Source organism: Promicromonospora kroppenstedtii, from assembly GCF_044389675.1.
Taxonomy (GTDB): Bacteria; Actinomycetota; Actinomycetes; order Actinomycetales; family Cellulomonadaceae; genus Promicromonospora; species Promicromonospora kroppenstedtii.
This window is the reverse complement of record NZ_JBIRYI010000008.1, coordinates 167292-282634: the sequence shown is the minus strand read 5'-3', so window position 1 is coordinate 282634 and position 115343 is coordinate 167292. Positions and strand designations below refer to the sequence as shown.

At 73.4% G+C, this 115343-nt stretch carries 93 protein-coding genes, 1 tRNA gene and 2 riboswitches (2 of these 96 cut by a window edge); of the genes, 50 read left to right on the top strand and 44 right to left on the bottom strand.

Translation table 11 applies throughout. The features are described 5' to 3' along the window. Window positions 1–162: the start of a zinc-dependent metalloprotease gene (locus ACH47X_RS15105; protein WP_036966963.1), read on the bottom strand. It extends 1257 nt beyond the left edge of the window; the window shows 162 of its 1419 coding nt (coding positions 1–162); its start codon is at window positions 160–162; the stop codon falls past the left edge of the window. Between the two features lie 150 nt (window positions 163–312). Between ACH47X_RS15105 and ACH47X_RS15100 the strand changes: the two genes are divergently transcribed. Beyond that, a complete protein-coding gene (locus ACH47X_RS15100) occupies window positions 313–1368 on the top strand; it encodes a ThiF family adenylyltransferase (RefSeq protein WP_397405426.1) in 1056 nt (351 codons plus the stop codon). A gap of 11 nt (window positions 1369–1379) precedes the next feature. On the opposite strand, the gene ACH47X_RS15095 is transcribed toward ACH47X_RS15100, so the two are convergent. After that, a complete protein-coding gene (locus ACH47X_RS15095) occupies window positions 1380–1745 on the bottom strand; it encodes a WhiB family transcriptional regulator (RefSeq protein ID WP_026365865.1) in 366 nt (121 codons plus the stop codon). Window positions 1746–2245: 500 nt separating this feature from the next. Then, on the bottom strand, window positions 2246–4309 hold the full coding sequence (locus tag ACH47X_RS15090) for an ATP-dependent helicase (protein ID WP_397405425.1): 2064 nt from the start codon (window positions 4307–4309) through the stop codon (window positions 2246–2248). Window positions 4310–4348: 39 nt separating this feature from the next. On the opposite strand from ACH47X_RS15090, the gene ACH47X_RS15085 reads away from it, so the two are divergent. Beyond that, window positions 4349–4618 carry a mycoredoxin gene (locus ACH47X_RS15085; protein WP_036966958.1) on the top strand — a complete coding sequence of 90 codons (270 nt, stop codon included), beginning with the start codon at window positions 4349–4351 and terminating at the stop codon, window positions 4616–4618. Window positions 4619–4623: 5 nt separating this feature from the next. Here the strand turns inward: ACH47X_RS15085 and ACH47X_RS15080 are convergent, their stop codons facing one another. Then, complete coding sequence (locus ACH47X_RS15080) at window positions 4624–5541, bottom strand: macrolide 2'-phosphotransferase (protein ID WP_397405424.1); 918 nt, start codon at window positions 5539–5541, stop codon at window positions 4624–4626. Window positions 5542–5647: 106 nt separating this feature from the next. Here ACH47X_RS15080 and nudC point away from each other — a divergent pair, with 106 nt between their 5' ends. Beyond that, window positions 5648–6541, top strand: a complete 894-nt coding sequence (nudC, locus tag ACH47X_RS15075) for an NAD(+) diphosphatase (protein ID WP_397405423.1) — start codon at window positions 5648–5650, stop codon at window positions 6539–6541. 1 nt (window position 6542) lies between these two features. Here the strand turns inward: nudC and ACH47X_RS15070 are convergent, their stop codons facing one another. The 3 genes from ACH47X_RS15070 to ACH47X_RS15060 form a co-directional block, all read right to left on the bottom strand. Beyond that, complete coding sequence (locus ACH47X_RS15070; RefSeq protein WP_397405422.1) at window positions 6543–9929, bottom strand: UvrD-helicase domain-containing protein; 3387 nt, start codon at window positions 9927–9929, stop codon at window positions 6543–6545. Further along, window positions 9926–13141, bottom strand: coding sequence for an ATP-dependent helicase (locus ACH47X_RS15065; protein ID WP_397405446.1), 3216 nt, complete (start codon window positions 13139–13141; stop codon window positions 9926–9928). The genes ACH47X_RS15070 and ACH47X_RS15065 overlap by 4 nt, the downstream gene beginning before the upstream one ends. Window positions 13142–13304: 163 nt before the next feature. Continuing rightward, window positions 13305–14207 carry a DUF3152 domain-containing protein gene (locus ACH47X_RS15060; protein WP_397405421.1) on the bottom strand — a complete coding sequence of 301 codons (903 nt, stop codon included), beginning with the start codon at window positions 14205–14207 and terminating at the stop codon, window positions 13305–13307. Window positions 14208–14351: 144 nt separating this feature from the next. Between ACH47X_RS15060 and ACH47X_RS15055 the strand changes: the two genes are divergently transcribed. From ACH47X_RS15055 to ACH47X_RS15045, 3 genes are all read left to right on the top strand, one after another. Then, window positions 14352–14573, top strand: coding sequence for a DUF3107 domain-containing protein (locus tag ACH47X_RS15055; RefSeq protein ID WP_020016319.1), 222 nt, complete (start codon window positions 14352–14354; stop codon window positions 14571–14573). Window positions 14574–14885: 312 nt separating this feature from the next. Beyond that, complete coding sequence (locus tag ACH47X_RS15050) at window positions 14886–16541, top strand: DEAD/DEAH box helicase (protein ID WP_397405420.1); 1656 nt, start codon at window positions 14886–14888, stop codon at window positions 16539–16541. A gap of 60 nt (window positions 16542–16601) precedes the next feature. After that, window positions 16602–16907 (top strand): DUF1905 domain-containing protein, encoded by a 306-nt coding sequence (locus tag ACH47X_RS15045; protein WP_397405419.1) that lies wholly within the window; start codon window positions 16602–16604, stop codon window positions 16905–16907. A gap of 1 nt (window position 16908) precedes the next feature. Here ACH47X_RS15045 and ACH47X_RS15040 read toward each other — a convergent pair whose 3' ends face one another. Both ACH47X_RS15040 and ACH47X_RS15035 read right to left on the bottom strand, forming a co-directional pair. Further along, window positions 16909–17544, bottom strand: a complete 636-nt coding sequence (locus tag ACH47X_RS15040) for a MarC family protein (RefSeq protein ID WP_142033002.1) — start codon at window positions 17542–17544, stop codon at window positions 16909–16911. Further along, complete coding sequence (locus tag ACH47X_RS15035; RefSeq protein WP_397405418.1) at window positions 17541–18389, bottom strand: PHP domain-containing protein; 849 nt, start codon at window positions 18387–18389, stop codon at window positions 17541–17543. The genes ACH47X_RS15040 and ACH47X_RS15035 overlap by 4 nt, the downstream gene beginning before the upstream one ends. Before the next feature lie 160 nt (window positions 18390–18549). Between ACH47X_RS15035 and ACH47X_RS15030 the strand changes: the two genes are divergently transcribed. Both ACH47X_RS15030 and ACH47X_RS15025 read left to right on the top strand, forming a co-directional pair. Then, window positions 18550–19428, top strand: a complete 879-nt coding sequence (locus tag ACH47X_RS15030; protein WP_397405417.1) for an alpha/beta fold hydrolase — start codon at window positions 18550–18552, stop codon at window positions 19426–19428. Continuing rightward, entirely contained in the window at window positions 19397–20938 is a 1542-nt protein-coding gene (locus ACH47X_RS15025; protein WP_142032997.1) for an aminopeptidase P family protein, read from the top strand. Before ACH47X_RS15030 ends, ACH47X_RS15025 begins: the two co-directional genes overlap by 32 nt. Window positions 20939–21075: 137 nt before the next feature. Here the strand turns inward: ACH47X_RS15025 and ACH47X_RS15020 are convergent, their stop codons facing one another. The 3 genes from ACH47X_RS15020 to ACH47X_RS15010 all read right to left on the bottom strand — a co-directional run bounded on the left by ACH47X_RS15020 (window position 21076) and on the right by ACH47X_RS15010 (window position 23185). Next, window positions 21076–21816 carry a type IV toxin-antitoxin system AbiEi family antitoxin gene (locus tag ACH47X_RS15020; protein WP_397405416.1) on the bottom strand — a complete coding sequence of 247 codons (741 nt, stop codon included), beginning with the start codon at window positions 21814–21816 and terminating at the stop codon, window positions 21076–21078. 15 nt (window positions 21817–21831) lie between these two features. Beyond that, entirely contained in the window at window positions 21832–22038 is a 207-nt protein-coding gene (locus tag ACH47X_RS15015) for a hypothetical protein (protein WP_397405415.1), read from the bottom strand. Between the two features lie 283 nt (window positions 22039–22321). After that, window positions 22322–23185 carry a general stress protein gene (locus ACH47X_RS15010; RefSeq protein WP_397405414.1) on the bottom strand — a complete coding sequence of 288 codons (864 nt, stop codon included), beginning with the start codon at window positions 23183–23185 and terminating at the stop codon, window positions 22322–22324. 72 nt (window positions 23186–23257) lie between these two features. Here ACH47X_RS15010 and ACH47X_RS15005 point away from each other — a divergent pair, with 72 nt between their 5' ends. Then, window positions 23258–24586, top strand: coding sequence for a magnesium transporter MgtE N-terminal domain-containing protein (locus ACH47X_RS15005; RefSeq protein ID WP_397405413.1), 1329 nt, complete (start codon window positions 23258–23260; stop codon window positions 24584–24586). Continuing rightward, window positions 24579–25103, top strand: a complete 525-nt coding sequence (locus ACH47X_RS15000; RefSeq protein WP_020016309.1) for a DUF1003 domain-containing protein — start codon at window positions 24579–24581, stop codon at window positions 25101–25103. The genes ACH47X_RS15005 and ACH47X_RS15000 overlap by 8 nt, the downstream gene beginning before the upstream one ends. Here ACH47X_RS15000 and ACH47X_RS14995 read toward each other — a convergent pair. Then, the gene (locus tag ACH47X_RS14995; protein ID WP_397405412.1) at window positions 25058–26980 is read right to left on the bottom strand and encodes a hypothetical protein; all 1923 of its coding nucleotides are present in this window, start codon (window positions 26978–26980) and stop codon (window positions 25058–25060) included. The two genes, ACH47X_RS15000 and ACH47X_RS14995, sit on opposite strands and share 46 nt — an antisense overlap. A 104-nt stretch (window positions 26981–27084) precedes the next feature. Between ACH47X_RS14995 and ACH47X_RS14990 the strand changes: the two genes are divergently transcribed. Beyond that, window positions 27085–28224 (top strand): Mrp/NBP35 family ATP-binding protein, encoded by a 1140-nt coding sequence (locus ACH47X_RS14990; protein WP_397405411.1) that lies wholly within the window; start codon window positions 27085–27087, stop codon window positions 28222–28224. A gap of 175 nt (window positions 28225–28399) precedes the next feature. Here ACH47X_RS14990 and ACH47X_RS14985 read toward each other — a convergent pair whose 3' ends face one another. Further along, window positions 28400–29995, bottom strand: a complete 1596-nt coding sequence (locus tag ACH47X_RS14985; protein ID WP_397405410.1) for a TROVE domain-containing protein — start codon at window positions 29993–29995, stop codon at window positions 28400–28402. A 50-nt stretch (window positions 29996–30045) separates the two neighbouring features. After that, window positions 30046–30149, bottom strand: a tRNA-OTHER gene (locus tag ACH47X_RS14980). Between the two features lie 772 nt (window positions 30150–30921). Between ACH47X_RS14980 and ACH47X_RS14975 the strand changes: the two genes are divergently transcribed. The 6 genes from ACH47X_RS14975 to ACH47X_RS14950 all read left to right on the top strand — a co-directional run bounded on the left by ACH47X_RS14975 (window position 30922) and on the right by ACH47X_RS14950 (window position 38574). Further along, entirely contained in the window at window positions 30922–31911 is a 990-nt protein-coding gene (locus ACH47X_RS14975) for an NAD-dependent epimerase/dehydratase family protein (RefSeq protein ID WP_397405409.1), read from the top strand. 126 nt (window positions 31912–32037) lie between these two features. Next, entirely contained in the window at window positions 32038–34113 is a 2076-nt protein-coding gene (locus ACH47X_RS14970) for a beta-galactosidase (RefSeq protein WP_397405408.1), read from the top strand. A gap of 85 nt (window positions 34114–34198) precedes the next feature. Continuing rightward, the gene (gene galK / locus ACH47X_RS14965; RefSeq protein ID WP_397405407.1) at window positions 34199–35431 is read left to right on the top strand and encodes a galactokinase; all 1233 of its coding nucleotides are present in this window, start codon (window positions 34199–34201) and stop codon (window positions 35429–35431) included. A 151-nt stretch (window positions 35432–35582) separates the two neighbouring features. Beyond that, the gene (locus ACH47X_RS14960; RefSeq protein WP_397405406.1) at window positions 35583–36659 is read left to right on the top strand and encodes a secretion protein HlyD; all 1077 of its coding nucleotides are present in this window, start codon (window positions 35583–35585) and stop codon (window positions 36657–36659) included. Then, a complete protein-coding gene (locus tag ACH47X_RS14955; RefSeq protein ID WP_397405405.1) occupies window positions 36656–37393 on the top strand; it encodes an ABC transporter ATP-binding protein in 738 nt (245 codons plus the stop codon). Before ACH47X_RS14960 ends, ACH47X_RS14955 begins: the two co-directional genes overlap by 4 nt. Then, window positions 37390–38574 carry an ABC transporter permease gene (locus ACH47X_RS14950; RefSeq protein ID WP_397405404.1) on the top strand — a complete coding sequence of 395 codons (1185 nt, stop codon included), beginning with the start codon at window positions 37390–37392 and terminating at the stop codon, window positions 38572–38574. The genes ACH47X_RS14955 and ACH47X_RS14950 overlap by 4 nt, the downstream gene beginning before the upstream one ends. Here the strand turns inward: ACH47X_RS14950 and ACH47X_RS14945 are convergent. The 4 genes from ACH47X_RS14945 to glyA all read right to left on the bottom strand — a co-directional run bounded on the left by ACH47X_RS14945 (window position 38571) and on the right by glyA (window position 42403). Continuing rightward, window positions 38571–39395: an exodeoxyribonuclease III gene (locus ACH47X_RS14945; RefSeq protein ID WP_397405403.1), complete on the bottom strand. Its 825-nt coding sequence runs from the start codon at window positions 39393–39395 to the stop codon at window positions 38571–38573. The two genes, ACH47X_RS14950 and ACH47X_RS14945, sit on opposite strands and share 4 nt — an antisense overlap. 47 nt (window positions 39396–39442) lie before the next feature. After that, entirely contained in the window at window positions 39443–39925 is a 483-nt protein-coding gene (locus ACH47X_RS14940) for a VOC family protein (RefSeq protein WP_397405402.1), read from the bottom strand. A 230-nt stretch (window positions 39926–40155) separates the two neighbouring features. Beyond that, the gene (locus ACH47X_RS14935) at window positions 40156–41040 is read right to left on the bottom strand and encodes a bifunctional methylenetetrahydrofolate dehydrogenase/methenyltetrahydrofolate cyclohydrolase (RefSeq protein WP_397405401.1); all 885 of its coding nucleotides are present in this window, start codon (window positions 41038–41040) and stop codon (window positions 40156–40158) included. Between the two features lie 82 nt (window positions 41041–41122). After that, entirely contained in the window at window positions 41123–42403 is a 1281-nt protein-coding gene (glyA, locus tag ACH47X_RS14930; RefSeq protein WP_142032973.1) for a serine hydroxymethyltransferase, read from the bottom strand. A gap of 95 nt (window positions 42404–42498) precedes the next feature. Then, window positions 42499–42585: riboswitch (ZMP/ZTP riboswitch) on the bottom strand. A gap of 131 nt (window positions 42586–42716) precedes the next feature. Between glyA and ACH47X_RS14925 the strand changes: the two genes are divergently transcribed. The 3 genes from ACH47X_RS14925 to ACH47X_RS14915 all read left to right on the top strand — a co-directional run bounded on the left by ACH47X_RS14925 (window position 42717) and on the right by ACH47X_RS14915 (window position 45440). Next, complete coding sequence (locus ACH47X_RS14925; protein WP_397405400.1) at window positions 42717–43502, top strand: hypothetical protein; 786 nt, start codon at window positions 42717–42719, stop codon at window positions 43500–43502. A gap of 73 nt (window positions 43503–43575) precedes the next feature. Next, window positions 43576–45009 (top strand): NAD(P)/FAD-dependent oxidoreductase, encoded by a 1434-nt coding sequence (locus ACH47X_RS14920; RefSeq protein WP_397405399.1) that lies wholly within the window; start codon window positions 43576–43578, stop codon window positions 45007–45009. 38 nt (window positions 45010–45047) lie between these two features. Then, the gene (locus tag ACH47X_RS14915; protein WP_036968501.1) at window positions 45048–45440 is read left to right on the top strand and encodes a PPOX class F420-dependent oxidoreductase; all 393 of its coding nucleotides are present in this window, start codon (window positions 45048–45050) and stop codon (window positions 45438–45440) included. A 1-nt stretch (window position 45441) separates the two neighbouring features. On the opposite strand, the gene ACH47X_RS14910 is transcribed toward ACH47X_RS14915, so the two are convergent. Further along, on the bottom strand, window positions 45442–45951 hold the full coding sequence (locus ACH47X_RS14910) for a GNAT family N-acetyltransferase (protein ID WP_036968504.1): 510 nt from the start codon (window positions 45949–45951) through the stop codon (window positions 45442–45444). A gap of 88 nt (window positions 45952–46039) precedes the next feature. Here ACH47X_RS14910 and ACH47X_RS14905 point away from each other — a divergent pair, with 88 nt between their 5' ends. Both ACH47X_RS14905 and purU read left to right on the top strand, forming a co-directional pair. Beyond that, window positions 46040–46636 (top strand): GNAT family N-acetyltransferase, encoded by a 597-nt coding sequence (locus tag ACH47X_RS14905; protein ID WP_036968507.1) that lies wholly within the window; start codon window positions 46040–46042, stop codon window positions 46634–46636. 9 nt (window positions 46637–46645) lie between these two features. Then, on the top strand, window positions 46646–47506 hold the full coding sequence (purU, locus tag ACH47X_RS14900) for a formyltetrahydrofolate deformylase (protein WP_397405398.1): 861 nt from the start codon (window positions 46646–46648) through the stop codon (window positions 47504–47506). Window positions 47507–47631: 125 nt separating this feature from the next. On the opposite strand, the gene ACH47X_RS14895 is transcribed toward purU, so the two are convergent. The 5 genes from ACH47X_RS14895 to ACH47X_RS14875 form a co-directional block, all read right to left on the bottom strand. Continuing rightward, complete coding sequence (locus ACH47X_RS14895) at window positions 47632–48516, bottom strand: carbohydrate ABC transporter permease (RefSeq protein WP_397405397.1); 885 nt, start codon at window positions 48514–48516, stop codon at window positions 47632–47634. Next, on the bottom strand, window positions 48516–49391 hold the full coding sequence (locus ACH47X_RS14890; protein WP_036968513.1) for a carbohydrate ABC transporter permease: 876 nt from the start codon (window positions 49389–49391) through the stop codon (window positions 48516–48518). The genes ACH47X_RS14895 and ACH47X_RS14890 overlap by 1 nt, the downstream gene beginning before the upstream one ends. A gap of 4 nt (window positions 49392–49395) precedes the next feature. Beyond that, window positions 49396–50745, bottom strand: a complete 1350-nt coding sequence (locus ACH47X_RS14885) for an extracellular solute-binding protein (protein ID WP_142032963.1) — start codon at window positions 50743–50745, stop codon at window positions 49396–49398. 392 nt (window positions 50746–51137) lie between these two features. Then, window positions 51138–56573, bottom strand: a complete 5436-nt coding sequence (pulA, locus tag ACH47X_RS14880; protein WP_397405396.1) for a pullulanase-type alpha-1,6-glucosidase — start codon at window positions 56571–56573, stop codon at window positions 51138–51140. A 96-nt stretch (window positions 56574–56669) separates the two neighbouring features. Further along, on the bottom strand, window positions 56670–57116 hold the full coding sequence (locus ACH47X_RS14875) for a GNAT family N-acetyltransferase (RefSeq protein ID WP_036968522.1): 447 nt from the start codon (window positions 57114–57116) through the stop codon (window positions 56670–56672). Between the two features lie 23 nt (window positions 57117–57139). Here ACH47X_RS14875 and ACH47X_RS14870 point away from each other — a divergent pair, with 23 nt between their 5' ends. Next, window positions 57140–58618 carry an MFS transporter gene (locus ACH47X_RS14870; protein WP_397405395.1) on the top strand — a complete coding sequence of 493 codons (1479 nt, stop codon included), beginning with the start codon at window positions 57140–57142 and terminating at the stop codon, window positions 58616–58618. Between the two features lie 16 nt (window positions 58619–58634). Here the strand turns inward: ACH47X_RS14870 and ACH47X_RS14865 are convergent, their stop codons facing one another. From ACH47X_RS14865 to ACH47X_RS14845, 5 genes are all read right to left on the bottom strand, one after another. Then, on the bottom strand, window positions 58635–59246 hold the full coding sequence (locus tag ACH47X_RS14865; RefSeq protein WP_397405394.1) for a dihydrofolate reductase family protein: 612 nt from the start codon (window positions 59244–59246) through the stop codon (window positions 58635–58637). A gap of 121 nt (window positions 59247–59367) precedes the next feature. Then, a complete protein-coding gene (locus ACH47X_RS14860) occupies window positions 59368–62964 on the bottom strand; it encodes an ATP-binding cassette domain-containing protein (protein WP_397405393.1) in 3597 nt (1198 codons plus the stop codon). Window positions 62965–63100: 136 nt separating this feature from the next. Further along, complete coding sequence (locus ACH47X_RS14855) at window positions 63101–65311, bottom strand: NADP-dependent isocitrate dehydrogenase (RefSeq protein ID WP_397405392.1); 2211 nt, start codon at window positions 65309–65311, stop codon at window positions 63101–63103. Between the two features lie 47 nt (window positions 65312–65358). Continuing rightward, complete coding sequence (locus ACH47X_RS14850) at window positions 65359–66639, bottom strand: MFS transporter (RefSeq protein WP_397405391.1); 1281 nt, start codon at window positions 66637–66639, stop codon at window positions 65359–65361. Window positions 66640–66683: 44 nt separating this feature from the next. After that, the gene (locus ACH47X_RS14845) at window positions 66684–67673 is read right to left on the bottom strand and encodes a malate dehydrogenase (RefSeq protein ID WP_397405390.1); all 990 of its coding nucleotides are present in this window, start codon (window positions 67671–67673) and stop codon (window positions 66684–66686) included. A 209-nt stretch (window positions 67674–67882) separates the two neighbouring features. Here ACH47X_RS14845 and ACH47X_RS14840 point away from each other — a divergent pair, with 209 nt between their 5' ends. From ACH47X_RS14840 to ACH47X_RS14825, 4 genes are all read left to right on the top strand, one after another. Then, window positions 67883–68860 carry an MIP/aquaporin family protein gene (locus ACH47X_RS14840; protein WP_397405389.1) on the top strand — a complete coding sequence of 326 codons (978 nt, stop codon included), beginning with the start codon at window positions 67883–67885 and terminating at the stop codon, window positions 68858–68860. Window positions 68861–69028: 168 nt separating this feature from the next. Next, window positions 69029–69769 carry a septum formation family protein gene (locus ACH47X_RS14835; RefSeq protein WP_397405388.1) on the top strand — a complete coding sequence of 247 codons (741 nt, stop codon included), beginning with the start codon at window positions 69029–69031 and terminating at the stop codon, window positions 69767–69769. Next, window positions 69769–70650, top strand: a complete 882-nt coding sequence (locus ACH47X_RS14830) for a CD225/dispanin family protein (RefSeq protein WP_397405387.1) — start codon at window positions 69769–69771, stop codon at window positions 70648–70650. Before ACH47X_RS14835 ends, ACH47X_RS14830 begins: the two co-directional genes overlap by 1 nt. A gap of 53 nt (window positions 70651–70703) precedes the next feature. Continuing rightward, window positions 70704–72011 carry a septum formation family protein gene (locus ACH47X_RS14825; protein WP_397405386.1) on the top strand — a complete coding sequence of 436 codons (1308 nt, stop codon included), beginning with the start codon at window positions 70704–70706 and terminating at the stop codon, window positions 72009–72011. Window positions 72012–72062: 51 nt separating this feature from the next. On the opposite strand, the gene ACH47X_RS14820 is transcribed toward ACH47X_RS14825, so the two are convergent. Next, window positions 72063–72512, bottom strand: coding sequence for a DUF3017 domain-containing protein (locus tag ACH47X_RS14820; RefSeq protein WP_397405385.1), 450 nt, complete (start codon window positions 72510–72512; stop codon window positions 72063–72065). A gap of 109 nt (window positions 72513–72621) precedes the next feature. On the opposite strand from ACH47X_RS14820, the gene ACH47X_RS14815 reads away from it, so the two are divergent. Continuing rightward, window positions 72622–74013 carry an NAD(P)/FAD-dependent oxidoreductase gene (locus ACH47X_RS14815; protein WP_397405384.1) on the top strand — a complete coding sequence of 464 codons (1392 nt, stop codon included), beginning with the start codon at window positions 72622–72624 and terminating at the stop codon, window positions 74011–74013. 108 nt (window positions 74014–74121) lie between these two features. Here ACH47X_RS14815 and purH read toward each other — a convergent pair whose 3' ends face one another. Both purH and ACH47X_RS14805 read right to left on the bottom strand, forming a co-directional pair. Then, a complete protein-coding gene (gene purH, locus ACH47X_RS14810) occupies window positions 74122–75774 on the bottom strand; it encodes a bifunctional phosphoribosylaminoimidazolecarboxamide formyltransferase/IMP cyclohydrolase (RefSeq protein ID WP_397405383.1) in 1653 nt (550 codons plus the stop codon). 33 nt (window positions 75775–75807) lie between these two features. Beyond that, a riboswitch (ZMP/ZTP riboswitch) is annotated at window positions 75808–75894 on the bottom strand. Window positions 75895–75897: 3 nt separating this feature from the next. Continuing rightward, on the bottom strand, window positions 75898–76542 hold the full coding sequence (locus tag ACH47X_RS14805) for a TetR/AcrR family transcriptional regulator (RefSeq protein ID WP_397405382.1): 645 nt from the start codon (window positions 76540–76542) through the stop codon (window positions 75898–75900). Window positions 76543–76602: 60 nt separating this feature from the next. Between ACH47X_RS14805 and ACH47X_RS14800 the strand changes: the two genes are divergently transcribed. After that, window positions 76603–77640: an SDR family NAD(P)-dependent oxidoreductase gene (locus tag ACH47X_RS14800; RefSeq protein ID WP_397405381.1), complete on the top strand. Its 1038-nt coding sequence runs from the start codon at window positions 76603–76605 to the stop codon at window positions 77638–77640. Window positions 77641–77661: 21 nt separating this feature from the next. On the opposite strand, the gene ACH47X_RS14795 is transcribed toward ACH47X_RS14800, so the two are convergent. Beyond that, entirely contained in the window at window positions 77662–78975 is a 1314-nt protein-coding gene (locus ACH47X_RS14795) for an MFS transporter (RefSeq protein WP_397405380.1), read from the bottom strand. A gap of 82 nt (window positions 78976–79057) precedes the next feature. On the opposite strand from ACH47X_RS14795, the gene ACH47X_RS14790 reads away from it, so the two are divergent. Next, window positions 79058–79648, top strand: coding sequence for an ArsR/SmtB family transcription factor (locus ACH47X_RS14790; RefSeq protein WP_397405379.1), 591 nt, complete (start codon window positions 79058–79060; stop codon window positions 79646–79648). 6 nt (window positions 79649–79654) lie between these two features. Here ACH47X_RS14790 and ACH47X_RS14785 read toward each other — a convergent pair whose 3' ends face one another. Continuing rightward, window positions 79655–80968 carry an MFS transporter gene (locus ACH47X_RS14785; protein WP_397405378.1) on the bottom strand — a complete coding sequence of 438 codons (1314 nt, stop codon included), beginning with the start codon at window positions 80966–80968 and terminating at the stop codon, window positions 79655–79657. A gap of 204 nt (window positions 80969–81172) precedes the next feature. Here ACH47X_RS14785 and ACH47X_RS14780 point away from each other — a divergent pair, with 204 nt between their 5' ends. Next, a complete protein-coding gene (locus ACH47X_RS14780; RefSeq protein ID WP_397405377.1) occupies window positions 81173–82234 on the top strand; it encodes a hypothetical protein in 1062 nt (353 codons plus the stop codon). Between the two features lie 94 nt (window positions 82235–82328). Here ACH47X_RS14780 and purN read toward each other — a convergent pair whose 3' ends face one another. From purN to sucC, 4 genes are all read right to left on the bottom strand, one after another. Then, window positions 82329–82973, bottom strand: a complete 645-nt coding sequence (purN, locus tag ACH47X_RS14775; RefSeq protein ID WP_397405376.1) for a phosphoribosylglycinamide formyltransferase — start codon at window positions 82971–82973, stop codon at window positions 82329–82331. 10 nt (window positions 82974–82983) lie between these two features. Next, window positions 82984–84693, bottom strand: a complete 1710-nt coding sequence (locus ACH47X_RS14770) for a cell division protein PerM (protein ID WP_397405375.1) — start codon at window positions 84691–84693, stop codon at window positions 82984–82986. A gap of 276 nt (window positions 84694–84969) precedes the next feature. Continuing rightward, complete coding sequence (sucD, locus tag ACH47X_RS14765) at window positions 84970–85866, bottom strand: succinate--CoA ligase subunit alpha (RefSeq protein WP_020016264.1); 897 nt, start codon at window positions 85864–85866, stop codon at window positions 84970–84972. A 39-nt stretch (window positions 85867–85905) separates the two neighbouring features. Continuing rightward, the gene (sucC, locus tag ACH47X_RS14760) at window positions 85906–87075 is read right to left on the bottom strand and encodes an ADP-forming succinate--CoA ligase subunit beta (RefSeq protein WP_036968559.1); all 1170 of its coding nucleotides are present in this window, start codon (window positions 87073–87075) and stop codon (window positions 85906–85908) included. A 295-nt stretch (window positions 87076–87370) separates the two neighbouring features. On the opposite strand from sucC, the gene ACH47X_RS14755 reads away from it, so the two are divergent. From ACH47X_RS14755 to ACH47X_RS14730, 6 genes are all read left to right on the top strand, one after another. Beyond that, entirely contained in the window at window positions 87371–87580 is a 210-nt protein-coding gene (locus ACH47X_RS14755) for a helix-turn-helix domain-containing protein (protein WP_020016262.1), read from the top strand. After that, a complete protein-coding gene (locus tag ACH47X_RS14750) occupies window positions 87580–88122 on the top strand; it encodes a Clp protease N-terminal domain-containing protein (protein ID WP_397405374.1) in 543 nt (180 codons plus the stop codon). Before ACH47X_RS14755 ends, ACH47X_RS14750 begins: the two co-directional genes overlap by 1 nt. A 168-nt stretch (window positions 88123–88290) precedes the next feature. Beyond that, entirely contained in the window at window positions 88291–92046 is a 3756-nt protein-coding gene (locus tag ACH47X_RS14745; RefSeq protein WP_397405373.1) for a S8 family peptidase, read from the top strand. Between the two features lie 165 nt (window positions 92047–92211). Continuing rightward, complete coding sequence (locus tag ACH47X_RS14740) at window positions 92212–93006, top strand: hypothetical protein (protein WP_397405372.1); 795 nt, start codon at window positions 92212–92214, stop codon at window positions 93004–93006. Continuing rightward, a complete protein-coding gene (locus ACH47X_RS14735) occupies window positions 93003–93623 on the top strand; it encodes a hypothetical protein (protein WP_397405371.1) in 621 nt (206 codons plus the stop codon). The genes ACH47X_RS14740 and ACH47X_RS14735 overlap by 4 nt, the downstream gene beginning before the upstream one ends. Beyond that, window positions 93620–94354, top strand: a complete 735-nt coding sequence (locus ACH47X_RS14730; protein ID WP_397405370.1) for a hypothetical protein — start codon at window positions 93620–93622, stop codon at window positions 94352–94354. The genes ACH47X_RS14735 and ACH47X_RS14730 overlap by 4 nt, the downstream gene beginning before the upstream one ends. 24 nt (window positions 94355–94378) lie before the next feature. On the opposite strand, the gene ACH47X_RS14725 is transcribed toward ACH47X_RS14730, so the two are convergent. The 3 genes from ACH47X_RS14725 to ACH47X_RS14715 form a co-directional block, all read right to left on the bottom strand. Then, window positions 94379–95695: a hypothetical protein gene (locus ACH47X_RS14725; protein ID WP_397405369.1), complete on the bottom strand. Its 1317-nt coding sequence runs from the start codon at window positions 95693–95695 to the stop codon at window positions 94379–94381. 67 nt (window positions 95696–95762) lie between these two features. Then, the gene (locus ACH47X_RS14720; protein WP_397405368.1) at window positions 95763–97901 is read right to left on the bottom strand and encodes an acyltransferase family protein; all 2139 of its coding nucleotides are present in this window, start codon (window positions 97899–97901) and stop codon (window positions 95763–95765) included. 434 nt (window positions 97902–98335) lie between these two features. After that, a complete protein-coding gene (locus tag ACH47X_RS14715; RefSeq protein ID WP_397405367.1) occupies window positions 98336–101059 on the bottom strand; it encodes a UvrD-helicase domain-containing protein in 2724 nt (907 codons plus the stop codon). Between the two features lie 85 nt (window positions 101060–101144). Between ACH47X_RS14715 and ACH47X_RS14710 the strand changes: the two genes are divergently transcribed. After that, complete coding sequence (locus ACH47X_RS14710; protein WP_397405366.1) at window positions 101145–101276, top strand: hypothetical protein; 132 nt, start codon at window positions 101145–101147, stop codon at window positions 101274–101276. A gap of 156 nt (window positions 101277–101432) precedes the next feature. Here the strand turns inward: ACH47X_RS14710 and ACH47X_RS14705 are convergent, their stop codons facing one another. After that, complete coding sequence (locus ACH47X_RS14705) at window positions 101433–101801, bottom strand: VOC family protein (RefSeq protein ID WP_397405365.1); 369 nt, start codon at window positions 101799–101801, stop codon at window positions 101433–101435. Between the two features lie 61 nt (window positions 101802–101862). Here ACH47X_RS14705 and ACH47X_RS14700 point away from each other — a divergent pair, with 61 nt between their 5' ends. The 11 genes from ACH47X_RS14700 to ACH47X_RS14650 all read left to right on the top strand — a co-directional run bounded on the left by ACH47X_RS14700 (window position 101863) and on the right by ACH47X_RS14650 (window position 114286). Beyond that, entirely contained in the window at window positions 101863–102357 is a 495-nt protein-coding gene (locus ACH47X_RS14700; protein ID WP_397405364.1) for a MarR family winged helix-turn-helix transcriptional regulator, read from the top strand. A 200-nt stretch (window positions 102358–102557) separates the two neighbouring features. Continuing rightward, on the top strand, window positions 102558–103781 hold the full coding sequence (locus ACH47X_RS14695) for a glycosyltransferase family 4 protein (protein ID WP_397405363.1): 1224 nt from the start codon (window positions 102558–102560) through the stop codon (window positions 103779–103781). 202 nt (window positions 103782–103983) lie between these two features. After that, complete coding sequence (locus ACH47X_RS14690) at window positions 103984–105075, top strand: Gfo/Idh/MocA family protein (RefSeq protein WP_397405362.1); 1092 nt, start codon at window positions 103984–103986, stop codon at window positions 105073–105075. Next, a complete protein-coding gene (locus ACH47X_RS14685) occupies window positions 105072–106124 on the top strand; it encodes a dTDP-glucose 4,6-dehydratase (protein WP_397405361.1) in 1053 nt (350 codons plus the stop codon). Before ACH47X_RS14690 ends, ACH47X_RS14685 begins: the two co-directional genes overlap by 4 nt. Further along, on the top strand, window positions 106121–107275 hold the full coding sequence (locus tag ACH47X_RS14680; protein WP_397405360.1) for a DegT/DnrJ/EryC1/StrS family aminotransferase: 1155 nt from the start codon (window positions 106121–106123) through the stop codon (window positions 107273–107275). Before ACH47X_RS14685 ends, ACH47X_RS14680 begins: the two co-directional genes overlap by 4 nt. Before the next feature lies 1 nt (window position 107276). After that, window positions 107277–107933: a NeuD/PglB/VioB family sugar acetyltransferase gene (locus tag ACH47X_RS14675; protein ID WP_397405359.1), complete on the top strand. Its 657-nt coding sequence runs from the start codon at window positions 107277–107279 to the stop codon at window positions 107931–107933. Then, a complete protein-coding gene (locus ACH47X_RS14670; protein ID WP_397405358.1) occupies window positions 107930–109111 on the top strand; it encodes a glycosyltransferase family 4 protein in 1182 nt (393 codons plus the stop codon). Before ACH47X_RS14675 ends, ACH47X_RS14670 begins: the two co-directional genes overlap by 4 nt. Continuing rightward, the gene (locus ACH47X_RS14665; RefSeq protein WP_397405357.1) at window positions 109104–110672 is read left to right on the top strand and encodes an oligosaccharide flippase family protein; all 1569 of its coding nucleotides are present in this window, start codon (window positions 109104–109106) and stop codon (window positions 110670–110672) included. Before ACH47X_RS14670 ends, ACH47X_RS14665 begins: the two co-directional genes overlap by 8 nt. Continuing rightward, on the top strand, window positions 110669–111835 hold the full coding sequence (locus tag ACH47X_RS14660) for a DegT/DnrJ/EryC1/StrS family aminotransferase (RefSeq protein ID WP_397405356.1): 1167 nt from the start codon (window positions 110669–110671) through the stop codon (window positions 111833–111835). Before ACH47X_RS14665 ends, ACH47X_RS14660 begins: the two co-directional genes overlap by 4 nt. Next, the gene (locus ACH47X_RS14655) at window positions 111832–113028 is read left to right on the top strand and encodes a glycosyltransferase family 2 protein (protein WP_397405355.1); all 1197 of its coding nucleotides are present in this window, start codon (window positions 111832–111834) and stop codon (window positions 113026–113028) included. The genes ACH47X_RS14660 and ACH47X_RS14655 overlap by 4 nt, the downstream gene beginning before the upstream one ends. 40 nt (window positions 113029–113068) lie before the next feature. Then, on the top strand, window positions 113069–114286 hold the full coding sequence (locus ACH47X_RS14650; protein WP_397405354.1) for a rhamnosyltransferase WsaF family glycosyltransferase: 1218 nt from the start codon (window positions 113069–113071) through the stop codon (window positions 114284–114286). A 16-nt stretch (window positions 114287–114302) separates the two neighbouring features. Here ACH47X_RS14650 and ACH47X_RS14645 read toward each other — a convergent pair whose 3' ends face one another. Then, entirely contained in the window at window positions 114303–114992 is a 690-nt protein-coding gene (locus tag ACH47X_RS14645) for a hypothetical protein (protein ID WP_397405353.1), read from the bottom strand. 125 nt (window positions 114993–115117) lie between these two features. On the opposite strand from ACH47X_RS14645, the gene ACH47X_RS14640 reads away from it, so the two are divergent. After that, a protein-coding gene (locus ACH47X_RS14640) for a hypothetical protein (RefSeq protein WP_397405352.1) crosses the window boundary here: on the top strand, window positions 115118–115343 show its beginning. It continues 722 nt past the right edge of the window; 226 of the gene's 948 nt are visible here — the first part of the coding sequence; its start codon is at window positions 115118–115120; its stop codon lies beyond the right edge, outside the window.

The window sequence follows — 115343 nt, the reverse complement described above, 5'->3', positions numbered from 1 at the left end:
GTACTGCATCATCACGGGGTCGGGCGCGCCGCCGAGCGCGGTCGGGTCGATGCCGCGCTCGCGCATCTCGGCCATCACTTCGTCTGCGCCTTCGCCGAGCATGGAGCGCAGCATCTCCTCCCACGACTGGGGAGACTCGCCGGGCTGGTGCTGGTCGCTCATAGTGTTCACCGTAACCGGGTCGGCAAGCGTTGCGCCGTCCATTTGGCTCTGGGCGCAGCCGGGAACTTCCGGCCGGCCGGATGCTTTGAATATCCTCCCGCGCCTGTGGACAACGCACCGGGGGCGCCGCCGTCGGGCATCGTTGCGGACATGACGAGTGCTCCCGCCCTCCGGCTGCGGCCCGGTACGCCCGTGCTCAGCCGCGGCGGCGGTCAGGTGCAGTGCGGTTCCGACCCGCGGTGGTCGTTCGTGCTGTCCGGGCTGGCTCCGGCCGAGGAGTCCTGGCTGGAGGAGATCGCCGAGCGCAGACACGTGACCGTCGAGCAGTCGGCGGCGCGGTGCGGGGTGGGCGCCGAGCGACGCGACGAGATCATGGCCGTGCTGTTCCGGGCCGGCGTGCTGGTGCCCGTCCCGGGCGCGGTCGGCGCGGTGACGGCCCCGGCGGACGGCGCGGCGGACGCGACCGTGCTCGGGATGCTACGACCCGACGGCGCCGGGCTGGCCACGCTCGCCGCCCGCGCGGAGCGGGTCGTGGGGCTCGCAGGTCTGGGCCGGCTGGGTACGGCGGTCGCCCTGCACCTCGCGACGGCGGGGGTGGGCGGCCTGGTGCTGCACGACCCGCTGCCGGTGCAGACCACGGACGTGGGGCTGGGTGGCCTGCGGACCGCCGACGTCGGGCAGTCCCGCGACGCCGCGGTGCGGGCCCTGCTTGCGGAGCGTTCCCCGCGGGTCGCGGTCCGGGTGGACGACGGCGGCGCGGGGCCGGACCCCGAGGCCCTCGACGCCGTGGTGGTCACCGAGCCGCACGCCGCGCACCCGGCGCGGTACCAGCGGCTGCTCGGGCTCGGCGTGCCGCACCTACCGGTCGTGGTGCGCGAGGCCGACGTCGTGGTGGGCCCGCTGGTACGCCCGGGCAGGTCCGCGTGCGTGAGCTGCGTGGACCTCGCCCGCGCGGACGCCGACCGGGAGTGGCCGGCGCTGGCGGCGCAGCTCCGCGAGACGGCGGAGCCGACCCACGAGACCACGCTCGCCGCCGTGGCAGCGGCGACGGCCGCGGGCCAGGTGCTCGCCCAGCTGGACGGGCACCGGCCCACGGCCGTCGGTGCGTGCCTGGAGATCTCCCTGCCGGCCGGGCTCCCCCGAGCCCGGCCGGTGGAGCCGCACCCGCGGTGCGGGTGCGTGGTCCTCCCGGTACGGGCGGCCTGACCAGCGGCGGATCATGCGGCAGCGACGCTCTCCGACTTGCGCGGCCGGCCGCGGCCACGCTTGCGGGCGACGACGGCGCCGTCCACGAAGACCTCACCGCCCCAGACGCCCCACGGCTCGTTGCGCTCGAGAGCGCCCGCGAGGCAGCCCTCGATGAGGGGGCACGTACGGCAGAGGGCCTTGGCCTGCTCCACCTGCGTGCTGTGCTCGGCGAACCACAGCTCCGGGTCGTTGGTACGGCACGGCAGCAGTGTGTCCATGATCCGGTTGAACTCCGCCGAGTCCGAACCGGTCCCGCTCGTGGCGGGGTGTTGAGGCGGGTCCCAGGGGCCCGAGCCGCCCTGGGGAAGAGTGTCGAGGAGCGCAGTGAGGCGCACGGTTGTCTCCTGTGTCCTGAAGGAACGTCGTCGATGAACGTTGGTGGTGCAGGACCCAGGGGCTAGATCCTTGCCGGGCCGGCCGAGGTGGGGCCGGATCTCCGGGCAAGAATTAAGGCCGCGGGTCCTAGGTGGACTCCGCGGCCTGGAACTCTTCGGTCGTCAGACCGGGGAGTCTCCTGGAGATGCGGAGTCGGGTGCGAGAGCGGACGGCTTGACGCCTCCGCGGTGAGTGCGCGCGCGGAAAGGCAGAGCTGCGCCAGTGGCCGGGACGGGCTCGTAGCCGAGCACGTGCTTGCACACCTGCAGATCCGTCTGCGGAATCATGTTCATCTCCAATGCACCCACCTCCTCACTCGAATCCGGGCCAGACCTCTCGGCCTCGCCCACTGCTGTCAGGGACATCTGAACACTATGCCGGGCCGCCGTGGCGAGCCAACTCTTTTTCCAAACTTTCTTGAGAAGTTTTTCGGACTGCCTCGCGAGGCCCCGGAAACGGCTCAAGAAGCCGGAGAACTGGCCACGATCGCGAGGATCGTGGCGCCGTACCGGTCGATCTTCGCAGGACCGATCCCGTTCACGCGAGCAAGTTCGGTCGTGCCCGAAGGTCGGATCTCCGCGATGGCCGCCAGGGTCGCGTCCGTGAGCACCGTGTACGCGGGCTTGTCGGTCTCCTGGGCCACCTGCCGCCGCCACTCGCGCAGGGCGTCGAAGAGTGCGGCGTCGTGCTCGCCGGTCAGCAGTGCGCGGGCCTGCCCCTTGGGCGCGGTCCGTGCCCGCGGCGCGCGGTGCTCTTCCGGCCAGAGCCCGTCCAGGAACCGGGTGCGCTTGCGCGTGGCCCGCCCGCCCGGGTTCCGCGAGCGCCCGAACGACACGTCGAGGTGCTCGCGCGCGCGGGTGATCCCCACGTAGAGCAGGCGGCGCTCCTCGTGCACGGCGTCATCGGTCTCGGCCAGGGAAATGGGCATCAGGCCCTCGCTCATCCCGGCGAGGAACACGGCGTCCCACTCCAGGCCCTTGGCCGCGTGCAGTGAGGCGAGCGTGACGCCCTCGACCGTGGGCGCGTGCTGGGCGGAGGCGCGCTCGTCGAGCTCCGCGACCAGCCCGGACACCGTCGCGGGCTCCTCGGGCGTGGCGGCGGCCGCCAGGTCGTCGGCCAGCGCGACGAGCGCCTGCATCGCATCCCAGCGCTCCCGGGCGGCGCCGCGGCCCGCGGGCGCCCGGTCGGCCCAGCCGGCGGCGGACAGCACGTCGCGCACCTGGTCCGGCATGGACAGCGCCGGGTCGGCGGAACGGGCTGCCCCGCGGAGCAGCACCAGCGCGTCGCGGACCTCCTTGCGCTGGAAGAACCGCTGGCCGCCGCGCACCAGGTAGCCCACACCGGCGTCGGCGAAGGCGGACTCGAACGCCTCGGACTGGGCGTTGGTGCGGTACAGCACGGCGATCTCGCTGGGCTTGACCCCCGATTCGATCAGCCGGGCGGCGCGGGCCGCGATGCCCTTCGCCTCGGCCTCGTCGTCGTCGTACGCCGTGAAGGCGACCGCCGGGCCGGGATCGCGCTGCGCGATCAGCTCGAGCGCCTGGTGCGCGCCGCCCGCGCGGCCGGCGCGCTTGAGCACCTCGTTCGCCAGGTTCACCACCTGGGGCGTGGACCGGTAGTCGCGCACAAGGCGGATCTCCTGCGCCTCCGGGTAGGTGCGCCGGAACTCCAGGAGGTGGCGCGGGGTGGCGCCGGTGAAGGAGTAGATGGTCTGCGACGGGTCACCGACCACGCACAGCTCGTTGCGGCCGCCCAGCCACTGGTCCAGCAGGAACTGCTGCAGCGGCGAGACGTCCTGGTACTCGTCGACGACGAAGTGCCGGTACTGCGAGCGGACCTCGTCGGCCACGATCTTGTGGCTGTTCAGCATGTCCGCGAGCATGAGCAGCACGTCCTCGAAGTCGATGACCTCGCGCTCCGTCTTCACGTCCTCGTAGGCCGTGATCAGCCGGGCCACCGTCTGCGCGTCGTAGCCCGACGGCGCCTCACGGCCGGTCGCGTACGCCGCCTTCTCGTAGTCGTCGGCCGTGACGAGCGAGACCTTGGCCCACTCGACCTCGCTGCTCAGGTCGCGGACCGCCACCCGGTCCACGCTCAGGCCCACCCGCCGCGCGGCCTCGGCCACGATCGGCGCCTTGAACTCCTGCAGGCGCGGCGGGGCGCCGCCCACCACCCGGGGCCAGAAGTAGCCGAGCTGGCGCAGAGCCGCGGAGTGGAACGTGCGGGCCTGCACGCCCTGGACGCCCAGACCCCGCAGCCGGGTGCGCATCTCCCCTGCCGCACGCGCCGTGAACGTCACCGCCAGCACGCTGGTCGGCTTGTACGCCCCGATGCGGACGCCGTAGGCGATGCGGTGCGTGATGGCGCGGGTCTTGCCCGTGCCCGCGCCCGCCAGCACGACCACGGGCCCGTTGAGCGCGAGCGCTACCTCGCGCTGCTCGGGGTCGAGGGCGGTCAGGATCGCGTCGGGGCTCAGCGGTCCAGGATGATTCGAACCACCGGCGGAGTTGGTCTGGGTGAGCATCTCTGCGATTCTCGCAGCAACCACCGACAAGGAGAACAGATGTCCGAGACGACCACGCCGCTCCCCGAGGACGGCACCGTTCTCATGTACTCGACCACCTGGTGCGGGTACTGCCGGCGGCTGCGCACGCAGCTCGACTCCGAGGGCATCGGCTACACCGTCATCGACATCGAGGAGCAGCCGGAGGCCGCCGCGTACGTGGAGCAGGTCAACGGTGGCAACCAGACCGTGCCCACCGTGGTCTTCCCGGACGGCTCGGCCGTCACCAACCCGAGCCTCGTCCAGGTGAAGCAGGCCCTGGCGGCCTGAGGCGCTCAGCCCTCGTCGAGGGTCGCCTCGTCCAGGTCCTCGAGCATGGACGTGGCGTCCTCGACGACCTCGGGCAGCCGGTGCCGCACACCGTGCAGGAGCCAGCGTGCGAGCGCCAGCTCGCCCACGAGCATGGCGCGCTCCGCGAGGCGCGAGTCGCTCAGCTCGGTGCGGCGCAGCTGGTAGGCCTCCATGATCGAGTCCACGGCCTCCATCGGCGCCGCGGCGATCAGCCACGCGAGGTCGTCGGCGGGGTCCGCGACGCGGGCCTCCGACCAGCCCGAGACCGCCACGACCCGCTGCCGGTCCACGAGCAGCTGGTCGGGCGCGAGGTCGCCGTGCGTCACCACGGGCTTGAACCGCCAGAGGGAGACGTCCTCCAGCGCGGTCTCCCAGCGGCGCAGCAGGGTGGGCGGGACGCGGCCGGTCCGGGCCGCCTCGTCCACCTCGGTCAGCCGCCGTTCCCGGTACTCGGACGCGGTGTAGCTGGGCAGGCCGCACGTCTCCACGACGGACGTGGGCAGCTCGTGGATGGCCGCGATGGCCCGGCCCAGGTCGGCGGCCAGCCCGGGGCCCTGCTCCAGGGACTCGACGTCGAGGTTGTCGCCGATGATCCGGCGGTGCACGACGGCCCGGCCGCCCTCCGGCAGGAGCGCATAGCCCGCGACCTGCGGCACCACGAACGGGAGCACGCCCGTGTCGATGTAGAGCCGGAGTGCGTCGAGCAGCTCGATCTCGGCCTCCAGGGCAGCACCCGCCACGGTGGTGCGCGGCGCGCGCACCACCCATTCCTGGTCGTCCGCACCGGTCACGACCGCGACGTCGTAGTCGCCGGCGAGGTCCCCGACGCGGACCGACTGGGCGTCGAGACCCGGCACGGCGGCGGTCGAGAGGGCAGCGAGAGCGAGGGGCGTGCGGGACACGTGCTCACCCTAGAGCAGCGCCCGGCACCCGACGGCGCAGGGACGGTGGCGTGTCCGACCACAGCGCGCGTGCGGCACCGGTCCGCAAGAGGACTAACGTCGTCCCGTGCGTCCTCTCGACCTCCCCTTCGCCCGCTCGGCCCACGACCGTGCCGCCCACCGGCGCGCGCTGCCCGGCCTCCTCGACGACCTGCGCAAGGAGCAGGGCACGCGGGTCCTCGTGGTGCGGGGCACCCGGGTGGCCACGGTCGGGTCACGGGTCGCGTTCCTCGCACCCGACGACGTGGCACACCTCGCGACGCGGGCCCTGCTCTTCCTCGGGGAGGCCGACGGCGTCAGCCACCTCGGGCTGGTCCTGGCCGACGTCGAGGCCGAGCCGGACCTCGACGTCGAGTGGACCGGGCTGCGCACGCTCGACGCGCCCGACCTGGAGGTCGGCCTGGTGGTCGAGGCCGTCGCGCTGGCCCAGTGGCACGCGGTGCACACCCACTGCCCGCTGTGCGGCACGCGGACCGAGGTGAGGCAGGCGGGCTGGGTGCGGCACTGCCCGGCGGACGAGTCCAACCACTTCCCGCGGACCGACCCCGCGGTGATCATGGCGGTCACCGACGCCGACGACCGGCTGCTCCTGGCCCGCGGCCCACAGTGGGACCTGGGCCGCCGTTCGGTGCTGGCCGGGTTCGTCGAGCCCGGGGAGGGCCTGGAGCAGGCCGTGGCCCGCGAGACGTCGGAGGAGGTCGGCGTGCTGATCGACCCCGCCTCGATCGAGTACCGCGGCAGCCAGTCGTGGCCGTTCCCGGCGTCGCTCATGCTCGGCTTCCGGGCCCGGGCGACCACCACGGAGCTGACGCGGCAGGAGGACGAGATCGCCGAGGCCGACTGGTTCACCCGCGACCAGGTCGCCACGGCGGTCGCGGACGGTCACCTGGGCCTGCCCGGGCGGTCCTCGATCGCACGCTCCCTGATCGAGGAGTGGTTCGGCGGGCCGCTCGGGGCGTGACTCAGGCGCCCGTGATCAGCGCCTCCAGCTCGGCCTCGTCGAGCAGCCGGTCCGGGCGCACTGTCGTGTCCGAACCCACGTAGTAGAAGGCCGCGCTCACCTGGTCCAGCGGCAGCCCCGTCCAGCGGGACCACGCCAAGCGGTACACGGCGAGCTGCACCTCGCGGGCGGCCCGCGCCGAGGCGTCGAGCGGCTCGCGGCCGGTCTTCCAGTCGACCACCACGACGGCGTCGGGGCCGGCAGCGGGGTCCTTGAAGACGGCGTCCATGCGGCAGCGCAGCATGACGCCGGCCACCGGGGTCTCGACGTCGACCTCGACCGCCACGGGCATCCGGGCCGACCACTCCGACCCCAGGAACGTGTCGCGCAGCTTGTCGAGGTCGGTGTCCTCGGGCAGGTCGTCGTCCTCGGCGCTGGGCAGGTCGTCGACGTCGAGCAGCGTGGCCGACGTGAAGAACTGCTCGACCCACTCGTGGAACCGGGTGCCGCGGCGGGCGTGCACCGTGGGCTGCACCGGGACCGGCCGGCGCAGCTGGAGGGCGAACGCGTCACGGTCGGCGGCGAGCCGCACCAGACCCGACGCCGAGACGTGCGCCGGGAACGCGACCTCGCGGTCCGCGCGCCGGTTCCGCTCGACCAGGAGCATGCGGGCGAGGTCGACCAGGTCATGGCCGGCGGCGTCCGCCAGGACGCCCTGCGGTGCGGTGAGCGCGTCGGCCGGGAGCCGCATGGCGGCGAGCGCGACCAGCCGTTCCTCCGCGGCCGCGTCCACCAGCGAGGCCGTGGCACGCAGGACGTCGCGAGCGGTCGGGGCCGGGCTCTGCTGGTCCGCGCCGCCGTCCGGGGCCGGCCACACCGCCGTGATCTCCTCCGCGTTGCGCGGGTTCTCGGCGTCGGGCTCCGGCATCGGGGCCCACAGGTCGGTCTTGACCAGCTCGGCCTCTGCCAGCTCGGCGAGGAACGGGGAGACGCCGCGCGGGCGGCTGGCCGTGCCCCACCAGGACGCGGTGAGGAAGAGCTCACGGCGGGCGCGCGTGAACGCCACGTAGGCCAGGCGCCGCTCCTCGGCGAGCCGGTGCTCGCCGCACTCCGCCTTGAACTCGTCACGCAGGGCGACCAGGTCCTTGGTGTCGGAGGCGTGCTCCCAGTCGAAGCGCGGCAGGTCGTCCGCGTCGCCGCGCAGGTGGTACGGCAGCTCGCCCAGGTCGGACAGCCAGCCCGACGACGACTCCCCCGAGCGCGAGCCGCGGTCCCAGGTGGGGAACGCGCCGTCGGCCAGGCCCGCCACCGCCACGGCGTCCCACTCCAGGCCCTTCGCGGCGTGCGCGGTGATGACCTGGACGGCGTCGGGGTCGGGCTCGTGCACCGGCATGTCGAGCCCGCGCTCCCGCTCGCCCGCGACACCCAGCCAGGCCAGGAACGCGCCGAGCGTCGCGGTGTCCGAGGACTGCGCGAACGAGGCCGCGACGTCCCGGAACGCGTCGAGGTGCTCGCGCCCGCGGTCGCTCACGGCGCCGCCGACCCCGGCGCCCGCCAGCGCGAGGGCTGTGGCCGCCTCGACGTCGAGGCCGAGCGCCCGCTCGGCCTGGACCACGAGCTCGGGCAGCGAGAGATAGGTGAGGCCGCGCAGGTCGCGCAGCAGCCGGGCGAGCGCCCCGAGGCGGCGGTGCGCGTCGGGGGACAGCACGCGGCCGTCGCGCGCCGGCTCGCCGGCGGGCGGCAGGTCGTCGAGCGCGTCGACGATCGAGCGGTGGTCGGAGACGTCACCCTCGACCACGCGCAGGTCGTCGTCGGGCAGCTCCTCGACCGGGGCGGCGGCCGCCGCCCGGCGCGGGTCGTCCAGCCGCGCCAGGTCGGCCGCCCAGGAGCCCAGCGCGTGCAGGTCGGACGCGCCGAGGTTGAGGCGCGGGCCGGTGAGCAGGCGCAGCAGGGAGTCGCCGCGGGACGGGTCGTGCGCCGCCTGGAGCAGCGCGACGACGTCGACCACCTCGGGCGTGGACAGCAGGCCGCCCAGGCCGACCACCTCGACCGGGAGCCCGCGGCGACGCAGCGCCACCTCGATCGCGGGGAACTGCGCCCGCGCACGGCAGAGCACGGCGGCCGTGGACCGGCCGTCCGGGTGCGCGCCGGAGCGCCAGCGCTGAGCCACCCACTCGGCGACGGCCTCGGCCTCCTCCTCCAGGGTCGCGGCGACGTGCGCCGACACCAGGCCCTCGCCGGCCCCAGGCCGCAGGTCCAGGGGCGGCACCTCGACGTTCGTGGCCGCGCCCGACCGCGAGCGCAGCGGGCCCGAGACGATGTTCGCGGCGGTGAGGATCGCGGCGTCGTTGCGCCAGGAGGTGGACAGGTAGTGCACCGCGGCGGGGAAGCCGTCGTCCCGCTGGAAGCGGTCGGGGAAACGGGCCAGGCCCGCCGCGGAGGCGCCCCGCCAGCCGTAGATGGACTGGTGCGGGTCGCCGACGGCGGTGACCGGGTGCCCGCCGCCGAACAGGCCGGACAGCAGCTCGACCTGGGCGTAGGAGGTGTCCTGGTACTCGTCGAGCAGCACGACCTCGAACCGGGCCCGCTCGGCGGCGCCCACCATCGGGACCTCGCGGGCGAGCTGGGCGGCGAACGAGACCTGGTCGCCGAAGTCGAGCGCCTCAGCGATGCGCTTGCGGCGCCGGTACTCGACCACGAGGTCCACGAACCGGGCCCGCTCGGCGATCGAGCCGATGAGCTTGTCGACGTCCTTGGTGCGCTTGCGCTGCTTGGGACCGAGCGGGACCGACTCGAGGTGCTCGGCCATGTCGGTGAGGCGGGCCCGCGCGTCCGCGGGGTCGACGAGGTGCTCGCCGAGCGCGTCGGACAGCGCGACGACCGCCCCGGTCACGGTGCTCACCGCCCGGTCGGTGGCGAGGTCCTCGTCCCAGGACTCCACCACCTGCGACGCGAGCTGCCACTGCTCGGCCTGGCCGAGCAGCCGGGCGCTGGGCTCGACGCCCAGGCGCAGGCCGTGGTCGGCCACCAGGGAGGCGGCGTAGGCGTTGTAGGTGGCGACCGTCGGCCGGTCGAGGTCCAGGCCGGCCAGGGCCTCGCCGGACTCCTCGCCGAGCGCGCGGTTGAGCTGCGCCAGGCGGGTCTGCACGCGCTGGGTGAGCTCGCCCGCTGCCTTGCGCGTGAAGGTGAGGCCGAGCACCTGCTCGGGCTGGACCAGTTTGTTGGCGATGAGCCACACGACGCGCGCGGCCATGGTCTCGGTCTTGCCGGACCCGGCGCCCGCGACGACGAGCGCGGGCTCCAGGGGCGACTCGATGACGCGGACCTGCTCGTCCGTGGGCTCGTGCCGCCCGAGCAGCCGCGCGATAGCGCGGGCCGACAGGCGGATCTCCGGCTCGTGCCCGATCACTCGACCACCTTCCGTCCTTCGGGCTGCAGCGGGCAGGACCGGCGCACCACGCACATCTCGCAGAGGTCGTTGTTCCTCGCCGCGAAGCTCGCGGCGGCCATCGTGTCGGCCGCACCCTCGACGGTGTCGCGGGCCCAGCTCCCGCCGTTCTCGTCGGGGGCGAGCGCGGGCTGGTTGCGCACGCTCGCCGAGACCGTCTCGGTGCCGACGTAGACCAGGCTCGCGCCCTTGCTGACCGTGCCGTCGGGCAGGTCGAGCGCGCCCTCCTCGACGGCGAGCTGGTAGGCGCCGAGCTGCGGGTTCTCGGCCGCCTTGTCCTTGCTGGCGGCGGTCTTGCCGGTCTTGAGGTCGGCCACGGTGACGCTGCCGTCGCCGGCGTCCTCGACGCGGTCCACCTGGCCGCGCAGCCGGGCGCGGCCCACCCGCAGGTCGAAGTCGGCCTCGACGAGCAGCGGCTCACCGGCATCGCCCAGGTAGTCGGCGAGCCGCTCCACCATGCGGTCGGCGCGCTTGCGCAGCTGCAGCGACGGCCAGCCGTCGGGCAGCGCGAGCTCGGGCCAGCGGCGGTCCAGCTCCTGCTTCAGGTCGGTGAGCGAGCCCTTCGGGTGCGTCTGCGCGATCGAGTGCAGCAATGTGCCGAGGGTCTGGTGGGTGGCGTCCGGCTTGGTGCCGCCCGCCGCCTCGAAGGCCCAGCGCAGGGCGCACGTGGTCACCGTCTCGACCTTGGACGGCGACACGGTCACCGTGTCGGTGGCACCCCACAGGGGCACCTCGCTCGAGACGCCGGCCACGCCGTACCAGGTGGTCGGGTCGGCCTCGGCGACACCGGCGGCGGCCAGGTCGGCCAGCAGCGCGGCCGCGGGCCGGGCGGGGGGTGCCGGCTCGTCCCCGCCCGCCGACGCCCGCACCAGCTCCGAGCGTGCGGCGGCCACGACACCGCGCAGGTCGAGCGGCGGGCCCACCGGGACCCGCCGCGGGTCCGGGCCGTCGCCGCCGTCGTCCCGGGGGGACACGAGGTCGCAGAACACGCTCGGCGCCTCCTCGGTGTCCTCCACGGCCGTGACGAGCAGCCGGCGCCGGGCCCGGGAGACCGCGACCGCGAAGGCACGCAGCTCGTCGGTGAGCACCTGGCGTCGGGCCTCGGCTCCTACCACCCGGCCGTCCTCGGAGCGGCCGGCGATGAGCTCGACGAGCGCCTGGGAGCCCAGCAGCGAGTCGCGCAACCGCAGGTCGGGCCACACGCCGTCCTGCACGCCGGCCACGACCACCACGTCCCACTCCCGGCCTGCCGCGCCCGGGGGCGTGAGCGCCTCGACGGCGCCCGCGCCCTGGGCGGAGGCCGCCAGGGAGTCGGCCGGAAGGTCCTGGGAGGCCAGGTAGTCGACGAACGCGCCGACGGGCGCGCCCGGCATGCGGTCCACGAAGGTCTCGGCCGCCCGGAACAGCGCCAGCACGGCGTCGAGGTCCCGGTCGGCCCGCAGGCCCGCGGGTCCGCCGGTCAGGGCGGCGGCGCTCCACCGCTCGGCCAGGCCCGTGGCGGCCCAGGCCGCCCAGAGCACCGTCTGCGCCGTGGCGCCGGGCTCTCCCGCAGCCTCACGGCCGGCGGCGAGCACGCGGGCCACCGCGAGCGGCCCGCGCCGCACCTGCGTGGGCAGCAGGGCCGCACGTGCCGGGTCCGCGAGAACCTCGACCAGCAGCGCGTCCGAGGTGCGGCCGCCACCCGCGGACAGCTCCTCCGCCCGCAGGGCGCGGCGCAACCGCCGCAGGGCCACCGCGTCGAGCCCGCCGATGGGCGAGATGAGCAGCAGCGCCGCCGTCTCCGGGTCGAGCACCGGCTCGTCGCCGTCCAGCTCCGACGCGATCAGCGCCTCCAGGCTGCCGCGCGGTGCGCCCGCGCACGTCTTCACGGCGGCGAGCAGTGGCGCCACGGCGGGCTCGTCGCGGAGCGGCAGGTCCGAACCGAGCAGCGCCACGGGCACCGACGCCGAGACCAGCTCGCGGCGCAGCGCCCCCAGCCGCGTGCCGCTGCGCGCGATCACCGCCATGCGGTCCCAGGGCGTGCCGCGCAGCAGGTGCTCGGCGCGCAGCTCGCGCGCGATCCACGCGGCCTCCTGGGCGGCGCCCGAGAGCACCGCCACCTGGACGGCCGGGGGTGCGTCGCCGTCTGCGGGCTCCTCCTCCGGCCGTGCCGTGGCGCGGCGGTGCAGCGCGCTCGCCGACACCGGGATCCGGTTGGTGACGGCGCGCGTCACGGCGCGCAGCTCCGGCCGCTGCCGCCAGACCGTGCTCAGCACGATCGTCTCGGCGTCGAACGCGCCGAAGGCCCGGCCCGGGCCCGCGGGCGCGGCGGCCCGGCCCGTCAGGCCGGGAGCGGCGCCGCGGAACGTCTGGACGGCCGAGTCCGGGTCGGACAGCAGCACCAGCCGCGCCCCGTCGTCGTGCAGCACGCGCAGGAGGCGGACCGTCGCGGCGGTGGCCTCCTGGTAGTCGTCCACCACGACCAGGTCCCAGGTGGGACGCGGGGTGCCCGGCACCTCGGCCTCCCAGGAGCGCAGTGACTCGGCGGCCTCGTCGATCACGACGGCGGGGTCGTAGCGCGGCCCGGCGTCGGGCGTGGCGAGCCGCAGCGTCATGGTGTCGAGATACTCCTCGTACAGCTGGGCGGCCATGATCCACTCGGGGCGGTCGTTCGCCCGCCCCATCTCGTCGAGCTCGACCGGCCCGAGGCCGCGCTCGGCCGCGCGCATCAGCAGGTCGCGGAGCTCCTGGCGCAGCCCCCGCAGGCCCAGCGACTCCTCGGGCAGGCCGGGCGGCAGGCGGAGCGGCCGCCCCTCGCCCGCCACGTGCCCGGCGAGCAGCTCGGCCAGCACCAGGTCCTGCTCCGGGCCGGAGACCAGGGTGGGGGTGGGCTGCCCGAGCGCCGCGGCGCGGGTGCGGAGCACCGCGAACGCGGCCGATGACGCCGTGCGCACCATCGGCGCGCCCACCGTGCGCCCGGCCTGGGCCGCGACCTCGTCGCGCAGGCGGGCGGCGGCACGGCGCGACGACGCGAGGACCAGCACCCGCTCGGGCTTGACGCCGGACCGGAGCGCCCGGACCGCGACCTCACAGGTCACCGTGGTCCGGCCCGACCCGGGCGCGCCCAGGACCAGCGTCGCGGGCCGGCTCAGCGCGGATTCGACGGCAGCCTCCTGGCTGTCGTCGAGCGGCACTGAGGTGGAGCCGTCGGGACGGATCCCGGGCGGCGCCAGCCGAGGTGCGAGGGTGAGGGTCGGTGTCACGCGGACGATCGAACCACGAGCCACTGACACTCCCCGACGCCCCGCGCGGAGGCGTCACGAATGCCCGATTCATCCCCCGGCGTACCGGGGAACGTCACTCCTTGCCCGCGTGCGGCGCGGGCCACGGCTCCGGGATGCAGCCGCTCGTGGTCCTCGTCTGCTGCACCATGATCGTCGCGCGCTCGCCCTTGCCCCGGCACACGTCGTGGTGGTACCCGATCACGTGCCCCACCTCGTGGTTCACGAGGTACTGCCGGTAGCGCGAGACGTCCTCCCATGCGTCCGAGCCCGTGGCCCAGCGCTTGAAGTTGAGCACCGCGGTCTCCTCGATACCGCAGGACAGCTCACCGATCGTGTCCAGCGGCAGGCAGAGCCGGTCGGTGGTGCCGGGGCTCGCGAGAACGACGCGCGCGTCGTAGTCGTCGGTCTCCGTCCAGGCGAACGTCGAACCGTCCGCGGTGTTCCAGCCGCGGGGATCGTTCAAGGTCGCCAGCACGGCCTCGGCGAAGACCTCCGGGTCCACCGGGAGCCCCTTCTCGACCGCGACCTGGACCCGCCAGACCTTCCCCTCCGCGGGCGCCCTGCGGGACCCCGCCGCCACCGCCAGCTCGCCGGACAGCTTCGGCTCCACCCGGATCGGCGTGCCGATCAGCCCCGAGCCCGGTTCGGGGACGGCCGGCTCCGGCGGGTCCGCCTTGCCCGTGGACGGCACCGACCGGGTCGCGTCGTCGACGTCGGGCGCAGCTCCCTCCGCCTCCAGCGGGACGACGGGCGCGGGCGGCGCCGACCGGTCGCCCGACCGGGCGGCCTCGTAGGCGTCGCGCACGGCGTCGGCCGCCTCGGCCCCCAGGCTGTCCTCGACAGCGCCGGCCACGGCGGCGGCGGACGCGTCCGGCTCGGCGCCCATGGTCGCGGCGATGCCCCCGCCGAGACCGGCGACCAGGCACACGCCGAGCACGACCATGGCGCGCCGCGGGTTCTGCGTGGACCGGCTCACGCCGACCATCGTGCCACGCACCGCCCCCGGATCGGCTCACGGCGAAACCGCGGGCCGACCCCGCCGGTGCGTGGCTAGGATCGACTGGCCGGACTCCCGGACCCCCGGGTACCCGGCGCAATCCCCGACCGAACTGGAGTAAACGTGGACGTCACCATCGGTGTGCAGAACCTGACGCGCGAGGTCGTGGTCGAGACGGAAGAGAGCGCGGACGCCGTCGCGACGGCCGTCAAGAAGGCCCTGACCGGTGGCCCCCTCGAGCTCACCGACGCCCGCGGCCGCCGGGTGATCATCCCCGGCAGCGCCATCGGCTACGTCGAGATCGGCTCCGAGGAGCAGCGCAAGGTCGGCTTCGGCGCCGTCTGAGCCTGTCGTACCCCGACGCCACGTGGCGGACGGCGCCCGCGAGGGCCCTCCGCCACGTGGCGTTCATTACTAACAGGGCGCTGGACGCGTTTCGCTAACCACAGCGAAACATCGTGCGCGTACCATCAATGCTGTACATCGGTTGCCCGGTCGTCACGTTCCGACCCCCGAGCCTGTGCTCCGACCTCCCTGCGAGGCCGCCGACAGGACGCGCAGCCTGGGCCTCCCGCCCGGCGCGCGATGATTTTCACGATCGGCTGCCGCACGAAGGCGCGATCGCCGGGCCACGAGGGCCCACCGCGCCGCGAGAAGATGAAGGCGCCAGTGACTACCACCGACACCCCGGCCGCGAGCGCGGCCACCGTGACCGACCCCGAGCCCACCGTGGCCACGGGGCCCGACTACTCCTCCCCGTCCGCCATCCAGGCGCAGAACGTGACGTTCGCGGACTTCGGCGTCCGCCCCGAGATCGTCGCCGCGCTGCTGGACTCGGGCATCACCCACCCGTTCCCCATCCAGGCCATGACGCTGCCGGTCGCGATGAGCGGGCACGACATCATCGGCCAGGCCAAGACCGGTACCGGCAAGACGCTCGGTTTCGGCGTCCCGCTGCTGCACCGCGTCGTGGCCCCGGGTGAGGCGGGCTACGACGAGCTCGTCGCCCCCGGCAAGCCGCAGGCCGTCGTCGTGGTGCCGACCCGCGAGCTCGCGGTCCAGGTCGCCAACGACCTGGGCACCGCGTCGGCCAAGCGCAGCGTCCGCATCGTGCAGGTGTACGGCGGCCGCGCCTACGAGCCGCAGATCGAGGCGCTGAAGTCCGGCGTCGACGTCGTGGTGGGCACGCCCGGCCGCATGATCGACCTGCTCAACCAGGGGCACCTCACGCTGCTGCGCGCGGCGACCGTGGTGCTCGACGAGGCGGACGAGATGCTCGACCTCGGGTTCCTGCCCGACGTCGAGAAGATCCTGGCCCGCACCCCCGCGCAGCGGCACACCATGCTGTTCAGCGCGACCATGCCGGGCGCCGTCGTCTCGATGGCCCGCCGCTACATGAAGCAGCCCACGCACATCCGCGCCGCCGAGCCGGACGACGAGGGCGCGACCGTCAAGAACATCAAGCAGGTCGTGTACCGCGCCCACGCGCTGGACAAGGTCGAGGTCCTGGCGCGGCTGCTCCAGTCCGAGGGCCGCGGCCGCAGCATCGTGTTCGCACGCACCAAGCGCACGGCCGCCAAGGTCGCCGAGGAGCTGCAGTCGCGCGGGTTCGCCGCCGGCGCCATCCACGGCGACCTGGGCCAGGGCGCCCGCGAGCAGGCGCTGCGTGCCTTCCGCAACGGCAAGATCGACGTGCTCGTCGCCACCGACGTCGCGGCCCGCGGCATCGACGTCGAGGACGTGACCCACGTGGTCAACTACCAGTGCCCCGAGGACGAGCGCATCTACCTGCACCGCGTGGGCCGCACCGGCCGCGCGGGCAACACCGGTACGGCCGTCACCTTCGTGGACTGGGACGACGTGCCGCGCTGGTCGCTCATCGACAAGGCGCTCGAGATCGGGTACCCCGAGCCGGTCGAGACCTACTCCACGTCGCCCCACCTGTTCGCCGACCTGAACATTCCCGAGGGCACCAAGGGCCGTCTGCCCCGCTCCGCGCAGCACCTCGCGGGGCTGGACGCCGAGGACCTCGAGGACCTGGGCGAGACGGGCAAGCGCAACAGCGGCTCGCGCCCGGGCGGCGGCCGTTCGGCCGGTGGCCGCTCCGGTGGCGGCCGTTCGGGTGGCGGCCGTTCCGGCGGACCGCGCCAGGGCGGCTCGCACGATGAGCCCCGCGCCGCCGGCGACAGCGGCCCGGCGGCCGACCGTCCGGCGTCGGGCAGCGACGAGGACGGCCAGCGCCGGCGCCGGAGCCGCAACCGCCGCCGCACGCGCGGCGGGCGCCCGGCGGACGGGACCCAGGCCGAGTCCTGACCGGTAGCCAGAGAAGTGTCAGACCCACAGGCCACCCCGGTGACCTGTGGGTCTGACAGTATGGGGGCCGTGCAGATCGAGTTCGCCGCTCCCCTGTGGCAGTGGCAGGCCCGGACCGACTCCTGGTGGTTCGTGACCGTGCCGCCGGAACAGTCCGACGAGCTGGCCGACCTCCCGCTGCCCCCGCGCGGGTTCGGGTCGATCCGGGTGCGCGTCACGGTCGGGGAGACCACGTGGACCACGTCAGTGTTCCCGAGCGACAGCGACGGCGGCTACGTGCTGCCGATGAAGAAGAAGGTGCGGGAGGCCGAGGGCCTCGTCCCGGCGAAGCCGGTGCGCGTAGCCCTGGAGACGATCGACGTCTGAGCTAGACCGTCCGCACGAACTCGATGACGCCGTTGGCGATCATCTGCACGGCGATCGCGGCGAGCAGCACACCCGCGATGCGGGTGACCAGGGTGACGCCGGAGTCCTTGAGCACGCGGTGCACCAGCCCCGCGAACCGCATGGCCGCCCAGGTGCACACGCAGACCGCCACGATGCCCACGCCGATCGAGGCGTAGTGCCCCACGGCCGACTCCCCCGCGCTGACGCCCTGCTGCACGAACACCATGGTCGCGACGATCGTGCCCGGCCCGGCCAGCAGCGGCGTGGCCAGCGGCACCAGCGCCACGTTCTTCGTGGAGCCGCCGGACTCGGTCTCGCCCGCGTCCATCTTGCCCATCAGCAGCTCGAGGGCCACGAGCAGCAGGAGGAGCCCGCCGGACGCCTGCAGCGCCGCGAGCGAGATGCCCATGTGCTCCAGCAGGAGCTGGCCGAACAGCGCGAACACCACGATCACGCCGAACGCCACGAAGATCGCGGTGCGCGCGGCCCGCTTGCGATCCTGCGCCGTCATGCGGGACGTGAGCGCGAGGAACACCGGAACCGTTCCCGGCGGGTCCATGATCACGAAGAGCGTCACGAACACCTCGGTGAACAGCGCGACGTCGAACCAGCTCACCGGAGCACCTCCAGGGCTCCCTGCGCGGCGATCGCCTCGAGCACGCCGGGGTCGGTGGTGTTCTCGCCGATCCGGTTCTGCTTGCCCGCACCGTGGAAGTCGCTCGACCCCGTGACCAGCAGGTCCAGGGACTCCGCCACCTCGCGCAGCCGACGGCGCGTGTCGGGCGTGTGGTCGCGGTGGTCCACCTCGAGCCCCGCGAGCCCGGCCGCCGCCAGCTCCTCGATCGTCGAGTCCGGGACGATCCGGCCGCGGGCGTCGGCACCGGGGTGCGCGAAGACCGGCACGCCACCGGCCGCGCGGACGGCGCGGACCGCGGCGACGGCGTCGGGCGCGTAGTGGCCCACGTAGTACTTGGTGCCCGGGCGCAGGATGGTCGCGAACGCCTCGTCCCGGTCCCGGACGACACCCGCCGCCACCAGCGCGTCCGCGAGGTGCGGGCGGCCGAGCGTGGTGCCGGGCTTGGTCTGGGCGAGCAGGTCGTCCCAGGTGATCGGGAAGTCCTCGGCCAGGAGGTCGACCATGCGCCGGGCCCGCGACTCGCGGTCCGCGCGGGTGCGCTCGGTCTCGACGAGCAGGTCGGGGTGCGCCGGGTCGTGCAGGTAGGCAAGAAGGTGCACGCCGGTGCCCCAGCCCGTCGTCCGGGCGATCGCGGAGATCTCGGCGCCGCGCACGAGGCCGACGCCGAACCGGCCGGCGGCGTCGGAGGCCTCGGCCCAGCCCGACGTCGTGTCGTGGTCCGTGATGGCGAGCGTGGCGATGCCGGCGCGCGCGGCGACCTCCACCAGGCGCGCTGGCGAGTCGGTGCCGTCGGACGCCGTGGAGTGCGTGTGGAGGTCGATCACCCCACAAGGGTAGAGATCCTTCCGGCCCCCAGGAGCCCGGGGCGTGGTGAGGTGCAGCACGCCCGCGACGGGGCGGCAGCAAGCCCACACAGCACGTTCACGCCACGCTCCGCCGTCGTCCGCCATGTGCTCAAGCCGATAACGCATCATCGAGGGCAAGATGAGCAACAGCCGCGAGACCCAGACCCACAACCCCACGAGCGTGGTCTTCGTGCACGGTATGCGCGCCTCCGGCGCGATCTGGGAGAACCAGATCGAGCACGTGCGCGCCGCCGGCCACGAGGCCGTCGCCGTCGACCTCCCCGCCCACGGCTCGCGCCGCCACGACCGGTTCACCATGGAGGGCGCCTTCGAGGCCGTGGACGACGCCGTCGCGTCGCTGCCCGCCGGGCCCGTCGCCCTGGTCGGCCTGTCCCTGGGCGGCTACACGTCCCTGGCCTGGGCCGCCCGGCCCGACACCACCGACCGCCTCGTGGGCGTGGTGGCGGCCGCCTGCACGGCCGACCCCAAGGGCAAGCCCGTGCGGCTCTACCGCGACATCTCGCGGAGGGTGGCGAACGCCGTCTACCTCTCGCGCCGCCTGCGCGGGCGCGTGGTCCACCCGGCCGTGCACCGGATGCAGCTGGCCGTGGAGGCCATGCCGTTCAGCCCGCTGCAGAGCACCCCCGGCGGCGCCGACCTGCGCCAGCTCGAGATCGCCCCGCGCCAGACGGCCGAGATGCACCGCCCCACCTGGGACGTCGTCACGGATGCCCTGACGGACCTCGCGGGCATGTCGTCGATCGCGAACGTGCGCGCCGCGCGGGTCCCGCTCTGGTTCGTCAACGGCGCGCACGACAGGATGCGCATCGAGGAGCAGCGGCACCTCGCCGCGGCCCGGGACGGGGCACTGGTCGTGCTGCCGAACGCGGGGCACCCCGTCAACACCGATGCCCCCACCGCGTTCAACCGGGTGCTCACCCGGGCGCTTGCCGACTTCGGGCGGGCTGCGTGGAACACTGGGGGGCATGAGCGAGCCCACCACCACATCGCAGCCTGACGAGCAGGGAACCGCGGACCGCGGCTCCAACCGTTCGCACCGCCCCGCCTCGACCGCGTTCAAGAACTTCGTGATGTCGCAGTGGGCCCCGCGCGCCGAGCTCGGCCTGACGCCGTCGGACGCCGCGCCGTTCACCGTCGCCCGCCGCTCCGCGCTGTCCGACCGGTTCGCCGGCGCGCGCCTCGTGGTCCCCGCGGGCTCGCTGAAGCCGCGCTCGAACGACACCGACTACCGGTTCCGGCCGCACTCGGCGTTCGCCCACCTCACGGGCCTGGGCACCGACCGCGAGCCCGACGCCGTGCTGGTGCTGCACCCGGTCGAGGACGGCGCCGGCGATGCCGGCTCGAACCACCATGCCGTGCTGTACGTGCGACCGCTGGCCCCGCGGGACAACGAGGAGTTCTACGCCGACGCCCGCTACGGCGAGTTCTGGGTCGGCGCCCGCCCGTCGCTCGCGGACGTCGAGGCTCTGACGGGCATCGAGGCCCGGCACATCGACGAGCTGGGCGACGCGCTGGCCAAGGACGTCGGCGACGGCGGTGTGCGGCTGCTCGTCGTGACCGGCGCGGACGACGCGATCGAGGCCCTCGTCGAGGAGCTCCGCCTGGAGGCCGGCGAGACCGAGGACGAGCAGATCGTCTCGGACGACGCGCTCGTGGAGGCCACCTCCGAGCTGCGCCTGGTCAAGGACGAGTACGAGATCGCGCAGATGCGCGAGGCCGTGGCGCGCACCATCGAGGGCTTCGAGGCCGTGGTGCGCGCACTGCCCGCCGCGAAGGCACACCGCCGCGGCGAGCGCGTCGTCGAGACCACCTTCGACGGGCACGCCCGCCTCGAGGGCAACGCCGTGGGCTACGAGACCATCGCGGCCTCGGGCGAGCACGCCACGACCCTGCACTGGATCCGCAACGACGGCGAGGTCCGGTCCGGCGACGTGCTGCTGCTCGACGGCGGCGTCGAGGTCGACTCGCTCTACACCGCCGACGTCACGCGGTCGCTGCCCGTGGACGGCGAGTACACCGACGTCCAGCGCAAGATCTACCAGGCGGTGCTGGACGCCGCCGACGCCGCGTTCGCCGTCGCCAAGCCGGGCACCAGGTTCCGCGACATCCACGCGGCGGCCATGGAGGTCATCGCGGCCCGTCTCGAGGAGTGGGGCTTCCTGCCCGACGGCGTCACCGCCGCCGACGCGCTCGACGAGGACGGCCAGCAGCACCGCCGCTGGATGGTGCACGGCACCTCGCACCACCTGGGCCTCGACGTGCACGACTGCGCCCAGGCGCGCCGCGAGCTCTACCTCGACGGCGTGCTGGAGCCGGGCATGGTGTTCACCATCGAGCCGGGCCTCTACTTCAAGGCCGACGACCTGGCCGTGCCGGAGGAGTTCCGCGGCATCGGCGTGCGTATCGAGGACGACGTCCTGGTCACCGAGGACGGTTACGAGAACCTCTCGGCGGCGCTGCCCCGCCGTCCCGAGGACGTCGAGGCTTGGATGGCGTCGCTGCGCTGAGGCGTGGTGCGGTGCGGTGCGGTGCATCAAGTGACTTCGGTCCCCTGCACGGCGAGCAAATGACTTCGGTCGGTTGCCTTGAGACCGGTCGGTTGACCGACCGGTCTCAAGGCAACCGACCGAAGTCATTTCCGTTGTCAGGTCGGGGGCAAGCGTGAGTCAGGACGGGCGGCGCGGACCACCTCCGGCGGGAGGTGGCTCGTGAGTCTGGCGAGCAGCGCTCGGACGTCGCGCTTGTCCGCGGCGGTGACGTGCTCGATCGTGACGCCTGCACGGCGGATCGCCTCGGCCCGTGCCTTCTCGCGCAGGTACTCCTGCGCGGGATCATGACCAGGGCGGACGCCGTCGGGCCGGTACTTGACCTGCCCGTCGAACTCGATACCCAGGGCCCACTGCTCGTACCCGAGGTCGGTGTGGAAGAGCCCGCGACCGGTCTCGACCGGCATCTGCGTCGACGGCCGCGGCAGTCCGGCGCGGAGCAGCTCGTACCGGGTCCACGTCTCCCAGGCCGACTGGGCACCGGCGTCGGCCAGCTCGATCACGAGCCGGGCCCTCCGGGCTCCGCGATGGCCGGCGCCCGCTTCGAGGACGTCGAGCAGCGCATCGCGTTCCGCCCCCGCGGCGAGCGCGGAGTCGGCGATGACCAGGCCCTCGAGCGGGTGCATGGCTCGCGCGCAGTCGACGACGGTGCGCTCGAGCGTGGTGACCGGCAGCCCGGCCGCGTCGGCGACGTCGTCCGGGCTGAGCGTCCAGGAGTGCCGGCGCACGTCGGCCGAGGCGTGACCGGACGCGCGATAGCGCTGGTAGACGTGCGTCTCGCGCGGGTTCTGCCAGACGCAGCAGCCGTGGAGCAGCGCGGCCGACGCGTGGCTGAACACGTGCTCGACCCGGAGCTAGGAGTCCAGGGCGCGCACCCGGGCCAGCGCGCGGTTCCGGTCCTCCCGCGCACTGCGGGCGACGCCGTCGACCCGCAGGTCGTCGGGCGCGCAGTACGCCCCGCGCCGGATCCGAACCGCGTCGCCCTTGCGGGCAGCCGTGGCCAGGGCGTTGCGGTCCTGCTCCAGCGCGAGCGCGACTCTCGGGATCTCTACGTCGACCATTCCCCGACCGTGCCCGACGGACAGGGGTCCGCGGGCGACGCTCCGCGGACCTGTGCACGAACGCCTGTCTGCGGGACATGTGGTCGCGCTCGAACCGTTGGCGGGCCGTCGGCAGAGTCCCCACGTTGATTCAACTTGTTGGCGCGCGGCGTCGCCGCCCGCGATGACTTCGGTCCCCTGCACGGCCCGAAAATGACTTCGGTCGGTTGCCTTGAGACCGGTCGGTCAACTGACCGGTCTCAAGGCAACCGACCGAAGTCAGTGCCCGGGGCGGCGGCGGCCCCTACTTCTGGTCGTCCGACGGCGGCGCGTACGGGTTGCCCTGGTGGGGCGCCGGGCGATCCTTCGGCTCGGCGGGCGGGTCGGACGGGTTGTCCGTCGGCGGGACCGGCGGCTGCGCCGGGGAATCCTCGACCGGAGCAGCCGGAGCAGCCGGAGCAGCCGGAGCCTCAGACGGCGGGACCGGCGTGTCGGCCGGCGCCGCAGCACCGGCACCCGGCCGCATCGCGCCGTACCGGGGCTCACCGGAGGGCGTGACCCAGCGAGGGTCCGGCGTCCGGGGCGCGGCAGGCGCCGTCGGCGCGGGGGCCTGTGCAGCCGGGGCACCGGGCGACGCAGGCGCGGCCGGGACCCCGACCGAGGCCGCACCGCGCGCCTTGCCCAGGCCGCTCGGGGACTGCACCAGCATGGCCCGGGCGTCGCCCGCGTGGTCGTGCGCGCAGAGGATCGCGTAGGTCGCGGCCACGATCTGCGACGACGACGTGAAGTCGCGCCGTCCGCCCGTGAACGCGTAGGACAGGATCGAGAAGAGCAGGCCGAACCCGGCGCCGAGCGCGATGCCGGCGAGCATGACCTGGAAACCCGACGAGGCCGAGAAGAGCGTCAGCAGCAGGCCGACGAAGAAGCCGAACCACGCGCCCGAGAGGGCGCCCGCGAGCGCCACCCGGCCGTACGTGAGGCGGCCGGTGACCCGCTCGACCATGCGCAGGTCGGTGCCCACGATGGTGACGTTCTCGACGGGGAACTTGTTGTCGGAGAGGTAGTCGACCGCTTTCTGCGCCTCCAGGTAGGTGGAGTACGCGGCGACCTCGTCACCGGCCGGCAGGGTCGGGACCTTCGGGACGGCACCCGGGCGAGACATGCTCATGCTCATAGTCTCCCCTACCTGGACGATAACGGCGAGGAGCGACGCCCTCACGCGGGTCGTAGGCTGACCAGCGTGAGCGCCAGCACCAGGGTTTTCGTCGCACGTCTGGCCGGGACCTTGGTCTTCGACCCGATCGGGGACCAGGTGGGCCGGGTCCGTGATGTCGTCGTGCTGGTCCGGGCCAAGGGCGCGCCGCGCGCTGTGGGGCTGGTGGTCGAGGTCCCGGGCCGACGCCGGGTGTTCCTGCCGCTGACCCGGGTGACCAGCATCGACGCGGGTCAGGTGATCAGCACCGGCCTGGTGAACATGCGGCGGTTCGAGCAGCGGGCCATGGAGTCGGTGGTGCTGGGCGAGCTGCTGGACCGGCGCGTGCAGCTCAAGGACGGTTCGGGCGAGGTGACGATCGAGGACGTCTCGATCGCCCAGCAGCGCACCGGGGACTGGCTGGTGGACCAGCTGTTCGTGCGGCGGCGCTCGGCGCGGGGGTCGGGCCCGTTCCGGCGCGGTTCCACCCTGACGGTGCCGGTGGACGCGGTGCAGGACCTCACCAGCCGGTCGCCCGAGCAGGGTGCGGCGCGGCTGCTGGAGGCGTACGAGGACATGCGCGCGGCGGACCTCGCGGACGTGATCCGCGACCTGGGCACGGCACGCCGGCTGGAGATCGCACTCGCGCTGGACGACGAGCGGCTGGCCGACGTGCTGGAGGAGCTCCCGGAGGACGCGCAGGTCTCCATCCTCTCGGGCCTGGACCGGGACCGGGCGGCCGACGTGCTGGAGGTCATGGAGCCGGACGACGCCGCCGACCTGCTGAACGAGCTGCCGGACGAGCAGGCGGCCCAGCTCCTGAACCTGATGGAGCCGGACGAGGCGGCCGATGTCCGGCGCCTGCTGGAGTACGCCGAGGACACGGCGGGCGGCCTGATGACCACGGAGCCCGTGATCCTGGGGGCGGACGACACGATCGCCACGGCCCTGGCGCAGATCCGGCGGCAGGAGCTGCCGCCGGCGCTGGCCTCGCTGGTCTTCGTGGTGCGGCCGCCGCTGGAGACGCCGACGGGGCGGTTCCTCGGCGTCGCCCACTTCCAGCGGCTGCTGCGGGAGCCGCCGCACGCGGCGGTCGCCTCGGTGCTGGACACGGAGACGGAGTGGCTCACGCACGACGCGTCGATCGGCCGGGTGACGCGCCTGCTCGCGGCGTACGACCTGCTCGCCCTGCCGGTGCTGGACGCGCAGCGCCGGCTGCTGGGGGTGGTCACGGTCGACGACGTGCTGGACCACATCCTCCCGGACGACTGGCGCGGCAGCGACGACGAGCGGATGGAGGCGATCGCCGCGCAGTCCGCGCCGCCCACGCCGTCGGCCCGCCGGTCCCCCACGCGACGGGGGGCGAACCGTGCCTGACCGTCTCGACACCCCGCTCGCGCAGCGCCGCGGCATCGTCCCCCGGTTCCGGTTCGACGAGGAGGCGGTGGGCAAGGCCACCGAGGCCATCGCGCGGTTCCTCGGCACGCCGCGGTTCCTCATCTACCTCACGGTGTTCTGCCTGCTCTGGCTCGCGTGGAACATCTGGGCCCCGGAGGACCTGCGGTTCGACAGCGCGGCCAACGGGTTCACGGCCCTCACCCTGATGCTCTCGCTGCAGGCCAGCTACGCCGCGCCCCTGATCCTGCTGGCGCAGAACCGGCAGGACGACCGCGACCGCGTCACCGCGGAGCAGGACCGGCAGCGCGGCGAGCGCAACCTCGCCGACACCGAGTACCTGGCCCGGGAGATGGCGGCGCTGCGGCTGGCCCTGTCGGAGGTCGCGACGCGCGACTTCGTGCGCTCCGAGATCCGCAACCTCCTGGAGGAGCTGGACGAGAAGGAGCGCGGTCAGGGCTCCACGTCGTCGTGGAGCACCACGCGCGACAGCTCGTAGGTGCCGCCCGGCAGCTTCCAGTAGTGCAGCCGGCGGGCCGACGGCGTGTTGACCTGCAAGGACACCCGCCAGCAGACCGCACCGTCGTCCCGGTGCCGGACCGGGTCGTCGCCGCCGGCGCCGGTGCGCAGGCGGTGCGCCTGCAGCCCGTTCATGTCCTGCGCCAGTCCGGTCAGCACCATGACGAGGGTCCGGACGACGCGGTCCCGGCTGATGCCCTCGACCTCGGTCAGCGACGCGAGGAACCGAGGCCCGAGCGTGTACCCGGCCAGGGGGCGGCCGGCCTTCTCGGCCGCGGGGATGGCGCGGGCCCACTCGGTCAGCACCTCGAACCGGAGCTGCTCCTCGTCGTCGGCGAAGTACCGCTCCTCCGGCACCTCCACCCCGGCGTCGCCCAGCCGGTGGCGCAGGCGCGCCGCCTCCTGACGGGCCTTGCGCAGGGCCGTGGCCTGCTGCTCCGCCCGCCGTTCGCTGCGCTCCAGCCGTTCGGTGAGCTCGCCCACACGACCCAGCAGGCGGTCCACCTCCAGCTCGACCTGGTGCCGCCGCACCTTGTCGTCCAGGAGCTCCTTCTCGAGCGACGCCACCCGGGACCGCGCGGCGTCGAGGGACAGGCTGAGGTCGCGGGCGGCCTTGCCGGCCGGCTCCGGTTCCGACGTCGTGGGCGAGGGCAGGGCGTCGTGGGCTCCGGCGTGGAAGGCGGCGACGTCGCCCGGGGTGGGCTTGCGGCGCCCATCGGTCCGGGCGTTGGTCGGGGCCGGTGCCGGTGGCTGTGCCGGTGTCGGGCGCAGGCCGAACAGGTCGCCGGGGGTGGGGCGTCCGGCGGGCCCGATCGAGCCCAGCACCACGGGCCCGTCGATCCGCGGCAGCTCCGGCTCCGGCTCCGGCTCGGGCTCCGGTTCCGGCTCCGGCGGTTGGAGCCACGGTGGCCCGCCGTCCAGCAGCGCGATCGCGGGGACCGGCTCGTCCTGGGACTCGTCGACGTCGTCCAGCCGCAGGGCCAGGCCATCGAGCGGGGCGGGCACGCGGCGGGCGGTGACCACCTCGCCCTTGGTGAAGAGATCGCCCAGCAGGTCCAGGTCGTTGCCGGTGATCTCCGCGCGGCGCACCCGCACGTGGACGCCCGGCGCCAGGGCGATGCGGACGGCCTCGTCCTCGACGCTCTCGACCCGGCCCAGCACGACCTGGCCCACCCGGTAGGTGGTGTGCACCGCCCGGCGGAGGGTGGCGACGTCGGGCAGCATGCCGCGCACGTCGAGGAGGCGGCGCGCCGGGTCGAGCGCACCGGTGACCCGCATGCCGGGGGCGAGCACGCGTGCGAGGGGGACGTCCGCCAGGACGAGCTCCTCGGCGACGGTGGCCTGGCCGCCGTCGTCGGTGCTGACCAGGGCGCGCGTACCGAGCACGCCCAGCACCGTGCCCTCGACGGGCGTCGCGCCCGGGGCGCTGCGGGCGGCGCCGACGATCCCGGCGCGCACCGCGAACCGCATGACGTCGCTGACCAGCCGGTCGCGCACGCGCGCGTCCTCGTCGCTCGAGTAGGCGAAGTGCAGCGGCGAGCGCCGCGGCTGGTGCACCCACTCGAGGTCGGTGCCGTAGACCCGGGACGCTCCCCCGTAGACCTGCGTGTCCGGCGGCATGCCGGACGAGAACTCCCAGGACACGTCGCCCGTCGGGATGACGACGACCTCGGCGAGCCCGGCCACGTCGTCGAGCACGCGCTGGGGGTCCACGAAGGGGGCGTCGTGGCCGGCCGGGGTGGAGATGACGACCACGGGCCAGGAACGACCCTGGCGCTGGAGCTCGGTGGCGAGCTCGCGCGCCTGGTCCTCGGAGGTGACACGACGAACTCGCGCTGGCACGCGTGGCTCGGTCATGCAGGCCTCCTCACCCTTGGTGGTGACGCAGCGTACCGTTACCAACTGACGGGCTCTGCAAGGACCCGGCGTGGGCGGGTCCCGGGCCCGCCTAAGATCGATTCATGACCTCAGTCGACTCCCCCACGCTCGAGGCTCGTGTGCGCGACGCGCTGACCGGCGTGCTCGACCCCGAGATCCGGCGGCCCATCACCGACCTGGGCATGGTCCGGTCGGTCTCGGTCGACGACGGCGGGGCGGTGACCGTGGGCGTGGACCTGACCGTCGCGGGCTGTCCGATGAAATCGACGCTGGTCAAGGACGTGACGGCGGCGGCGACCGCGGTGGAGGGGGTCGCCGGGGTCGACGTCGACCTGGGCGTGATGACGGCCGAGCAGCGCTCCTCGCTGCGCTCGAAGCTGCGCGGCGGGGCGGGCGACCCCGTGATCCCGTTCTCGCAGCCGGGGTCGATGACCAAGGTGTTCGCGGTGGCGTCCGGCAAGGGCGGCGTGGGCAAGTCGTCCGTCACGGCGAACCTCGCGGTGGCGCTGGCCGCCGACGGCCTGTCGGTCGGCGTGATCGACGCCGACATCTACGGCTTCTCGATCCCCCGCATGCTGGGCGTGGACCGGCAGCCGACCCGGGTCGACAACATGCTGCTGCCGCCCATCGCCCACGGGGTCAAGGTGGTCTCGATCGGCATGTTCGTGCCGCAGGGCCAGCCAGTGGTCTGGCGGGGGCCGATGCTGCACCGCGCGCTGGAGCAGTTCCTCGCGGACGTGTTCTGGGGCGACCTCGACGTGCTGCTGCTCGACCTGCCGCCCGGCACGGGCGACATCGCGATCTCCGTGGCGCAGCTGCTGCCGTCGTCCGAGATCCTCGTGGTCACGACGCCGCAGGCCGCCGCCGCCGAGGTCGCCGAGCGCGCCGGGTCGGTGGCGACCCAGACGTCGCAGGGCGTGGTCGGCGTGGTCGAGAACATGTCGTGGCTGGAGCAGCCCGACGGTACCCGGCTGCCGATCTTCGGCGAGGGCGGCGGCGAGCAGGTCTCGGCGCGGCTCACCGAGGTGATCGGCAAGAACGTGCCGCTGCTCGGCCAGGTGCCGCTCGACGTCGCCGTCCGCGAGGGCGGGGACGCCGGTACCCCCGTGGTGCTGACGGCGCCCGACTCCCCCGGGGCGAAGGTGCTGCGGGAGGTGGCGGCGACGCTGGCCAGCCGCAAGCGGGGGCTCGCGGGGATGCAGCTCGGGATCAGCCCGGCGTGACGTAGGGCGCGGCGGCTCGCGTGCCGACGCGCGGCCAGCTTCCCCTCCGAGCCGGGGCTGGGCCGCCCCCTCTCCTTCGAGGCCTAAGTTTCTTCGCTTTCAGGCGGCTGAAAGCGAAGAAACTTAGGCCTCGAAGGAGAAACGCCGCCCGCGACGAGCGACCCGGCGAACGCCGTCAGAGCCCGCCCGCGAACTGCGAGATCAGGGACGGCACGGCGGCGTCGAACCCGGCGACGTCGAGCATCCCCGGGTCGGACGGGTCCGCGATCGAGAACTCCGTGGCGGTCATACCCACCACCACGAGCCGAGCCGGGATTCCCGTGCGCTCCCGGTACAGCCGCAGGGCCTGGTACGGGTGGACGTCACCGTGCCACGTCTCGTTGTCGGTGTAGACCACGAACGTGTCGACCTCCAGTCCGTTGGCCAGCGCGTACAGCATCGGCTGCGCGCAGTCCGTGCCGCCCATCGGCATCTCGTCGACCACCCGCAGGGCGTCGTCGAGCCGACGGCGCGGCGAGATGCTCAGCGGCTCGAGTACCGCCTCGCGCCACCCGCGACCAGGACCGGTCGTGAACCCGACCGCCGATGAGCCCGGCTCGGTCGCGAGCTGCACCAGCGCCAGCGCCGCGGACGCCTCGCGCGCCGTCAGCGGCATGCCCGCGATCGGCGCGCTCATCGAGCCCGACACGTCCACGGCGAGCAGCAGCCGCTTGCCGGACGGCTCGACCGCGCCGAACGCCGCGTAGAACCCCGCGTCGAGCGCGTCCACCACGCGCTGCGTGGGCTCCCACGTGCCCGTGCCCCGCGCCGAGACGCCCGAGGCGTAGGTCCGCTGCGCCACCAGCACGCTGACCGGGTGCACGCGCGCACGCCGCAGCCGCTCGGCATCCGCGAGCAGGGTCGCGACCTCGTCGGTCCGGCCGCCGACGGCGGGCAGCAGCCCCAGCCGCGTGAGCCGCGGGAGCTGACGCATCAGCGCGGTGGCGGGCATGCCGACGTCGAGCAGCGCGTCCCAGACCGCAGGCTCGGCGAGCGCCGCGTCGGGCAGCATCTCCCAGGTCAGACGGGCGTCGCGGACGAGCGCGGACCAGGTCGCGGCGTCCGACGCCTCCTGCGCCTTGAGGAACGCCTCGACCAGGGCAGGGGTGTGCTCGCCCGTCGCGCCGCGCACGATCCAGTCGAACGTCGCCCGCAGGCCGGGATCGGCGGTGACGGGGTGCGCCAGGCGCAGCAGGTCGCGGTGCGACCAGCCCTCCCGCTGCCGGTACTTGACCGCCTGGTAGGCGACGGCGTCGGCGTCCTTGGCCGTGTACCAGCCGCCGACGGCGCGCCGCAGCCCACGACCCCAGCCCCGGAACTGCTCGACGTAGCCGGCGAACAGGAACAGGTGCGTCCCCGTGCGCGCCACCTGCGGCAGCGCCGCGAGCGCCAGTGCGGCCGACTCCGGGACCGACGCCGCGTACGCGAGCGCGAACAGGGCCGGCTGCTGCCGGGGCGCGGCGCCGCTCGTGGAGACCTCGACGATCGTGTCGACCAGGGCCACCGGGTCGGCCGCCGCCATCCGGCCCACGACCTCGGCGTTCTCCCGGGCCAGCGCACCTGCCGTGGCGTAGTAGGTGCCGCCGTCGACGCCGAGGGTGAGGAACCGCCGCAGGCGGGCGGCGTCGTCCAGGACGAAGGCGTAACCACCGGCGGAGTTCGCGTGCTGGCGCGGGTCGGCGGGCTGGTTCTGTGGGGTCCGGCGGCGGTTCAGGGTGCGCAGGATGTCCATGGCGAAGCTCCTCTCGGCGGTGGATCGTGCTGGCGACGGGCAGAAGAGAGCGGCGGCGGGTGGATTCCCGCCACCGCTCTCGAGCGAGGAAGCGAGGCGGGCGTGTGTGCGACGGCCGAGTTGTCTTATGCTCTGTCCGTTGAGCCACACCGCCCGTAGGCAGCGGCGGGATTCGAACCCGCACCTTGAGATCCGATAACCGACCGTCTCCGGCCCGCCCCGCGCTTCCGCGGTTCTGTTGTCAGATCAGGACCCTAGAGGCCCTGCATACTGCCTGACCACGCATTAAAGCAGGCAGACCGCGGCGGTACCGGAACACGAAGAGCGACGGCGGGTGGGCCCGCCGTCGCTCTCCTCATGTGGACGAACGGGCGTGTGTCCGCCCTCCGGAACGGCGGCTCACGCTGCCGAGCAGTACCCGTCGCCGGGCCGGGAGTCGAACCCGTACTGCCATCTACCAGGTAACCGAAGAGACTCCGGCCCGCTCTACGAGGCACGGGTGGGCGTGTGTGCGACCCCCGGCGTGAATGCTCTGCCTGTTGAGCTACGTCGCCCTCGCGGGCGACGGCGGGACTCGAACCCGCAACCGTTCCATTAAGAGTGGTAACCGACGATCTCCGGCCCACCCGTGCTCGCCCATGTTCTGTTGTCGAGTCAGGACCTTAGGCCGCGCGACATGACCGTGACCAGGGTTTATCGCAATCCGCCGGGGCGAACTCGACCGGATGCTCGCCTCCGCCACCTCCCCTTTGAGGCCTAAGTTTCTTCGCTTTCAGTCGCCTGAAAGCGAAGAAACTTAGGCCTCAAAGGGGGGAGCGACCCGCGGACCCAGCAGGACCCCGCAAGACCCAGCACTACGCCCCGCGGAGATTCGCCAGGAGCAGATACGGATGCCCCGAGGCCCCCGATGCGGTTCGGTGGGCACCATGCGAATCCTGGTGCTCGGTGGAACCGTCTTCCTGTCCCGCGCGGTCGCGGCGGCCGCCGTCGCCCGCGGCCACGACGTAGTGTGCGCGGCCCGCGGCGTGAGCGGCACGGTGCCCGACGGCGCCGCCCTGGTGCACTGGGACCGCGCCGACGAGGTGCCCGCGAAGCTGACGAACACAACGTTCGACGCCGTCGTCGACGTCTCCCGCATCCCCTCGCACGTGCGCACCGCCGTCGCGGCCTTCCCGGACGCCCACTGGACCTTCGTCTCGACCATCAACGTCTACGCCGACACGGCGACCGTGGGCGGCACCCCCGCCACCGTCCCGCTCCTGGACCCGATCGAGACCGACGAGAACCCGGCCTCCGGCCCCGAGGTGTACGGCGCCATGAAGGTCGCCTGCGAGAACATCGTCCGCGCGGGGACGACGGCGGCCCTCGTGATCCGGCCCGGCCTGATCGTCGGGCCCGGTGACCCGAGCGACCGGTTCACCTACTGGCCGGCCCGGTTCGCGCAGGCCGCCGAGGACGGCCTGCCGGTGCTCGTGCCCGTGCCCGTGGACGACCCGGTCCAGCTCGTCGACGTCCGCGACCTCGCGGAGTGGATCGTGTCGGCGGCGGAGCAGGGCACGACGGGCGACTTCGACGCCGTCTGCCCACCCCTGCCCCGCTCCGAGCTCCTCGCCCAGGTGGCCGACGGCGTGGGCGCGGACCCGAAGCTGGTCGCGGTCGCCCCGCAGACCCTGGCGGAGCACGAGGTGAACCCCTGGTCCGGGCCCCGGTCGATCCCGTTCTGGGCGGGCGACCTGGTCGAGGGCGGGTTCATGACCCATGACGTCACGTCCTCGCTGGCGGCGGGGCTGCGGATCCGGCCCTTCGCCGAGACCGCCCGCGACACCCTCGCGTGGCTGCGCGCGACCCCGGACGCCACGGTCACCGGCCTGACCCGCGACGAGGAGCAGGAGGTGCTGGCCGCGATCCGGGGGTGAGCGGCACGGTGCGCGGAACACCGTCGGGAAGCGTATTCCCTCGGCCGCACGAAGGACCTACGGTTGTCCTGGTACGACGTACGGCCGTCGGCCGAGCTCCACCAGCTCCACCGCGAGAGGACCTTCATGCCCACCACCCCGCGCTTCACGCCCGGACCGCAGTTCGACGGCTGGCTGACCGGCGTCGACCAGATCAGCTACGGCGGCGACTACAACCCCGAGCAGTGGCCCGAGGAGGTCTGGGCGGAGGACGTCCGGCTCATGAACGAGGCGGGCGTGAACCTGGTCAGCCTCGGCATCTTCAGCTGGGCGCTGCTGGAGCCGCGGCCGGGCGAGTTCGACTTCGCCTGGCTGGACCGCATCATCGGTCTGCTGCACGACGGCGGGGTCCGCATCCTGCTCGCCACGCCGACGGCGGCCCCGCCGGCCTGGCTGTACGCGGCCCACCCGGACGCCCGGGTGGTCGACCGGGACGGCACCCCGATGGGGCCGGGCGGCCGCGGGCTCATGGCGCCGACCGCCCCCGCCTACCGGGAGGCGGCGCTGCGCATCACGCAGGCGCTGGCCGAGCGGTACGGCAGGCATCCCGCGCTGGCGGGCTGGCACGTGCACAACGAGTACGGCGCGCCGGTGGCACTGGACTACTCCGTGCACGCCCAGCGCGCGTTCCGCGAGTGGTTGCGGGAGCGGTACGGTTCCCTCGACGCCCTGAACGCCGCCTGGGGCACGGCCTTCTGGGGCCAGCACTACGCCGACTGGGAGCACGTCCAGGTCCCGGCGGCCGCCCCGGAGGCGGTCAACCCCGCGCAGCAGCTCGACTTCGCGCGGTTCTCGGACGCCGCCCTGCGGGCGTGCTTCATCGCCGAGCGCGACGCCGTCCGCGAGCACTCGACAGCCCCCGTGACCACCAACTTCATGGCCGCGAGCTGCCCCTGGACGGACCTGTTCGCATGGGGCAAGGAGGTCGACCTCGTCTCGAACGACCACTACCTCCGGGCCGCCGACCCGCGCGGGTTCGTGGGGCTGTCGCTGGCCGCCGACCTCACGCGGTCCGTCGCGGGCGGCAAGCCGTGGCTCCTGCTGGAGCACTCGACCTCCGCCGTGAACTGGCAGCCGCGCAACGTGGCCAAGCGGCCCGGGGAGCTGGCCCGCAACTCGCTGACCCACCTGGGCCGCGGCGCGGACGCGATCATGTTCTTCCAGTGGCGCGCCTCCCGCTCCGGCGCGGAGAAGTTCCACTCCGCCATGCTGCCGCACGCCGGTACCGCCTCGCGCGTGTGGCGGGAGGTCACCGAGCTGGGCGCGAACCTCGGCCGGCTCACCGAGCTGCGCGGCTCCCGCGTCCGGGCCGACGTCGCCCTGGTCTGGGACTACGAGTCGTTCTGGGCGCAGGACCTGGAGTTCCGGCCCAGCGAGGGCGCGCGGCACCGCGAGCGCGTCGACGCGTATTACGACCGGCTCTGGCGGGACGGCCACACGGTCGACCTGGTGCGCCCCGGGCAGGACCTGTCGGGGTACAAGCTGGTCGTCGCCCCGGCGTCGTACCTGCTCCGGGCCGAGGACGCCGCCAACCTCACCGCCTATGTCGAGGCCGGCGGGTCGCTGCTGGTGAGCTACTTCAGCGGCATCGTCGACGAGCACGACGCCGTCCACCCCGGCGGCTTCATGGCCCCGCTGCGCGAGGCGCTGGGCGTGTGGGTGGAGGAGTTCCTGCCCCTGCGCGCCGACGACGCGCTCACCGTCGCCTACCGGGCCGGAGCGGCGGGGGCCGGCGCCGCGACCAACGACACCACCGATCTCACGGGCACGGTCTGGGCCGACGACCTGGTGCTGGTAGGCGCCGAGCCCGTCGGCACCTACACCGACGGCCCCAAGCCGGGCGGCGCGGCCATCACGCGGCACCGGCACGGCGCGGGCACGGGCTGGTACGTGTCCACCGCGCTCGACGTCGACGCCCTGTCCACGGTCATGGCCGACGTGTACGCGGGCGCGGGCCTGGCACCGTCGGGCACGGTGGAAGGGCTGGAGGTGGTGCGCCGGCACGGCGACGGCGCCTCCTGGACCGTCGCGGTCAACCACACCGACGGCGACGTGAAGCTGCCCCTGGGCACGCCCGCCACCGATCTGCTCACCGGGCAGCAGGTCGTGGGCGACGCCGATGTGCCCGCCGGAGCGGTCCGCGTGCTGCGCCAGGAGGCCTGAGCCCGCGTCCCGATCCCGAGCGCGCCGGTCTCGCTGCCTGACCGGCTGGTGGGTCCGGCGCGCACAGGAGGCAATAATCAGACACGTGACCACCATCAACTGGCTCGAGGCCTGGACCGCCGATGACGGCGCCCGCCGGGTCGACGAGCTCTTCACTCGTTCGTTCGACGGCTCCCCCGAGGGCGTCTGGTCCGCCCCAGGGCGCGTCAACCTCATCGGTGAGCACACCGACTACAACGCCGGGCTCTGCCTCCCGACGGCGCTGCCGCACCGCACCTACATCGCGCTGCGGCCGCGCGACGACGACCAGGTCCGCCTGGTGTCGGCGCAGGCCGAGGGCGTCTGGGAGACCCGCCTGTCCGACGTCGCCCCCGGCGCCGTCCAGGGCTGGGGCGCCTACGTCGCCGGCGTGGCCTGGGCCCTGGGCGAGGCCGGGCACAAGGTCGGTGGCTTCGACGCCGCCGTTGACTCGTGCGTCCCGTTCGGGGCCGGCCTGAGCTCCTCGGCCGCCCTGGAGGCCGCCGTCGCCGTGGCCCTGGACGCCGTCGCGGGCCTCGGCCTGGTCGCGTCCGACGCCGGCCGCGCCGAGCTGGTCGACGTGACCCGTCGCGCGGAGAACGAGATCGCGGGCGCGCCCACGGGCGGGCTCGACCAGTCGGCGTCGCTGCGCTGCCGCGAGGGCCACGCGCTGCTGCTCGACTTCCGGCCGGGCCTGAACCCGCTGGAGTCGGGCGTGCCCGTGCCGTTCGACCTCGAGACCGCCGGGCTCACGCTCCTGGTGGTCGACACCAAGGCGGAGCACTCGCACGTCGACGGCGAGTACGGGGCGCGCCGCGCCTCGTGCGAGCAGGCCGCGGAGCTGCTCGGGCTGGGGTCGCTGCGCGAGATCGCGCCGACCCTGGGCGGCATGGGCATCGACCGTGCCCTGGCCGAGCTCGAGCCGCACGACCCCGACGGCGTGCTGCGCCGCCGGGTGCGCCACGTGGTCTCCGAGATCGACCGCACCGCGCGGTTCGCCGACCTGGTGCGCGAGGGCCGCGCCGCCGACGTCGGCCCGTTCATGGTCGCCTCGCACGTCTCGCTGCGCGACGACTACGAGGTCTCCTGCCGCGAGCTCGACCTGGTGGTCGACTCGGCCATGGCGGCGGGCGCCCTCGGCGCGCGCATGACGGGCGGCGGGTTCGGCGGCAGCGCCATCGCGCTGGTCCGCCTGTCCGACGTCGACGCGGTCGCCCAGGCGGTCGCGGAGGCGTTCGCCGACGCCGGCCTGACGGCGCCGGTGTTCCTGCTGGCGCCACCGTCGGCGCCGGCCGCCTGACCAGGGCCACATCGCCGAGGGCCCCGCACCGTCAGGTGCGGGGCCCTTCCTCGTAAAGGCTTGGCTTCACCCCGTACTTTCATCCCGTCCGGGGCGGTACCTGCATTAATGTCCAGCAGGCTGCCACCCGTCCCCGCTGCGAGGAGCCCCCGTGGGTGCTGTCCGCCAGTACGTCTTCCCCACCGCCCGGATCATCATCTGGGCCGTGATCGCCGCCGCGCTCGTGGCCTTGGCGCTCAAGGGCGCCGAACTCGATCCGCCCGACGCGCTGCAGCCCACGGGCGAGATCACCGAGGCCGTGATCCCCGTGGAGAAGGGCTCCGTCACCAACGCGGTCACCGTGCCCGCGTCCGTGGTCTCCGACCCGCCGGTCGAGATCAAGGCCACGGCGGACGGCGTGATCGCCAAGATCGAGGTCGACGACGCGAAGGTCGGCAAGGACACGCGCGTCCTGTGGATCAAGAGCGAGGAGCTCGTCGACCCGGTGGTCGACGTCGACGAGGAGACCGGCGAGGAGACCGTCACCGAGCAGGAGCCCAAGGTCACCTGGACCTCGGCCCTCGCCCCCGCCGCCGGCACCGTGGACATCACGGTGCTCAAGGACCAGGCGGTCACGGTGGGCGAGGTCATCGGCACCGTCTCCCCCGGCACCCTGTCCGTGTCGGGCACGCTCACCGCCGACCAGCAGTACCGGCTGGTCGGGGCCACCGGCAAGGCGCGGGTGACGCTCAAGGGCGGGCCCGCCCCCTTCACCTGCACCGGGCTGACGATCGGCGAGGCGCCCGCCGGCGGGTCCGCCGGCGGCGAGGACCCCGTGGCGGGCGCCCCCGAGGCGGCCACGGGTGCCGTCCACTGCTCCATCCCACGCAAGGTCAAGGCGTTCTCCGGCCTGGGCGCCGAGATCGAGATCACGAACGGCGACGCGAAGGACGTCGTCGTGGTGCCGATCTCCGCCGTGCTCGGCACCTCGCAGACCGGCCGGGTGTGGACCGTCAAGGAGGAGGGCGCCGAGCCCGAGCCCCGCGACGTGACCCTGGGCCTGACGGACGGCCTCCAGGTCGAGGTCACCAAGGGCCTGAAGGCCGGCGAGCGGATCCTGGAGTTCACGCCCGTCGACGACGGCACGGAGGGTGGCGTCGACTGCTCGGACAGCGCCGCCTACGACCAGGCGGCGATGGAGGGCGACATGGACGCCGTCCGGGCGTTCGAGGAGGAGTGCTACGGATGACCGGCCTCCCGCTCGTCGATCTGCAGGACGTCACCCGGCACGTGGAGCTCCCCGACGGGAGCACGCTGGAGATCCTCCGCGGGGTCGACCTGACGGTCGGCCCCGGTGAACACGTGGCGATCGTCGGTCGCTCCGGCACCGGCAAGTCCACCCTCCTGAACATCCTGGGCCTGCTCGACTCCCCCACGTCCGGCGAGTACCTCCTGGAGGGCGAGCCCGTGGGCCGGCTGCGCAGCCGGGCCCTGGCCCGGCGCCGGGGCGACGACTTCGGCTTCGTGTTCCAGCAGTTCAACCTGCTGCAGGGGCGGACAGCCCTGGAGAACGTGGCCGCGCCCCTCCTGTACGCGCGCGGCAGGCAGTTCTGGAACCGCACCCGCCTGGCGGCGCGGTCCCTCGAACGGGTCGGTCTGGGCGAGCGCCTCGACACCCGCCCCGAGAAGCTCTCGGGCGGCGAGCAGCAGCGGGTCGCCATCGCCCGCGCCCTGGTGCGCGGGCCGCGCGTGATCCTCGCCGACGAGCCCACCGGCGCCCTCGACGTCGAGACCGGGCAGGCGATCATGACGCTCCTGGACGACGCCGCGAGCGAGACCGGGGCCGCGCTGGTGACCATCACGCACGACCTCGCGATCGCAGCCCGCGCCGACCGGCAGTTCCGGCTGGCCGACGGCGTCCTGGTGCCCATCCACCTCGGCGCGCCCACGGCCGTGGCCGAGACCGCGGGACTCCCCGCATGACCGGGGTCGTGGGCGCGATCGTCGAGGCCTGGGACGAGCTGCGGATCCACAAGGTCCGCGTGCTGCTCGCGCTGGTCGGCGTCGCCTGCGCCGTCACCGCGATCACCGGCATCACGGCCGCCGTGACCATGTTCGGCCAGGCCATGCAGGAGCAGAACGAGCGCATGTCGGGCCGCGACACCACGCTGGAGGCGTGGTCGATGGGGCCGACCGAGGGCGAGATGACGCCGGTCGAGGTGGACACGGTGGTCGACGCCGTGGCCGAGCGGCACAAGATCTCGTACCACTCCGTGCGCGCGACCATGGACCTCGCGGTGCGCGGCGGGGACAGCGCTACCTACGTGGAGTGGTCGGCGGTCGACGTCGACAGCGGGACCATCACCCGCCAGGACCTCAAGGCGGGCCGCTGGTTCACCGAGTCCGACGCCGAGCGGCTGGCCCCCGTGCTCGTGGTGAACCAGGCCTTCCTCGACGCCTACGCCGACGGCGCCCCCGTGACCACGCACCCCAGGGTCGTGCTCGAGGGTGAGTCGCCCGTGGCCGCCACCGTGATCGGCGTCGTGCCCGTGCAGTGGAACGACGAGGGGCCGCGCGCCATGATGCTGTTCGACCAGGCGGTGCGCTGGTTCCCCGACCGGGTGATGGCCGACGGCTACCGCTTCTGGGTGCCGCCGGAGCTCGCCCAGCAGTTCGCCGAGGTGCTGCCCCGCGACCTGGCGGCGGCGGGCGTCCGGTTCGACGTGCAGCAGCCGATGGCCGACGCCATGGTGATCGACCGCGTGCTGCAGTACCTGGTGCTCGGCGTGGGCGGCTTCGCGCTGCTGCTGGGCGGCCTCGGGCTGCTCAACATCGCGCTCGTCACCGTGCGCTACCGGATCCGGGAGATCGGCATCCGGCGGTCCTTCGGGGCCACCAGCGGCCGCGTGTTCTTCGGCGTGCTCATGGAGTCGGTGGTCGCCACCACCGTGGCGGGCGTGGTCGGCGTGGTGATCGCGGTGGCCGTGATCAAGAACATCCCGATCGACCGCATCTTCGGCCGGCCGCTCGACGACCTGCCCGGCTTCCCGTTCGACGCGGCCCTGGTGGGCATGGCGTGCGCCGTCGGGATCGGCGCCCTGGCGGGCCTGATCCCGGCGATCTACGCGGTGCGCGTCAAGGTGATCGACGCGATCCGGTACTAGAGCTCGTACGTCGCCACGACCGGGGCGTGGTCGCTCCAGCGCTCCGCGTACGTGGGCGCGCGGTCGACCTCCACCTTGCGGCAGGCACCCGCGAGCGCCTGGTTGGCGAGCTGGTAGTCGATGCGCCAGCCCGAGTCGTTGTCGTACGCCGCGCCGCGCCACGACCACCAGGTGTACGGGCCTGGGCCGTCACCCCCGTGGTGACGGCCCAGGTCGGTCCACCCGTGCTCGTCGAGCCAGCGCGTGACGTAGGCGCGCTCCTCGGGCAGGAAGCCGGCGCTCTTCTGGTTGCCCTTCCAGTTCTTGATGTCCACGTTCTGGTGGGCGATGTTGAGGTCGCCCGCCACGACGGCCGGGTGCTGTGCGTCGGCGAGCTCCGCCAGCCGCGCGGTCACCTTCTCCAGGTACGCGTACTTGGCGACCATCGTGTGCTCCTGGCCCGGGTTGGTCGACCCGGAGTGCAGGTACGCGGAGATCGCGGTGAACGTGCCGCCGTCGGGCAGGCTGATGTCTGCCTCGACCCAGCGGCCGGTGTCGGCGCCCTCCTCGACGGCGCCGTCCGGGCCGTGGGACGCGAGGCCCGTGCGGACCTCACCGAGCGGCAGGCGGGACGCGACGAGCACCCCGGCGCGGCCCTTGACCTCGCTCTCCGCGTGCGCGACGCGCCAGCCGTCGAGCAGCTCGCGCGCCAGCTTGTCGGGCGCGCGCACCTCCTGCAGCAGCAGCACGTCCGGGGTGCGGGTGGCGATCCAGGACTCCATGCCGCGGCGGACGGCGGCTCGGATCCCGTTGACATTGGCGGTGGCGACGATCAGGGGCACCGGGGAAGCCTAACCGGAGCCCCTGACACGCCCCGATCACGGGTGCGTCATGCGCCGTCGTGCGCCGCCTGCAGGGCCGCGACGTCGATCTTGCCCATCTTCAGCATCGCGTTCATCGTGGCGATCTCGGCGGGCGTCGAGTACGAGCCGCTGAGCCGCTCGAGCTCCTTGGGGACCACCTGCCAGGACACCCCGAACTTGTCGGTGCACCAGCCGCACGCCCCGGGCTCGCCGCCGTCGGCGGTCAGGATGTCCCAGTAGTGGTCGACCTCCTCCTGGCCCTCGACCGAGAGGTAGAACGAGAACGCCTCGTCGAGCGTGCGGTGCGGTCCGGCGTTCAGCCCGATCACGGGCTGGCCGGCCACGGTGAACTCCACGACGAAGTCGGTGCCGGCCTCGGCGCCCGGAGCGTTCTCCGGCGCCTTGACCACGCGCTCGACCGACGAGCCGGGGATGTGCTCGGCGTAGAAGGCGGCGGCCTCGCCGGCCTTGTTGTTCCCGAACCAGAGATGGGTCCGCACGGTCACCATGATGTCCTCCTGAGTCGCTCGGGCCGCGGTCGGCCCGTCATCAACTCTTCAGACGACGCCGCGGCCCGCAACTCATCGGGCAGGAGCGATGCCAGTGTGTCAGCACCCCGCCGCGCCCGACACTCCTCGACACGGATGGCGCCGTCGAGCGTAGGAACAGTCGCCGCAAGAGAGCTCTTGCGACGACTGTTCCTACGTTCGACGGCGGCGGTGCGAGACGCAGCAGACCGTCAGGGAACCAGCGAGCGCTCCGCCGATTCCACGACGTTCGCCAGGAGCATCGCGCGGGTCATCGGGCCGACGCCGCCCGGGTTGGGCGACACCCAGCCCGCGATCTCCGCGGCCTCGGGCGAGACGTCGCCGACGACCCGCGACTTGCCCGTCTCCGGGTCGGTCTCGCGGGAGACGCCGACGTCGATCAGCACGGCGCCCGGCTTGACCATGTCGCCGGTCACGATGCCCTTGACGCCCGCGGCGGCCACGACGACGTCGGCCCGCCGGACCAGGGCCGCGAGGTCCTGCGTGCCCGTGTGCGTCAGGGTGACCGTCGCGTTCACGGCCCGTCGCGTGAGCAGCAGCCCGATCGGGCGGCCCACGGTGACGCCGCGGCCCAGCACGACGATCTCCTTGCCGGCGAGCTTGATGCCGTGCCGCTCCACCAGCTCGATGATGCCGCGCGGCGTGCAGGGCAGCGAGGACGTGACGTCCTCGTTGACCCGCAGCACCAGGCGCCCGAGGTTGGTGGGGTGCAGGCCGTCGGCGTCCTTGTCGGGGTCGACGAGCTCCAGCACGCGGTTGGTGTCGATGCCCTTGGGCAGCGGGAGCTGCACGATGTACCCGGTGCAGGCCGGGTCCTCGTTCAGCCGCCGGACCGCGGCCTCGATCTCGTCCTGCGTCGCGGTGGCCGGGAGGTCCTCCCGGATCGACGCGATGCCGACCTCGGCGCAGTCGCGGTGCTTGCCCGCCACGTACCACTGCGAGCCCGGGTCCTCGCCGACCAGCAGCGTGCCGAGGCCGGGGATGACGCCGCGGTCACGCAGCGCCGTGACCCGGTCCTTGAGCTCCGCCTTGATGGCGGCGGCGGTGGCCTTGCCGTCCAGGATCTGTGCGGTCATGCATACCTCCCTCGGTGAGTGCTGGGTATTTGTTGGTCTGAAGCCGCTAAGACCAACAAATAGCCAGCACTCAGCGGAATTGTCAGAGCCCCGGGTAGAGGGGGAACGCGGCGGTGAGCTTCTCGACCCGCGCCGAGAGGGCGTCGACGTCGGTCGCGGCACCGTCCTTCAGGGCCGTGGCGATGATGTCGGCGACCTCGGTGAACTCGGCGTCGCCGAACCCGCGCGTGGCCAGGGCCGGCGTACCGATGCGCAGGCCCGAGGTGACGCGCGGCGGACGCGGGTCGAACGGCACGGCGTTGCGGTTCACGGTGATCCCGGCGTCGTGCAGGAGGTCCTCCGCCTGCTGACCGTCGAGCTGGGAGTTGCGCAGGTCCACGAGCACCAGGTGCACGTCGGTGCCGCCCGTCAGCACGGACGCGCCGGCCGCGGCGACGTCGGGCTGCGAGAGGCGCTCGGCGATGATCGAGGCGCCGCGGAGCGTGCGCTCCTGGCGGTCCTTGAACGACTCGGTCGCCGCGACCTTGAACGAGACCGCCTTGGCGGCGATCACGTGCATGAGCGGGCCGCCCTGCTGGCCCGGGAAGACGGCGGAGTCGATCTTCTTGGCGTACTCCTCCTTGGAGAGGATGAAGCCGGAGCGCGGGCCACCGATCGTCTTGTGCACGGTCGAGGAGACGACGTCGGCGTGCGGCACCGGGGACGGGTGCAGACCAGCGGCCACCAGGCCGGCGAAGTGCGCCATGTCGACCCAGAGCTTGGCGCCGACCTCGTCGGCGACCTCGCGGAACGCCGCGAAGTCGAGGTGCCGCGGATAGGCGGACCAGCCCGCGATGATGACGTCGGGGCGGTGCTCCAGCGCCTTCTTGCGGACCTCGTCCATCTCGATGCGGTAGGACTGCGGGTCCACGCCGTAGGCGCCGACGTCGTACAGCTTGCCGCTGAAGTTGATGCGCATGCCGTGCGTGAGGTGGCCGCCGTGGGCCAGCTCGAGGCCGAGGATCTTGTCGCCCGCGTTGATCAGGGCGTGCAGCACCGCGGCGTTGGCCTGGGCGCCGGAGTGCGGCTGGACGTTGGCGTGCTCGGCGCCGAACAGGCTCTTGGCACGGGCGATCGCCAGGTTCTCGGCGATGTCCACCTGCTCGCAGCCGCCGTAGTAGCGGCGGCCCGGGTAGCCCTCGGCGTACTTGTTGGTCAGGACCGAGCCCTGCGCCTCCAGGACGGCACGCGGCACGAAGTTCTCGGACGCGATCATCTCGAGCGTGTCGCGCTGGCGGGCCAGCTCGCCGTCAAGGACGGCGGCGATCTCGGGGTCGAGCTCGGCGAGCGGGGTGGCGAGCGGGTCGGGAGTCGATGCGCTCATAGCTCCTCGATTCATGCGGGACGGGGATTGTCTGACGGCGGCGGATGGCACACGCACCGTGCCGGACGGCCCGGGCGCACACCTTCCACGAGGTGACCCAGGGCCCAGGCGAACGACCCGTCGTCGGCATGACTCGTCGCTCCCCGGTGGTGATCCACCTGACGCCAGTCGCGACCCGAAGATCGTAGCAGCGGCGGGCGAAACCGGAGCCCGGCGCCCGCCGTCCAGCAGGCGTCCGCAGGAAACCGCGGGATTGCAACGGAAGTACCTGAGACCCTTTTGCTATTCACGCCGACGTCGCTACTGTGCCGCCATGCCCTCCCCCGTGTCACCGGACGCAGGCGTTCCGGAACACCAGCCAGAACCGCGCTCGCACCAGGCCCAGCCCGGGCGACGGTCCGTCCAGTTCGAACCGGTCCAGCGGTCCGGCGGGTTCCAGCCCAGGACCGGCCAGTTCCCGACCAGGCCGGCGGCCGAGCCGGCGCCGGCCGCACCCGAGCAGCGGCCCGGCGGCGAGCGGCGCGGCGGTACCCGGCGGGACAAGATCTGGTCCGTCGTCGCGTTCCTCGTCGCGGCCGGCGTGATCATCGCGGTGGGCATCCACTTCTTCGGACCCGACGGCACCGACGAGACGGCGGCGGCGTCCTGGGCGGTCGACTCCTGCGCCGGGCCGAACCCGTCGCCGGAGGCCGCCGAGGGGGCGGACGCCTACCTCCCCCTGCTCTGCGACGACCCCGAGGCCACGGTCACGATCCTCGACATCCAGGACGCGGTCTCGGTGGCGCAGCTGCACTGCCCGGACGGCACCGACGTCGTCTTCCAGAAGGACGGCCAGGCCGGCGGCGAAACGCAGGCCGTGTGCGCCCGCAACCTGTCGGACGACCACCCCGGGGACCCCGGCAACGGCGGCGGGCAGCTGGTGACCGGCGACTGCGTGGACAGCCAGGGCGCCGAGCTCGCGTGCGCGTCGAAGGGCGCGAAGAAGGTCACCGGCCTGATCGTCGACGGCATGGAGTGCCCCGAGGGCACCAGGGACGAGCTGGAGCTCGGCTTCGACGCCTCCCGCAGCTTCGAGACGGTCTGCCTCGGCGCCAGGTAGTCCCGTCCGCGGCGTCATCAGACGCTCATCCGACCGAAACCGACATTGATCGGTCATTGGCTAGATTTGCGACATGGGGCGCCTGCAGCAGACCGTTTTCGAGCGCAATGTTCCGGCCAGATCCGTCGTGGACCACGCGTTGGCAAGGACCCGGCAAGCGGTCGTCTGGCAGGACGACCTGGGGACCCCGGCCCGGTACCCCCGGCTGTCGGCCCCGCTCCGGGCCGACGTCGTGGTGGTCGGCGGCGGCTGCACCGGCCTGTGGACGGCGCTGGGGATCAAGCAGCGCGACCCCGGCGCGCGAGTGCTCCTGATCGAGGGCAGGTCGGTCGGCTGGGCCGCCTCCGGCCGCGACACCGGGCTGGTGACGGCGCGGCTCGACGACCCCGCCGCCCCGCAGCACCTGGGCGACGAGAACCTGGCGGCCATGGAGCACGCCGTGGCCGGGCTCGGCCCGGACTGCGGGTGGGCGCGGACCGGCGTCGTCGACCTCGCCGTCGAACCGCACCAGATCGACTGGCTGCAGGACGCCGCCGGGGCCGCCGCCGCGGCGGGCGTGCCGCACACGTTCCTCGACCGGGCCAAGATGCGGGCCGAGATCGCCAGCCCCACCTACGAGGCCGGCCTGGTCCGGCCCGGCGCCGCGGCGCTGGTGCACCCGGCGCTGCTGGCGGCCGGGCTGGCCCGGGCTGCCGCCGCCCTCGGCGTCGAGATCTTCGAGGACACCCGCGTGACCCGGCTGACGGCGCCGGCGCGCGGCGGGCGTGGCGCCGTCGTCCTGCGCACGACGTCGCCCGCGGGCGAGGCGTCGGTGCGCGCCGACCGCGTGGTCCTCGGGACCGGCGCGTTCCCGGCCCTGCTGCGGCGCTACCGCCGGCACACCGTGCCGGTGTACGAGTACGCGGTCGCGACCGAGCCGCTGGACGCCGAACGGCTGGGCGCGCTCGGCTGGCGGGGTCGGCAGGGTCTCGCGGACCTCGCGAACCAGGCCCACCGCTACCGCCTCACGACGGACGACCGGATCGTGTTCGGCGGGTACGACGCCGTCCATCCCCATGGCGGGCGCGTCGCCAGGGCGCACGAGAACCGACCGCAGACCGCCCGGCGGCTCGCCGAGCACCTGCTCACGACGTTTCCTCAGCTCGAGGGCGTCCGGCTCACGCACCGGTGGGCCGCGGCGACGGCGCGGTGCACCCGGCCCGGCCCGCTGTTCGGGCAGGCCGCCGGCGGCCGCGTGCAGCACGCGACGGGACCGGGGAGCGCCGACGCGCACTTCGCGGCGCAGGTGGTGCTGGACCGTCTGGCCGTGCTCGACGGCGCGGCGGAGACCGAGCGCACCACGCTCCGCACGGTGCGCCGGGTCCCGGCCCCGTTCCCGCCGGGGCCCGTCGCCGCTGCCGGGATCCGTGCCGTGGACCGGTCCCTGGACCGCGCCGACCACAGCCACGGCCGGCGCGACGCGCTGCTCCGGTCGCTCGACGCACTTGGCCCGGGGCGCGATACCTGATTGGCTGCGGCGGACACCCGACGTCGAAGGAGCACACAGTGACCAAGCCCCCGGTCCCCGAGCACATCGCGACCATGCTCGAGCGCCCGAACCACGCCGTCATGGCGACCGTCCGGCCCGACGGCGCGCCCGTGTCGGTCGCCACCTGGTACCTGTACGAGGACGGGCGCGTGCTGCTGAACCTCGACGGCACCCGCAAGCGCCTGGAGCACCTGCGGGCGGACCCGCGGGTCTCGCTCACGGTGCTCGACGGCGAGAGCTGGTACCGGCACGTCAGCCTCCAGGGCCGCGTGACCATCACACCCGACGAGGGCCTCGCGGGCATCGACCGGCTCTCGGTGCACTACGGCGGCAAGCCGTACCCGAACCGCGAGAACCCGCGGTTCGACGCGTGGATGGAGATCGAGTCCTTCCACGCGTGGGGCTTCTGACCTACTTCTCCTGCGGCACGGGCTGTGCGCCCGCGGCGCCGAGCACGCGGCGCAGGTAGGTGTAGGTCAGGTCGCCCGCGGCCTTGTCGTACTGCTCCTCGTACCCGTGCTTGGTGTACAGCGCGAGGTTCTGCTTGGAGTCCTTGCCGGTGAAGACCCAGATCTCCGTGGTCTGCTCCGGCAGGTACGGGAGCACGGCGAACAGCATCTCGGTGCCGATGCCGCGGGCCTGCTTGTCCGGGGCCACGGCGAGGCGGCCGAGGGTGGCCTTCTCCCCCTCGATCTCGACGCGCACCGAGCCGATCATCCGGTGGCCCTCCCACGCGCCGATCGTCACCACGTCGTCCCGGGCGAGGTCCTCCCGGAGCTCCGCGAGCGTCTGGGTCAGCGGCGGGATGTGCGGGTCGTCGTACAGCTGGGCCTCGGTGACGAACGCGGCGCGGCGCAGCGTGAGGAGCTCGCCCGCATGGTCGTCCTCGACCAGGGCGATCGTCGTGGTGGAGTTGCTCATGGGTCCATCGTGTCAGAGGTGACACACCCGAGTCGACGACGACCACGGTCCGGTCGGGCATGTCGGTGGCTCCGCGTAGGTTCGGGGCATGGAACGCATCGAGGTACGGCCCGCCGTGGGGCGGTACGACGACTTCTACGAGGTGGTGGGCGTCAAGAAGCCGGGCGGCAAGGGCTGCTGGTGCATGGCCTACCGGGACAGCCGCGTGGCACAGGAGGACCGCCCCGGCTACATGCGGGACGAGTGCGCGACCGAGCCCGGCCCGGGCGTGCTCGTGTACGTGGACGACGTCGTGGCCGGCTGGTGCTCGATCGCGCCCCGGTCCACCTACCGGCGGCTGATGAACAGCCGCACCATCCCGTTCGTCGACGAGCGCGAGGCCTGGTCGGCGGTGTGCTTCGTCGTGCGGGCGGGGTTCCGGAAGCGGGGGCTCATGCACCACCTTCTGGCGGGCGCGGTGGAGCACGCGCGCGAGCACGGGGCCGAGGTGATCGAGGGCTACCCGGTCGACGTCGGCGCCGAGCGTGTCGACGTGATCAGCGGCTACGTGGGCACGGTGCGCATGTTCGAGGCGGCGGGCTTCACCCGTGCGGCCGAGACCGGCGGGGTGAGCGGCGGCCGACGGCGCTGGGTGATGCGCCGCGAGCTCGGACAGGGCGGGCTGCCGCAGGCCGTAGGGGGTTAGCCTGACCGCGTGAACGACGCGAGCGCAGCCACCCACTGGATCCTCACCCTGTCCTGCCCGGACCAGCCGGGCATCGTGCACGCGGTGGCGGGCATGCTCGCGGAGCACGGCGGCAACATCACGGAGTCGCAGCAGTTCGGCGACCCGGCGTCGGGCCTGTTCTTCATGCGCGTGCAGGTGGAGTCCGCCGCGTCGCGCGACGAGCTCACCGCGGCGATGACGCAGGTGGCGGGGGCATTCCGGATGACATGGACGCTCGACGTCGTCGGCCGCCGCATCCGCACGCTGCTCATGGTCTCCAAGGCGGCGCACTGCCTGGTCGACCTGCTCTACCGCGAGCGGTCGCAGCGCATGCCGATCGACGTCGTCGGGGTGGTGGGCAACCACCGCGACCTGGAGGACATCGCCGCCTTCTACGGCAAGCCGTTCCACCACGTGCCCGTCACCAAGGACACCAAGGCCGAGGCGGAGGCGACGCTGCGCGGCCTCGTCGCGGAGACCGACGCCGAGCTCGTGGTGCTGGCCCGGTACATGCAGATCCTGTCCGACGAGCTGTGCCGCGACCTCAGCGGGCAGATCATCAACATCCACCACTCGTTCCTGCCGTCGTTCAAGGGCGCCGGCCCGTACCGGCAGGCGCACGACCGCGGCGTCAAGATCATCGGCGCCACGTCGCACTACGTGACCGGCGACCTCGACGAGGGCCCGATCATCGAGCAGGACGTCGAGCGCGTGGACCACTCCCGCACCGTCGAGGACCTGGTCGGCATCGGCGAGGACGTCGAGCGCCGCACACTGGCCCGCGCGGTGCGCTGGCACGCGGAGCGCCGGGTCCTGATGGACGGCCGCCGCACGGTGGTCTTCCGCTGAAGGAGCCGGCGGGCGCAGCCGGGTGGTCGGCAGAATGTCAGGTGGTCGGCAGCTCGGACTGCCGACCACCTGACATTCTGCCGATCACCCGGGCCGGCCTACGCCGGCCTACGCCGGCCGGCCACTCAGCCCTTGACCGCGCCAGCCAGGGCGAAGGCCGAGCCCGAGATGCGGGTGACCAGCACGTACAGGCCGAGCACCGGGACGGCGTAGAGCAGCGAGTACGCGGCGAGCTGCCCGTAGGCGACCGACCCGTACTGCCCGAAGAACGCGAAGATGCTCACGGCCGCCGGCTGCTTCTCCGGGGAGAGCAGGAGCACGAACGGGACGAAGAAGTTCCCCCATGCCTGCACGAACACGAAGATGAACACCACGGCGATGCCGGGACGCATGAGCGGCAGCACCACCCGGCGCAGGGCCTGCATGGCGGACGCGCCCTCGGTCCAGGCGGCCTCCTCCAGCGAGATCGGCACCGAGTCCATGAAGTTCTTGGTCATCCAGATCGCCATGGGCAGTGACGTCGCCGCCATGAAGAAGATGGTTCCGGGCAGCGAGTCGAGCAGGTTGAGCTGCACGAACAGCGCGTACACCGGGACCATGATCGCCGTGATCGGCAGGCAGGTACCGAACAGCACCGAGTACAGGAAGTACTTCCCGAACCGCATCCGGTACCGGGACAGCGGGTACGCCGCGAGCACCGCGACCACCACCGTGATCGCACCCGACCCCGCGGACAGCACGAACGCGTTCCACAGCGGCACCCAGGTGAGCTCCGGTGTCATGATCGCCGCGAAGTTCGCGGTGGTCACGGCGTCGGGCAGCCCGAAGGAGAGCGTCGCCTCCGCGTCGAACGACGCGACGAGGACCCACGCCATCGGGAGCACGAAGCACAGGGCGATCACGAGCAGCACCACGTTGGCGGCTACCTTGGTGGCCGTGCCGCGGGGCGCGGCCAGCGTGCCGAGCCCGCTCCGGGCGGGCGCCGCGGGCCTCGTCAGGGTGTCCGTCATCAGTCCACCTCCGGTCGGAGCGCGCGGATGTAGATCACGGAGAAGATCCCGCCCACGATGATCATCACGGTCGCGATGGCCGTGCCGTAGCCGACCTGCGCGAACTTGAACGCCTCCTGGTAGGCCAGGATCGGCAGGGTCGAGCTGTCCGTGCCGGGCCCACCGCCGGTCATCACGTAGATGAGCGTGAACACCGACAGCGTCTGCAGCGTGGTCAGCATCAGGTTGGTCGAGATGCTGCGCCGGATCACCGGCAGGGTCACCCAGGTGAGCCGCTGCAGCCCGTTGGCGCCGTCGAGCTGGGCGGCCTCCGTGAGCTCCGGCGGCACCTCCGCGAGGGCGGCCGAGTAGACCATCATCGAGAAGGCCGTGCCGCGCCAGATGTTGGCAAGGATCACCGCGAGCATCGGGGTGGAGTAGAGCCAGTCCGGCCCCGTGATGCCGATGCCGCCGAGCAGCGTGTTGAGCGTTCCCTCCGAGTGGAAGAACGCGTACGCGGCGAACGCCGCCACGATCTCGGGCAGCACCCACGCGGCGACGACGACGGTCGAGGCGATCGAGCGCACCGGCTTGACCGCCGACCGGAGCAGGCCGGCGAGCAGGATGCCCATCACGTTCTGCCCCACGACGGCGGACAGGAACACGAACACGACGGTCAGCCACAGCGACTTGGGGAAGTCGGGGTCGCCGACCAGCGCCGCGTAGTTGTCGAACCCGATCCACTCCGGGCTCAGGGCAGCGGGCCCGGTCAGGGCGGCGTTGGTGAACGAGCCGTAGAACGACCAGACCACGGGGCCCAGCATGAACAGGGCGAGCAGGACGACGGCGGGCGCGAGCGGAACCACTCGCGCCACGCCGCGGGACGTGACGGCCATCAGGTCAGCCCTGGACCGTGTTCTCTTCGCCGACGATGCCGATCACCGCTTCGTCGTAGGCGGCGGCCGCCTCCTCCGGCGTCTGCTGGCCGGTCATCACGGCCTCCATCGCGACCATGATCTCGTTGGAGACCTTCGGGTAGTCGGACGTCGCGGGCCGGAAGTTGGTCACGTCGACCAGGCCCGTGAAGAACTCCGTGGTGGGGTTCGTCTTGGTGTACTCCGGGTCCTCGGCGACGTCGGTACGGACGGCGATCTGGCTGTTCGCGACGTCGAACCACAGGGAGTTCTCGCGGTCCAGCGCCATGGAGATGAACTCGAACGCGGCGTCCGGGTTCTTGGAGCCGGAGCCCATCGCGAGGGTCCAGCCGCCCGACATGCTGACCGCGCCGGGCGCGGCGCCGTCCTGCGTGGGCATGGGCGCGGTGCCCATCTTCTCGGACCACTCGGGCCACGGCGCAACCCCGGACTCGAGCCAGTTGCCCGCCACCCAGGAGCCGTCGAGCGCGATGCCGACCTTGCCCTCGGGCAGCCACTCGGCCTGCACCGTGTTGCCGATGTTGGTGTCGAGCGCCTGCTGCGGCGTCGGCGCCAGGCCCTCGGTGAACACCGTGGTGATGAAGTCGAGGCTGTCGACGAAGCCCTGCGAGCCCAGCACCCACTTGCCGTCCTCGTAGAGGGTGTCGCCGGTGCCGTACAGGAGCATCTCGAAGCCCTGCATCACGGCGGCCTCACCCTGGGGCTTGCCGGAGTACATGTTGAACGGGACCACGTCCGGGTCCGACTCCTTGATCGCCCGGGCGGCCTCCAGCAGCTCGTCCCACGACTTGGGCGCCCAGTCCTCGGGCAGGCCCGCCTTGGCGAGCACGTCCTTGTTGAACCACAGGCCGCGCGTGTCGGTACCCATGGAGACGCCGTAGGTCTTGCCGTCGTCGCCCGCGCCGGCCTCCTTGGCGCTGTCGACGAACTGGTCCCACTCGTCCCACTCCGCGAGGTAGTCGTCGAGCGGAGCCAGGTAACCGGCCTCGACGTCGGACTTGATCATGTACGTGTCCTCGTACATCACGTCCGGGGCGGTACTGGGTGACCGGTTCATGAGGGCGAGCTTGGTGAAGTAGTCGTTCTGCTGCGCCTCGATCGGCACGAGCTCGACGGTGATGTCGGGGTTGGCCTTCTCGTAGTCGGCCTTGACGTCCTTGAACAGCTCGTCAGCCTGCGTGAAGTTGCCGAACTTCTGGTAGGCGACCTTGATCGTGGAGGCGTCGGAGCCGCCTCCGCCGGAGCCGCAGGCACCGAGCGAGAGCGCGAGTGCCGCTGCCGTGACGGGTGCGATGAGGAATCGTGCCGTGCGCATGAAGCTCCCTTGCGTCGTGCGAACCCGGCAACACCGCCGGGCCAACTGACGCACACGATTCACCCCCGGCGGGCCCGAGTCAAGGTCCACCGCCGAACAGTTGTCAGCGCTGTCACCCGTCACTGTTCAGGGGAGACACCTGAGCGGGTGCTCAGCAGGCGGGGGGGGGGCCCCCCCCCCCGGGGGGGGGCCCCCCCCCCCCCCCCCCCCCCCCCCCCCCCCCCCCCCGCCGCCCCCCCCCCCCCCCCCCCAAAACCCCCCCCCCCCCCCCCGCGGGCCCGCGCCCCCCCCCCCCGCGGGGGCGGGGGGGGGGGGGGGGGGGGGGGGGGGGGGGGGGGCCGCCCCCCCCCGGGGGGGGGGCCCCCCCCCCCCCCCGCCTGGTGAGCCGCCGCTCAGCCGCGGGGGTCCGTCAGGACCGCCACCGTGCGAGGCGGGACCGTGACCGTGCCGGCGGCGTGGTTCCACGTGGTGTCCCGCACCACCGGGTCCGCCCCGCGCGCTTGCACGGGCGACAGCGCGTAGTCGCGGCCGGCCAGCTCCGGCACCTCGACCGTGGCCTCGTCCGGCGACGCGTTGAACACCACCAGCACGCCGTCCAGCTTGCGGTCGGCGTCGGTCCGGCCCGCCCGGTCGTCGACCGACATCGTGATGACGCCGGGGACGGCGTCCGGCCCGGAACCCGGGAACGTCACCTTCTGCTCGATCAGGTCCGCGGAGCCCAGCCGGAACAGCTCGGTCGAGTGCCGCAGCTCCAGCAGCTCGCGCGCCTGGGCGGCGGAGAACCCGATGTCGTCGGCGTCCGGCTTGAGCGCGGCGTCGGCGAGCAGGGGCCGCTGGTACGGCCACTTGTCCTCGTTGTCGGCCGCCATCGGCAGACCGCGCCCGAACCCGTTGTCCTGACCCGACCAGTCGATGGTGTTGAACCAGTCGCCGGAGTCGAACGAGTTGCGGTCCAGGGACTTCGAGCGCAGCAGGTCGGTGCCCGCGTGCCAGAACGACGGCGACTGCGACAGCGCTGCCGTGGCCAGCGAGACCGTGTTCATCCGGACGCGGTCGGTCATCGACGTGTCCGCCGGCAGCTTGAGCGTCAGCAGGTCGAACAGCGTCTCGTTGTCGTGGGCGTCGACGTACGTGACGACCTCCTCCGGCGAGTCCGCGTAGCCGGCGGGCGCGCCCCGGTAGTCGAGCTCGTCGCCCCGGACCCGCTCCCCCGACGCGGTCGTGACCTCGAAGGACCGCAGGTTGCCGGCCAGCCCGAGCTTGACCAGGTCGGTCTGGTGGGCCAGGTCCGCCGCCTCGTCGTCGCCGCCGTCGTTGACCGACGCCGGGTCCTCGAGCCGCGCGTCCCGCCCGTTCGGGTCGGTGAACAGACCGGTGCCGAAGCCCTGCGTGAACAGGGACGACCCGTCGACCGGCGAGCCGCCGTGGACGGCGTCGCGCAGACGGTCGCTGAAGGTGCCGATGCCGGTGCCGCCGAGCTGGCCCTGCGTGGCCTGCTCGAACCGGGCGTTGCCCGCGACCTCGCCGAAGTCCCAGCCCTCGCCGTACAGGTACACGCTCTTGCCGTCGATGCCGTCCCGGCGCGGGGTGAGCGCGTCGAGCCCCGCCCGGACGGCCTCCATGTTCGCGCGGGAGTGGTGCCCCATCAGGTCGAACCGGAACCCGTCCACGTGGTAGTCGCGGGCCCAGGTGACCACGGAGTCCACCATCAGCCTGCTCGCCATGGCGTGCTCGGTGGCGACGTTCTGGCAACAGGTGCTGGTCTCGACGGCGCCCGAGGTCGCGTTCTGCCGGTGGTAGTAGCCGGGTACGACGCGGTCCAGCACCGACCTCGGGTCCTGGCCCGACGCCGCGGTGTGGTTGAACACCTGGTCGAGCACCACCTGCAGACCGGCGCCGTGCAGGTTGCCGACCATCGAGCGGAACTCGGCCACGCGGGCGCCGCCGTCGGCCTCGACCGCGTAGGAGCCCTCGGGGGCCATGAAGTGGTACGGGTCGTAGCCCCAGTTGAAGGCGTCGCTCCCCTGCACCTCGGCGACGGCGGCCTGCTGCTCCGTGCCGTCGGGCGCGAACCCGGACAGGTCGCCGGTCGTGGCCTGGTCGGCACGGTCCTCGGGGATCGTCGCGATGTCGAACGTGGGCAGCAGGTGCACGGTGGTCAGCCCGGCGTCGGCGAGCGAGCGCAGGTGCTTCATGCCGTCGGAGCCCTTCACCCCGAACGCGCCGTAGGTGCCGCGGAGACGCGCGGGCACGGTCTCGTCAGAGCTGGAGAAGTCGCGCACGTGGAGCTCGTAGATGGTCTGGTCCACGGCGCGCTCCACGCGCGGCGCGGGCGTGTTCCGCCAGACCCTGGGCTGCCACGCCCTGTCGTCGAGGTCGAGCGCGACCGAGTGCGTCGAGTTCAGCGTGAGGCCCACCGAGTAGGGGTCGGTCACCACGTTGGTCTCGATCTGGCCCGTGCTCGGCACGTACACCTCGACGGCGTAGCGGTAGCGGGCGCCCTGCCAGTCGAGCCGGCGATCGGCGCGGCCGCCGTCGAGCGTCCAGGCGCCGTCCCGCTGCCGGGACATCGCGTAGGTACGCGGCTCGGCGGCCGGCGACCGGCCGGCGGGCCAGGCCTGCAGCGTCACGGTGCGGGCGGTGGGCGCCCAGAGCGCGAACGAGGCCTTTCTGCCGCCCTGCCAGGTCACGCCCAGGGCGCGGTCGGTCGCGAACAGGTCGTCCAGCACCCCCGGGATCTGCACGCCGGTGGCGGCGGTCAGGGTCTCGCCGTCGTGCCGGGTCAGGCGCAGCGCCCCGGTCAGGGCCGACGTCGCCTCGGCCCGGGTCAGGCCCTCGGCCTCCAGGGCGAGGTGGCCGGCCAGGTGGGGGAAGTCCTCGGCGACGTCCGCGGGCACGTCGCCCGTGCCGCCGGCCGGGACCAGCGGGTACGACCCCGTCTCTGTCTCCAGGGCCCAGGTGTCCCCGGAGCCGAAGCCGGCGGCCGGGACCAGGACCAGCCCTTGGCGCACCCAGTGCGCGGCCTGCTGCCCCTCGCCGGGTGTGCCCGGGGTGCCGACCCGCACGGACGGCACCTTGGTCTCCGGGTCCCACGTGAAGGTCACCGGACCGCCGCCCGTCGAGTAGGCGACGTTGGCGCCGTCCCGCACGCCGTCGGCGCCGTAGTTCTCGGCCCAGGAGCCGTTCAGCGCCACCTTGAACTCGTAGGAGCCGGCGGGCAGCTCGAACGTGCCGGTGTAGGTGCCGTCGTCGGCAAGGGTGAGGCGCGCGGCCTCGCAGTCCGGCGTCCAGTCCCCGGCGCAGCCCATCTCGCTGTTGTGCGAGCCGGGCACGGTGACCAGGTCGACGTCGGGGTCGGTGGGGTCGTCGACGACGCCGCTGACGTCCACACCGACCGACGCGTAGGAGCTGGCCGCGGCCCGGTCGCCGTCGGCGTCCCGGGTGACCGCGCGGTACTCGACGAGGGTGCCCTCCGGGAGGTCCGCCTCGGTGGCGACGTCGTGGAACACGCGCGGCGAGGTGTCCTCGGCGGTGCCGAGGTCGTGCCACTCGTCGGTGCCCACGGCGCGCCAGGCGAAGGAGGTCTCGGCCCAGGCGTCGTCGATGCCGGCGGCGACCGGTGCGACGCCGGAGAGAGCGGCGCCCGGACGGGCGCTGGTGCCCGGGACCACGGTGACGGTGCCCGCGGAGTCCGCGCCCACGGTGCGGTCGGCGACCAGCACGACGGCGGAGCGCGCCGGGACGGTCAGCGTGACCGCGCCGGCGGCGTCGGCCGTGACCGGGGCGGCGGTGCCGTACAGCGGCGCGAAGGCGCCGCCCGGGGTGAGCGTGTCGAGGGTGACCGTGCGCTCCTGCGCGGCGTTGTTGGCGGCGACGACGTACTCGATCTTCTCCTCGCGGTCGACGCGGGAGAACGCGTAGACACCGGCTCCGTCCTCGGCGTAGCGCTCGATCTGTGCGCCGGTCGCCAGGGCCGGGTGCTCCGCACGGAGGTCGGCCAGGGCGGCGATGTGCTCGTAGAGCGGCGCGTCGGTGGCGTACCGGTCCACGCTGCCGGCCCGCTCACCGGTGACCAGCGGCTGGTCGGCGTACTCGTCGACCTGGGTCGCGAACAGGGTCTGGCGGGCGTCCTTGTCACCGCCGGTGCCCGCGAAGCCCTGCTCGTCGCCGTAGTAGACGACCGGCTGACCACGGGTGAGGTACATCAGCTCGTGCGCCAGCTCGTCGCGCTCGAGCGGGTTCTCGGCGCCCGCGAGCATGTAGCCGACGCGGCCCATGTCGTGGTTGCCGAGGAACGTGGGCAGGGCGGACGCGCTGCTGTGCGGGGTGGTGTACAGATCGTCGGACGCGTACAGGTCGGCCAGGCGGCGGGCGCTGTTGCCGCTGGCGTAGCTCGTGGCCGCCGACTGGAACGAGAAGTCGAGCACGGAGCTCATGTCGGTGCGGCGCACGTACGGGGAGGTCTTGGCGGCGTCGGCGTCGTACACCTCGCCGAAGGTGAAGAACTCGTCCTTGCCCTGCGCGCGGGCGTACTCGGCGATCTCGGTGGACCACTCCTCCCAGAACTCGAAGTTCACGTGCTTGACCGTGTCGATGCGGAACCCGTCGATGCCCAGGTCGATCCACGTCTTGTAGATCTCCTCGAAGCCGTCCACCACGCGCGGGTGCTCGGTCATGAGGTCGTCCAGGCCGCTGAAGTCGCCGTACGTGACCGACTCCCCGGACCACGTCGAGTTGCCCCGGTTGTGGTAGAGCGTCGGGTCGTTGAGCCAGGCCGGGACCTTGACGTCCTGGTCGGCCGGGTCGACCACGGGGGTGTACGGGAAGCTCGTGGCGGCGTCGAGCTCGGGGAAGTCGCCCGTGCCCGCGAAGTCGGCGGGGTCGAACGGGTTGCCCTCGGCGTCCCGGTACGGGGCGGTCGCCTGGTCCACGTAGTCGTAGGCGCCCTCGGTGTAGTCGACGACGTCGGCCGTGTGGTTGGTGATGACGTCGAAGTAGACCTTGAGGCCCCGCGCGTGGGCGTCGTCGATCAGCGCCTCGAGCTCGGCGTTGGTGCCCAGGTGCGGGTCGATCCGCGTGAAGTCGGTGATCCAGTAGCCGTGGTAGCCGGCGCTGACGTCGTTGCCGGAGCCCTGCACGGGGCGGTTCAGGAAGCTCGGGGTGAGCCAGATCGCAGTGGTACCCAGGTCCTCGATGTAGTCGAGGTTCTGCCGCAGGCCGGCGAGGTCGCCGCCCTGGTAGAAGCCCTTGTCGGCCGGGTCGAAGCCGGTCGTGAGCCGGTCGCCGTCCAGCCCGCCGGTGTCGTTGGCCGGGTCGCCGTTGGCGAACCGGTCGGTCATCACGAAGTAGAAGCGCTCGTCGCCGCCCGGCTGGCGCACGGGGTCGTGCACCAGGGCGTCGTCGGCCTCCGTGTAGTCCCCGGCCAGGCCGAGCGGCGTCAGGGCGGTGCGGTGGGTCGTGTCGTCGTAGGTGACGCGAACCGTCGCGGGTCCGGCCAGGTGCAGGGGCGCGTTCTCGGAGCCGCCGTCGCGCCCGTACGACTCGTCCCACGCGTCGTCCAGGGCGACCTTGTACTCGTAGGTGCCCGCGGGGAGCTCGAACTCGGCCACGAAGGTCCCGTCGCCCTGGGCGACGAGCTCCGTGTCGGCGCACGCCGGGTCCCAGTCGGCGGCGCAGCCGAGCTCGTCCTGCAGGCTGCCGACCAGGGCGGCGGTGCGGTCCTGGGCGGCAGCCGGCTGCGATACGGCCAGGCCCGCCGTCGCCACCAGGGCGGCGGCAAGGGCGGCCGCGCCGACCTGTACGGAGCGCGGGCGCGCGGTGCGTGACATGGATGACCCCTTCGTCGTCCGGAACACCCCGAAATGTGATCCGAGCGCGACTGTAACGCTTGCAGAACGTTGCAGCAAGAGTGGGGCCGGGTGGGATCAGAGCGGCAGCTTGAACCCCTCGTGCGACTGCTCGTAGCCGAGGTTGCGGTAGAACCGGTGCGCGTCGGGCCGCTGCTTGTCCGAGGTGAGCTGGGCCAGCACGCAGCCGCGCTCACGGCCGCGCTCGTGGGCGTGCTCCATCAGGAGGCGGCCGATGCCCTGGCCGCGGTACGCCTTGTCCACCCGGACGGCCTCGACCAGGAGCCGGGAGGCACCGTTGCGGGAGATGCCGGGGATGAACGTCAGCTGCATGACGCCGATCACCTCGCCGCCGGACTCGGCGACGACCAGCTCGTTGTCCGGGCTCGCCGCGATGGCCTCGAAGGCCGCGACGTGGGGCGCGCCGTAGGTGCCGGTGCGGGTGGCGGCCACGGCGTCGTCGGCGATGAGCTCGACGACACGTTCGAGGTCGGCCAGGGCCGCCTCACGAAAGGTCAGTTCCATGACGCCACCCTAGGCTCGTAGCTGTGACCACCTCCCCAGTGCCCGCGGCCGCGGACAACACCCCTGACGCACCGCCCCGCAGCTCCTGGATCGCCCTCGCAGTGCTCATCCTCGGCGTCTCGATGGCCCTGCTGGACACGACCATCGTCAACGTCGCGCTGCCGACCATCCGGCTCTCGCTGGACGCCTCGGAGGGCACGCTCTCCTGGATCATCTCCGGGTACGCCCTGGCCTACGGCCTGGCCCTGATCCCCGCCGGCCGGGTGGGCGACCGCGTGGGCCACAAGTGGGTGTTCATCGTGGGCCTGGCCGGGTTCACGCTCGCCAGCCTCTGGTGCGGTCTGGCCGCAGGGGCCACCGAGCTGATCGTCGCGCGCGTGGTCCAGGGCCTGTGCGGCGGCATCTTCTTCCCGGCGGTCACGGCGCTCATCCAGCTCATGTTCACCGGCCGCACCCGCGGCAAGGCGTTCGCGGTGATGGGCGCGGCCATCGGCTTCTCGACGGCGCTCGGGCCGATCGTCGGGGGCCTGCTCATCGAGGCGTTCGGCGAGAACGAGGGCTGGCGGTCCATCTTCTTCGTCAACCTGCCGTTCGGCGTGATCGCCGTGGCCGCCGCGATCGCCCTGCTGCCCCGGATCGTGGTCGGGGGTGCCGCACGCGGCGTCGACCTCTTCGGGCTGCTGCTGGTCTCGGTGGCGCTGGTCGCGATCCTGGTGCCGCTCATCGAGGGCGAGGACGCCGGCTGGCCGTGGTGGACCTTCACGTCGCTGGTGGGCGGCCTGCTGCTGCTCGTCGCCTTCGCGTTCTGGGAGCGCCGGGTCGCGGCCCGCAACGGCAGCCCGCTGGTGCCGCCGCACCTGTTCTCGCACCCCGCGTTCACGGGCGGCGTGATTCTCGCGCTGGTCTACTTCGCCGCGTTCACCAGCATCTTCTTCACCATCTCGATCTTCTGGCAGTCCGGGCTGGGCCACTCGGCGCTGGCCTCCGGCCTGGTGTCGGTGCCCTTCGCCATCGGCTCGATCGCCGGCGCGTCACAGAGCGAGCGGCTGTCTCACCGCCTGGGCCGGACCGTGCTCGTGATCGGCACCGGCATGGTCGCCGTCAGCCTGGTCTCGGTGTGGCTCGTGCTCTGGCTGGTGCCGACCGGCGACCTGACCCACTGGCATCTCGCCGGACCGCTCCTGATCGGCGGCATCGGCAGCGGCCTGTTCATCGCGCCGAACGCCCAGTTCATCGTCGCGACGGTGGACCGCGACGAGGCCGGGGCGGCGTCCGGCGTGATCGGCACCATGCAGCGGATCGGCTCGGCGGCCGGCATCGCCGTGGTCGGCTCGGTGCTCTTCGGAGCCCTGACCTTCCCGCCCGGCCGCCCGACGCCGGAGGTGGTCGCCGACGTCTTCGCCCACGGCGCGACACTGGCGATGGCGACCAGCGCAAGCCTTGCCGTGGTGGCGTTCCTGCTGGTCTTCGTGCTGCCGCACCGGGCGGAGCCGCCGCGCTGACGGCGGCCCCGCGCGGTCACTCGTCGGGGAGCTGCCCCACAGCCTCCGCGTAGCCGCCCGTCGGCGGGTTCGGGTCCGGCGTGTAAACCAGGTGCAGCAGACCTGTGCGAAAGGGCGTGGCCGACAGGAGCTTCATGGGCCGGGACGGGTCGCCGTCCCGGAACAGCTTGAGGCCCCCGCCCGCGGTGGCCGGGTGCACGAACAGGTGCAGCTCGTCGAGCAGGCCGGCGTCGAGGAGCTGGCGTACCACCGAGATCGAGCCGGACAGGCCGATCTTCTGGATCGACGGGTCGTCCTTCAGCGCGGTGACGGCCTCGACCAGGTCACCCTGGAGCTGCTCGGAGTTGCGCCAGGTGAGCTCGAGCGGGCTGCGGGACCCGACGATCTTGCGGATGTCGCCGATCCGCTTGGCGAACCCGGCGTCCTCGCCACCCGCCGCCTCACGCTCGGGCCAGGCACCGGCGAACGAGTCGTAGGTGACCCGCCCGAACAGGAAGACGTCGGTGTCGTGCGTCTCGTCGACCGCGGCGCCGAGCTCGTCGTTGAAGTACGGGAAGTGCCAGTTGCCCTTGTCCGGCTCGACGACGCCGTCGAGCGCCATGAACAGGCTGGACACGATCTTCGCCATGGGGGAATCTCCTCGGTCGGTGCCGCACCGCGGCTCTCCCCGGTCCGACGACGGCGGGCGGGCTGACTCATCGCCCGTTCGGCAACGAGTCTGCCCGCCCGCCGTAGGGTCCGCGAGGTGATCAGCCCGCGAGGTGGTTCCAGCGCGGGGCGAGGCCCGCCCACGGGCCGACGTCGGCCACCGCGCCGTCGACCAGCACGACCACCCGGTCGGCGCGGGCGAGGGCCGCGCGCTTGGAGGTCGCGCCGACCACCGTGGTACCCCGCTCGCGCAGGGCGGCCCACAGCTCGATCTCGGTCGAGGCGTCCAGGGCGCTGGAGACGTCGTCGGCCAGCAGCAGCTCGGTGTCCGCCGCCAGCGCCCGCGCCAGCGCGAGCCGCTGCACCTGACCGCCGGACAGCCGCACGCCGCGGTGCCCCACGAGGGCGTGCGGGCCGCCGGCGTCGCGCATGTCCTGCTCGAGACGCGCGCCTCGGACCGGGCCGTCGATGTCGCGGGCATGGTCGAGCTGCACGTTGTCCGAGAACGAGCCCGACAGCACGCGCGGCACCTGGGCCACGTGCGCCACCTGGCCCGGGCGCAGGAACGCCTGGGCGTCGGTCACCTCGGTGCCGTTCCACCGGACGTGGCCGGTGTGCTCCATGAGCCCTGCCAGGGCCGAGAGCAGCGACGACTTGCCCGAGCCGACCTGGCCGAGCAACAGCACGAGCTCGCCCCGGCGGACCTCCAGGTCGACGTCGGAGACGCCGATCGTGCCGTCGTCGTGCACCGCCGTGAGGCCGCGCAGCTCCAGGCGGTCCAGGGGCTCGCGGGGCGACGGCTCCGGCGCGGGGGCGGCACCCCGCACGAGGTCCACGCCCTGCTGCCGCGAGACCAGGTCGGTGCCGCCTGCGAACCGGGCGGTCGCGACCTGCCAGGCGCGGGTACCGGGTGCCTCGGTGACCACGGCGCCCGCCACGACGCCGAACCAGGCGAAGCCGGTCACGGCGTTGGCGACGAGCAGCGTCGTGGCCAGGTCCCACCGGTTCGTCAGCAGGAACCCCCAGGCGACGACGACGCCGATGTAGAGGGTCACCAGCGGCACCGAGTCCAGCACCGCCTGCACCCGGTGCTCGAAGATCGCGGCCTTGACGCGCCCCGAGTCCACCTCGCCGAGGTGTCGACGCACGTCGGGCGTGCGGGCGGCGAGCTTCACCGTGCGCGCCGAGTCGAGCGCCGAGACGAGGGCACGGCCGAACCGCGCCCGGGCCGCCGAGGACCCGGCAGCCGAGCGGCCCGCGATGGGCCGGCCGATGGCCGAGGCCGCGGCAGAGACCACCATGACCGCGAGCAGCACGGCGCCGGCGGTCCAGGTGCCGCTGATCAGGGCCGTGACCGCCACGATCGCGAGGCCGTTGACGAAGTCGACCCAGCGGTCGGCGTACCGCACGAACCGGTCGGCGTCCATGGACCGGGCCACCACCTCGCCGGGCGGCGTGGCGGGCAGCCGGTACTGCCGGGTCTGCCCGTGCATGACCGACATCCGGATGCGCAGCAGCACCTCGACCCACCAGCGCGGGTACACGCCCAGCGCGCGGGAGATGAACAGCGGCTGCAGGAGCAGCAGCACGGCGAGCGCGACCAGCAGACCGACGGGCAGCTCGCCGGTGCCGACGACCTCGACCGTGCGGCCCCACAGGAACCCGCTCACGGCGCCCTGCGCCGCGACGAGGCTGGCCAGCAGGAACAGGACCGCGCCGAAGATGCCCCACCGGGGGCGGACGAACAGCGCGTGCAGCACGCCGCGCGCGAGGCTCGGGCCGTCCCCGGGCGGGGTCAGGTCGGGCGGGGTGCCGGTCCGTCGGCGGCCGCCGACGGCGTCGGGGGTGGCGGATTCGGCGTCGGGCGCGACCGTGTCGGTCGTGCCTGCGCGCGCCTCCGCGGCGACGGCCAGGGTGGGCTCGGCCGCCGGCTCGTCCAGCGACCCGTCGCTCGCGCCGGCCTCCAGCAGCGAGCGGAACGGTCCGGGCGTGCGGGCGAGCCGGGCCCGGGGGCCCTGCTGCACGACACGGCCGTGGTCGAGCACCGCCACCAGGCCGGCCCGCTCGATGGTGCCGAGCCGGTGCGCGATGAGCACGCCGGTACGCCCGCTGAGCAGCCGGTCGGACGCCGCGACCACGCGGGCCTCGGTGAGCGGGTCCATGCGCGCCGTGGCCTCGTCGAGCACGACGAGCTGCACGTGCCGCACCAGCAGCCGCGCGAACGCGACGAGCTGCTCCTCCCCTGCGGACAGCGTGGTGCCGCCGGGGCCGAGGAGCGTGTCGAGGCCATCGGGCAGGCCGGCGGTCCAGTCGGTCAGGCCGAGCTCGCGGACCGCCGCCTCGATGTCGGCACGCGGCACGTCGGCGAACAGCGCGATGTTCTCCGCGAGCGTGCCGGCGATGATCTCCGTGCGCTGGGTGACCACGCCCACGGCGCCGCGCAGCTTCTGCAGGTCCAGGTCACGCACGTCGGCACCGCCGAGGAACACCGACCCCCGCTCCGGCTCGACGGCGCGCGACAGCAGCGCGGCCAGCGTCGACTTGCCGGAGCCGGTGCGGCCCACGAGGGCCACGGTCTCACCGGCGGGGACCAGCAGGTCCACACCGCTCAGGGCGAACGTGCCCTCGTCGTAGGCGAAGGTCAGGTCACGCAGCTCGAGGCCCAGTGGCCCCTCGGGGAGGTCCTCGCCGCCCTCGGGCTCCGGCTCGACCTCCAGCATCTGGCGGATGCGCAGCACCGCGCCGAGGCCCTCCTGGATGTCGGGCAGGTGGTGCACCAGGTTGTCCATCTGCCCCACGAACATCGCGGTGACCAGGAACAGTGTGACGAGCTGCTCCACCGACAGGCCACCGCCGGCGGCCACGACCGCGCAGGTGACCGCGGTACCGGCGAGCAGCGCGTACATCACGAGGCCGGCCCGCCGCAGCAGGCGCTCCTCGACGCGCACCACGGCGCGGAACTTCTCGTGGACCATCGCCGAGAGCTGCGCGAGGCGCCGCACGGCGAACGCCTGGCCGAGGCTGGTGCGCAGGTCGTTCCGCGCGGCGACCGCCTCCTCGAAGGCGGCGGCATGGTCGGTCCAGGCGGCCTCCTCGATCACCTTGCGGCGCGCGATCTCGCCGAGCAGCGGCCGGGTGAGCAGGGCGACGATGCCACCCAGCACGGGGAACAGCAGCCAGGCGGGCCACCAGGTGATGCCCGCGATGATCCACATCGGGACGACGCCGACCACGGTGCGGCCGGCGCCCCAGAGCTGGCGGCGCACGAGGGTGCCGACGGCGTGCGTGTCGTCGTCGACCCGGTCGAGTACCTCGCCGACCGCCTGCTCGGAGAGCGTGGCGAGCGGCTGCCGCAGGGCGGCGCTGAGCAGGTCGCTGCGGAGCTTGCCCTCGGCGCGGTCCACGACGCTCGCCCAGGTCACCTGGCCGACGCCGTCGAACACCGCACCGCCGACCACGCACACGGCGAGCAGGACCAGCCCGACGACGGTCGCGTCGGCGGCCAGCCGGCCGGCCGCGACGGTGCCGAGCGCCAGGCCGACGGCGCCCGCGGTGAGCGCGAGCAGCGCGACGACGGCGGCCGGGCCGCGCAGCCGGCGCCAGTCGAGCCGGCGGGCCGGGTCGCTCGGCATCGGCGCAGGACGAGGCGACGCCTCGGGAACGGGCGTGGTCTCGGGGGTGCGGGGTGCGTCGATCATCGTTTCCTGAGGCTACGTCCAGGCACCGACACTCCCCGCCTCTTTTTCCACAGGAGCGACCAAGGTCACTCCGACGCGAGAGACCCTCAGGTCACCGGGGTGACCTGAGGGTCTTTCACGGACGAGGGGGCGGGCGTCAGAGCGACGCGAGCGCCTCGTTGAAGGTGGTGCTCGGGCGCATCACGGCGGTCGCCTTGGCGCCGTCGGGGCGGTAGTAGCCGCCGATGTCGGCCGGCTTGCCCTGGACCGCGAGCAGCTCCTCCACGATGGCCTGCTCGCCGCCGGCCAGAGCCTCGGCGAGGGGCTTGAACGTGGCCGCCAGCTCGGCGTCGTCGGGCTGCCCGGCCAGCTCCTGGGCCCAGTAGAGGGCCAGGTAGAAGTGCGAGCCGCGGTTGTCGATGGTGCCGAGGCGGCGGCCCGGGGAGCGGTCCTCGTTGAGGAAGGTGCCGGTGGCGCGGTCGAGGGTGTCGGCCAGGACCTGGGCCCGGGCGTTGCCCTCGGTCACCGCGAGGTGCTCGAAGGACGCGGCCAGCGCGAAGAACTCACCGAGCGAGTCCCAGCGCAGGTAGTCCTCCTCGACGAGCTGCTGCACGTGCTTGGGCGCGGAGCCGCCGGCGCCGGTCTCGAACAGGCCGCCACCGTTCATCAGCGGCACGATCGAGAGCATCTTCGCCGACGTGCCGACCTCGAGGATCGGGAACAGGTCGGTGTTGTAGTCGCGCAGCACGTTGCCGGTCACCGAGATGGTGTCCAGGCCCTGGCGGATGCGCGCGAGCGAGAACGCCGTCGCCTCCGCCGGGTCCATGACGTGCAGCTCGAGGCCGTCGGTGTCGTGCTCCGGCAGGTACTGCTCCAGCTTCTGGATCAGGTTCGCGTCGTGCGCGCGGCGCGAGTTGAGCCAGAACACGGCGGGCGTCTCGGACAGCCGGGCGCGGGTGACGGCCAGCTTGATCCAGTCGCGGATCGACGCGTCCTTGGTCTGGCACGCGCGCCAGATGTCGCCCGCACGGACCGCGTGCTCGATCAGCACGTTGCCGGCGCCGTCGACGACGCGGACGGTGCCGTCCGTCGCGATCTCGAACGTCTTGTCGTGCGAGCCGTACTCCTCGGCCGCCTTCGCCATGAGGCCGACGTTGGGCACGGAGCCCATCGTGGCCGGGTCGAGGGCGCCGTTGGCGCGGCAGTCGTCGATGACGGTCTGGTAGATCCCGGCGTAGGAGGAGTCGGGGATCACCGCGAGGGTGTCGGCCTCCTCGCCGTCCGGGCCCCACATGTGGCCGCCGATGCGGATCATGGCGGGCATCGAGGCGTCGACGATGACGTCGGACGGGACGTGCAGGTTGGTGATGCCCTTGTCGGAGTTCACCATGGCCATCTTCGGGCCGTCGGCCAGCGCGGCGTCGAACGCGGCGCGGATCTCGGCGCCGTTCGGCAGCGACTCGAGGCCGGCGAAGATGCCGCCCAGGCCGTCGTTCGCCGACAGGCCGGCGGCGGCGAGGTCCTGGCCGTACTTGTCGAAGACCGGCTTGAAGAACGCGCGGACCACGTGGCCGAAGATGATCGGGTCCGAGACCTTCATCATCGTGGCCTTGAGGTGCACGGAGAACAGCACGCCCTCGGCCTTGGCCCGCTCGATCGACTCCGCGAGGAACGCGTCGAGCTCGGCGGCGTCGAGGAACGTGCCGTCGACGACCTCGCCGGCGAGCACGGGCAGCGACTCCTTGAGCACGGTCACGGTGCCGTCGGCGGCGACGTGCTCGATACGCAGCGTGTCGTCGGCCTCGACGATCACGGACTTCTCGTTGGAGAAGAAGTCGTCGTGACCCATGGTCGCGACGTTGGTCTTCGAGTCGGCCGCCCAGGCGCCCATGCGGTGCGGGTGCGCCTTGGCATAGTTCTTGACCGAGGCGGGGGCGCGACGGTCGGAGTTGCCCTGGCGCAGCACCGGGTTCACGGCGGAGCCCATGACGCGGCCGTAGCGCTCGCGTGCGTCCTTCTGCTCGTCGGTCTCGACGCTCTCCGGGAAGTCCGGCAGGTCGTAGCCGAGGGCCTGGAGCTCGGCGACGGCCGCCTTGAGCTGCGGCACCGACGCCGAGATGTTCGGCAGCTTGATGATGTTGGCCGACGGGTCGTTCGCCAGCTCGCCCAGCTCGGCGAGCGCGTCCGCCTGGCGCTGCTCTTCCGTGAGCCGCTCGGGGAACTGGGCGATGATGCGGCCGGCGAGCGAGATGTCACGGGTCTCGACGTCCACACCGGCCTTGGCCGCGTACGCCGAGACGATCGGCAGGAACGAGTACGTCGCCAGAAGCGGGGCCTCGTCCGTGTGGGTATAGATGATCTTGGACATGGGTGTGGCTGACTCCCCGGGTGTTGGAATGTGCCGATCTCTCGATATCAAGATACCTGAGGGTGTCGTGCGGTCCTGAATCGCGAGACCCCCAGGAGTACTGCGGCAAGCGTGAATCCCGCCACGCCCCACCACAGCGCCGGGCGGTAGCCGAGATGATCCGCGAGCAGCCCGCCCAGCGGCGCACCGATCACGAGCATGGCGCGGTTCACGCTACGGATCGTCGTGTTGGTCCGCGCCTGGAGGTGGTCGGGCGTCACCGCCTGGCGGTAGCCCATCTCGTTCGCGTTCTCGAGCCCGGTCGCCAGCCCGTAGAGCGCCTGCCCGACGGCGATGCTCGCCACCGTCAGCCAGGCCGACGTCGTACCAGGTCCGCCCGACGACGGCGGCGCTGCCGGCGCGAGCGCGACGACTCCCCAGGCGAGGGGCATCGCGGCCCGCGCGGCGATCACCGTGCGCCCGGCTCCCCAGGCCCGGCCCACCCGCTCCGAGAACAGGGCGCCGACCAGCCCGGCCACGCCCGCCGCAGCGAGCGCCAGCCCGAGCTGGAAGGCCGACAGCCCCAGCCCGACGAGCGCGAACGGGGCCAGCACCGTGGTGACGATGCCGTTGCAGAGGAACCAGCCGTGGGTCGCCAGGGCCAGCGGCGCGAGCATGGTGTGCCGGTACACCCAGCGCAGGCCTTCGCGGACGTCGTCGCGCAGGCGACCGACCGCACCCCACGGGTCGCGTGCAGCGTGCGGCGTGGTGCGTACCGGACCTGGCTCGGGCACCCTCGCCCGCCAGACGGCGAACGCGGCGAACAGGTAGGTGGCGGCGTCGACGAGCACGGCGAGCGGCGCGCCGAGCGCCGTCGTCAGCGCGCCGCCGACAGCCGGCCCGGACGCCTGGGCGACGGCGCCCGTCTGGTCGAGCCGGGCATTGGCGCGGACCAGGGAACCGCGGGGTACGAGGCGGGGTACGAACGACTGCGACGCGGCGTCGTTGAGCAGCGCGGCCAGGCCGAGCACCACCATCAACCCGGCGAGCACGGGAATGTTCAGCGCCCCGGCCCACCAGAGCACGGGCACTGAACCGAGCAGGAGCCCTCGGATCAGGTCGGTGGTGATCAGGAGCGGCCGGCGCCGCCAGCGGTCCACCACCGCACCCAGGACGAGGCCGAGGACGAGGTACGGGACCCAGCGGGCCGCGTTGACGACGCCCAGCTCGGTGGCGCTCGCCCCGAGCGTGACGACGACGAGCACCTGGAGCGCGACGGTCGTGACGTACGTGCCCAGCTCGGACACGGCCTCGCCCGCCCAGAACCATCCGAAAGCGCGGCCGAGCAAGCGGCGTCCCCCTTCGTCGGTAGTGGGCGGGCTGACGGGCCGGGTCAGATCAGACCGAGCGCCCGGACGGCGTCGCGCTCCTCGGCGAGCTCCGCCACGCTGGCGTCGATCCGGCTGCGGGAGAACTCGTCGATGTCGAGACCCTCGACGATCTTCCACTCCCCCGTGCCGTCGGACGTCACGGGGAACGACGAGACGAGCCCCTGGGGCACGCCGTACTCGCCGGAGGACCAGATACCGGCCGAGGTCCAGTCGCCCTCGGGGGTGCCGTGCGTCCAGTCGCGCACGTGCGCGATCGCCGCGTTGGCCGCCGACGCCGCCGACGACGCCCCGCGCGCCTGGATGATCGCGGCGCCGCGCTTGGCGACGGTCGGGATGAAGTCGTCGGTGAGCCAGGCCGTGTCGCCCGCGACGTCGGCGCCGGGGCGGCCGCCGACCTCGGCGCGGAACAGGTCGGGGTACTGGGAGGCCGAGTGGTTGCCCCAGATGGTGAGCCGCTTGATCTCGGAGACCGGGGTCCCGGTCTTGGCCGCGACCTGCGAGAGCGCCCGGTTGTGGTCCAGGCGGGTCATCGCGGTGAACCGCGTGGCCGGCACGTCGGGGGCGTTCGAGGCCGCGATGAGCGCGTTGGTGTTGGCGGGGTTGCCCACCACGAGCACCCGGACGTCGTCGGCGGCGCCGTCGTTGATCGCCCGGCCCTGGGGGCCGAAGATGCCGCCGTTGGCCTCGAGCAGGTCGGCGCGCTCCATCCCGGCGCCGCGCGGGCGGGCGCCGACGAGCAGGGCGACGTCGACGCCGTCGAACGCCTTGACCGGGTCGTCGAAGATGTCGACGCCGGCCAGGTTCGGGAAGGCGCAGTCGTCGAGCTCCATGGCCGTGCCCTCCGCGGCGCCGACGGCCTGCGGGATCTCGAGAAGGCGGAGCCGTACCGGCGTGTCCGCGCCGAGCATCTCGCCGGCGGCTATGCGAAAGAGGAGCGCATACCCGATCTGGCCAGCGGCTCCGGTGACGGTGACATTCACGGGTTCAGTCATGACCCCACTCTTGCATCGACCGGCCTGCCTCGCCCAGCCCCTGGGCCGATCTGTGTCTTGCCTGGTACCGGTACCCGGGTACGGTGAAGAAAATACCCGCGCGTATTCAGGTTTTGCCCAGGCGGGTAATGGCAGGATGTGCGCGACATCGCACTGCACGCCGCCATGACGCGCACCGAGAAGGTGTGCCACTGAAAGGAACAGACTTCATGTCCCAGGACCTCGCCGCGACCAGCGGCGTCACCGAGGTCGAGGAGCGGTCGCCCAGCCTGCTCTCCCGCCTGCTCGCCGAGACCTTCGGCACGTTCCTGCTGACGCTCGTGATCGTGGGGGTGCTCGTCTACAGCCCGCTGAACACGGTGGGTGGGCTCGGCGTGGCCCTCGGCGGGGCCTTCGCCTACATCGCGGGTGCCGCGACCGTCGGCCGCGTCTCGGGTGCGCACTTCAACCCGGCGATCTCGCTGGGCTCCTGGCTGAGCGGCCGCATCACGGTCAGCGCCATGTTCAGCTACTGGGGCGCGCAGCTCGTGGGCGCGATCCTGGCCGCCGCCGTGCTGTTCGCGACCGTCCCGCAGCCGCTGCTCGCGCTGCTCGGCAAGGAGAACACCCCCGACGCCTTCGACGCCGCCGTCAACGGCTTCGCGACGCACTCCCCGCTCTACCTGCAGACGCAGGGCCAGGCCCAGTTCGACTGGCTGCCGGCGCTCCTGGTCGAGGTCATCATCTCGGCGATCCTCGTGGGCGTGTACCTGGGCGTCAACGACCGCCGCAGCCGCATCGCCTACGCCCCGGTCGCGGTGGGCAGCGCCATCGCCGCCCTGACCCTGGTGTCGTGGTTCGTCACCAACGCCGGCATGAACCCGGCCCGTTCCACCGCCGCCGCGCTCTTCGCGAACGACTGGGGCGGCGACGGCTCCGGCCGTCAGCTGTGGCTGTTCTGGCTGGCCCCGCTGGTCGGCGCCGCGCTCGCCGCGCTGTTCTACCGCGCCTTCGCCTCGGTCGAGCCCGAGGAGCTCGAGCTCGACGAGGACGACGACGAGGACGACGAGGCGACCGTGGTCGTCGCCGAGGAGTCGGCCCCGGTCGCCGCCACTCCGGCCGCCGCCGTCACGGACGAGTCCGCGGAGAAGACCGTCGAGGCAGAGCCGGCCGCCGAGCCGGAGAAGAAGAGCGACGAGAAGGCCTGACCCCTCGCCGCACCCGTACGACGCCGGGGCCGCACCTTCCGTGGGGGAGGTGCGGCCCCGGCGTCGTACAGGCCCGGTGTCGCGGGCCCGGCGGGCCCGCGGGTGAAGTCGGCTTACGAAACGGTCACGCCACCCGGACGGTGGCGGATCACCTGATAGAGATCAGCCGTGACCGTCCCCGCACCAGCTCCTCAGGTGCCCCTGCACCGTGGCTGGATCACCGCCTGCGCGATCCTCTTCTGGCCACTCGCGCTCGCCGCCGTGCTCGCCGCCAACCGGGCGGCGCGCGCCGTCGGCGCCGGCGACGTCGCGACCGCCACCCGGGAGGGAGCGACCGCACGCGGCCGCGCCCGGCTCGGGGTGCTGATCGGCTCGATCTGGACGGTGCTCGCCCTCGCGGTCGACGTCACGCTCGTCGTGGTGGGCCTGCACTACGGACCGGGCCTGCTCGACCAGGCCGGCCTCAGGACGGAGGCAGCGGCGCCGGTCGCCGAGTCGTACCGCACGCCCGCGGCGCCGGAGCGGGAGCCGATCTCGGTGGACCCGCTCGACCTGCAGACCGGCGACTGCTTCATGACACCTGACTGGGACTCACCCTGGGCAGGTATCGACGTCATCCCCTGCAGCCGGCCGCACGACGGGCTGGTGATCGGCGTCGTCGATCACCAGCAGACCGAGTTCCCCGGCGCCGCGGCCCTCGAGGACGACTTCTGGTACGACTGCGAGTCCCGGTACGAGTCCTACTCGGGGCGAGCAGCCGTGGACAGCTCCCCCGTCTGGTTCTTCCAGCCCACCCAGGAGGACTGGCTGGCGGGCGACCGCACGAGCGTGTGCTTCATCGAGGCGCTGTACCCCGTCGAGGGTGAGTTCTCGGCACACCCACAGGTCTTCGAGCTGAAGGTCAACTGATGAGCAACCACGACCTGCCGCCGCTGGTACCGCCGGGCGGGCCGGCGACCACGCCGCCACAGCACCACGAGACCCGCTCGCCCCACGTTCCCGACCCGTACGCTCCGCTCCCGCTGCGCCCCGGCACCCGCGTACCCGGTCCGGCCACACCTCTGCCGGCGCACCGGCCCGTGACCGAGCCGTCCACCGGAACGGGCTGGACCGTGGTCGCACTGCTGACCTGGTGGCCGTTCGGCATCGCGGCCTACCCGCACACCCAGCGCGCGACGGCGGCCCTGGCCGCGGGCGACCGTGGGCAGGCCACCACGGAGGGAGCGAAAGCACGCAGGGTCGGGATCACCGCCCTCGTGTTCGCGATCGTGCTCACCTGCGCGACGCTGGTCGCGACCATGGTGGGGGTCTTCGCGCTGGCCTTCTGGGCCGAGTCGCAGCCCGACCGGACGGAGCCGGCGACGAGCTACGCCGCCGACGACGGAGCCGGGTCGGGCCCGGCCGACGGGACCAGCGTGTGGGAGCTCCGCGAGGGCGAGTGCTACCTCACCGACGGCCTGACCGACGTGGTGCGGACCGTCGCCGTCGTGCCGTGCGACGAGCCGCACGGCGGCGAGCTGTACGACATCACGTACGTGGCCGACAAGGTGCTGACCAAGAACGAGGACGGCAGCTATCCGGACTACCCGGGCGACGCGTGGATGGCGGACTACGCCGACGAGGTCTGCCGCGCCGAGCTCGAGGACCAGACCGCGGCTCCGGTGGAGCAGTCGGGACTGCACCACTGGCACATGGCCCCCGACGCGTGGGACTGGCGCGGGCAGGACCGGCGGATCGCGTGCCTCGTCGAGTCCGACACCGCCCTGACCGGTCGGCTCGGGAGCCGGTAGGGAACAGTGGCCGTCTTCCACCTCGAAACCTCCCCCCGCTACGATCCCGCATCATGGCCGACACCACGCACAATCCCCGCGCCGCCAGCAAGCCCGACGGCACGGATCCGCAGGTGACGGAACCAGCCGGCGAGAAGACGGAGACGGAGGCCGGGTCGGCCGAGCAGACAAAGGCCGAGGCGACGGCGACCGACCCGGTCGAGGCGTCGGTGGACGGGCCGGACGGCGACGACACGGCCGAGGACGCCGAGCCGGACGCGACCGGCAAGGAGCCCGGCAAGGCCCGTAAGCGATGGGGCGGCTTGCGCAGGAAGCGGCGCGACGCCGAGCCCGGCACGGACGCGCAGGCCGAGGACGAGGCCGGTCCGGACGAGAAGACCGTCGACGAGGCCGGTCCGGACGAGAAGACCGTCGACGAGGCCGGGCCCGCCGCAGGGGGCGACGAGGACGCCGACCCGAACGAGCTCCCCTACCCGACCCGCACCGGCTGGGTGGTCGCGGCGTTCCTGCTCTTCTGGCCGCTCGCGATCCCCGCGCTCGTGCACTCGATGCGCACCGCGGAGGCCAACGGCACGGGCAACGTGCGCCGCGCGAAGAAGTCGTCGGTGCGCACCCTCGACTTCTCCCTGGGCGCGGTCACCGTGGGCGTGCTCGCCGTCGTCGGCCTGGGGATCGCCGTCGCGGCGGCCCCGACCTACGCGTCGTCGCTGCCGCCCGGGCTGGTCTCGACCGCGAAGTCGTTCGTGCCGCCGGCCCTGGCGGGCCCGCTCGGCATCACGCTGCCCGACGACGGCACCGCGCTCACCGCGCCGACGTCGTCCCCGAGCCCCACCCTCGACCCGTACGCGACGACGGACCCGTACGCGGACCCCTACTCCGACGACCCGGCCGACGGCCTGGAACCGCTGCCGACGCAGGAGGCCGGCGGGCAGGTAGCGCCGTCCGAGGAGCCGACGCCGGACGCGGACACCGCGGCGACCGCCGGGGCCGAGATCCCCGACCTGCAGGTGGGCGACTGCATCGACACCGCCGCGACGTCGGGCCAGACCACGCTGTACCGGATCCCGGTGGTGCCCTGCACGACCGCGCACGGCGGCGAGATCTACGCGGAGACGACGGCGGAGGACAGCCTCGCGAAGGACGGCGAGGCCCCCACGCAGCAGGCGCTGTGGGACGCCGCCGACGCCTTCTGCTACCCGCAGTTCACCAAGTACGTGGGACTGCAGTGGGCCCGGTCCGAGCTGCTCTACTGGCCGATCGCGCCGTCGGAGGAGAGCTGGGCCGAGGGCGACCGGCGCATCCTGTGCGTGGTCGAGTCGGAGCAGCCCGTGACAGGCTCGCTGAAGGGCGCGGACCGCTGACGGCGGTCACGCCACGCACAGGTCGCTCGCCGGGAAGTCCCGCCGGGAAGGTCAGATGCTCGGCGTCGCCACGGCGAGGACGCCGATCAGCACGGCGGTCGCGCCGTACAGGATGATGTCGACGGTCCGGGTGCGGATGACGAGCCCGACAGGGCTGTCGAGCACCGCGCGGAAGATCGCGCAGACCACGAGGACCACCCCGATGCCGATCGCTCCGGCGCGGGCGCCGGCGACCATGCCGAGCAGCACGGAGATACCCACGCCGGCGAGGACGAGCCAGATCGCGAGGTTGCTGCGCTGGGGCTCCGCCGGACTCATGTCGGAGTCCTCGCCGCTGGCTGGCTCACTGCGGTCGAGCTCCTGGCTGGTCGTCGTGGTGGCCGTCATCAGGTCGGCCCGTCCGGTGCGGTCGAGCGTAGCCGTTCCCGCCGAGCCCGGCTCGAGAAGGGTCGTGGCACCGCCCGGTGCGCCAGGGACAGTCCGCATCTCGCTGAGATCCACGGGACGAGGGTACAACCGAAACGTCGCGATTCTGCAGGACCGTGACCTGCTTGCAACCTGACGCAGAGCACATTCCCAGGTTGGCGGCCTGCGAGCTACCGTGAGGTCCATGCCGTCGACTCCAGGTCAGGTCCCCAGCAGCGTGGTCGTCGTGGGTGCGGGGCTGGCGGGCGCGCAGACCTCCGCCGCGCTGCGGCAGCATGGTTTCGAGGGGCACCTCACGGTGCTGGGCGCGGAGGGACTGCCGCCGTACGACCGCCCGCCGCTGTCCAAGGAGCTGCTCAAGCGCACCGAGCCGGTCTGGCTCGCCGACGACCTCGGGATCGACCTCACCGCCCTCGTCGACGACCTGCGGCTCGCCGACCCGGCGACCCGCCTGGAGGTGGACCGCGAGCAGGTGGTGGTGCGGACGGCGTCGGGCGACGACGTCGTGGCCGACGCCGTGGTGCTCGCCTGCGGGAGCGCGCCGCTGCGCCCCGCGGGCTGGGATGCCGTCATGACGCTGCACACCGCCGGGGACGCCGAGCGGCTGCGCGCCGCCGCCGTCCCGGGGACACGGATCGTGGTGGTCGGCGCCGGCTGGATCGGTGCGGAGGTCGCGGGCGTCGCCGCCGGCGCGGGCGCACAGGTCACCGTCGTCGAGGCGGGACCCGTGCCGCTGGAGCGACAGCTCGGCCGCCGCGTGGGCAGCCTGCTGGCGCCGTGGTACGACGCCGCCGGGGTCACGCTGGTCACGGACGTCGCCGTCGAGAAGGTGCTGCCCGGACCGGCCGGCGGTGAACCCGGCGGCAGCGTCGTCCTCGCCGACGGCCGCGTGCTGGAGGCCGACCTCGTGCTGGCCGCCGTGGGCGCGCGTCCGGCGTCGGGCTGGCTGGCCGGCTCCCTGCCGCTGGAGTCGAACGGCGGGCTCCGGGTCAACCGCGCCGGCCGGCTGACGGGCCTGCACTCCCCGACCGACCCCGCGGGCCGGCTGCACCTCGACGCGCTGCGTCGCGTCTGGGCGGTGGGCGATATCGCGACGCGCGAGCACCCGGTGTTCGGGCCGGTGCCCGGCGGGCACTGGTCGGCCGCGCTGCACGACCCCGAGGTCACCGTCCGCGCCCTGCTGGGGCTCGACGAGCGGGCCGCCGAGCCCGAGCACGTGCGCGAACGGCTGGGGCTCGCGCCGATCCCGTCGCACGCGCCGTACGTCTTCTCGCAGCAGCTCGGGCACGACCTGGCGCTGTTCGGTGTGCCGTCCCCGTTCGACGAGGTGGTGCTGCGCGGCACCCCCACGGCGTCGGGCGGCTGGGCCGCGCTCTACCTGGAGAACGCGCTGGACCGGCACCCGCGCCGCACCCCGGACGGCCACCGCGTGGCGACCGTCCGGGCGGTGCTGCTGGTCGACTCCCCGCGCGAGGTGGGCCAGGTCCGCAAGCTGATGAACCGCGGGGTGCCGCTGACGGTCGACCTGGACCGCGCGCTGGACCCGGCGGTCAAGCTCAAGGACGCCGCCGTCTGAGCCGGAGTCGCAGGTTCAGCACTCCCCTTCGAGGCCTAAGTTTCTTCGCTTTGCGGCTGCCGAAAGCGAAGAAACTTAGGCCTCGAAGGGGATGAGCCCGGCCCAGCCTCAGTGGGCGAAGTGCCGCGTGCCCGTCAGGTACATCGTGACGCCGGCCGCCTCGGCGGCCTTGACGACCTCCTCGTCGCGGATCGAGCCGCCCGGCTGCACGACGGCGGTGACCCCGGCGTCGAGCAGCACCTGGAGACCGTCAGCGAACGGGAAGAACGCGTCGGACGCCGCGACGGCGCCGCGGGCGCGCTCCACGGGACCCGACTCGCCGTCGGCCAGGGTGTTGGCACGCTCGACCGAGAGGCGGCACGAGTCCACGCGGTTGACCTGGCCCATGCCGATGCCGACGGCCGCGCCGTCCTTGGCCAGCAGGATCGCGTTCGACTTGGCGGCGCGCACGGCCTTCCACGCGAACGCGAGGTCGGCGAGCACCTCGGGCGAGGCGGCCTCGCCGGTCGCGAGGGTCCAGTTCTCGGGGGCGTCGCCGTCGGCCTGGAACCGGTCGGTGGCCTGCATGAGCAGCCCGCCGGAGATGGGCCGTGTCTCGACGGCGCCGGCCGGTGCCTCGGGGACCACGAGCAGCCGGATGTTCTTCTTGGCCTGGAGGATCTCCAGCGCCTCCGGCTCGAAGCCGGGGGCCACGACGACCTCGGTGAACACCGGGGCGATCTGCCGCGCCGCGTCGGCCGTGACGGTGCGGTTCGCGGCGATCACGCCGCCGTACGCGCTGACCGGGTCGGTCGCGTGCGCCCGGGCGTGCGCCTGAGCGATGTCGGTCCCGACCGCGATGCCGCACGGGTTCGCGTGCTTGATGATCGCGACGGCGGGGCCGGCGTGGTCCCAGGCGGCGCGCCACGCGGCGTCGGCGTCCACGTAGTTGTTGTAGCTCATGGCCTTCCCGTGCAGCTGCTCGGCCTGGGCCAGGCCCGTCACGCCGTCGCCGCGGGTGTACAGGGCGGCGCGCTGGTGCGGGTTCTCGCCGTAGCGCAGCACGTCGGCCCGCTCCCAGGTGCCGCCGACCCAGGCGGGGAAGCCGGAGTGCTGCGGCTCGCCGTCGACCGTCACCTCGTCCGTGGGCGACACGACGCTGCCCATCCACGAGGCCACGGCGACGTCGTACGTCGCGGTGTGCACGAAGGCCTCCGCGGCAAGCGCCTTGCGCTGGGCGTAGGTGAAGCCGCCCGCGCGGACGGCGTCCGCCACGGCCGAGTAGGCGGCCGGGTCCACGACCACGGCGACGGACGGGTGGTTCTTGGCCGCGGCGCGCACCATGGACGGCCCGCCGATGTCGATCTGCTCGACGACGGCGTCCGGCCCGGCGCCCGAGGCGACGGTGGCGGCGAACGGGTAGAGGTTGACGACGACGAGCTCGAACGGCGCGATGTCGAGCTGCGCGAGCTGGTCCAGGTGGTCCCGCTTGCGGGTGTCGGCCAGGATGCCGGCGTGCACGCGCGGGTGCAGGGTCTTGACCCGGCCCTCCAGGCACTCGGGGAAGCCGGTGAGGTCCTCGACGGGGGTGACGGGGATGCCCGCGTCCGCGATCTTCGACGCGGTGGAGCCGGTCGAGACCAGCTCGACTCCGGCGTCGTGCAGCGCGGTGGCGAGCTCGATCAGGCCGGTCTTGTCGTAGACGCTGAGCAGCGCGCGCCGGACGGGGCGCTGCGAGTCGTCGGTGAGCTGGACGTCAGGGGTGGACGGGGCGCCGGACATGGCGGTTCTCCTCGGAAGTAGCTTCGTGGAAAACCCTGGCACCCAGGCGGGCGGCGCGCATCACGGGTCGCTCGGCCGCTCCCCGGTGGTGACCCACCCTCGCCAGTCACGGCCAGGTGCAGTCTAGCGGCCGCTCTCCGCGGGGATCCGCACGTCCATGCCGAGCAGCTCCCAGGCACGCCGCGCGCGGCGCACCCGGTCCTCGCCCTCGGCCTGGGACAGTCCGCCGGCCGTCATGGCCACCGCGAGCAGCAGGTCGTCCGGCGTCATCCCGGCCGGGACGACACCGGCGGCCGTCGCGTCCGCCAGCCGCGTGCCCAGCGCGGCGGCGACCCGCTCGCCCAGGGCGACGATCCGCTCGTCCGCGGGTACCCGCGACCGGACCAGGTCGACGAAGCCCACCGAGTCGATCGCGTTCCGCGTGACCAGCCCGAGCAGGTCGGCCAGGTCGGCACCCGGGGTCGCCGCGAGCTCCTCGACGGCGACCACCTGCTCCTCGAAGACGGCCACCACCAGGTCCAGGCGGTCCGGGAAGTGCCGGTAGAGGCTGCCCTGGCCGACGCCGGCCCGCTTGGCGACCGCGCTGAGCGGCGCGCCCGTCCCGGCGGAGCCGAAGACCTCGCGGGCGGCCGCCAGCAGCGCCGCGCGGTTGCCCGCGGCGGCACGGGGGCCGAGGTTGGGCGCCCCGCCGCGACGCGTCGTGCCGTGCGGGACGGCCGTGCCACGGGGCACGGCGCCGGGTCGGGGATCGCGAAGCACGCCGGTCATGGGGCTATCGTAGATACCGGACAGCGTTGTCCGGTATCCACCACGTCCGAGGAGCGCACCATGGCACTGACCACCCACTCGACCGTCGGCGACTGGCTCGACCACCCCGTCGGGGGCCGGATCCTCGCCGACTTCCTCGCCCAGGGCGGCGCGACGCCGGACTCGCTGGCCCCCGCCCGCGGCCTGGCGCTCGAGCAGCTCGTCGCGATGTCCGGCGGCAAGTTCCCCGCCGAGGCGCTCGACGCGCTGCTCGCGGCGTACCGGGAAGCCGCGCCCGAGGAGGCAGCCGCCGGCGATGCGGCGGACGACGAGCCGGCCGCCGCCGGCTGGAGCGAGCAGATCACCCCGGGCCGGTTCGCCGGCCAGACCGTCGTCGTCACCGGAGCGGCGTCCGGCATCGGCCGCGCCGTCGCCTCCCGCGTCGCCCGCGAGGGCGGGCGCGTGATCGCCGCCGACATCTCCGCGGAGAGGCTCGACGAGCTCGCCGCCGGCCTGACCGGGCTGCCGTCCGGCGCCGAGATCATCCCCGTGGCGGGCGACATCTCGGCCCAGGACGACGTCGACCGCATCGTGGCGACGGCCGGTGGGCGTGTGGACGCCCTGGCCAACGTCGCCGGGATCATGGACGACATGTCGGCGGTCCACGAGGTCACCGACGCCCTGTGGGAGCGGGTGCTGCGCGTGAACCTCGAGGGCACCATGCGGCTCACCCGCGCCGTCGTGCCAGGGATGCTGGCCGCCAAGGAGGGGCGCATCGTGAACGTCACGTCCGAGGCCGGACTGCGCGGCTCGGCCGCCGGCGTCGCCTACACGGCCTCCAAGCACGCGGTGGTCGGACTGACGAAGTCGACGGCCGTGATGTACGCGAAGCACGGCATCCGCACCAACGCGGTGGCGCCCGGCGGCGTCGCCACGGGTATCCAGCTGCCGGGCCAGGCGGAGTTCGGTGCCCCGGTGCTGCGGCCCTACCAGGCCAACATCCTCAGCCTCGCCATGCCCGAGGAGCTCGCCGCGACCATCACGTTCCTGCTGTCGAAGGACTCGGTGAACCTGAACGGCGCGATCATCGCGTCGGACGGCGGCTGGTCGGCCGTCTGACGGTCTGGCGGCCGAGGACGGTCAGGTGGCCGACGGCGCGCGCGTCGTCGGCCACTCGACGACGTCGGCCGCCCAGGTGTCCGGGAGGCCGACCCGCCACAGCGGGCGCACCAGGAACATCGCCAGGAACAGCACGGTCCACGCGGCGGCGAAGCACCACAGCGCGGCGCTGATCCCGACGCCGTCGAGCAGCAGGCTGCCGACGAGCGGCGCCGCCGGCCCGGCCACCAGGCCGGTCAGCCCCATCGTCGCGGCCATGCGCCCCTGCATCCGCCCCGGGGTGATCGCCGTGACGTAGGAGAGCACCCCCGCGTTGAGCGCGGGCGCGAAGAACATCGCTCCCGTGAGCGCGGCGACGAACCCCCAGTAGGTCGGGAACAGCGCCATCACCACGACGGCGACGCCGGACACGCCGAGCGTCAGCACCGTCAGCACACCCACGCGTACCCGCTGGACGAGATGGGCCGCGAGGACCGAACCCAGGAGTACGCCCACGCCGACCGCGGTGTTGATCAGGCCGATGAGCGCGGGTGCCGTCCCGATGCTGACCAGGTGCAGGTTGATCGCGACCATCATGCCGTTCAGAACCACGTTGACCAGCATGAACAGCCAGAGCGACGCCCGGAGCAGGGGCACGCCGAACACGAAGCGCAGCCCTTCCCGCAGGGCGGCGACGGGATGCTCCGCGCGCGCGGCGTCGAGGTCGCCGTTGAGCGGCTCCCGGACCAGGGAGGTGGCCACCACGGACACGAGCCGGCCCGCCGCGGACACCGCGAACGGCAGCACGGTACTCATGCCGTAGAGCAGCCCGCCGAGCGGACCCTGGAGCAGCGTGGCGGCGGCGTCGCGCCCCTGCGCGACGGACATCGCCTGGCCCAGGTGTTCCGTCCGCACGACGGCGTGCAGGGCGGCGGTGCCGGCCGGGTCCATCAGGGAACCGACGGCGGACGACACGAACAGCGCCCCGGCGAGGTGCGGGGCGGTGATGGAGAGACCGTCAACCAGGCCCGCGACCACCACGGTGGCCCAGGCGACTGCCGCGACCGCGCCCCCGGCCATGATGAGCCGGCGCCGGTCGACCCGGTCCACGATCACCCCGGCCGGGAGCGTCATGAGCACCGACCCGAGCTGGCCGACGAACGAGATCACCCCGGCCTGGACCACGGAACCCGTGATCGCGAACGCGGCGAGCGGCACCGCGAAAGCGCCGACCGCGGCGCCCACGTCCTCGGCCGTCGCGCCCGCCAGGAGCAGGCGGTAGGAGCGGTTGCGCCAGAGGCTCGGCGCCGTCTCGGTGGGCAGCTCGTCCGGCAGCCGGGCCTCGTCCGTCGTCATGCCGCACACCATAGTTGCGCACTTCCAGTTGCGCAATGATTCTTGCGCAACTGGAGATGCGCGAAGTTGCTAGCCTGTCGGCATGCCGAAGGAGCCTCTCCAGATCACTGACCCGGAGACCCTGCGCGCGATGGCGCACCCGCTCCGGCAGCGGATCCTGGTCGAGCTCAATGTCCGCGAGCACGCAAGAGCGGCCGACCTCGCCCGGTCACTGGGCGAGCCGGCCAACTCGATCAGCTTTCATCTCCGGGTGCTCGCGAGGCACGGGTTCATCGAGGAGGCGCCCGAGCTCGCCCACGACAAGCGCGACCGGGTGTGGCGGCCCGTCGTGGACCGGTTCGTCGTCGACCGCAACATCGCGGGCGCCGAACGCGCCATCGAGCCGTACCTGCACTGGCTGCGCGACATGTTCCTCCGCGACCGGGACGCGCCCGGCGCGCGGGACGACCTGCACGAGGGCGTCGCGTCGGCCGGCTTCTTCACGCGGGACGAGGCAGAGGAGATGACGGCCGAGGTCCTGGCGGTGCTGGAGAGATGGTCGGAGCGCACCAGCGCCGCCAAGCGTGCCGATCCCGACGACCCGGGGCGCCGGTACTACCAGATCCTCTTCGCCGTCGGGCCTCGGGCCGTGGGCTCCACGACGGAGGCTGTGGGCGCCACACCGGAGGCATGAGCCGGCTCAGCCGTCGTGCTCCAGCGCATCGGCCGCCCAGGTGTCCGGCTTGCCGATCCGCATCAGGGGACGAGTGAGGCTGAGCGCCACGAGCACCGCGGCCATGGCGCCCACCATCACCCACAGCGTGCCGCCGATGCCCCACGCCTCCAGCAGTGCGCTGCCCAGCACGGGCGCGGCCGGCGCGGCGATCAGGCCGGTCAGCCCGAGCAGCGAGGTGGCGCGGCCCATCATGCGGTCGGGGATGATCACCGTGAGGTAGCCGGTGAAGCCCGCGTTGAGCGCCGGGTAGAGGAACACGCCGACGGCCAGCATCGCGACGAACACCCAGTACGTGGGCGCCAGCGCCATGACGACGAGCGCCGCGGCGAGGAGGCCGATGGTCCCGACGCCGAACCGGCCCACGCGGACGCGCCGCACGATCGGCCCCGCGACGACAGCGCCGGCCAGCATGCTGACACCCGCGCACGCGTCCACGAGGCCGATGAGACGGGGGTCCGTGCCGGTGCGCACCAGCTCCAGGTTGATCGCCACGACCAGGGCGATCGACGTGAGGTTCAGCAGCGTGATCAGCACCAGCACCGCGCGGAACAGGGGCACGGCGCCGACGAAGCGCAGGCCTTCGCGCAGGTCGGCGAGCGGGTGGGTCCGCTCGGTCCGCTCACCGTTGAGCGGCCTGCGCACGAAGGAGACTGCCACCACCTCGATCACGTGCCCCAGCACGGACGCGACGAACGGCAGCACGTGCGCCATGCCGTACAGGAACCCGCCGACCGGCCCCGCGAACAGCGCGACCGCCGCCATCCGCCCCTGGTTCACGGCCATCGCGTTCGGCATCTGGGCGGTGGGGACGACGGCGCGCAGCGCACCGCCCGACGCCGGGTTCACGAACGCACTGACCAGCGAGGAGCAGAAGAGCACCGCCGCGAGGTGCCAGGCGCCGAGGGTGCCAGCCAGCCCCGCGCCGACGACCGTGGCCCACAGCGCGGCGCCCGTCGCGGCGGCGATCACCAGGAGTGCGCGGCGGTTGACCCGGTCCGCGACGACGCCCGCCGGGAGCGTGGCCAGCAGTGCGCCGGCCTGGCCGATCCCGCTGATGAGGCCCGCCTGACCTACCGAGCCCGTGACCTCGAAGGCCAGCAGCGGGATCGCGAACGTGCCGACGCCGGCGCCGATCGCCTGCGCGAACCGGCCGGTGGTGAGCAGCAGGTAGGCGGCGTTGTGCCGCAGGGGGAGGTCCGGCGTCGGCCGGTCCGGGTTCACCGTTGCCGGACCCTCGAGGTCAGCCGAACCCGCCGCCGTCGTCGTCTCCCCAGTCACGCCGCACAACGTACCGGGTGAAATGTCCGCCTGCTGACGCCCCGAGACCGGCCGTCGTCGCCCCTTTCCCCCTTTGAGGCCTAAGTTTCTTCGCTTTGGGTCGCCTCAAAGCGAAGAAACTTAGGCCTCAAAGGGGCGACCGGTTGTCCACAGGGCAGCCCCAGAACATAGGCGATGATGTTGTTTGCATGCTGATATTGGCTCATGCGACCACTGAAAGCCCTGCCCGTACAGGTGGACGTCATCGCTTCCCGCCAGGAGGGGCTGATCTCCGCCGCGCAGCTCGACGGCATCGGGGTCGACGCCCAGTGGCGGTACCGGCTCGTCCGGCAGGGCCGGCTGATCCGGGTCACCCAGGGCGTCTACGACACCGACGTCGTGCCGCCCGACCAGCGGTCGCGTGCCGACCTGCTGGACCACCTGCGACGTCGTCCCGCGTGGCTCGGCCTCCTCGCGGCCGGTCCGGGATCGACCGCCGTCGGCCTGTGCGCGCTCGCGCTGTACAAGGTCAAGGGGCTGCCGCGCACCATCCGCTCGGAGGTGGTCGCGCCCGACGGGCTGTGGCGGCCGGCCCGGGACGGGATCACGTTCCGCAAGATCGGCGGCATCGTGACCGGGCGGTTCGGCGGCGACTTCCGGATCGCGAGCGTCGCGGACGCCCTCGCCCTCGGCGTCGGGCAGATGTACCGGGACGACGCCGTGGCCGTGATGGACGACCTGCTGCACACACGGTCCGCCACGGCTGACGACCTGGCCCGGGCCCACGACCTGGCGCGAGGGCACCGGGACGTCGAGGCGACACATTCCTGGTGGCGGCTGCCGGACGGCCGGTCGGAGTCGCCGCTCGAGACCTCCGCACGGCTGGCCTGCCTCGACGCGGGGATCCCGCCGGACACCCTCCAGCTTGTGGTCCGCGATCCCGACGGTGCGCACCTCGGCCGGGTCGATCTCGCCTGGCGGCTGCCCGATGGAACCTGGCTGCTCGTCGAGATCGACGGCGTCTCGGTCCACAGCGCGCCGGCCGCGGTGTTTCGCGACCGCACGCGGCAGAACGCGCTGGCCTCGGCAGGCGGCTCGCGCCTGCTGCGCTTCACCGCGAAGGACCTCCGGGGCCGACTGGTCCAGACCCTGGAGCCGTTGCTGCGGGAAGCCGGCTGGGCGCCCGGCTGCTACGACGACGTCGGCCAGCCGGCAGTCCTCGGCCCGTCGGCTGTTTCGACCGGTAAGGCCGCTACGGCCGCTTTGTCGGTCCCCTTCGAAGCCTAAGTTTCTTCGCTTTGAGTCGCCTCAAAGCGAAGAAACTTAGGCCTCAAAGGGAAAGGGTCAGGACGGGCGACGGGCGACGGGCGAGCCAGCCGGGTCAGCGGCCGATCGACGCCCTGCGGCCCGTGACGTGGAGGCCCTCGCGGGACAGGCGGCCGACCGTCTCGACCAGCAGCGCGCGCTCGGCGACCTTGATGCGCTCGGTCAGCGTGGGCTCGTCGTCGGTGTCGAGCACCGGGACGGCCGCCTGGGCGAGGATCGGGCCGGTGTCCACCCCGTCGTCGACCACGTGCACCGTGCAGCCGGTGACCTTGACGCCGTGGGCGAGCGCATCGCGCACGCCGTGCGCGCCCGGGAAGGCGGGCAGCAGGGCCGGGTGTGTGTTGATCATCCGCCCCTCGAACCTGCGGACGACGCCGGGCGCCAGGATCCGCATGAAGCCCGCGAGGATCACGTAGTCGGGCCGGAACACCGAGATCGCCTCGAGCACGCCGTCGTTCCAGGCCGCGCGGTCGTCGAAGTCCTTGAGCGCGACGACGGCGGAGGCGACCCCGGCGTCCCGGGCCAGGTCGAGCGCGCCCGCCGTCGGGCGGTCCGTGACGAGGCCGACCACGCGCGCGCCGTAGGCGGCGTCGTCGTGCGCGGCGAGCAGCGCCGCGAGGTTGGAGCCGCCGCCCGAGGCGAGCACCACCAGGCGCTTGGCGGATGTGGACTCGACGGGGTGACCGGAGGGCGTCTGCACGGGCCCCAGCCTACGTTCCCGGGCGCGCCTCGGGCGTCTCGTCGTCGTCAGCCGGACCGGTCACCGGCCGGACGTCCGGGTCAGGTTCCGGGTCCGAGACCGCGTACGCGTCGGTCCTCGCCCAGTCGCCGGACGAGCCCGGGTTCTCTGCGCCCCGTGCACCCGGGTCGCCGTCCGGCCCCCCGCCCGCAGGCACACCGTCGCTGTCCGGCCCCCCGCCCGCGGGCACACCGTCGCCGCCCGGGTCCGGTGAGCCGGCGAAGCCGAGCTCCGACGCGAGGTCGCGCGCCGCCCCGCCCGGCCCCTCGTCCCGGTCCCGCCCCTCGTCCCGGTTCCCCTCCCCGTCGACCGAGGCCGGACGCCTCAGCCACGCCACCAGGTCGTCGCCGATCTCGCCGCGGCGCGCGACCACGTCGAGCTTGGCGCCGAGCAGCACCGCCGCCGCTCCCCCGGCCACCTCGGCGGCCACGAGGCCGGCGCACACGAGCGGGTCGGCCCCGATCTGGGACAGCCGGCCCGGCCCGACGGCACCCGCAGCGGCCCACTGGCCCAGCAGCACGAACAGCCCGGGCACGACGACGATCCCGCCCAGCACCCAGCCGACGTCGGACCAGCGGACCAACGACGGCTCCAGCCGGCGCCACACGAACACGCCCGCCGCGACGCCGCACGCGACCACGAGCAGGGGCACCCAGGCGCTGACGGGGTTGGCCCAGTCCTCGCCGGGCAGTGCCCCGAGCAGCGGCACCGCGGGCAGCGGGCCCGAGGCCGTGCCGAACGGCGTGAAGCTGGTGCCCTCGCCGACGGCAAACCCCGGGCCGGCAATCCAGGCGAGCGCCCACAGCAGCAGGTTGGGCAGCAGCGCGAGCTGGGCCACGGCGAACACGACGCCGCCGGTCCAGCCCGGTTCCAGGGCGGTCACGATGTCCGACGACGTCGCCCGGCCCGCCAGCGCCCACGCCGCCACCAGGAGCGCAGCGCCGCCGGTCAGGAACGCGACGACCACCGCGCCGCCCCGCACCCCGAGGCGGAGGGTCGCGGGCACCAGGTCGACGCCGGTCAGCCGGCGCGCGAGAGCCTCGACGCGCTCGCCGATCTCGGCAGGCATCGGTGCGTCCGGGCGCGCGAGGATCCCGAGTCCCGTGCCGAGCCCGCCCATCAACAGGCCGGCGAGCGGCGCCAGGGCCAGCGACCAGCCCGGGGCGCTGCCAGCGAGCAGCGCGACGCCCGTGGTACCTACGCCGTACGTCACGGCGCCCGCGACCCAGGCGCGGGCCGACGTCGCGGCGAACCGCTTGGCCGAGGCGTACGTCGCGAACAGGGCGAGCGCCGCGATACCGAGCGGCGCGAGGGTGACGGTCACGGCGTCGGTCGTGAGCGGGACGCCGTGCCCCAGGAGCCAGAGGCCCGTGGCGACGTCGATCGCGGAACGCACCTGGACGCCGTCGTCCGGGGTCTCCGGCGCGGAGGTGAGGGTCGCGTTGCCCACGAGGTAGGCGACCACCGCCGGGAGCACCACGACGGCAAGGGACAGGACCAGGGCCTGGGCCGCGGCGAGCGCGCCGGACACCATGTGGGCGAGCGCGAGCGACCTCGGCTCCGGCGTGGGCGGCTCCTCGACCAGGCGGCCGCGACGAGCCGTCGGCCGGTTGCCGGCCGGGCGGGTCGTGCGGGCACCTGAGGTGCGGGAAGCCGTGCTCGGGCGGGGCGGTGCGCTCACCCGGCAATCTTCACCCGCGCCCGGGGGCCATCCCGGGGACCTGCCTCGGCGTGGCCCGGGTGAACTTCGGGAGATATTACGGCCGGGTATGGAGTTCGCCGGGGGAAGTGGTGTAGGAACGCCCGTTTTGCGAACCGGGAGGGGATCGCACACAGACGACTTCGGTCGGTTGCCTTGAGACCGGTCCGCTGTTGGACCGATCTCAAGACAACCGACCGAAGTCGATGAGTGCGGTCGGTTGCCCGACCGAACAACCACCCAGCGGCGGGCGGAGGGTCAGAGCCCCTGCAGGATCTCCCGCATGAGGTCGGCGGTCTCGGACGGCGTCTTGCCGACCTTCACGCCGACGGCCTCGAGGGCCTCCTTCTTGGCGGCGGCGGTGCCGGCCGAGCCGGACACGATCGCGCCGGCGTGGCCCATCGTCTTGCCCTCGGGGGCCGTGAAGCCCGCGACGTAGCCGACGACCGGCTTGGTGACGTGCGCCTTGATGTACTCGGCGGCCCGCTCCTCGGCGTCGCCGCCGATCTCGCCGATCATCACGATCGCCTTGGTCTCCGGGTCGTTCTCGAAGGCCTCGAGCGCGTCGATGTGCGTGGTGCCGACGATCGGGTCGCCGCCGATGCCGATGGCGGTCGAGAAACCGAAGTCCTTCAGCTCGTACATCATCTGGTAGGTCAGCGTGCCCGACTTCGACACGAGACCGATCGGGCCCTTGCCCGTGATGGTGTGCGGCGTGATACCGGCGAGCGACTCGCCCGGGGTGATGATGCCGGGGCAGTTCGGCCCGATCATCCGGGTCTCCTTGCCCTGCAGGTACGACCACACCTCGGCGGTGTCCTGCACCGGCACGCCCTCAGTGATGACCACGAGCAGGCCGATGCCCGCGTCGATGGCCTCGATGGCCGCGTCCTTGGTGAAGGCCGGCGGCACGAAGACGACGGAGACGTCCGCGCCGGTCTCGGCCATGGCCTCCTTGACGGTGCCGAACACCGGGAGGGTCACGTCGGCGCCCGAGGCGTCCTTGTGGGTCACCGTGGTGCCGGCCTTGCGGGCGTTCACGCCGCCGACGATCTGCGCGCCGGAGTCCAGCATCAGGGCGGTGTGCTTGGCACCCATGCCGCCCGTGATGCCCTGGACGATGATCTTCGAGTCCTGGTTCAGGTAGATCGACATTGTCTTTGTGTCTCTGCTTTCGAAGTCTTCAGCGGGCGATCAGGCGGCGGCAGCCTTGGCGGCGGCAAGGTCGGCGCCGCCGTCCATGGTGTCGGCGAGGGTGACGAGCGGGTGGTTGCGCTCGTTCAGGATCTGGCGGCCGAGCTCGACGTTGTTGCCGTCGAGCCGGACGACCAGCGGCTTGGACGCCTCGTCGCCGAGGATGTCCAGCGCGCCCACGATGCCGTTGGCGACCTCGTCGCACGCGGTGATGCCGCCGAAGACGTTCACGAAGACCGACTTGACCTGTGCGTCGTTCAGGATGACGTCGAGGCCGTTCGCCATGACCTGGGCGTTGGCACCGCCGCCGATGTCGAGGAAGTTGGCGGGCTTGACGCCGCCGTGCTTCTCGCCGGCGTAGGCGACGACGTCGAGCGTGGACATGACCAGGCCCGCGCCGTTGCCGATGATGCCGACCTCACCGTCGAGCTTCACGTAGTTGAGGTCGTTCTCCTTGGCCTTCGCCTCCAGCGGGTCGGCCGCGGCGGAGTCCTCGAGCTCGGCGTGGTCCGCGTGGCGGAAGCCGGCGTTCTCGTCGAGGGTGACCTTGCCGTCCAGGGCGACGATCTCGCCGTCCTCGGTACGGACCAGCGGGTTGACCTCGACCAGCGTGGCGTCCTCGGCCTTGAACACGGTCCACAGGCCCTGGATGACCTCGGCGACCTTGCCCTTGATGTCGTCGGCGAAGCCGGCGGCGTCCACGATCTCGGCGGCCTTGGCCTCGTCGATGCCGACGGCCGGGTCGACGGCGATGCGCGCGAGCGCCTCGGGCCGCTCGACGGCGAGCTGCTCGATCTCCATGCCGCCCTCGACGGAGCACATGGCGAGGTAGTTGCGGTTGGACCGGTCCAGCAGCACGGAGAAGTAGAACTCCTCGGCGATCTTGGCGCCCTGGGCGATCATCACGCGGTGCACCGTGTGGCCCTTGATGTCCATGCCGAGGATCTCGCCGGCCTTCTCGGCCGCCTCCGCGGGCGAGTGAGCCAGCTTGACGCCGCCCGCCTTGCCGCGGCCACCGGTCTTGACCTGGGCCTTCACGACGACGGTCCCGCCGCCCAGCTTCTCGGCGCCCTCGCGAGCCTCTTCGACGGTGGTCGCGACGACCCCGCCCAGCACGGGCACGCCGTGCTTCTCGAAGATGTCGCGCGCCTGGTATTCGAACAGGTCCACCCTGCTGCGTCCTTCCATCGGGATGCGGCCCTCGGACGTCGTTGTCGCCCGGAGCCCGGCTGAAGCGATGTCTCGACGTCAAGACATCCCCGTACAGAGTAGCCCTGGATCGCTTGTGCTTCCGAACGAAGCGGCGGTTTTCCGCGGCTCATCGGCGCGGTTGCCGCACATGTGGCGCATCTCTCGGGAACCACGTGCCGGACGCACGGATCACCCGACGGATCTCCGCGTCCGGCAGGGGTGCGGCGCGTCAACCATGGTTGACAACGGGCAGACTGTCAACCATAGTTGACGCATGACCCAGCAAGCACTCGCCGCATCCGCAGCCGGGGACGACCCCGCCGAGGGCCTGCGCGCCGTGAAGGCCATGCGCGAGCTGGCCGACCGCCTGGAGACCCTCCAGGTCGAGCGGGCGCGTCGCCTTGGCTGGTCGTGGCAGGAGATCGCCGACGCCCTCGGTGTCACCCGGCAGGCCGTGCACAAGAAGCACAACAGGAGGATCTGATGTTCGAGAGGTTCACGAAGGACGCCCGCTCCGCCGTCGTCGACGCCCAGCAGGTCGCCCGCGACGCGCACAGCGACCAGATCGACAGCCGGCACCTGCTCGTCGCGCTCGCCGAGAGCGGCGGCCCGGCCCGGACCGCGCTGACCGACGGCGGGGTGGACACCGCCGCCCTGGTCGAGAGCGCCCGTGCCCGGATCGAGGCGGGCGACGCGCTCGACCCGGACGCGCTGGCCGCCGTCGGCATCGACCTGGACGAGGTGACGCGGCGCACCGAGGCCACGTTCGGCGAGGGCGCCCTCGCCCGTGCGGGCCGCACCCTGCGCGGCCGGCGCAAGCACATCCCGTTCACCCCGGACGCCAAGAAGTCGCTGGAGCTGGCGCTGCGCGAGGCGATCCGGCTGGGCTCCAAGGAGATCCACGGCGGGCATCTCCTGCTCGGCCTCACCCGCGCCGAGTCCCCGGCACGCGGCCTCCTGTCCGACGCCGGCGCGGACCTCGACCGGGTCCGTCGCCTGGCGGAGGGGCAGAGCAGGGCGGCCTGATCCACGCTCACGCCACGCCCCGCACCCGTTCTCGGGCGCGGAGCGTGGCCGTTGCCTGCCATCTGTCCGGAGTTGGCCAGGAAATGGCGGCACCGTTACACGGGCGAAACCCAGCGCACCGCGTCAGAGGGTTAGGAAATGGGCACACCACTGTCGAAAGGGACAACTGTGTTCACCATCTCCACCCGCGCCAGGGCGCTGGTCGCCACCGGCGTGGCCGCGGCCCTCGCGGTCGGGGCCGCGTCGGCGTCTGCCGCGGCCCTCGCGAGCCCCGCCGGCCCGGCAGTCCCGCCGGGCGGGTCTGCCACCGCGCTCCCGCCATCGGCGGCGGGGTCGCGCAGCGTCACCCTGATCACCGGTGACACGGTCACCATCAGCACGGCGGCGGACGGCACGAGCGTCACCAACGTCACCGGCCCCGGCGGGACGGCGTCGTCCTACCACCGCACGGAACGTGACGGCAGCACGTTCGTCTACCCGGACGCGGCGCTGCCCTACGTGACGGCCGGCACCCTCGACGACCGCCTGTTCGACGTCACACGGCTCCTCGCGAACGGCTACGACGACGCGAGCACCGACGCGCTGCCGCTGATCGTCCGCTACACGGACGCGGCCGCCCGGTCGCGCGGCACCACGCCGCTCGACGGTTCCGACGTCGTGCGCGCGCTGCCCAGCGTGGACGGCGCCGCCGTGACGCAGGACCGCGACGACGCGGCCGCGTTCTGGACCGCCCTGACCGACGGTCCGGCGGCGGGTGCCCGCACCACCGACGGCTCCCCCGCGTTCGCCGGCGGCATCGAGAAGATCTGGCTCGACGGCCCGGTCACCGCCGACCTCGCCGAGTCGACCGCCCAGATCGGCGCGCCCGACGTCTGGGCCGACGGCAACACCGGCGAGGGCGTGGACGTCGCCGTGCTCGACACGGGCATCGACCCCACGCACCCCGACCTGGCCGACCAGGTCGCCGCGAGCGCGAACTTCGTCGAGACCGAGGACTACGTCGAGGACTACCAGGGGCACGGCACGCACGTCGCCTCGACGATCGCGGGCACCGGCGCGGCCTCCGACGGGCTGGAGCGGGGCGTCGCCCCCGGCGCGCGGCTGCACGTGGGCCGGGTGCTCGACAGCAACGGGCGTGGCATGGAGTCCTGGATCATCGCCGGCATGGAGTGGGCCGCGCGTGACCAGGACGCCCGCATCGTCAGCATGAGCCTGGGCGGCGAGCCCGCCGGCGCGGACGACCCGATGGCGACCGCCGTGGACGAGCTCACCGCCGAGACGGGGGCGCTGTTCGTGACCGCCGCCGGCAACGGCGGCCCGCACACCATCAGCACCCCTGCCCTGGCGGACTCCGCCCTGGCCGTCGGCGCCGTCGACGCGACCGATACCCTCGCCGACTTCTCCAGCACGGGCCCCGCGATCGACGGTGGGGTCAAGCCCGAGATCTCGGCGCCGGGCGTCGACGTCCTCGCGGCCCGCTCGCAGCTCGTGCGCGGCTCCGGGATGTACACGACGATGAGCGGCACCTCGATGGCGACCCCGCACGTGGCGGGCACCGCGGCGCTCGTCGCGGCGGCCCACCCGGACTGGACGGGGGAGCAGATCAAGGAGGCGATCGTCAGCACCGCCGTGCCGACCCCCGCCTATACCCCCTACGAGGCCGGCAGCGGCCGCCTCGACGCGCCCGCCGCCGTGGCCGCCACGGTGTTCGGCACGGCGAGCGCCGGGTTCGGCTTCCACACGTTCGGCGACGGCACGGACGAACCGGTGTCGAAGCCGGTCACGTACACGAACCTGGGTGACGTCCCGGTCGACCTGCACCTCGCGGTCGACGGCGCGGTCCCGGCGGGCTTCCTCACGCTGTCCTCGACGACGGTGACCGTGCCGGCTCAGGGCACGGCGTCGGTGGACCTCACGGCGGACCTCTCGCTGCTGCCGGCGGAGGTGGACCTGAGCGCCACGGTCGTGGCGACGGACGACGCCGGGGCCGTGCGGGCCCGCACGCTGACGGGGGCGACCCGCGAGGGGCAGCGGCAGAAGCTGACGGTGACGGTCACCGGCGACGACGGCCGGCCCGCGACGGGCAAGCTGCTGGTGACGTCGGACCAGATCTTCGCCGGGGCGGACCTGGACGAGAACGGAACCGCTGTGCTGCGGATGCCGGTGGGCAGCTACAGCGGCTGGCTGTCGGTCGACGTCGAGGGTGCGAACGGGCCGGGTTCGCTCGGCACGGCGCTGCTGAGCTTCGTGGACGTGGACCTGAGCCAGGACCGCGACATCGTGCTGGACGCCCGCAAGGCGGTCCAGGTGCGGGCCGAGGTGCCGCAGGACACGGACCCGGGTGCCATGCGACTGGACATCATCCGGCAGTTCCCGAACGGCGGGTACACGGCGAGCTCCATGTTCCCGGCGGGCGAGTACGACAGCCTGTGGGCGCTGCCCACCGGCAAGAAGGTCACCGAGGGCCTGTTCGAGTTCGGGGCGCAGTTCCGGCTGGAGCAGCCGGCGCTCACCGTGCTCGCGGGCCGGGGCGGCTTCGACGGCCTGGACGACCTGCGGGTCAAGCGGGGCGCGACGCCGCTGCCGGCGGGGAAGCGCACGCTGCGGGTGGTCGAGGTCGACGGCGCGTCCGACCTGACGCGGCACGGGCACGGCCTGAAGGACACCGCCGTCGTCGTGCACGCCGCCGACACCGACGAGATCGCGGGGCTGGCGCAGGCCGCGGCCGACGCCGGCGCGCGCGTGCTGTTCGTGGTGCACGACGGCGCCGGGCGGCTGGCGCCGTGGGACGAGTCCCCCTGGATCCCGGGCGAGCCCGCCCCGCTGACGGTCGCCACGCTGACGTCCGGGCAGGGTGCGGAGCTGCTGGGGTCGCTGGACCGCCGCCGGCCGGAGGTCACGGTCTCGGCGGAGCCGACGACGGAGTACACCTACGACGTGGTGCACCACTGGACCGGCGCCGTGCCGGCCCGGCCCACGTGGACCGCGACCAAGGGCGACCTGGCCCGGGTGGACATGTCGTTCCGCCACTACCGCCAGGGCCCGGCGCTGGAGGCCCGGTTCGACGTCTGGCACGGGTGGACGGCGGGCAACCAGCTCGCCGCGACCGCTCAGGGCGAGCGGACCGACTGGGTCACGGCCGACGTGCCGTGGACGCAGAGCGCGTACCTCCCGGGCGAGATGGGGCAGGAGAACGTCGACGTGCTGGAGTACGAGGCACGCACGACCAGCGAGGTGACGTGGTTCGGCCCGGTCCTGCGCCCCCGCATGGGGCTGGGCTCCCAGCCGATCCGCTACCTGGACCAGATGTACGTGCCGGTGCCGGGCTGGGGCGACTCGGGCGGCGGGCACGTCGGTGCCACGGGCGGCGGCAACTTCGACGTCCGCAACCGGGCGACGCTCTACCAGGGCGACACCGAGCTGCTGTGGGGCAACGCCGAGTTCCTGCCCGTGAACGGCGGCCTGCCCGCCGAGCGCCTGCCCTACCGCGTGGTGGCCGACAACGACCGCGCCGACTGGGCGGGACCGTACTCGACGCACACGCTCACCGAGTGGGCCTTCATGTCGGAGGCGAGCGGGCCCGACGCCGTCGAGCCGCTGCCGCTGATCCAGCTCGACTACGGCGTCGACACCGACCTGGCGGGACGGGCATCCCGCACGACCCGGCTGACGGTGACGCCGTCGCACCTGCCCGGGATCGAGGCCCGGGTGGGGCGGCCCACGGTCGAGGTGTCGTACGACGACGGGGCGACCTGGAAGCGGCTCGACCTCACGCGGGACCGGCAGTCGCACGGGCCGAACACCTGGTCGGCCCGGCTCTCGGCGCCGCGGGGCGCGCAGTTCGCGACCCTGCGGACCGTCGTCGAGGACAGTGACGGCAACGCCGTGTCGCAGACGCTGACCAGGGCGTTCGGCCTGCGCTGACGCCCGGGGCTCGTCCAGGAAGTGCGCTTCTACCCAGCGGTCTAGCCCGGAAACCGCGTGTTTTCCGGCCGGATCGCTGGGTAGGCGGACGGCGCGCCGGAGCCCCGCCGAGCCCCGTGGACTTTCGCCCGGTTGGTCCGTGATGCACCGCTACGATCGTGCGCCATGAAGCATGCCCGCAACGGCGGCCCCGACATCGCGTTCCGGGTGGGCCGCCGCGTCGTCTCGGCCGTCGCCGACGACATGTCGACGATGCAGCGCGTCGGCGCCGGCGTCGTCGCCGCGCTCGTGGCCGTCACCCCGTTCGGGGCGTGGAGCAAGGTCGAGGCGCAGGCCGACCCGGTCGTGGCGGGCGCCGCCATCGAGGTGGGCCCGTTCGACCTGACCGTCGTGCGCGCCGTGAAGACCGGCGACCTCGGCTACCTCACGCCCGCCCCGGGCAACCACATGCTCGCCCTCGTCGTGGACGTGACCAACACCAGCGACGTCCCCGAGTACAGCAGCACGCTGGGCAGCGCGATCCCCGCACCGAAGGGTGTCGACGTCGTGCCCCAGGAGTCGCTGACCGACCTCGCTGCGGACCTGGGTACCGATCTCGGCACGGACGCCGGGGCCGAGCCGGGGGCCGAGCCGTCCGCGAGCGCCTCGCCCGAGGCCGGGGAGGATGCCGAGGAGGAGGAGCCCAAGCTGCCGCCCGCGACCATCGTCAACGTCGCCGACGCGACCACGGTGCGCATCCTCAACCCGGGCGTCACCTACCAGCTCGCGCTGATCTGGCAGCAGAGCGACGAGTTCACGGGCGACGAGATCCCGGTCGAGGTGGTGGGGCTGGACTGGATCGACGAGAGCCGGCTGACCCTGGACAACGGGTACTGGCTGCCCGCCGACGTCGCGTTCCAGGGCGACATCCCGCTCAAGGACAACACCGACCGGACCGCTGCCCCGGAGGAACAGCAGTGAGGCACGGACGCCGCCGGATCACGTGGAAGGGCTCGCTGCTCGTCGTCGGCGGCGTGGTCGCGGGCTGCGCGCTCGTCGCCACGGTGCCGCAGGAGGCGGTCGTGGAGACGCCGTTCGTGGTCGAGGGCGCCGTCGGCGAGACCCTCGACCTCACGTATGCCGACCTCACGGTGACCGAGGTCCGCGTGGCCGACACCCTGGAGAGCTTCTCGGAGACCGCGCAGGCGGGCGGCACGTTCGTCGTCGTCGACGCGACCTGGCGGGCCACGCAGGGCGCCACGTCGTTCCTGGGCGCCGAGATCGCCGACACCGAGGGCCGGGTGTTCTGGCCCACCGACCAGGCCGGCTGCTCGACGTCGGCCAAGGCTCAGCCAGGCTACGCGTGGCACGTCACGTACTGCTTCGACGTGCCGAAGGACGCGCTCGCGGGCGCGACGGTACGCCTGGCGCGCGGCGGGCAGGCCGAGGAGTACGCGGGCCAGCGGCGGGACGCCGCCGGCGTCGTCGACCTGGGCATCTCCGCCGCGGACGCGAAGGAGCTCTGGGAGGCGACCGAGACCGTGACGACGGAGTCGCCGGGCTACGCCACGGCACGTGCGGAAGGTAGTGAGGAATGACGACGCTGGTGACCCCGGCGGTGCCGGGCCCCGGTCAGGACCCGTACCCGAGCCTGCCGCCCGGCGGCGCCCCGAGCCTGCAGCCGGGCCTGCTGCCCGGTTCCGTGCCGCCCGACGTCCCGGCGGCCGGGCGGCCCAGGGGCTGGTGGCGGCGCAACGCCGTCTGGCTGGTGCTGCTGCCGATCGCGGTCGTGGTGACCACGGCGGCGTCGTCGTTCCGGGTGTGGGCGTTCTGGTGGCCGGACGGCGTGCACTACGAGTCCCAGCGGGTCGCCCTCGGCGAGCCGGCACACCTGGCGAGCGAGTACCTCGACAGGGGCTTCGACGTGCCGGAGCGAGCGAACACCTCCGTGCTGCGGGAGCTCGACGTGACGGTCACGGGCGTCGAGCAGGTGGACGAGCTGCCGGAGCCGGCGTACGGCATGCCGGTGGAGATCCCCGAGGGATCGGTCGCGTACGAGGTGCGGCTGCACTTCGCCGCCGAGCTCCGGACGGACCTGTCGCTGTGCACGATCGCCCTCGTGTCCGACGACGGCACGCGCTACGGCGAGGCTTCGCCGGACGTGCTGGGCAACTCCAACCGGTGCCTGCCCGACGGCGCCGACGGGTTCGTCAGCGAGCAGCCCGAGTGGGACGTGAGCTCGTTCGTGCTCGTCGATCCGGACGCGACGATCGAACAGGTGCGGCTGTCGTTCGGGGGGCCCGACTACCTCGCGGTCGAGCTGCCGTAGCAGCCCCGCCCGCCGCGGCCCTGCCTAGGCGGGGCGCGCCACGACGCGGTTGCCGGCCACGGGGGTGGCGTCGTCGTCGAGCTCGCGGACGGCGAGGCCGCGCTCGACCAGCACCTCGACGGTCGCCGCGACGAGCGCGGCGGCGAGCGCCAGGGCGAGCGCGAGGCCTGCGGCGGCCTCGAAGGGGCTGAACGCGATCCACGCGTTGGTCTCGACGGGGCCGGTCACGGCGCGCACGAGCCAGCCGACGGCATGGGGAGCCCGCATCACCACGAGGTAGCCCAGGCAGAAGACCAGCATGGGGCCGAGACCGCCGTGCACGATCATCTTCATCCCGTTCCACAGGGCGGAGAAGCGGGCGCGCAGGTCCTCGGTGAGCGACTCCAGGAGCGAGCGGAGCCCGGCCGGCAGCCAGGTCATGCGGTCGAGCCACCGGTGCTCGGCCGACGGCGGCTCCATCAGCTTGTGTCCCAGCACCACGGCGCCGATGGCGAGCCAGGCCAGGGGCGCGACGAGGACGACGTCGAGCGACTCGAGGATCGTCACGAAGCCGTCGGCGACGAAGGACGCGGCGTCGTTGCCTGCCTCGCCCACGCTCTCCTGGGCGGCGCCCACAGTGCCGACGGCGGCCGCGACGAGCTCCCGGTCGCTCGCGGTGTTCCACAGCAGCCTCTCGATCGTCTCGATCTGGCCGGCGGCCTGGCTGGTCCAGTAGATCTCGAGACAGCCGCCGAGCACCGCGATCCCGAGGAACTGGACCTTGCCCTCCAGGCGGCCGAGCAACCAGCGCAGCACGAACGCGCCGGCCACGATGGCCACGAGCGTCCAGCCGGACCAGACGCCGACCCGGGCGGCGAAGTCGACCCCCTGGGTGCTGAAGGTGTCGTTGAACAGCTCGTCGGCCGCGGCCTCGTTGGTGAACCGCATCCGGTCGGCGTCCATGAGGCCCTCGACCTCGTAGACCACCAGGAACGGCACCAGCACGGACAGGGCGATGTCGATGAGGCGCCGCTCGCGCCGCTCCGAGGGCATCATCGGGGCGCGCCGGGTGGGCAGCATGCCGGGGATCGCCGCCTGCGCGGCGCGCTCCCGACGGCCGAGGTCTGAGCCGCCCAGGCTCGGCAGGCTGTTCCGGCAGACCCACAGCATGCCGACGACCGGGGCGAGGTAGCCCAGCGGGCTCAGGATCAGCAGGAGCTGCGCCACGAACGAGTTCCACTGGCTCAGCTCGACCGCGCCCCACATCGCGCCGTTGCGGACGGCGACGCCGAGCAGGCCGAGCGTCAGGAGCGCAGGCCAGTGCGCCACGAACAGGCGACCGGCGGAGACCAGGATCCTCATGGCGACACATAGTGGCCTAAAGCGGGCAGGGCGCGCCAAGCCATGTCATCCCGGCGTGGGGTCGGGGTTACTCGAGGGTCGCGAACGACTCCTCGACCAGGTCGGTGTAGGCCTCGACGCCGTCGAGGTTCGGGTGCGTGGCGTCGGCGTGCAGCAGGCCGGGGTGGCGGTCCACGAGCGCGTGCCAGTCGGCGACCGCGACGTTCGCGCGGCCCGCGGCGATCGTGTCGAGCGTCGTGTTGGCGTCCGGCACCCAGTAGCTGATCCCCACGCTGTTGACGAGCACCACGCGGCGGTCGGGGCCGATCAGGTCGAGCACGTGCCGGGCGGCGTCGGCAGAGCCGTCGAGCTGGAAGCCCGAGTTGGTGCCGAAGTTGAGCAGTACCGTCTCGCGCAGCCGGCCCTCGCGCTTCGCGACCTCGACCATGCGCTCGGCGTCGAGCCAGTCGGTGCTGACCACGCCCTGTACCTGGGCCCGCGGATAGCGCTCGAGGATCGCTGGCGTGGCCGCCGCCAGCACGGAGTCGCCGAAGGCGGAGACCTGGGCGCCCTCCCGCGCGCCGAAGGGCAGGCGGTCCGGGGCCGGGCGGACGGTGCGAGAGGTCGGGGCGTGGTCGCCGCCGCCGGGGCGGTCGGTGATTTCGGCCGCCCCGGTGGCGGCGTGCGTGGCCGCGGCGTCGCGGCCGGCCTGGACGCCCGCGGCGATGGCGAGCTCGGTCGCCGTCCGCTCCGGCGCGGAGGTGACAGCGGCCCCGGTACCGACCAGGGCGAGCACCGCGACCACCACCGCCCCCTTCGGCACGACGGCGGGGGTGCGCACCGCCGCGAGCAGCGCCCGGCCAGCGCCGCCGAACCCGAGCCGCCGCACGGGCATCTCCACCCACCGGTACGACGCCGCCGCGAGCACGACGGTCAGCAGCACCGTGAGGCCGGTGCCGACGCCCCACCAGACGGTGCCAGGCTGTGCCCCGACGGCCGCGGTGACGATGCAGGCGACCGGCCAGTGCCACAGGTAGATCCCGTACGACCGCTCCCCCACCCAGCGCAGCCCCGGCGCCTCCAGCGCGGTGACGAACCAGGTGGGCTCGGTGCGGGCCGCGTCGCACGCCAGCACCAGCACGAGGGCCAGCAGCGACGCGGTCAGCAGCCCGAGCGGGTAGGTGAGCGGCGAGTCGCCGCGCAGCACCAGGAACAGCACGACCAGACCGGCCAGCGCGAGCGGCGGGAGCAGGCGGGCGCGCCCGCCCCGCAGCACGGGCCCGGCCTTGGCCCAGCGCAGCGTCACGGCCGCGCCCAGGAGCAGGCCGAAGGCGTGGGTGTCGGTGCCGTAGTAGACACGGGTCGGGTCCACGCCCTCGCCGTACGCCGGCATGAACAGCAGCGCCATCGCGGCCGCCGACAGGAGGGCGCCCGCCACGACGAGCCGCACCCGCCAGGCCGCCGAGCGCACCGCGATCAGCAGCACCACCAGCAGCACCGGCCACGCCAGGTAGAACTGCTCCTCGATGGCCAGCGACCACAGGATGCGCAGCAGCTCGGGCTGGGACTCGTCGAAGTAGTCGCTGCCCGCGGAGATCTCCACCCAGTTGGTGCTGAACGTCAGCGCGCCCAGCAGCTGCCGCCCGATGCCGACCGTCAGGTCCGGCTCGACGAGCCGCGCCACCGGGATGCTCGCGAGCAGCACCAGCGCGAGGGCGGGCAGCAGCCGGCGCGCCCGGCGCACCCAGAACCGCGGCAGCCGGATCCAGCTGGTGCCAGCGACCTCGCGCAGCAGCAGTGTGGTGATGAGAAACCCGCTGACCACGAAGAACACGTCCACGCCCAGGAACCCGCCCGGCACCCAGGCGGGCGCCAGGTGGAACGCCACGACAGCGAGCACCGCGACGGCGCGCAGGCCGTCGAGCCCGGGGATCCGGAGGCCGGGGACGGGGGCGGGGGCGGGGGCGGCGGGGGTCGCGGTCGCGGTCGCGGTGAGCGTCGGGGCTGGCTGCGCCGGGGCCTGCGACGTCGGGGCTGGCGGTGTCGGGGCCGGCGGTGTCGGGGCCGGCGGCGTCAGGACGCCCGCCGCCGTCAGGACGCCCGCCGCCGTCGGGCCACCTGTCGCCGTCGGGTCACCTGTCGCCGTCGGACCAGTTGCTGATGCCGAAGCTGCGGCCGTGCCGGCCCCGGCGACCAGACCGGGCCGGGCGTCGTCGGTCAGGGCCATGAGCGGACGGTATCGAACCTCTGCAGACCGAAAAAGTCCGGAATGTGAAGCTGCTGGCCACCGCACGACCAGGCGCCGCCCACGCTCGGCGGAACTTGACTCGCACAGGGCTTCCGACGGCCCGCCCCTCTCCTTCGAGGCCTAAGTTTCTCCTCTTTCGGCCACCCCAAAGACAAGAAACTTAGGCCTCGAAGGAGAGACCCACCCAAGCCCCACCCAGCCGACTGGGCCGGCCGTGGCCGGCCAGCCAGGCCGGCCGGCCGGGCGGCCGACGGCCACGGGCGGGCGGGGCGGCCACGGGCGGGGCGGGCACCGGACCGCCGGATCAGGCGAGCCAGGTCGGGGCATCCGCTTTGAGGCCTAAGTTTCTTCGCTTTGAGCCTTGTCCAAGCGAAGAAACTTAGGCCTCGAAGGGGAGGCGCGGCCGCAGCCCGTCAGAGCTTTGTGATCGCCGTGTACTTCAGCGCGATCCGCTTCGTGCCATTGGTGCCGAAGTCGATCTTGACGACGGAGTTGGCCTCGACGTCCACGACCGTGCCGAGCCCGTACGAGTCGTGCGTGACGCGGTCGCCGATCTCCAGGCTCGGGATGTCCTTCTGGACGTTGATGCCGCCGAACCCGCCCTTGGCGCCCGCCTTCTTCTGCGGGGAGAACGGGTTGGCCTGCCCGCCGCCCGACGACGTCGTGGTGCTGGTGCGCACGGGCCCCGACCTGCCCGAGGACCAGCTCGACCCGGAGCCGGAACCCGAGCCCCGGCCGCCGGAACCGTAGCCGCCCGAGCCGTACCCGCCACCCCAGCCGCCGCGCCCCGAACGGATCGCGGCCGTGGACGACTCGCGGCGACGCCAGTCCCACAGCTCCTCGGGGACCTCCTGCAGGAACCTGCTCTCCGGGAACTCGTTGGCCATGCCGAAGGCCGCCCGCACCGACGACCGCGTGATGTAGAGCCGCTCCCGCGCTCGCGTGATGCCCACGTACGCGAGCCGGCGCTCCTCGGCGAGCTCCGTGTCGTCGTGCAGCGAGCGCATGTGGGGGAACGTGCCGTCCTCCATGCCCGTGAGGAACACGACGGGGAACTCCAGGCCCTTGGCGGTGTGCAGGGTCATGAGCGTGACGACGCCCTGGTTCTCCTTGGGGGCCTCCTCCGCGGCGCCGTCGGCGACGTCCTCGTCGGGGATCTGGTCGCTGTCCGCGACCAGCGAGACGCGCTCCAGGAAGTCGGCGAGCGAACCCTCGGGGTCGGTCTCGCCGAAGTCGACGGCGACGGCGTGCAGCTCGGCCAGGTTCTCGACGCGGCCCTCGTCCTGCGGGTCCTCGCTCGCGCGCAGCTCCGCGAGGTAGCCGGTCTTGTCGAGCACGGCGCCGAGCACCACGGCGGGTGCCGCGCCGTCGTCGACCAGGCCGCGCAGCTCGCGCATCAGGTCGCGGAAGGCGAGCAGGGGCTTGAGCGAACGGTTGGTCATGCCCGGGATCTCGTCGGCGCGCTCCAGGGCGGCACCGAACGAGGTGCGCTCGCGCTCGGCGAACGACGCCACCAGCGACTCCGCCCGGTCCCCGAGCCCGCGCTTGGGCACGTTGAGGATGCGGCGCAGGTTCACGTCGTCGTCCTCGTTGGCGAGCGCGCGCAGGTACGCGACGGCGTCCTTGACCTCGCGGCGCTCGTAGAAGCGCGTGCCGCCGACCACCTTGTAGGGCAGTCCGACGCGGACCAGCACCTCCTCCAGCGCACGCGACTGCGCGTTCGTGCGGTAGAAGATCGCGACGTCGCCCGGCCGCACGCCCTCGGCGTCGCCCAGCTTGTCGATCTCGTCGGCGACGAACCGCGCCTCCTGGTGCTCGTCGTCGGCCACGTAGCCCACGATCTTGGCCCCGGCACCTGAGTCGGTCCACAGGCGCTTGGGCGTGCGGCCGGCGTTGCGGGAGATCACCGCGTTGGCGGCGCTCAGGATGTTCTGCGTCGAGCGGTAGTTCTGCTCCAGCAGGATCGTCGTGGCGTCCGGGTAGTCCTTCTCGAACTCCAGGATGTTGCGGATCGTGGCGCCACGGAACGCGTAGATGGACTGGTCCGAGTCGCCCACGACGGTGAGCTCGGCCGGGTCCAGCCCGCCGTCGTCGTCGGCGCCGACGCCGGCGAGCTCACGGACCAGGGTGTACTGCGCGTGGTTCGTGTCCTGGTACTCGTCCACCATGATGTGCCGGAACCGGCGGCGGTAGTGCTCCGCGACGTTGGGGAACGCCTGGAGCAGGTTCACCGTGGTCATGATGATGTCGTCGAAGTCCAGGGCGTTCGCCTGGGCCAGGCGCGCCTGGTAGCGGGTGTAGACGTCGGCCAGCACCTGGTCGAACTTGGGCACGGCGGTGTTGCGCTCGTCGGCCGACTGCCCGCCCCACGGCCGCCGGATGCCGCCCGCCGACGCCGCGGCGGCCTCGGTCTGCGCCTCCTGCTCCGCGTGCGCCATGGCCTGCCGGGCGTAGGTCTCGGGGTCGACCAGCTCGTTCTTCAGGTCGCTGATCTTGTTCGACAGCCCGCGCGCCGGGTACTTCTTGGGGTCCAGGTTGAGCTCGCGCGTGACCAGGGTGATGAGGCGCTGGCTGTCCGCGGCGTCGTAGATGCTGAAGCTCGACCTCAGCCCGAGCGTCGTGGCCTCCCGGCGCAGGATGCGCACGCACGCCGAGTGGAAGGTGGACACCCACATGCGGTTCGCGGCGGGGCCCACCAGTCCCTCGACGCGCTCGCGCATCTCGGCTGCCGCCTTGTTGGTGAACGTGATCGCGAGGATCTCGCCCGCCCGTGCCCGCCCCGTGGCCAGCAGGTAGGCGATGCGGTGCGTGAGCACACGCGTCTTGCCCGAACCGGCGCCCGCGACGATGAGCAGCTGCCCGCCCTCGTGCACGACGGCGGCGCGCTGCTGCGGGTTGAGCCCGTCCAGCAGCTCGTCCGGGTTCAGGTGCGCGTACGCTCCGCCGGCGCGCGGCGCCTCGGACTCGTGCGGCAGGCCCGCGAGCCACTCCGGCTCGGCCGGCACGGCGGCCTCGCCGGGGTCGCCGTCGCCCCCGCCGTCGTCCCACCGCGGGGCGGTGCGCGGCAGGCGCGCCTCGTCACCCGGCGGGGCTGGGTCGAGGCCGGGCAGGGAGAGGCTGTCGAAGAGGGAAGTCATCGCCCCTAAGCCTAGGCGGGCTCACCGACACTGCCGACGGGCAGCGTGGTATCCGCCGTCACAGACCGGGCCTCGGTCCGGTGAGATGGTTGACGGTGTGCTGGAGCAGCACGGGTTCGTGCCGGACCTGATCGTGGGCACGCCCGTGGGCGCGTTCAACGGAGCCGTGGCCGCCGCGCACCCCGGCACCGCCGCGCGGTCGCTGTCCCTGACCTGAACAGGGCTGCGACGCCGGGAGGTCTTCCCGTTCGGCCTGCGGTCCTTCCGGGCCGGCCTGTTCGCAGATGGCGGCCTGGGCCACCGGAAGGACGGCGCCTCGCACGAGGGCCGCTGCGACCGCGGCGCTCCGGGAGGCCGGCGGTCCCCAGGCTGGTCAGACGCGGTCGTGGAGAGTGATCTGGTAGCCGTCAGGATCGGCGAAGGTGAACGTTCGGCCGAAGGGGCCGTCGATCGGTGCGGACACGATGGGGTGACCGTCCGAGACGAGTGCATCGTGAATGGCCTGGACGTCGGTGGCATGGAGCCAGATCGCGGCACCGACGCCGGGCTGCGCGACCGATGCGAGATCGGTGCCGGGAAGGACCTCGCGGAGTGCGAACGCGATCGGTCTCGTCTCGAAGACGACCGCGTGCGGAGGTCCAGCCGGCGAGCGCACGAGGCCGAGGTACTGCTCGTAGAACGCCTGCGAGGCGTCGAGGTCGCGCGCTTGGAGCGAGATGAAGTCGGGTCCGGTGGCGGGCATGGTGCTCCTTCGGGTGCGTGTCAGTTATCTGACATGGAGGACGCTATGTCAGAATGCTGACATGAGTCAAGACGGCGTCGGCATCGACCTGGACAGGTCGCTGGGCTACCTGCTGAAAGAGGCGTCGAGCGCGCTCCGGTCAGCGATGGAGGAGGTGCTGCGGCCGCTCGGCATGAACGTGACGCACTACTCCTGCCTGGAGCTGCTGGCTCAACGACCGGGCTTGTCCAACTCCGAGCTCGCGCGAGGCGCGTTCGTGACACGGCAGTCGATGAACGTGCTGCTCCAGGCGCTGGAACGAGACGGCTACGTCACCAGGCCCGCGGAGGCACGCGTCGGGAAGGTTCTTCCCACACAACTCACCCCGCTCGGCCGACGGAGCCTGGAGAGGGCGACCGCGGCAGTCCGGGCCGTCGAGGTCAGGATGCTGGCCGGCATGACCGAGACCGAGCAGTCGGACGCGTTCCGGATCCTGCGAAGCATGATCCGTTCCCTGCACGACGGCGACCACGACGCACGGCCCGCTCCCCGGCCCTCGTCCGCGACGAGCCGGTAATACACCGGATGAAATAACAGGAACTACTTTCGAGGACGCTGCCGCGAACGCCCGGACAACCCGGCGAATATCAATGGCCGAGCAGGGTGAGATCTGGGTGATATCTCACGCCAGGGGATTTCTCGGCTGCACCGGGTGAATCACCGTGTTCACCCGCTCCCCGGCTTTCTGGCAGAGGCTGCGGGAGCAACACTTTCCTCATGCATTCCGACGCTCCGCACGTTCTGGTGATCATCCAGAACCTGCCGTTCCGGATCGACCGCAGGGTCAGGTCCGAGTGCCGCGCCCTGACGGACGCCGGCTACCGGGTGAGCGTCGTCTGCCCGCAGGAGAACGGCGACGAGCCGGCCCGGTTCCAGGTCGATGAGACGACCGTGTACTCCTACCCGCCGCCGCCCGAGTCGCGCGGCGTCATGGGGTACGTGCGCGAGTTCATGGTCTGCTGGTGGCGCACGGCGCGCGCCGCGGCGCGGGTGCACCGCGACGCACCGTTCCAGGTGATCCAGGCCTGCAACCCGCCGGACACCTACTGGCTGCTCGCGCTGCTGTGGCGGCTGCGCCGAGGGGTGCGCTTCGTCTACGACCAGCACGACCTGTGCCCCGAGGTGTACGTGGCCAAGTTCGGCCGGCGCGACCTCCTGTACAAGGCCCTGCTCCTGCTGGAGCGCGCGACGTACCGCACCGCGGACCACGTGATCTCCACCAACGGCTCCTACCGGCAGATCGCGCTGGAGCGCGGGAGCGTCGACCTGAGCCGCAGCTCCGTGGTGCTGAGCACGCCCGACGCCGGCCTGATGCGCCGCGGTGACACCGAGCCGGGGGCCCGTGACCTGGGCAAGCACCTCGTCTGCTACGTGGGGATCATGGGCTCGCAGGACGGCGTCGACCGGCTGCTGGCGGCGATCGAGCACGTGGTGAAGGTGCGCGGGCGGACCGACGTGCGGTTCGCGCTGCTCGGCTTCGGGGACGCGCTGGAGGAGCTGCGCGCGGACTGCACGCGCCGCGGGCTGGACCTGTGGGTGCACTTCACCGGGCGGGTCGACCACGCCGCCATCGGGCGGTGGTTGTCCAGCGCCGACCTGGGTGTCACGCCCGACCCGCCCAGCGAGTTCAACGACCGCTCCACCATGAACAAGACGCTGGAGTACATGGCGCACGAGCTGCCCGTCGTGGCGACGGACCTGACCGAGACCCGGCGCAGCGCGGGCGACGCGGCGCGGTACGTCGCCGGGAGCGACGCCGCGCCGTTCGGCGACGCGATCCTCGAGATCCTCGACGACCCCGACCGCGCCCGTGCCATGGGCCTGGCCGGTCGCGCCCGGATCGAGGGCGAGCTGGCCTGGTCCCGCCAGGCGGAGACGTACGTGCGGGTTTTCGACGGTCTGACGGGCCGCTCCCGAGCATTGTCCGAGGAGCGCGGCTGAATGCTGGTCACGGCATTCTGAGCGGCCGCGCCCGCATTCATCTTTCACCTCCGGGTGAAACTCCCCTCCGGGTGAGAAAAGACCGGGCAGGGGTGAATTCGAAAGGCACCGGCCGGTTCGCCTCCACGCCGGGACGTACATTGATCGGAGCCAGGATGACAACACTCCGGGCCGATCCGAGCTGATACCGGAAGAAGGCAGCATGGACCAGAGAACCTTGCGGGCGGCCGTGGTGGGCGCCGGCTACTGGGGACCCAACCTGGCACGCAACTTCGCGGCGTCCGACCGCTGGGAGCTGGCGGCGGTCTGCGACCTCGACGCGGACCGGGCGGCCCGCGTCGCCCGCGCCAACGGCCGGGTCGACGTCGAGACGTCGCTCGAGGCGCTGCTGGAGCGGGACGACGTCGACGCCGTGGCCATCGCCACCCCGGCCCGCACGCACCACGCGATCGCGCTGGCGGCGCTGCGGGCCGGCAAGCACGTGGTGGTCGAGAAGCCGATCGCCGACCGGGCGGCGGCCGCGGGCGAGATGGTCGCCGAGGCCCGGTCCCGCGGGCTGGTGCTGATGACCGACCACACCTACTGCTACACGCCGGCGGTCCGCAAGATCCGCGAGCTGGTGGCGGGCGGCGACCTGGGCGACATCCTGTACATCGACTCGGTCCGGATCAACCTCGGGCTGGTCCAGCCCGACGTGGACGTGTTCTGGGACCTGGCGCCGCACGACCTGTCGGTCCTCGACTTCATCCTGCCCGGCGGCCTGCAGCCCGAGTCGGTGGCCGCGCACGGCGCCGACCCGATCGGCGCGGGCAAGTCCTGCGTGGGCTACCTGGTGCTGCCGCTGCCCGGCGGCGCGGTGGCCAGCGTGCACGTGAACTGGCTCAGCCCCACCAAGGTGCGGCGGATGACGATCGGCGGGTCGCGCCGCACGCTCGTGTGGGACGACCTGAACCCGCAGCAGCGGATCAGCGTCTACGACCGCGGCGTGGACCTGGAGACCCAGGCGTTCGACAGCCTGGAGCGCCGGGCCGCGACCATCTCCTACCGCCTGGGCGACACCTGGTCGCCCGCCCTGGAGGAGCGCGAGGCGCTCGGCTCCATGGTGGGCGAGCTGGCCGCGGCGATCCACGGCGAGCGCCCGGCCCCGACCGACGGCGCGGCGGGCCTGCGCGTGCTCGACGTGCTGGAGGCGGCGGACCGCAGCCTCGCCGCGGGCGGAGACGTCTCCCCCGTCGGGACCGGTGCACGCACGCCGGTGCTCGCGGGCGAGCCGGCCGGGAACGGTGTGGCATGAGCGGGCTGAACGGGGCGCGCGTCCTGGTCACGGGCGGCGCCGGGTTCATCGGCAGCCACCTGGTGGACGAGCTGGTCCGCCGGGGCGCCGCATCGGTCACCGTCGTGGACAACCTGGTCAACGGGCGGCGCGAGAACATCGCGCACCACATCGCCGACGCCGCGGCTGACGACGCCACCGTGCACCTCGTCGCCGACGACATCCGCAGCGAGGGTGCGCTCGCGCTGGTCGACGACGCGGACGTCGTCTTCCACCTGGCCTGCCTGGGGGTGCGGCACAGCCTGCACGACCCGCGCGAGAACCACGAGGTCAACGCGACCGCCACGCTGGAGCTGCTCGAACGGGCGCGCGCGGCAGGCGTGCGGCGGTTCGTGCACGTCAGCTCCAGCGAGGTGTTCGGCACCGCGCAGTACGCGCCGATGAACGAGGAGCACCCGACCTGGCCGGAGACGGTCTACGGCGGGTCCAAGCTGGCCGGGGAGGCGTACGCGCGCGCCGCGTACCGCACGCACGGCATGCCGGTGGTCGTGGTCCGGCCGTTCAACACGTTCGGCCCCCGGAGCCATTTCGAGGGCGACAGCGGCGAGGTGCTGCCGCGCACCATCGTGCGGGCCCTGTGCGGGCTGCCCGGGTTCGTCTACGGCGACGGCGAGCAGACGCGCGACTTCCTGCACGTCAGCGACACCGCGCGGGCCCTGGCGGAGATCGCGGAGTGCGACGCCGCGATCGGCCGCACGGTCAACGTGGGCTCGGGCGCCGAGGTGACGATCAACGAGCTCGTGGAGACGGTCGCCCGGCTCGCCGGCCGGCCCGACCTCGAGCCGGTGCGGCTGGAGGCACGTCCGGGCGACGTGCGCCGCCTGCTGGTGGACAACACCCTGGTGCGCGAGCTGACCGGGTTCGCGCCGCGCACCGGCTTCGAGCAGGGCGTCGCCGACCTGGTCGACTGGTTCCGCACCCGGCCCGAGAGCCCGGAGGAGATGCTGAGCCGCATCGAGGACCGCAACTGGGTCGCGCCCGAGCCCGCCCCCGCGGGGGTGACCTCGTGACCGCCGTCGAGGAGGGCCTGCAGCGGGTCGACGTCATGAAGCCGTGGCTCGGCGCCGAGGAGGTCGCCGCGGTCACCGAGGTGATCGAGTCGGGCTGGGTGGCCCAGGGCCCGCGCGTCGCCGCGTTCGAGGCGGCCTTCGCCGAGGCGATGGGCGCCCGCGCCGCGGTGGCGACGTCCAGCTGCACGACGGCGCTGCACCTCGCGCTGGTCGTGGCGGGCGTCGGCGCCGGGGACGACGTCGTCGTGCCGTCCTTCTCGTTCGTCGCCACGGCGAACGCGCCCACGTACGTGGGTGCGCGCCCCGTGTTCGCGGACGTGGACGCCGCCACCGGCAACGTGACGGCCGAGACGGTGACCGCGGCGCTCACCCCCGCGACCCGCGCGGTGATCGCGGTGGACCAGGCCGGCGTGCCCGTCGACCTGGCCGCGATCCGCGAGGTGTGCGACCCGCTGGGCATCGTGGTGATCGAGGACGCTGCCTGCGGCGCGGGCTCGACCTACCACGACCGCCCCGTCGGGGCGGGCGCCGAGATCGTCGCGTGGTCGTTCCACCCGCGCAAGATCCTCACCACCGGCGAGGGCGGCATGATCACCACCAGCCGCCCGGAATGGGCCACCCGCGCCCGCCGCCTGCGCGAGCACGCCATGAGCGTCTCGGCGGCGGACCGGCACGCCTCGCTCGTGTCGCCGCCGGAGGAGTACGACGAGGTCGGGTTCAACTTCCGGATGACGGACCTGCAGGCCGCCGTCGGCCTGGTGCAGCTCGGCCGGCTGCCGGCCATCGTGGCCCGGCGGCGGGAGCTCGCCGCCCGCTACCGTGCGGAGCTGGCGGACGTGGCCGGCCTGCGCCTGGTCGAGGACCCGCCCTACGGCACCGGCAACGTGCAGTCGCTGTGGGTGGAGGTGCTGCCGGGATACCGGCTCGACCGGGAAGGCCTGCTCCAGGCCCTGGCCGCCGCGAGCATCTCCGCGCGACGCGGCATCATGGCCGCGCACCGGCAGCCCGCGCACGCCGCCCGGACCCACGTGCCGCTGCCCGTGACGGAGCGGCTCACGGACAGCACGCTGATCCTGCCCCTGTTCCACCAGATGACGGACACCGACCTCGGCCGCGTGGTCCAGGTGCTCCGCGGGTACGGGGGGCAGTGACGTGGCGGCGAGCTGGGGCGGGCCGCTGCTGCTGGTCGGGGCGAGCGGGCTGGCCCGTGAGGTGCTTCCCGTGGCCGCCGAGGCCGGGCACGAAGTGCTCGGGATCCTCGACGACCGCCACGCCGACCTGCCGCCCGCGATCGGCGGCGCCCCGGTGCTGGGGCCGGTGACCTCGGCCGGGGAGCATCCTGGCGCGCGCCTGCTGCTGTGCGTGGGTCCGAGCCGGAGCCGCGCCGCGGTGCACGAGCGCCTGGGCACCGGCGTGACCTACGGGCGCGTGGTGGACCCGTCGGTGCGCAACCCGGGCGGGTGCCCGGTCGGCGCGGGCTCGATCCTGCTGGCCGGCGTGACGATCACCGCCGACGCGACCCTCGGCGCGCACGTCGTCGCCATGCCGAACGTGACGATCACGCACGACTGCGTGGTCGAGGACCTCGCGACGCTGGCCGCCGGGGTCTCCCTCGGCGGCGGCGTGCGGGTGGGCCGCGCGGCCTACCTCGGCATGAACGCCTCCGTGCACCCCGGCGTCCGGATCGGCGCGGGCGCCGTGGTGGGCATGGGCGCCGTGGTGCTGACCGACGTGCCCGACGGCGAGACGTGGGCGGGCGTGCCGGCCCGCCGGCTCCTGTCCGGCAGCCCCGTGGGAGCGACCCCGTGAGAGTCGTCGTGTACGTGCACCACATGGAGATCGGCGGCAGCCAGCTCGGCGCCCTCGAGCTCGCCCGGGAGACCATGGCCCGCGGCCACGACGTGCTGGTGCTCGCTCCGCCGGGCGGAGCCCTGTGGGAGGTGGCGGACCGGTTCGGGCTCGACACCGTGACCCTGCCGACCCACCTGACCTGGCCCTCCCCCCGGAACATGGCGCAGGTCGCCTCCGCCGTGCGCCGGACCCGCGCCGACGTGGTGCACGCCTACGAGTGGGGCCCCGCCATCGACGTGGCGCTCGGTACCCACCTCCTGCGCGGTACGCCGGCCGTGGTGACGACGATGTCGATGTACGTCTCCGGCTACATCCCGCGGCACCTCCCCCTCGTGGTCGGCACCCGCCGGCTCGCCCAGGAGGCGGAGGACCGGGGCTGCCGGCACGTCGAGCTCCTCGAGCCGCCCGTGGACACCGCCGCCAACGCGCCGGGCGTCGCCGGCGGCCGTGCGGCCCGAGCACGGTGGGGGTTCCGGCCCGACGACGTCGTCGTCGCCGTGGTCTGCCGCCTCACCGACGACCTCGACAAGACGGCGGGCGTCCTCGAGGCGATGGACGTGGTCGAGCAGGCCGGTCCCGCAAGCCCGCTCCGCCTGCTCGTGGTGGGCGACGGCCCCCGGACCGACGCCGCCGCGGCGCGGGCCGAGAAGGTCAACGCCGAGCTGGGGCGGCCCGCGGTCGTCGTGGCGGGCGCACTCGACGACCCGCGGCCCGCGTACGACGCGGCCGACGTCGTCATCGGCATGGGCAGCTCCGTCCTCAAGGGGATGGCGTTCGGCAAACCGGTCGTGGTCCAGGGCGAGCGTGGGTTCTGGCGCGGCCTCGACGAGCCGGGCCTGGCCACGTTCCTCGACCAGGGCTGGTACGGCGCCGGCGGCGCCGGAGCACCGGCGCTGGCGGCCGCGCTGGACCCGCTGGTCCGCGACGCCGGTCTGCGGGCGGAGCTCGGCGCGTTCGGACACCGTGTCGTGACCGGGCGGTACTCGCTCGCGGCGTCGGCCGAGCGGATGGAGCAGATCTACCGTGCCGCGGCGGCGACCGGACGCCGCTCCCCGCGCGCGCTGGCCCGGCTCGCGGCCCGCGTAGCGCTGGACGTCACCCGCGGCAGACTCCGGGAGAGGCCCACCCGTGACTGACACAGGCACCCTCAGCGGCCGGGTCGGCCGCGCCCTGCGCTGGAGCACCACGGGCACCGTCGTGGTGCGCCTGGGCAACCTCGGGCTCGGCATCGTCATCGCCCGCATCGTGTCGCCGGAGGAGTTCGGCCTGTACGCGATCGCCCTGACGGTGCAGAGCGTCGTGATGGCCCTGGCCGACCTGGGCCTCAGCGCCGACCTGGTGCGCAGCCCGGACTTCGAGCGGCGCACCGGCCCGGTCGCGGTGCTCGGCCTGGTCACCGGCGGCACCCTGACCCTGCTCACGGCGCTGTCCGCCCCCGCCCTCGCCTCCGCGATGGGCGGCCCCGGCGCGGCCGGGCCCATCGCGATCCTGGCCGCGACGTTCCTGCTGGCGGGCGTGGGTGTGGTGCCGTTCGCCACGCTCCAGCGCAAGCTCGACCAGCGGGGGCTGTTCCGCTCCAACGCCATCGACTTCGGTGTCGGCGCCGTGGTGACCCTGGTGCTCGCCGCCCTCGGCTACGGCCTCGTCGGGCTCGCGGTGGGCCGGGTCGCCGGCCAGGCGTGCGGCGTCGCCACCCAGTTCTGGCTCACCCGGGCCCGGCTGCGGTTCTCGTGGGACCGCACCGTGGCCCGCTCCGTGCTCGCGTTCGGCCTGCCCGTCGCGGCCGCCAACCTGCTGTCCTGGGTGCTGCTGTCGGTCGACCGCGTGGTGCTCGGCAACCTGGCAGGCGCCGTCGAGCTCGGGTTCTACGTGCTGGCCGCGAACATCTCGACGTGGCCCATGACGCTCGTCGGTCAGGCGCTGCGGTCGGTCACGCTGCCCGCGTTCTCCCAGGTGCGCGAGCGCGCACGGGCCGCGCTCGTGCCGCTGCTCGGACCCGTCTGGTGGGCTGTCGCCGCGGCGGCCGCGATGCTCGCCGCGCTGGCCAACCCCGTCGTCGTGCTCGTCTACGGCGCGCGCTGGGAGCCGGCCGCGCAGATCCTGGTGCCGCTCGCCGTGGTGGGCGCCGTGCGCGTGGTCTCGGACGTGCTCGCCGGGTACCTGTACGCGCTCGGCCGCTCGCGCGGCGTGCTCGCGGTGCAGGTGGTCTGGCTCGTCGCGCTGGTCCCCGCGACCGTCGCGGGCGCCCGTCTGGGCGGGAGCATGGGCGTCGCGACCGCACAGGCGGTCGTCGCCGTCGGTGTGCTGGTGCCCGCCTACCTGGTGCTGCTGCGCCGCTCCCGCGACGAGGTCGCTGCCCTGGCCTGGGCCCTCGCGGTCCCGGGCCTCGCCGCCGTGGCCGCCGTCGTCGCGGGCACGGCGGCCGCGGACCGCGTCGAGAGCGCGCTCCTCGGCGGCCTGCTCGCCGGGGCCGTCACCTTCGTGCTGTACGTCGGCACCACCTTCGCGTGGGTACGGCCGCGCTGGCGCGCCGCCCGCACGGCCCTCGACGGGCCGGAGGAGGACGACCAGGCCCCGGACGAGACGCCGGCCGAGGCCGGGGCTCCGATCACCCTGCCCGTGCCCCAGCTCGATCCACCGGAGCCCGCGGTGGCGCACGCCGTCCCGGCTGCCCGACCGAGAGGAACCACCTCATGACCGAGACCCTGACCACGACCTCCCCCGTGCCCGCGCCGGAGCCCGTGCCGTTCCTGGACCTGGGCGCGCAGACCGCCGAGGTCGAGGCCGACGTCCGCGAGCGCTGGGACGAGATCCTGCGCACGTCCGGTTTCGTGCTCGGGCCCGACGTCGAGCGGTTCGAGCGCGAGTTCGCCGCCTACTGCCAGGCACGGCACGCCGTGGGGGTCGGCAACGGCACCGACGCGCTGGAGATCGGCCTGCGGGCGGCGGGGATCAGCCGCGGCGACGAGGTGATCGTCCCGGCCAACACCTTCTTCGCGACGGCGGAGGCCGTGCTGCGCTGCGGCGCCCTGCTCGTCCCCGCCGACGTCGACGACGACTTCCTGCTGGACCCGGAGGACGTCGCCGGACGGCTGTCGGCGCGCACGCGCGCGGTGATCGGCGTGCACCTGTACGGGCAGATGGCGCCCGTGGCCCAGCTGCGCGAGCTGGTGGGCCCGGACGTCCTGGTGGTCGAGGACGCCGCCCAGGCGCAGGGCGCGAGCCGGGACGGGCTGCGCTCCGGCGGCGCCGGGGACGTGGCGGCGACCAGCTTCTACCCGGGCAAGAACCTGGGCGCGTTCGGCGACGCGGGCGCGGTCATGACGTCGTCGGACGACGTCGCCGAGCGGGCACGCCGGCTGCGCAACCACGGCGGCGTCAACCGGTACGAGCACCTGGAGGTCGGCGCGAACTCGCGGCTCGACTCCCTGCAGGCCGCCGTGCTGTCCGCGAAGCTCACCCGGCTGGACGCGTGGAACCTGCGGCGGTCCGAGGCCGCGGCCCGCTACGGCGCCCTGCTGGCCGAGGCGTTCCGGGACGTCCCGGAGGTCGTGGCGCCGCGCGAGCTGCCGGGCGCCGCGCACGTGTGGCACCTCTACGTGGTGCGGGTGCCGGACCGGCCCGCGGCGTCGGCGGCGCTGACGGCGGCCGGGATCGGCCACGGCATCCACTACCCGGCCCCGGTGCACCTGCTGCCGGCGACGGCGCACCTGGGCTTCCGGCCCGGCACCGCACCGCGGGCCGAGGCGCACGCCGACCAGATCCTCTCGCTGCCCATGTTCCCGGGGATCACCGCGGCCCAGCAGGAGCGCGTGGTGGCCACGCTGCGCGACTCCGTGACGGGACGGGGTCCACGATGAGCGGCGGGCCGCTGGACCGCACGGCCACCGCGTGGCGCGCGTGGGTGGACCGCGGTGCGGTGGGCGACGGCGCGGGCACGCGGGTGGTCCGGACGCTCGGGTCCTGGGTCTCCTCGCCCCTGGCGCCCCGCTCGTTCCGCCGGCGCCCGGCCGCCGCCCCGCAGCTGCGCCCCCGCGTCTCGGTGGTGGTGCCGTGCTACGGCTACGGCCGGTTCCTGCCGCAGACGATCGGCAGCCTGGTGAGCCAGGAGGGCGTCGACGTCGAGGTGATCGTCGTGGACGACGCCTCGACGGACGACAGCCTCGCCGTGGCGCGCGCACTGGCGGCCGAGCACCCGGGCGTGACGGTGCTGGCCAACGAGCGGAACCTGGGCCAGGTCGCGTCGTTCAACCGCGGCTGGGAGCACAGCACGGGCGAGTTCGTGGTGCGGCTGGACGCCGACGACATGCTGCCGCCCGGCGCGCTCGCCCGGGCCACGGCCCTGCTGGAGCAGCACCCGGAGGTGGGGCTGGTCTACGGGCACCCGCAGCACTTCGAGGACGGCACGCCGCCCGTGCCGGCGCTCGGCGAGCTGTCCTGGACGGTCTGGGACGGACGCGCGTGGCTGGCCGAGCGGTGCCGCACGGGAGTCAGCTGTATCACCTCCCCCGAGGTGGTCATGCGCTCCGACCTGCTCAAGGACGTGGGCCCGCTGGACCCGCGGCTGCGGTTCACGATGGACGTCGAGATGTGGCTGCGCCTGGCCGCCGTGTCCGACGTCGGCTACGTGGGCGGGGCCGACCAGGCCCTCCACCGTGAGCACGCGGCCAGCCTGAGCGTGAACGAGGGGTCCGGCGCGCTGCTGGACCTGCGCGCCCGCGTGGACGCCTACGACCGGCTGTTCGCCAACGTGGGCGACCGGATCGCCGGCGCCCACGGGCTGCGCGACCGGGCCCGGTCCGCGCTGGCGCAGGACGCCCTGCGGTACGCGGCTGCAGCCGCCGACCGCGGTGAGTCGCCCGCGCCCTACCTGGACCTTGCGACCGAGGTCTGGCCGGCCTCCCGCCGGTGGCGCTCGACGGCGCGCGTGGTCGCGCGGGCGGAACGCGCCGAACGGACGGGCCGGGCCGGGTACGGCGCCGTCGTCCGCCGGCTCGCCCGCCGCGGGCGGGTCGAGCTCATGTACCTCCGCTGGGCGACGTCCGGCCTGTGACCGCGCCCATGACCGCGCCTGTGACGAGGGAGAACTGCCGATGAACCGGCTGACCAAGGCCACCGCGAAGCTCCGCCGCCTGCGCCGTGTGGGCGCCCGCGGGCTGGCCCAGCGCGCCGCCGCCCGCGCCTACCGGAGCACGGACGCGGCCTCCCTCGGCTTCCAGCTCGACCCGGCGGACATCGTCGGCGACGTGCCGCACGTGCTGCCGACGCCCGACCCGGTGCTCGGCGGCCGGCCCCTGACCGTGGGCTGGGTGACGTCGCCGCCCGCGGCCGGCTCCGGCGGCCACACCACGCTGTTCCGCATGGTCGAGGGGCTGGAGGCGCGGGGCCACAAGTGCGTCGTGTTCCTCTACGACCGGCACGGCCTGGACATCGTCCAGCGCACCGCCGAGCTGCGGCAGGGCTGGCCCGGGGTGCGCGCCGAGGTGCGGGACGCCCGCGCGGGCATCAGCGGCATGGACGCGGTCGTGGCGTCGTCCTGGGAGTCCGCGCACGTGATCGTGTCGCGGGGCCTGCGCCCCGCCCACCGGCTGTACTTCATCCAGGACTACGAGCCCTACTTCTACCCGCGCGGGTCGGAGTACGAGCTGGCGGCCATGACCTACCGGTTCCCGTTCCGGCGCATCGCGCTGGGCGACATGGTAGGCGGCTGCCTCACCTCCGAGCTGGGGCAGGACAGCGACGTGGTGCCGTTCGGCTGCGACACGGACACCTACCACCTGCCCGACGCCGAGCGGCCGCGGTCCGGCGTGGTGCTCTACGCCAAACCGGACGTCGGCCGCCGGGGCTACCTGCTGGCCCGGCTCGCCCTGGAGCGGTTCCACCGCGCGCACCCGGAGCAGGAGATCCACGTGTACGGCTCGCGCCCCGCCGACCTGACGTTCCCGGTAACGTTCCACGGACGCCTCACGCCCGCGGAGCTGAACGACCTGTACGGCCGCGTGCTGGCGGGCCTCGCGATGTCGTTCACCAACATCTCGCTGGTCGCCGAGGAGATGCTGGCCGCGGGCGTCGTGCCCGTCGTCAACGACTCCCCGCTGGCGCGCGCCGACCTGCCCAACCCCTACGTGGGCTGGGCCGAGCCGACGGCGGCCGGCATCGCGGCGCAGCTCGCCGCCGCCGTCGAGCGGCCGGACGCCGGTACGTACGCCGCCAAGGCCGCCGCGAGCGTCGTGGGCCGGTCCTGGGCGCCGACGCAGGAGGCGGTGGCCCGCATCGTGGAGGACGAGGTCCGTGGCGCGGCGCACGGCTGACGACCCGCGGCCCGGGTCAGCCGGCGACCGCCGGTTCCGGCTCCGCGGGGGCGGGCTCGGCGGGCGACGCAGCGGCGCGACGGCGGGCGCGTGTCTCGAGCACGGCGATGACCGCGAACGTGGCGCTCGCGCCGAGCAGGCCCGCCATGCCGGCGGCCCGGAGGCTCGAGCCGCCCACCTGGTGCACCACGGTGGACTCGGGGGCGACCGTCACGGTGATGTCGTTGACGGGCGCCACGCCGGCGTCGCGCTGCAGGCGGTCGAGCTCGTGGGCGATCTGGTCGATGATCTCCTCCTGCCGCGCACCGACCTGCTCGGCCGTGGCGCCGACGACCTCGACGTACAGCACCTGCTGGGCGAAGTTGGGGGCCCACTGGCCGCCGGTGTCAGGCAGCCGGATCGACCAGCCGTCGCGGATGCCCTCGCCGACCAGCGTTGCGTCGGGCGAGGCGTACTTGGTGACCGCGGCGGGCCCGGAGACGGCCTTCGCGACCGCTCCGGCCGTGATGATCAGGTCCTCGGACGTGGTGCGCAGGGCGTTCGGGTAGGCCTTGCTCGCCGGCGCGAGGAAGACGACCTGGGTACGGCTCCAGTAGACACCGTCGTCCAGCGTGGTCGCGTACACGAGCCCGAGGGAGGCGACGGCACCGGCCAGCAGGACGGGCCAGCGCCGCACCGCCGCACGTATCAGGTCCCACACCGTCATCGATTCCCCGCAATTTCTCGGAGCGGGCGAAATTCCCGTCGGAGTTCCGCAACTCGTTCCTTTGCCCGCCCTCGGCACGATACCTTTGTCGAGCGCGGCGTGATACGCCCGGAAAGGGTGAACAAATGTCATTCCTCGACGTGATAGCAGCCTTGGGCCGCCGGTGGTACGTGACCGTCGCGGGCCTGTTCGCCACCGCCGCCCTGCTCCTCGGAGCGAGCACCCTGGAGCCACCGGTCTACACCGCGCGCGGGCTCGTCCTGCTCGTCCCGTCCCAGCAGATGGTCGGCAAGGGCGGCAACCCGTTCCTGGCCCTCGGGGGCCTCGACCTGCCCGCACGCGTGGTGGTCG

Coding starts and splice junctions, on each gene's coding strand:
- ACH47X_RS14985 (WP_397405410.1), bottom strand. CDS start 29,995: ATGGACATCCTGCGCACCCTGAACCGCCGCCGGACCCCACAGAACCAG.
- ACH47X_RS14715 (WP_397405367.1), bottom strand. CDS start 101,059: ATGACTTCCCTCTTCGACAGCCTCTCCCTGCCCGGCCTCGACCCAGCC.
- ACH47X_RS15045 (WP_397405419.1), top strand. CDS start 16,602: ATGGGGGCCGTGCAGATCGAGTTCGCCGCTCCCCTGTGGCAGTGGCAG.
- ACH47X_RS14755 (WP_020016262.1), top strand. CDS start 87,371: ATGACCCAGCAAGCACTCGCCGCATCCGCAGCCGGGGACGACCCCGCC.
- ACH47X_RS14710 (WP_397405366.1), top strand. CDS start 101,145: ATGGTTGACGGTGTGCTGGAGCAGCACGGGTTCGTGCCGGACCTGATC.
- sucD (WP_020016264.1), bottom strand. CDS start 85,866: ATGTCGATCTACCTGAACCAGGACTCGAAGATCATCGTCCAGGGCATC.
- ACH47X_RS14995 (WP_397405412.1), bottom strand. CDS start 26,980: ATGACCGAGCCACGCGTGCCAGCGCGAGTTCGTCGTGTCACCTCCGAG.
- pulA (WP_397405396.1), bottom strand. CDS start 56,573: ATGTCACGCACCGCGCGCCCGCGCTCCGTACAGGTCGGCGCGGCCGCC.
- ACH47X_RS14895 (WP_397405397.1), bottom strand. CDS start 48,516: ATGACGGACACCCTGACGAGGCCCGCGGCGCCCGCCCGGAGCGGGCTC.
- ACH47X_RS14950 (WP_397405404.1), top strand. CDS start 37,390: ATGACCGGGGTCGTGGGCGCGATCGTCGAGGCCTGGGACGAGCTGCGG.
- ACH47X_RS14830 (WP_397405387.1), top strand. CDS start 69,769: ATGAGCAACCACGACCTGCCGCCGCTGGTACCGCCGGGCGGGCCGGCG.
- ACH47X_RS15010 (WP_397405414.1), bottom strand. CDS start 23,185: ATGAGCATGTCTCGCCCGGGTGCCGTCCCGAAGGTCCCGACCCTGCCG.
- ACH47X_RS14905 (WP_036968507.1), top strand. CDS start 46,040: ATGGAACGCATCGAGGTACGGCCCGCCGTGGGGCGGTACGACGACTTC.
- ACH47X_RS14845 (WP_397405390.1), bottom strand. CDS start 67,673: ATGACTGAACCCGTGAATGTCACCGTCACCGGAGCCGCTGGCCAGATC.
- ACH47X_RS14790 (WP_397405379.1), top strand. CDS start 79,058: ATGCCGAAGGAGCCTCTCCAGATCACTGACCCGGAGACCCTGCGCGCG.
- ACH47X_RS14910 (WP_036968504.1), bottom strand. CDS start 45,951: ATGAGCAACTCCACCACGACGATCGCCCTGGTCGAGGACGACCATGCG.
- ACH47X_RS14730 (WP_397405370.1), top strand. CDS start 93,620: ATGACGACGCTGGTGACCCCGGCGGTGCCGGGCCCCGGTCAGGACCCG.
- ACH47X_RS14720 (WP_397405368.1), bottom strand. CDS start 97,901: ATGGCCCTGACCGACGACGCCCGGCCCGGTCTGGTCGCCGGGGCCGGC.
- ACH47X_RS14885 (WP_142032963.1), bottom strand. CDS start 50,745: ATGCGCACGGCACGATTCCTCATCGCACCCGTCACGGCAGCGGCACTC.
- ACH47X_RS14920 (WP_397405399.1), top strand. CDS start 43,576: ATGGGGCGCCTGCAGCAGACCGTTTTCGAGCGCAATGTTCCGGCCAGA.
- ACH47X_RS14660 (WP_397405356.1), top strand. CDS start 110,669: ATGACCGAGACCCTGACCACGACCTCCCCCGTGCCCGCGCCGGAGCCC.
- ACH47X_RS15030 (WP_397405417.1), top strand. CDS start 18,550: ATGAGCAACAGCCGCGAGACCCAGACCCACAACCCCACGAGCGTGGTC.
- ACH47X_RS15085 (WP_036966958.1), top strand. CDS start 4,349: ATGTCCGAGACGACCACGCCGCTCCCCGAGGACGGCACCGTTCTCATG.
- ACH47X_RS14700 (WP_397405364.1), top strand. CDS start 101,863: ATGAGTCAAGACGGCGTCGGCATCGACCTGGACAGGTCGCTGGGCTAC.
- ACH47X_RS14650 (WP_397405354.1), top strand. CDS start 113,069: ATGAACCGGCTGACCAAGGCCACCGCGAAGCTCCGCCGCCTGCGCCGT.
- ACH47X_RS14780 (WP_397405377.1), top strand. CDS start 81,173: ATGCGACCACTGAAAGCCCTGCCCGTACAGGTGGACGTCATCGCTTCC.
- ACH47X_RS14840 (WP_397405389.1), top strand. CDS start 67,883: ATGTCCCAGGACCTCGCCGCGACCAGCGGCGTCACCGAGGTCGAGGAG.
- ACH47X_RS15100 (WP_397405426.1), top strand. CDS start 313: ATGACGAGTGCTCCCGCCCTCCGGCTGCGGCCCGGTACGCCCGTGCTC.
- ACH47X_RS14975 (WP_397405409.1), top strand. CDS start 30,922: ATGCGAATCCTGGTGCTCGGTGGAACCGTCTTCCTGTCCCGCGCGGTC.
- ACH47X_RS14860 (WP_397405393.1), bottom strand. CDS start 62,964: ATGATCGACGCACCCCGCACCCCCGAGACCACGCCCGTTCCCGAGGCG.
- ACH47X_RS14875 (WP_036968522.1), bottom strand. CDS start 57,116: ATGGAACTGACCTTTCGTGAGGCGGCCCTGGCCGACCTCGAACGTGTC.
- ACH47X_RS14955 (WP_397405405.1), top strand. CDS start 36,656: ATGACCGGCCTCCCGCTCGTCGATCTGCAGGACGTCACCCGGCACGTG.
- ACH47X_RS14805 (WP_397405382.1), bottom strand. CDS start 76,542: ATGACCGGCGTGCTTCGCGATCCCCGACCCGGCGCCGTGCCCCGTGGC.
- ACH47X_RS14750 (WP_397405374.1), top strand. CDS start 87,580: ATGTTCGAGAGGTTCACGAAGGACGCCCGCTCCGCCGTCGTCGACGCC.
- ACH47X_RS14940 (WP_397405402.1), bottom strand. CDS start 39,925: ATGGTGACCGTGCGGACCCATCTCTGGTTCGGGAACAACAAGGCCGGC.
- ACH47X_RS15025 (WP_142032997.1), top strand. CDS start 19,397: ATGAGCGAGCCCACCACCACATCGCAGCCTGACGAGCAGGGAACCGCG.
- ACH47X_RS14855 (WP_397405392.1), bottom strand. CDS start 65,311: ATGTCCAAGATCATCTATACCCACACGGACGAGGCCCCGCTTCTGGCG.
- ACH47X_RS14705 (WP_397405365.1), bottom strand. CDS start 101,801: ATGCCCGCCACCGGACCCGACTTCATCTCGCTCCAAGCGCGCGACCTC.
- ACH47X_RS14815 (WP_397405384.1), top strand. CDS start 72,622: ATGCCGTCGACTCCAGGTCAGGTCCCCAGCAGCGTGGTCGTCGTGGGT.
- ACH47X_RS15015 (WP_397405415.1), bottom strand. CDS start 22,038: ATGGTCGACGTAGAGATCCCGAGAGTCGCGCTCGCGCTGGAGCAGGAC.
- ACH47X_RS14990 (WP_397405411.1), top strand. CDS start 27,085: ATGACCTCAGTCGACTCCCCCACGCTCGAGGCTCGTGTGCGCGACGCG.
- ACH47X_RS14695 (WP_397405363.1), top strand. CDS start 102,558: ATGCATTCCGACGCTCCGCACGTTCTGGTGATCATCCAGAACCTGCCG.
- ACH47X_RS14740 (WP_397405372.1), top strand. CDS start 92,212: ATGAAGCATGCCCGCAACGGCGGCCCCGACATCGCGTTCCGGGTGGGC.
- ACH47X_RS14645 (WP_397405353.1), bottom strand. CDS start 114,992: ATGACGGTGTGGGACCTGATACGTGCGGCGGTGCGGCGCTGGCCCGTC.
- ACH47X_RS14890 (WP_036968513.1), bottom strand. CDS start 49,391: ATGGCCGTCACGTCCCGCGGCGTGGCGCGAGTGGTTCCGCTCGCGCCC.
- ACH47X_RS14925 (WP_397405400.1), top strand. CDS start 42,717: ATGCCCTCCCCCGTGTCACCGGACGCAGGCGTTCCGGAACACCAGCCA.
- ACH47X_RS14655 (WP_397405355.1), top strand. CDS start 111,832: ATGAGCGGCGGGCCGCTGGACCGCACGGCCACCGCGTGGCGCGCGTGG.
- ACH47X_RS14935 (WP_397405401.1), bottom strand. CDS start 41,040: ATGACCGCACAGATCCTGGACGGCAAGGCCACCGCCGCCGCCATCAAG.
- ACH47X_RS14725 (WP_397405369.1), bottom strand. CDS start 95,695: ATGAGGATCCTGGTCTCCGCCGGTCGCCTGTTCGTGGCGCACTGGCCT.
- ACH47X_RS14825 (WP_397405386.1), top strand. CDS start 70,704: ATGGCCGACACCACGCACAATCCCCGCGCCGCCAGCAAGCCCGACGGC.
- purH (WP_397405383.1), bottom strand. CDS start 75,774: ATGTCCGGCGCCCCGTCCACCCCTGACGTCCAGCTCACCGACGACTCG.
- ACH47X_RS15090 (WP_397405425.1), bottom strand. CDS start 4,309: ATGCTCACCCAGACCAACTCCGCCGGTGGTTCGAATCATCCTGGACCG.
- ACH47X_RS14685 (WP_397405361.1), top strand. CDS start 105,072: ATGAGCGGGCTGAACGGGGCGCGCGTCCTGGTCACGGGCGGCGCCGGG.
- ACH47X_RS14865 (WP_397405394.1), bottom strand. CDS start 59,246: ATGGCGAAGATCGTGTCCAGCCTGTTCATGGCGCTCGACGGCGTCGTC.
- ACH47X_RS14690 (WP_397405362.1), top strand. CDS start 103,984: ATGGACCAGAGAACCTTGCGGGCGGCCGTGGTGGGCGCCGGCTACTGG.
- ACH47X_RS14970 (WP_397405408.1), top strand. CDS start 32,038: ATGCCCACCACCCCGCGCTTCACGCCCGGACCGCAGTTCGACGGCTGG.
- glyA (WP_142032973.1), bottom strand. CDS start 42,403: ATGAGCGCATCGACTCCCGACCCGCTCGCCACCCCGCTCGCCGAGCTC.
- ACH47X_RS15050 (WP_397405420.1), top strand. CDS start 14,886: ATGAAGGCGCCAGTGACTACCACCGACACCCCGGCCGCGAGCGCGGCC.
- ACH47X_RS14795 (WP_397405380.1), bottom strand. CDS start 78,975: ATGACGACGGACGAGGCCCGGCTGCCGGACGAGCTGCCCACCGAGACG.
- ACH47X_RS14800 (WP_397405381.1), top strand. CDS start 76,603: ATGGCACTGACCACCCACTCGACCGTCGGCGACTGGCTCGACCACCCC.